The 96,635-nt window shown below is 54.9% G+C and carries 93 protein-coding genes and 27 tRNA genes (1 of these 120 only partly in view); 79 read left to right on the top strand and 41 right to left on the bottom strand.

Annotation, left to right across the window (positions count from 1 at the left end; translation table 11 throughout):
* Positions 1-1,078, bottom strand: a 1,078-nt coding sequence (locus tag G6R38_RS26890; protein ID WP_166831862.1) for a serine/threonine-protein kinase, incomplete at its 3' end; no start/stop codon positions are given.
* Positions 1,079-1,533: 455 nt separating this feature from the next.
* Here G6R38_RS26890 and G6R38_RS26885 point away from each other — a divergent pair.
* Positions 1,534-1,701: an SEC-C metal-binding domain-containing protein gene (locus G6R38_RS26885; RefSeq protein ID WP_166831861.1), complete on the top strand. Its 168-nt coding sequence runs from the start codon at positions 1,534-1,536 to the stop codon at positions 1,699-1,701.
* Between the two features lie 271 nt (positions 1,702-1,972).
* On the top strand, positions 1,973-2,566 hold the full coding sequence (locus G6R38_RS26880) for a hypothetical protein (protein WP_166831860.1): 594 nt from the start codon (positions 1,973-1,975) through the stop codon (positions 2,564-2,566).
* 71 nt (positions 2,567-2,637) lie between these two features.
* Here G6R38_RS26880 and G6R38_RS26875 read toward each other — a convergent pair whose 3' ends face one another.
* On the bottom strand, positions 2,638-3,552 hold the full coding sequence (locus tag G6R38_RS26875; protein ID WP_166831859.1) for a ParA family protein: 915 nt from the start codon (positions 3,550-3,552) through the stop codon (positions 2,638-2,640).
* 319 nt (positions 3,553-3,871) lie between these two features.
* Here G6R38_RS26875 and hsdR point away from each other — a divergent pair, with 319 nt between their 5' ends.
* From hsdR to G6R38_RS26840, 7 genes are all read left to right on the top strand, one after another.
* The gene (gene hsdR, locus G6R38_RS26870; RefSeq protein ID WP_166831858.1) at positions 3,872-7,270 is read left to right on the top strand and encodes a type I restriction-modification system endonuclease; all 3,399 of its coding nucleotides are present in this window, start codon (positions 3,872-3,874) and stop codon (positions 7,268-7,270) included.
* 44 nt (positions 7,271-7,314) lie between these two features.
* Entirely contained in the window at positions 7,315-7,671 is a 357-nt protein-coding gene (locus G6R38_RS26865; protein WP_166831857.1) for a four helix bundle protein, read from the top strand.
* 385 nt (positions 7,672-8,056) lie between these two features.
* Positions 8,057-8,611 carry a restriction endonuclease subunit S domain-containing protein gene (locus tag G6R38_RS26860; RefSeq protein ID WP_166831856.1) on the top strand — a complete coding sequence of 185 codons (555 nt, stop codon included), beginning with the start codon at positions 8,057-8,059 and terminating at the stop codon, positions 8,609-8,611.
* Positions 8,612-9,177: 566 nt separating this feature from the next.
* Complete coding sequence (locus tag G6R38_RS26855; protein WP_166831855.1) at positions 9,178-9,486, top strand: hypothetical protein; 309 nt, start codon at positions 9,178-9,180, stop codon at positions 9,484-9,486.
* 46 nt (positions 9,487-9,532) lie between these two features.
* Positions 9,533-10,336, top strand: coding sequence for a hypothetical protein (locus G6R38_RS26850; RefSeq protein WP_166831854.1), 804 nt, complete (start codon positions 9,533-9,535; stop codon positions 10,334-10,336).
* A gap of 68 nt (positions 10,337-10,404) precedes the next feature.
* Positions 10,405-11,208 carry a GIY-YIG nuclease family protein gene (locus G6R38_RS26845; protein WP_166831853.1) on the top strand — a complete coding sequence of 268 codons (804 nt, stop codon included), beginning with the start codon at positions 10,405-10,407 and terminating at the stop codon, positions 11,206-11,208.
* Positions 11,209-11,279: 71 nt separating this feature from the next.
* The gene (locus tag G6R38_RS26840) at positions 11,280-13,067 is read left to right on the top strand and encodes a DUF262 domain-containing protein (RefSeq protein WP_166831852.1); all 1,788 of its coding nucleotides are present in this window, start codon (positions 11,280-11,282) and stop codon (positions 13,065-13,067) included.
* 33 nt (positions 13,068-13,100) lie between these two features.
* Here G6R38_RS26840 and G6R38_RS26835 read toward each other — a convergent pair whose 3' ends face one another.
* The 5 genes from G6R38_RS26835 to G6R38_RS26815 all read right to left on the bottom strand — a co-directional run bounded on the left by G6R38_RS26835 (position 13,101) and on the right by G6R38_RS26815 (position 17,427).
* The gene (locus tag G6R38_RS26835; RefSeq protein ID WP_261345428.1) at positions 13,101-13,598 is read right to left on the bottom strand and encodes a YkgJ family cysteine cluster protein; all 498 of its coding nucleotides are present in this window, start codon (positions 13,596-13,598) and stop codon (positions 13,101-13,103) included.
* 169 nt (positions 13,599-13,767) lie between these two features.
* Positions 13,768-14,307, bottom strand: coding sequence for a hypothetical protein (locus tag G6R38_RS26830; RefSeq protein WP_261345430.1), 540 nt, complete (start codon positions 14,305-14,307; stop codon positions 13,768-13,770).
* A 218-nt stretch (positions 14,308-14,525) separates the two neighbouring features.
* Positions 14,526-14,753, bottom strand: coding sequence for a hypothetical protein (locus G6R38_RS26825; RefSeq protein WP_166831850.1), 228 nt, complete (start codon positions 14,751-14,753; stop codon positions 14,526-14,528).
* A gap of 122 nt (positions 14,754-14,875) precedes the next feature.
* Positions 14,876-15,136 carry a hypothetical protein gene (locus tag G6R38_RS26820; RefSeq protein WP_166831849.1) on the bottom strand — a complete coding sequence of 87 codons (261 nt, stop codon included), beginning with the start codon at positions 15,134-15,136 and terminating at the stop codon, positions 14,876-14,878.
* A gap of 683 nt (positions 15,137-15,819) precedes the next feature.
* Entirely contained in the window at positions 15,820-17,427 is a 1,608-nt protein-coding gene (locus G6R38_RS26815) for a sigma-54-dependent Fis family transcriptional regulator (RefSeq protein ID WP_166831848.1), read from the bottom strand.
* A gap of 207 nt (positions 17,428-17,634) precedes the next feature.
* On the opposite strand from G6R38_RS26815, the gene G6R38_RS26810 reads away from it, so the two are divergent.
* From G6R38_RS26810 to G6R38_RS26740, 15 genes are all read left to right on the top strand, one after another.
* Positions 17,635-18,183 (top strand): carboxymuconolactone decarboxylase family protein, encoded by a 549-nt coding sequence (locus G6R38_RS26810; RefSeq protein WP_166831847.1) that lies wholly within the window; start codon positions 17,635-17,637, stop codon positions 18,181-18,183.
* 51 nt (positions 18,184-18,234) lie between these two features.
* Complete coding sequence (locus G6R38_RS26805; protein WP_166831846.1) at positions 18,235-18,966, top strand: isochorismatase family protein; 732 nt, start codon at positions 18,235-18,237, stop codon at positions 18,964-18,966.
* A gap of 78 nt (positions 18,967-19,044) precedes the next feature.
* Positions 19,045-19,320: a DUF2721 domain-containing protein gene (locus G6R38_RS28525; protein WP_166831845.1), complete on the top strand. Its 276-nt coding sequence runs from the start codon at positions 19,045-19,047 to the stop codon at positions 19,318-19,320.
* Entirely contained in the window at positions 19,320-19,595 is a 276-nt protein-coding gene (locus G6R38_RS26795; protein WP_390881481.1) for a hypothetical protein, read from the top strand. The genes G6R38_RS28525 and G6R38_RS26795 overlap by 1 nt, the downstream gene beginning before the upstream one ends.
* A 21-nt stretch (positions 19,596-19,616) precedes the next feature.
* Positions 19,617-20,087, top strand: coding sequence for a nuclear transport factor 2 family protein (locus tag G6R38_RS26790; protein ID WP_166831843.1), 471 nt, complete (start codon positions 19,617-19,619; stop codon positions 20,085-20,087).
* A 61-nt stretch (positions 20,088-20,148) separates the two neighbouring features.
* Positions 20,149-21,276, top strand: a complete 1,128-nt coding sequence (locus G6R38_RS26785) for an oxidoreductase (protein ID WP_166831842.1) — start codon at positions 20,149-20,151, stop codon at positions 21,274-21,276.
* Positions 21,277-21,500: 224 nt separating this feature from the next.
* Positions 21,501-22,160: a peroxiredoxin-like family protein gene (locus G6R38_RS26780; protein WP_166831841.1), complete on the top strand. Its 660-nt coding sequence runs from the start codon at positions 21,501-21,503 to the stop codon at positions 22,158-22,160.
* A gap of 214 nt (positions 22,161-22,374) precedes the next feature.
* Positions 22,375-22,911, top strand: coding sequence for an anthrone oxygenase family protein (locus G6R38_RS26775; RefSeq protein WP_206028754.1), 537 nt, complete (start codon positions 22,375-22,377; stop codon positions 22,909-22,911).
* Positions 22,912-22,962: 51 nt separating this feature from the next.
* A complete protein-coding gene (locus G6R38_RS26770; protein ID WP_166831872.1) occupies positions 22,963-23,688 on the top strand; it encodes an NAD(P)-dependent oxidoreductase in 726 nt (241 codons plus the stop codon).
* Between the two features lie 898 nt (positions 23,689-24,586).
* Complete coding sequence (locus G6R38_RS26765) at positions 24,587-25,156, top strand: TetR/AcrR family transcriptional regulator (protein ID WP_166831840.1); 570 nt, start codon at positions 24,587-24,589, stop codon at positions 25,154-25,156.
* Between the two features lie 101 nt (positions 25,157-25,257).
* Positions 25,258-25,758 (top strand): YybH family protein, encoded by a 501-nt coding sequence (locus tag G6R38_RS26760; RefSeq protein ID WP_315852379.1) that lies wholly within the window; start codon positions 25,258-25,260, stop codon positions 25,756-25,758.
* 24 nt (positions 25,759-25,782) lie between these two features.
* A complete protein-coding gene (locus G6R38_RS26755) occupies positions 25,783-26,691 on the top strand; it encodes an NAD(P)-dependent oxidoreductase (RefSeq protein WP_166831838.1) in 909 nt (302 codons plus the stop codon).
* Positions 26,692-26,740: 49 nt separating this feature from the next.
* The gene (locus tag G6R38_RS26750) at positions 26,741-27,481 is read left to right on the top strand and encodes a DUF5131 family protein (RefSeq protein WP_166831837.1); all 741 of its coding nucleotides are present in this window, start codon (positions 26,741-26,743) and stop codon (positions 27,479-27,481) included.
* Positions 27,482-27,572: 91 nt separating this feature from the next.
* Positions 27,573-27,956, top strand: coding sequence for a YybH family protein (locus G6R38_RS26745; RefSeq protein ID WP_166831836.1), 384 nt, complete (start codon positions 27,573-27,575; stop codon positions 27,954-27,956).
* A gap of 175 nt (positions 27,957-28,131) precedes the next feature.
* Positions 28,132-28,491 carry an MmcQ/YjbR family DNA-binding protein gene (locus G6R38_RS26740; RefSeq protein ID WP_166831835.1) on the top strand — a complete coding sequence of 120 codons (360 nt, stop codon included), beginning with the start codon at positions 28,132-28,134 and terminating at the stop codon, positions 28,489-28,491.
* A gap of 233 nt (positions 28,492-28,724) precedes the next feature.
* Here G6R38_RS26740 and G6R38_RS26730 read toward each other — a convergent pair whose 3' ends face one another.
* Positions 28,725-29,066 (bottom strand): type II toxin-antitoxin system RelE/ParE family toxin, encoded by a 342-nt coding sequence (locus G6R38_RS26730; RefSeq protein WP_166831833.1) that lies wholly within the window; start codon positions 29,064-29,066, stop codon positions 28,725-28,727.
* On the bottom strand, positions 29,063-29,332 hold the full coding sequence (locus G6R38_RS26725; RefSeq protein WP_166831832.1) for a hypothetical protein: 270 nt from the start codon (positions 29,330-29,332) through the stop codon (positions 29,063-29,065). Before G6R38_RS26725 ends, G6R38_RS26730 begins: the two co-directional genes overlap by 4 nt.
* Before the next feature lie 287 nt (positions 29,333-29,619).
* Here G6R38_RS26725 and G6R38_RS26720 point away from each other — a divergent pair, with 287 nt between their 5' ends.
* From G6R38_RS26720 to G6R38_RS26710, 3 genes are all read left to right on the top strand, one after another.
* A complete protein-coding gene (locus G6R38_RS26720) occupies positions 29,620-30,045 on the top strand; it encodes a hypothetical protein (protein WP_166831831.1) in 426 nt (141 codons plus the stop codon).
* Between the two features lie 77 nt (positions 30,046-30,122).
* Positions 30,123-30,530, top strand: a complete 408-nt coding sequence (locus G6R38_RS26715; protein ID WP_166831830.1) for a hypothetical protein — start codon at positions 30,123-30,125, stop codon at positions 30,528-30,530.
* A gap of 99 nt (positions 30,531-30,629) precedes the next feature.
* Positions 30,630-30,902 carry a hypothetical protein gene (locus G6R38_RS26710; protein ID WP_166831829.1) on the top strand — a complete coding sequence of 91 codons (273 nt, stop codon included), beginning with the start codon at positions 30,630-30,632 and terminating at the stop codon, positions 30,900-30,902.
* A 500-nt stretch (positions 30,903-31,402) separates the two neighbouring features.
* On the opposite strand, the gene G6R38_RS26705 is transcribed toward G6R38_RS26710, so the two are convergent.
* The 15 genes from G6R38_RS26705 to G6R38_RS26635 all read right to left on the bottom strand — a co-directional run bounded on the left by G6R38_RS26705 (position 31,403) and on the right by G6R38_RS26635 (position 47,523).
* Positions 31,403-32,413 (bottom strand): hypothetical protein, encoded by a 1,011-nt coding sequence (locus tag G6R38_RS26705; protein ID WP_166831828.1) that lies wholly within the window; start codon positions 32,411-32,413, stop codon positions 31,403-31,405.
* Positions 32,414-32,534: 121 nt separating this feature from the next.
* Positions 32,535-33,380 carry an MBL fold metallo-hydrolase gene (locus tag G6R38_RS26700; protein ID WP_166831827.1) on the bottom strand — a complete coding sequence of 282 codons (846 nt, stop codon included), beginning with the start codon at positions 33,378-33,380 and terminating at the stop codon, positions 32,535-32,537.
* An 83-nt stretch (positions 33,381-33,463) separates the two neighbouring features.
* A complete protein-coding gene (locus G6R38_RS26695; RefSeq protein WP_166831826.1) occupies positions 33,464-35,032 on the bottom strand; it encodes a sulfatase-like hydrolase/transferase in 1,569 nt (522 codons plus the stop codon).
* A gap of 22 nt (positions 35,033-35,054) precedes the next feature.
* Positions 35,055-36,617: a sulfatase family protein gene (locus tag G6R38_RS26690; RefSeq protein WP_206028753.1), complete on the bottom strand. Its 1,563-nt coding sequence runs from the start codon at positions 36,615-36,617 to the stop codon at positions 35,055-35,057.
* A gap of 53 nt (positions 36,618-36,670) precedes the next feature.
* Positions 36,671-36,883 (bottom strand): hypothetical protein, encoded by a 213-nt coding sequence (locus G6R38_RS26685; RefSeq protein ID WP_166831825.1) that lies wholly within the window; start codon positions 36,881-36,883, stop codon positions 36,671-36,673.
* Between the two features lie 214 nt (positions 36,884-37,097).
* A complete protein-coding gene (locus tag G6R38_RS26680) occupies positions 37,098-38,417 on the bottom strand; it encodes an alginate lyase family protein (RefSeq protein WP_206028752.1) in 1,320 nt (439 codons plus the stop codon).
* On the bottom strand, positions 38,414-39,511 hold the full coding sequence (locus tag G6R38_RS26675; protein WP_166831823.1) for a hypothetical protein: 1,098 nt from the start codon (positions 39,509-39,511) through the stop codon (positions 38,414-38,416). The genes G6R38_RS26680 and G6R38_RS26675 overlap by 4 nt, the downstream gene beginning before the upstream one ends.
* Positions 39,508-39,726, bottom strand: coding sequence for a hypothetical protein (locus G6R38_RS26670; RefSeq protein ID WP_166831822.1), 219 nt, complete (start codon positions 39,724-39,726; stop codon positions 39,508-39,510). Before G6R38_RS26670 ends, G6R38_RS26675 begins: the two co-directional genes overlap by 4 nt.
* Positions 39,727-40,009: 283 nt before the next feature.
* Positions 40,010-41,389, bottom strand: coding sequence for a sigma-54-dependent transcriptional regulator (locus G6R38_RS26665; protein ID WP_240928395.1), 1,380 nt, complete (start codon positions 41,387-41,389; stop codon positions 40,010-40,012).
* An 18-nt stretch (positions 41,390-41,407) separates the two neighbouring features.
* Entirely contained in the window at positions 41,408-41,821 is a 414-nt protein-coding gene (locus tag G6R38_RS26660; protein WP_166831821.1) for a response regulator, read from the bottom strand.
* Positions 41,818-43,689 carry a PAS domain S-box protein gene (locus tag G6R38_RS26655; protein WP_166831820.1) on the bottom strand — a complete coding sequence of 624 codons (1,872 nt, stop codon included), beginning with the start codon at positions 43,687-43,689 and terminating at the stop codon, positions 41,818-41,820. The genes G6R38_RS26660 and G6R38_RS26655 overlap by 4 nt, the downstream gene beginning before the upstream one ends.
* Before the next feature lie 110 nt (positions 43,690-43,799).
* On the bottom strand, positions 43,800-44,309 hold the full coding sequence (locus G6R38_RS26650) for a peroxiredoxin-like family protein (protein WP_166831819.1): 510 nt from the start codon (positions 44,307-44,309) through the stop codon (positions 43,800-43,802).
* Positions 44,310-44,341: 32 nt separating this feature from the next.
* Positions 44,342-44,974, bottom strand: coding sequence for an SDR family oxidoreductase (locus G6R38_RS26645; protein ID WP_166831818.1), 633 nt, complete (start codon positions 44,972-44,974; stop codon positions 44,342-44,344).
* Between the two features lie 18 nt (positions 44,975-44,992).
* Positions 44,993-46,000: an NADPH-dependent aldehyde reductase Ahr gene (ahr, locus tag G6R38_RS26640; RefSeq protein ID WP_166831817.1), complete on the bottom strand. Its 1,008-nt coding sequence runs from the start codon at positions 45,998-46,000 to the stop codon at positions 44,993-44,995.
* A gap of 122 nt (positions 46,001-46,122) precedes the next feature.
* Complete coding sequence (locus tag G6R38_RS26635) at positions 46,123-47,523, bottom strand: NAD-dependent succinate-semialdehyde dehydrogenase (protein ID WP_166831816.1); 1,401 nt, start codon at positions 47,521-47,523, stop codon at positions 46,123-46,125.
* A gap of 705 nt (positions 47,524-48,228) precedes the next feature.
* On the opposite strand from G6R38_RS26635, the gene G6R38_RS26630 reads away from it, so the two are divergent.
* The 13 genes from G6R38_RS26630 (at position 48,229) to G6R38_RS26570 (ending at position 55,768) form a co-directional block, all read left to right on the top strand.
* Complete coding sequence (locus G6R38_RS26630; protein ID WP_166831815.1) at positions 48,229-48,597, top strand: DUF1257 domain-containing protein; 369 nt, start codon at positions 48,229-48,231, stop codon at positions 48,595-48,597.
* Positions 48,594-48,788 (top strand): DUF2997 domain-containing protein, encoded by a 195-nt coding sequence (locus tag G6R38_RS26625; protein WP_166831814.1) that lies wholly within the window; start codon positions 48,594-48,596, stop codon positions 48,786-48,788. The genes G6R38_RS26630 and G6R38_RS26625 overlap by 4 nt, the downstream gene beginning before the upstream one ends.
* 214 nt (positions 48,789-49,002) lie before the next feature.
* A complete protein-coding gene (locus tag G6R38_RS26620; protein ID WP_240928394.1) occupies positions 49,003-50,304 on the top strand; it encodes an AAA family ATPase in 1,302 nt (433 codons plus the stop codon).
* Between the two features lie 141 nt (positions 50,305-50,445).
* Positions 50,446-50,913 (top strand): hypothetical protein, encoded by a 468-nt coding sequence (locus tag G6R38_RS26615; protein ID WP_166831813.1) that lies wholly within the window; start codon positions 50,446-50,448, stop codon positions 50,911-50,913.
* A gap of 96 nt (positions 50,914-51,009) precedes the next feature.
* Positions 51,010-51,954 carry a hypothetical protein gene (locus G6R38_RS26610; RefSeq protein ID WP_166831812.1) on the top strand — a complete coding sequence of 315 codons (945 nt, stop codon included), beginning with the start codon at positions 51,010-51,012 and terminating at the stop codon, positions 51,952-51,954.
* Between the two features lie 10 nt (positions 51,955-51,964).
* Positions 51,965-52,207, top strand: coding sequence for a hypothetical protein (locus G6R38_RS26605; protein ID WP_166831811.1), 243 nt, complete (start codon positions 51,965-51,967; stop codon positions 52,205-52,207).
* A gap of 49 nt (positions 52,208-52,256) precedes the next feature.
* Positions 52,257-52,631: a hypothetical protein gene (locus G6R38_RS26600; protein ID WP_166831810.1), complete on the top strand. Its 375-nt coding sequence runs from the start codon at positions 52,257-52,259 to the stop codon at positions 52,629-52,631.
* 118 nt (positions 52,632-52,749) lie between these two features.
* Positions 52,750-52,947, top strand: coding sequence for a hypothetical protein (locus tag G6R38_RS26595; RefSeq protein WP_166822387.1), 198 nt, complete (start codon positions 52,750-52,752; stop codon positions 52,945-52,947).
* A 62-nt stretch (positions 52,948-53,009) separates the two neighbouring features.
* Entirely contained in the window at positions 53,010-53,240 is a 231-nt protein-coding gene (locus G6R38_RS26590; protein WP_166831809.1) for an RnfH family protein, read from the top strand.
* Positions 53,241-53,326: 86 nt separating this feature from the next.
* On the top strand, positions 53,327-54,316 hold the full coding sequence (locus G6R38_RS26585) for a hypothetical protein (protein ID WP_166831808.1): 990 nt from the start codon (positions 53,327-53,329) through the stop codon (positions 54,314-54,316).
* The gene (locus tag G6R38_RS26580) at positions 54,252-54,887 is read left to right on the top strand and encodes an MPN domain-containing protein (protein WP_206028750.1); all 636 of its coding nucleotides are present in this window, start codon (positions 54,252-54,254) and stop codon (positions 54,885-54,887) included. Before G6R38_RS26585 ends, G6R38_RS26580 begins: the two co-directional genes overlap by 65 nt.
* Positions 54,865-55,527 carry a ThiF family adenylyltransferase gene (locus tag G6R38_RS26575; RefSeq protein WP_166831807.1) on the top strand — a complete coding sequence of 221 codons (663 nt, stop codon included), beginning with the start codon at positions 54,865-54,867 and terminating at the stop codon, positions 55,525-55,527. Before G6R38_RS26580 ends, G6R38_RS26575 begins: the two co-directional genes overlap by 23 nt.
* A gap of 37 nt (positions 55,528-55,564) precedes the next feature.
* Positions 55,565-55,768: a hypothetical protein gene (locus tag G6R38_RS26570; RefSeq protein ID WP_166831806.1), complete on the top strand. Its 204-nt coding sequence runs from the start codon at positions 55,565-55,567 to the stop codon at positions 55,766-55,768.
* 476 nt (positions 55,769-56,244) lie between these two features.
* Here the strand turns inward: G6R38_RS26570 and G6R38_RS26565 are convergent, their stop codons facing one another.
* From G6R38_RS26565 to G6R38_RS26535, 7 genes are all read right to left on the bottom strand, one after another.
* A complete protein-coding gene (locus G6R38_RS26565) occupies positions 56,245-57,687 on the bottom strand; it encodes a Gfo/Idh/MocA family protein (RefSeq protein ID WP_166831805.1) in 1,443 nt (480 codons plus the stop codon).
* 153 nt (positions 57,688-57,840) lie between these two features.
* Positions 57,841-58,722, bottom strand: a complete 882-nt coding sequence (locus tag G6R38_RS26560) for a sugar phosphate isomerase/epimerase family protein (RefSeq protein WP_206028749.1) — start codon at positions 58,720-58,722, stop codon at positions 57,841-57,843.
* Positions 58,723-58,950: 228 nt separating this feature from the next.
* Positions 58,951-60,240, bottom strand: coding sequence for a DUF1552 domain-containing protein (locus G6R38_RS26555; RefSeq protein ID WP_166831803.1), 1,290 nt, complete (start codon positions 60,238-60,240; stop codon positions 58,951-58,953).
* A 35-nt stretch (positions 60,241-60,275) separates the two neighbouring features.
* Entirely contained in the window at positions 60,276-62,837 is a 2,562-nt protein-coding gene (locus G6R38_RS26550) for a DUF1588 domain-containing protein (RefSeq protein WP_206028748.1), read from the bottom strand.
* A gap of 203 nt (positions 62,838-63,040) precedes the next feature.
* On the bottom strand, positions 63,041-63,352 hold the full coding sequence (locus G6R38_RS28310) for a hypothetical protein (protein WP_206028747.1): 312 nt from the start codon (positions 63,350-63,352) through the stop codon (positions 63,041-63,043).
* Positions 63,349-65,043, bottom strand: a complete 1,695-nt coding sequence (locus G6R38_RS26540; RefSeq protein WP_166831801.1) for a FecR family protein — start codon at positions 65,041-65,043, stop codon at positions 63,349-63,351. The genes G6R38_RS28310 and G6R38_RS26540 overlap by 4 nt, the downstream gene beginning before the upstream one ends.
* A complete protein-coding gene (locus G6R38_RS26535) occupies positions 65,043-65,612 on the bottom strand; it encodes a sigma-70 family RNA polymerase sigma factor (RefSeq protein ID WP_166831800.1) in 570 nt (189 codons plus the stop codon). The genes G6R38_RS26540 and G6R38_RS26535 overlap by 1 nt, the downstream gene beginning before the upstream one ends.
* Before the next feature lie 157 nt (positions 65,613-65,769).
* On the opposite strand from G6R38_RS26535, the gene G6R38_RS26530 reads away from it, so the two are divergent.
* From G6R38_RS26530 to G6R38_RS26520, 3 genes are all read left to right on the top strand, one after another.
* Positions 65,770-66,267, top strand: a complete 498-nt coding sequence (locus G6R38_RS26530) for a plasmid pRiA4b ORF-3 family protein (protein ID WP_166831799.1) — start codon at positions 65,770-65,772, stop codon at positions 66,265-66,267.
* A gap of 250 nt (positions 66,268-66,517) precedes the next feature.
* Complete coding sequence (locus G6R38_RS26525) at positions 66,518-66,895, top strand: hypothetical protein (RefSeq protein ID WP_166831798.1); 378 nt, start codon at positions 66,518-66,520, stop codon at positions 66,893-66,895.
* Between the two features lie 463 nt (positions 66,896-67,358).
* Complete coding sequence (locus tag G6R38_RS26520; protein WP_166831797.1) at positions 67,359-67,571, top strand: hypothetical protein; 213 nt, start codon at positions 67,359-67,361, stop codon at positions 67,569-67,571.
* A gap of 87 nt (positions 67,572-67,658) precedes the next feature.
* Here the strand turns inward: G6R38_RS26520 and G6R38_RS26515 are convergent, their stop codons facing one another.
* Together G6R38_RS26515 and G6R38_RS26510 are read right to left on the bottom strand one after the other, a co-directional pair.
* On the bottom strand, positions 67,659-69,254 hold the full coding sequence (locus G6R38_RS26515) for a FecR domain-containing protein (RefSeq protein WP_166831796.1): 1,596 nt from the start codon (positions 69,252-69,254) through the stop codon (positions 67,659-67,661).
* Entirely contained in the window at positions 69,251-69,793 is a 543-nt protein-coding gene (locus tag G6R38_RS26510) for a sigma-70 family RNA polymerase sigma factor (protein WP_166831795.1), read from the bottom strand. Before G6R38_RS26510 ends, G6R38_RS26515 begins: the two co-directional genes overlap by 4 nt.
* Positions 69,794-69,974: 181 nt before the next feature.
* Between G6R38_RS26510 and G6R38_RS26505 the strand changes: the two genes are divergently transcribed.
* The 4 genes from G6R38_RS26505 (at position 69,975) to G6R38_RS26490 (ending at position 74,773) form a co-directional block, all read left to right on the top strand.
* Positions 69,975-70,454 (top strand): hypothetical protein, encoded by a 480-nt coding sequence (locus tag G6R38_RS26505; RefSeq protein ID WP_166831794.1) that lies wholly within the window; start codon positions 69,975-69,977, stop codon positions 70,452-70,454.
* A gap of 2 nt (positions 70,455-70,456) precedes the next feature.
* Entirely contained in the window at positions 70,457-72,985 is a 2,529-nt protein-coding gene (locus tag G6R38_RS26500) for a PSD1 and planctomycete cytochrome C domain-containing protein (protein ID WP_206028746.1), read from the top strand.
* A gap of 16 nt (positions 72,986-73,001) precedes the next feature.
* Positions 73,002-74,426 carry a DUF1501 domain-containing protein gene (locus tag G6R38_RS26495; RefSeq protein ID WP_166831793.1) on the top strand — a complete coding sequence of 475 codons (1,425 nt, stop codon included), beginning with the start codon at positions 73,002-73,004 and terminating at the stop codon, positions 74,424-74,426.
* Positions 74,427-74,545: 119 nt separating this feature from the next.
* Entirely contained in the window at positions 74,546-74,773 is a 228-nt protein-coding gene (locus G6R38_RS26490) for a hypothetical protein (RefSeq protein WP_166831792.1), read from the top strand.
* Positions 74,774-74,931: 158 nt separating this feature from the next.
* On the opposite strand, the gene G6R38_RS26485 is transcribed toward G6R38_RS26490, so the two are convergent.
* Positions 74,932-75,099, bottom strand: coding sequence for a hypothetical protein (locus G6R38_RS26485; RefSeq protein ID WP_166831791.1), 168 nt, complete (start codon positions 75,097-75,099; stop codon positions 74,932-74,934).
* Positions 75,100-75,457: 358 nt separating this feature from the next.
* Between G6R38_RS26485 and G6R38_RS27920 the strand changes: the two genes are divergently transcribed.
* Positions 75,458-78,139 carry an FAD-dependent oxidoreductase gene (locus tag G6R38_RS27920; protein WP_206028745.1) on the top strand — a complete coding sequence of 894 codons (2,682 nt, stop codon included), beginning with the start codon at positions 75,458-75,460 and terminating at the stop codon, positions 78,137-78,139.
* Between the two features lie 518 nt (positions 78,140-78,657).
* Here the strand turns inward: G6R38_RS27920 and G6R38_RS26470 are convergent.
* Together G6R38_RS26470 and G6R38_RS26465 are read right to left on the bottom strand one after the other, a co-directional pair.
* Positions 78,658-79,812, bottom strand: coding sequence for a glycoside hydrolase family 16 protein (locus G6R38_RS26470; RefSeq protein ID WP_240928393.1), 1,155 nt, complete (start codon positions 79,810-79,812; stop codon positions 78,658-78,660).
* A 94-nt stretch (positions 79,813-79,906) separates the two neighbouring features.
* Positions 79,907-80,734 carry a glycerophosphodiester phosphodiesterase gene (locus tag G6R38_RS26465; protein ID WP_166831789.1) on the bottom strand — a complete coding sequence of 276 codons (828 nt, stop codon included), beginning with the start codon at positions 80,732-80,734 and terminating at the stop codon, positions 79,907-79,909.
* Between the two features lie 506 nt (positions 80,735-81,240).
* Here G6R38_RS26465 and G6R38_RS26460 point away from each other — a divergent pair.
* From G6R38_RS26460 to G6R38_RS26430, 7 genes are all read left to right on the top strand, one after another.
* Positions 81,241-81,312 (top strand) — tRNA-Phe (locus G6R38_RS26460).
* Between the two features lie 29 nt (positions 81,313-81,341).
* A tRNA-Glu gene (locus G6R38_RS26455) sits at positions 81,342-81,414 on the top strand.
* Positions 81,415-81,453: 39 nt separating this feature from the next.
* A tRNA-Ile gene (locus G6R38_RS26450) sits at positions 81,454-81,526 on the top strand.
* Between the two features lie 62 nt (positions 81,527-81,588).
* Positions 81,589-81,660 (top strand) — tRNA-Lys (locus G6R38_RS26445).
* Positions 81,661-81,692: 32 nt separating this feature from the next.
* Positions 81,693-81,765: transfer RNA gene (locus G6R38_RS26440), tRNA-Lys, on the top strand.
* A 35-nt stretch (positions 81,766-81,800) separates the two neighbouring features.
* Positions 81,801-81,871 (top strand) — tRNA-Thr (locus G6R38_RS26435).
* A 55-nt stretch (positions 81,872-81,926) separates the two neighbouring features.
* A tRNA-Gly gene (locus tag G6R38_RS26430) sits at positions 81,927-81,997 on the top strand.
* Here G6R38_RS26430 and G6R38_RS26425 read toward each other — a convergent pair.
* Entirely contained in the window at positions 81,998-82,345 is a 348-nt protein-coding gene (locus tag G6R38_RS26425) for a hypothetical protein (protein WP_166831788.1), read from the bottom strand.
* Positions 82,346-82,394: 49 nt separating this feature from the next.
* Here G6R38_RS26425 and G6R38_RS26420 point away from each other — a divergent pair.
* From G6R38_RS26420 to tuf, 23 genes are all read left to right on the top strand, one after another.
* Positions 82,395-82,468: transfer RNA gene (locus G6R38_RS26420), tRNA-Pro, on the top strand.
* Positions 82,469-82,475: 7 nt separating this feature from the next.
* Positions 82,476-82,547, top strand: a tRNA-Asn gene (locus G6R38_RS26415).
* A 13-nt stretch (positions 82,548-82,560) separates the two neighbouring features.
* Positions 82,561-82,648, top strand: a tRNA-Ser gene (locus tag G6R38_RS26410).
* Between the two features lie 7 nt (positions 82,649-82,655).
* A tRNA-Gln gene (locus G6R38_RS26405) sits at positions 82,656-82,730 on the top strand.
* A gap of 10 nt (positions 82,731-82,740) precedes the next feature.
* A tRNA-Ser gene (locus G6R38_RS26400) sits at positions 82,741-82,825 on the top strand.
* 15 nt (positions 82,826-82,840) lie between these two features.
* A tRNA-Trp gene (locus G6R38_RS26395) sits at positions 82,841-82,911 on the top strand.
* Between the two features lie 55 nt (positions 82,912-82,966).
* Positions 82,967-83,039 (top strand) — tRNA-Val (locus G6R38_RS26390).
* A gap of 15 nt (positions 83,040-83,054) precedes the next feature.
* A tRNA-Leu gene (locus G6R38_RS26385) sits at positions 83,055-83,128 on the top strand.
* A gap of 323 nt (positions 83,129-83,451) precedes the next feature.
* A tRNA-Asp gene (locus G6R38_RS26380) sits at positions 83,452-83,524 on the top strand.
* Between the two features lie 113 nt (positions 83,525-83,637).
* Positions 83,638-83,719 (top strand) — tRNA-Tyr (locus tag G6R38_RS26375).
* A gap of 10 nt (positions 83,720-83,729) precedes the next feature.
* Positions 83,730-83,801 (top strand) — tRNA-Glu (locus tag G6R38_RS26370).
* A gap of 25 nt (positions 83,802-83,826) precedes the next feature.
* Positions 83,827-83,909: transfer RNA gene (locus G6R38_RS26365), tRNA-Leu, on the top strand.
* A 115-nt stretch (positions 83,910-84,024) separates the two neighbouring features.
* Positions 84,025-84,095 (top strand) — tRNA-Ala (locus G6R38_RS26360).
* 10 nt (positions 84,096-84,105) lie between these two features.
* Positions 84,106-84,191: transfer RNA gene (locus tag G6R38_RS26355), tRNA-Ser, on the top strand.
* Between the two features lie 18 nt (positions 84,192-84,209).
* A tRNA-Arg gene (locus G6R38_RS26350) sits at positions 84,210-84,281 on the top strand.
* Between the two features lie 35 nt (positions 84,282-84,316).
* A tRNA-Ser gene (locus G6R38_RS26345) sits at positions 84,317-84,407 on the top strand.
* 14 nt (positions 84,408-84,421) lie between these two features.
* Positions 84,422-84,494: transfer RNA gene (locus tag G6R38_RS26340), tRNA-His, on the top strand.
* Between the two features lie 73 nt (positions 84,495-84,567).
* Entirely contained in the window at positions 84,568-84,759 is a 192-nt protein-coding gene (locus G6R38_RS26335) for a hypothetical protein (protein ID WP_166831787.1), read from the top strand.
* Between the two features lie 14 nt (positions 84,760-84,773).
* Positions 84,774-84,847, top strand: a tRNA-Thr gene (locus G6R38_RS26330).
* Between the two features lie 23 nt (positions 84,848-84,870).
* Positions 84,871-84,942, top strand: a tRNA-Arg gene (locus G6R38_RS26325).
* Between the two features lie 204 nt (positions 84,943-85,146).
* The gene (locus G6R38_RS26320; RefSeq protein WP_166831786.1) at positions 85,147-85,929 is read left to right on the top strand and encodes an RNA ligase family protein; all 783 of its coding nucleotides are present in this window, start codon (positions 85,147-85,149) and stop codon (positions 85,927-85,929) included.
* Positions 85,930-85,962: 33 nt separating this feature from the next.
* Positions 85,963-86,033: transfer RNA gene (locus G6R38_RS26315), tRNA-Cys, on the top strand.
* Between the two features lie 939 nt (positions 86,034-86,972).
* On the top strand, positions 86,973-88,148 hold the full coding sequence (gene tuf / locus G6R38_RS26310) for an elongation factor Tu (RefSeq protein WP_166831785.1): 1,176 nt from the start codon (positions 86,973-86,975) through the stop codon (positions 88,146-88,148).
* A 365-nt stretch (positions 88,149-88,513) separates the two neighbouring features.
* On the opposite strand, the gene G6R38_RS26305 is transcribed toward tuf, so the two are convergent.
* From G6R38_RS26305 to G6R38_RS26295, 3 genes are all read right to left on the bottom strand, one after another.
* A complete protein-coding gene (locus G6R38_RS26305; RefSeq protein WP_166831784.1) occupies positions 88,514-89,767 on the bottom strand; it encodes a PQQ-binding-like beta-propeller repeat protein in 1,254 nt (417 codons plus the stop codon).
* Between the two features lie 38 nt (positions 89,768-89,805).
* Positions 89,806-89,997, bottom strand: coding sequence for a molybdopterin-binding protein (locus G6R38_RS26300; RefSeq protein WP_166831783.1), 192 nt, complete (start codon positions 89,995-89,997; stop codon positions 89,806-89,808).
* Positions 89,998-90,775: 778 nt separating this feature from the next.
* Positions 90,776-92,128 carry an arylsulfatase gene (locus G6R38_RS26295; RefSeq protein WP_166831782.1) on the bottom strand — a complete coding sequence of 451 codons (1,353 nt, stop codon included), beginning with the start codon at positions 92,126-92,128 and terminating at the stop codon, positions 90,776-90,778.
* A gap of 580 nt (positions 92,129-92,708) precedes the next feature.
* Here G6R38_RS26295 and G6R38_RS26290 point away from each other — a divergent pair.
* Entirely contained in the window at positions 92,709-93,146 is a 438-nt protein-coding gene (locus tag G6R38_RS26290) for a transposase (RefSeq protein ID WP_390881480.1), read from the top strand.
* Between the two features lie 647 nt (positions 93,147-93,793).
* On the opposite strand, the gene G6R38_RS26285 is transcribed toward G6R38_RS26290, so the two are convergent.
* Positions 93,794-96,635 carry the 3' portion of an efflux RND transporter permease subunit gene (locus G6R38_RS26285; RefSeq protein ID WP_166831780.1) on the bottom strand. The gene runs 299 nt beyond the window's last position, so the window shows 2,842 of its 3,141 coding nt (coding positions 300-3,141); its start codon lies beyond the right edge, outside the window; its stop codon occupies positions 93,794-93,796.

Here is a 96,635-nt window from a genome sequence, read left to right as displayed (position 1 = left end):
TAGGTTCGGTCGTCGAAATCTGAACCATCAGTTCATGGGATGAGCTTCCACAGAAGGGCCTTTTCCCCGTCAAGAGTTCGTAGAAAATAATCCCGACACTGAAAATGTCACTGCGTCCGTCCAACCGATGACCTTCGCCACGGGCCTGCTCTGGACTCATGTAGGCTGGTGTTCCTGCTAGGCGACCGCTTTTCAGATAATCCTCTTCTTTGATCGCTAACCCGAAGTCGGCGACGTAGGGCGTGCCAGCGGATTCCTCGATCAGAATGTTGGCAGGCTTGATATCTCGATGGATGAGCCGTTTCTGGTGGGCGTGATGAAGAGCCTCGGCAACCACCGCCAGCAGTTTCGCCGACTCATCGGGAGACGGTCGATCCTGCTTGATCCGATCCGCCAGCGTGCAACCCTCGATGAACTTGGACACAACGTATACGGCTCCCTCGTCGCTGCGACCCATGTCATAGACCGGCACGATATGAGGATGGTCAAAACTCGCCACCATCCGAGCTTCCGCCAGATATAATTCCGCATCTTGCCCCGATTGAAATCGTTCGGGCTTGGGCACCTTGATAGCGACTTGACGTTCGAGTTCCTCATCGAACGCTAGCATGACCCGACCGAAAGCTCCCTCACTGAGATCCCGCAAAATACGATAGCGTCCGATCTGTTGGTCGAGTTGGGTTGAGTCGAAGTCTTCTGTTGTGGCAAAAGCTACACTGGGACTGCTCGTATTCGAATTGGAGAGCTTTTGACGAAGCGTATCGCTGATGTCCGAGAATCGAGATAGAAATTCTTCGACGCTCGGTGACGATTCTCCATTCTGCCGAGCTTGGAACTCGCCTACCGCTAGTTCCGCCTTGCACTCCAAATCCCCTGCCAAATCAGGAAGCCGAGCCAGATACTCCTCGACAGTCAGCGACTGTTCGGTTCTCCAGCGGTGTTGTTGATCAACTCGAAGCACAGCGAGTTGGCCTTCCCGGTCCAACTCGCTGTGCTGTTCCAGAAAAGCGAAAACGTCGGGCGCAGACTGGTGCTGGTTCCAAAGAACTTGGAACCTCTCGGCAAGCGATTCGGGCATAAATGGTCTTCACCGACTTTGGAGAGAGACTTCCAGAGAAAGGTTGATTATGAACCACCTGAACAAACAGATCAACGGTTGTTTCGGAGGACATTGATATGACCACAAGAGTCGGAGGCGGCAAGTTTCCCGATGTAATGTTGATTTCGCTGTTGGACTAGGTTCGATTCCTGGACGGGCTACTCGACAACATGCCTTGCGAGTGTGATGGACGCACGATGGTCTTCGGAACCACAAGACGGGGTTCGACTCCCTGGCGGGGTACTGAAATCAACATGTCCTGGCAGTGTGCTGGATTCGTACGCGAGCCCGCGAAGCTCGAATAACCACACTCCGCGCGGTGCCCGGTTCGACTCCTGGCCGGGACACTTGCATGTTTTGCAACAGCGTCTTCGGGAAGGGAAGGTTCCCATGTCCAAACGCAACTTTGACGAACAGCCATTTTTTTCGAGACGATGAGCAAACGCCGGAAGGGGTTTCCCTCCGAGACGCACGTCAAACGCGGTGTGCACATCGTGGGCGACGGCAAGCTGCTGGAGGAAAAGCTCGGACGCAACGACCTCTGTCCCTGGCGCAGCGGTAAACGCTTCAAGAAGTGTTGCCTCAAGAAGGGGCGATTTTGATGGCGTCAATCGCGACCAATACTTTTAGAGACGAAGAATGAAACAACGCTCGCTTCGAGCGTGCAACATAACGCTGGAGCCAGACGGCACGGCTATCGGCTGCAACCCGATCGAAGTGGGTTCGACTCCCACCGGCGTCTCTGGTTATCATGTGAAAATGCACCCGTGGCAACCAAACTGCCTGCCCGTACACACCACAGATCGACCCAGACGGCCACCATATAGCAGAATATATCCATCTCACAATCATGGTAGTGCTTGGAGAAAGCCGATGGCAAAGCGTGAGTATCCTTGGCCGAAGAAGGGTGACAAGCTTTTCGTCGAGGAACCTGATGCCGACGAGCGTGTTTTCCATGTTGGCGCCTACATGTGGAGTGGACTGCAACACGCATCTGCGTTCAAGACCGCCGCAGATATGGTGATCGACGGTGCTCAACAAGCAAGCCGGATTGACTATCGAGACGATCTGATTCACCCTGTCGCGTATTTGTACCGTCACGCGTTGGAGCTAAAGCTGAAAGAGATCGTGCGATATGGAATCCAAATGCACTGCTACAAGAAGACCGACGTCGAGGCGATTCTGGGAAACCACAACTTGGCCAAGCTCTGGACGAAGGCGAAGCAAGCGATAGTGCACCGCTGGCCGAGTGGTAACACCAGTGACATCAAGGCGACTGAGGCGATCGTCAACGAAATGCATCAAGCGGACAAAGACGGGCAAAGGTGGCGGTACGCTACTGACAAGAACGGGCGGCCTAACAAGCACGACGGATTGCCCCAGTTCATGTCCATCAAGTCAATGCGAATAGTTGTACCAGCCTCCTGCATCGACGATGTTTTCGGCAAACACAGCGTTGTGTTGTGAATAAAGCGAAGAAGGATTGAATAATAGTGGACCGTTGGAACTGCTCAGGAATGGGTGAGTTGACACCTCCGCTAAGCTAACCCAAGGCGTTCCCAAATGCTTCGGGACACGGGCTTCACCGGCTGGAATTCAAACTTGTCGCAGGCAGTTTCAAGTTCGCGAGCGACCAACCGTGCTCGGTCATAGCCCGCACCGAATCGCTCTTTCAGTGTTCGGGCATCGCGGTCTTCGTCGGTGGCTGCTTCCAGTGCAGGGGACGGAGTCCAATGGTTTTTGAAGAACGGTGGAAGTGATCCATCGGTTGAAGCTTCGACAACTGGTTTGACGATCGATCGATATTGCTGGTGGGTCTTGTTGGTGGCGTTGAGCAAGAAACCGAGAACCGCCGGTCGTCCGGTTCCGCTGACGTCCCGAACCTGGTCGATCAGCGAAAAAGTCCGGGGGAGACCGTTCAGCGAAATATGTGTCGAACGAGTCGGCACGACGACAAAATCCGCCATCGCCAGGCCATTGACACTGATCATGGAAGCCTTCGTGACATTCGATGGCAAATCGATCAACACGAAATCGAATTCCGTCAACGCCGGCTTGAGGTGTTCCAAGAATAGATGATTGTGCTGCCCCCAACGCATCGAGTCTTCGACATCGAACATGCGGTCGCCGTCGGGAACAAGTAAAGCAATCTCTTCCAATGCGGCCCCGCGAGCTTCGGCACCAGCACGCCAAGTCAAATACTTAGAACATTCCACGATCGGCCTCCGAGACCGTCGCAGGTAAGCCGCCAACTCGACAACAGTCCGTCCTTCATCGATAGCCGCGTTCAGTGACTTGTGACCCAGTAACGCACAGGAACTCGAGGCCTGTGCGTCGAGATCGATCACCAAAACCTTTTTGCCCCGATTCGCGGCCAAGAACTCCGCTAACCCCACAGTGACTGTGGATTTTCCTTCGCCACCTTTGTTGTTGTAGATCGCTACGACGTGCATACTGGCTCCCTGTTTTTTCTATTCGTACGTCCAGACTAGACCGACCTCGACGTTTCGACAACCATATCGGTCACATGCTCATGATTTTTGGTGAACCGGATACGCTCCCGGCCGTTTACCTGCGATAACCGGTGTACTCTGCGAAACCAAAACACGCTTCTGATCCATCTCCTCTCATACTCGCTGGCCTGAATTGCTCCCACGCTGCTTCTAAGTAGAATGGCGTTCGATATTCGGTGAAATTGCACCTCCAAAACTTGATGACCAATAAGTGAGATCCCCGGAAAGACAAGAACAACTACCAATAAACTCGTCTGTTATGTCCGCAACACCAGTCCGCTCTCCCAATTTCGCTTTCTTAGCCAAGTACGATGATGTGCTGGTAAGACATGCCGCCCTAGCGGAACGGTATGTGTTCGATGATTCGAATTCGGCGTTGATCAAACTGCGGCAATTCGCGGAGTTACTGACAGAGCATTGTGCCGCAAACAGCGGGATCGTGATTGGCCCCCGGGACTCATTCGTGGACGTGCTTGAGCAGTTGTGGCAAGCACGGATCTTGGGACCAAAGGTTAGTCAGTTATTCCACGGTCTTCGTAAAGCCGGCAACTCTGCGGCTCACGAGCATACTGGCGATCGCCGCGAAGCACTCCACCAACTGCAGATGGCTCGCAAACTTGCGATTTGGCTTCATCGCGTGTTTGGGGGAGATCCAAAGTTCAATCCAGGGGCCTTCGTTGTTCCGCCCAACCCGGCGGAGGCAGAGCAGGAACTTCTCGACGAATTAACAAGACTCCGACAAGTGGAGGTTTCCGCAAAAGTCCAAACAGAGGACTTGAAGGAATCGTTGGAATCTGAACGGCAACTGAAAAACCAGCTCGAAACGCAAGCCAATCGGGCATTCCAAGATCTCGAAGCTGCCCTTCAACTCGCGGCCGAGACCGAACAGCAACTCGCCGAGGAACGTCAAAAGTTTCATGCACGGTTGGCGGAGCTGCAAACGCAGACCACGACGACCAACGATCAGCGGCAAGCAACGGTCAGTATCGCCCAAGCTCAAGACCAGGAACTCAATCTCGACGAGGTCGCCACGCGACACATCATCGATGCTCAATTGCGGGAGGCCGGTTGGGAAGCTGATTCTCAATCACTACGACATGGCCACGGAACTTGGCCGGTCAAAGGTCGCAACCTCGCCATCGCCGAGTGGCCAACAAAGCAAGGTCCGGCGGATTACTGCTTGTTCGTGGGTTTGACTCCGATTGCCGTCGTCGAAGCTAAAAGAAAACATGAGGACGTTCTTGGAAAGATCGATCAACCCAAGCGTTACAGTCGCGGTTTTCAGCTTGACCCAACGCATCAGTCACCGGGAGGACCATGGGACGAGTACAAGATTCCATTTTTATTCGTGACCAACGGTCGTCCGTTTCTCCGCCAGGTCATTGAGAAAAGTGGGATCTGGTTCCTCGATGCCCGGCGGAGCGTCAATCATCCGCAGCCGCTGGAAGCTTGGTACACACCGGGTGGACTCTCACAACTGTTGGATCAGAACCTTGACGAAGCGGACAAACGGTTGTCCAACGAACCGACTGACTATCTTCCGTTTCGCCCGTACCAGGCCGAAGCCGTCCGGCGGATTGAATCGGAAATCGCAGCCGGCAAACGCAATCTTCTCGTGGCAATGGCGACTGGCACCGGAAAAACGATGACCTGTATCGGGCTCGTTTATCGGTTGATCAAAGCCGGTCGATTTCGCCGGGTGTTGTTTCTCGTCGACCGCAGCGCCCTGGGCGAGCAAAGCAGCAACGCCTTCAAGGATGTCCGTCTTGAAAAACAGCAGTCCTTCGCCGATATCTACGATATCAAGGAACTCGGCGACCTCCGCCCGGATGCTGATACGCGGCTGCAAATTGCGACCGTCCAAGGCATGGTCAAGCGATTGCTCTACGCCGACGAAAACGTCCCACCGACTCCAGTCGATGCCTACGATTGCATTATCGTCGACGAGTGCCATCGCGGCTATAATCTCGATCAGGAGATGTCCGACGCCGAGATGAGTTTCCGCAGCGAAGCCGACTACATCTCGAAATACCGTCGTGTGATTGATCACTTCGACGCCGTTCGCATTGGACTCACCGCTACGCCCGCGTTGCATACCACCGAAATCTTCGGCGCACCGGTCTTCCAATACACGTATCGGCAAGCCGTCATCGACGGCTGGCTCGTGGACCATGAGCCGCCGTATCGCATTATCACGGAACTCGCAGAAGATGGAATCAAGTGGGAACGCGGCGAGGAGATGCAACTGCTCGACTCCCGAACCAGCCAACTGCAACTGTTCAACACACCGGATGAAGTTGAAGTCGAGGTCGATCAATTCAATCGACAAGTGCTAACGGAAAACTTCAACAAGACCGTCTGCGCGTCGCTGGCCGAACACATTGACCCTTCGCTACCAGGCAAGACGTTGGTCTTCTGTGTCAACGATCTCCATGCGGACATGGTCGTCCGGTTGTTGAAAGACGCCTTCGACGATCTCTACGATGGCATCGCCGACAACGCGATCATGAAAATCACCGGCAAAGCCGACAAACCTCTGCAACTCATTCGCCGATTCCGCAACGAAGAGCACCCCAAAATCGTCGTGACGGTTGATTTGCTGACAACCGGTGTCGATGTCCCACCGATCACCAACCTGGTTTTTCTCCGGCGTGTCAAGAGCCGGATCTTGTTCGAGCAGATGCTCGGGCGTGCCACTCGACTTTGCAAAGACTTGAACGGCCCCGGCGACGACAAAGATCGGTTCCGCATCTTCGACGCCGTCAATCTCTACGAGGCGTTACAGGAAGTCAGCGACATGAAACCCGTTGTCACACGGGTCAGCGTGTCTTTCGAGCAACTTGTCCAAGAACTGCAGACGGTGACCGACGAAGATGCTCGGCAACAAATTAAAGAACAATTGCTCGCCAAACTCCAACGTAAGAAACTCAGCGAAACCCAAGCCGAACGCTTGGAGACCGCTACGGGGTTAGATCGCCGTGGGCTGATCGATCACGTTCGACAAACCGATCCTAAGAATCTGGCGGAGTGGTTCCAACAACATGCGCCGACGTCTTCGATTCTCGACGAAGTCCGTCACACCGGCACCCAATACATCGTCTCCAACCATGCCGACGAATTGCGTCGCATCGAGCGTGGCTATGGGGCAGCTGCCAAACCGGAAGATTTCCTGGATGCCTTTCGCAAGTACGTCACCGAGCACATTGATGATGTGCCTGCACTGATCGTCGTCACGCAGCGTCCTCGCGAACTTACCCGCGCCCAACTTCGGGAACTGCGATTGGAGTTGGATCAAGCCGGTTTCACGGAAGCCAACCTCCAAACCGCGTGGCGAGAGTCCACCAACCAAGACAATACTGCTTCGATCATTGGTTACATTCGTCACGTCGCCTGCGATCAGCCACTGATCGCTCACAAAGACCGCGTGCAAGCCGCCATGCAACAGATTCTCGCCAGCCGTTCCTGGACTACTCCCCAACGTCAATGGCTCGACCGCATCGGCAAGCAACTCGAAAAAGAACTCATCGTCGACCGCGAAGCCCTCGACTCCGGCCAGTTCAAACAAATGGGCGGATTCAATCGGCTCAATAAGATTTTCAAGGGCGAATTGGAAACGGTCCTGCAGTCCATTGCGGACACCATGTGGCAGGCAGCTTGACGGAGTTTTCGGTTTTCCGTGTTCGGTGTTCGGGATTGATCAAGATGGCATTTCAATCGTTTGAGGATTTGGAAGTCTGGAAGAAGGCGTGTACGCTGGCTGTCTTTGTCTATGAAACCTTGCAAGAATCCAGGGATTTTGGTTTGAAAGACCAAATGCAGCGGGCCGCGGTTTCGATCGCTTCCAACAATGCCGAGGGAACTGAACGCACTAATAAAGACTTTGCCCGCTTCCTCACCATCGCACGTGGCTCGTCCGCCGAACTTCGAACCCAAGCCTACATCGCCGGAAAAATCAAAATCATTCCCACCGAGGCCATGAAACACATCGTCGAAGAAACGAAGCAAATCAACCGCATGTCCTACGCCCTAACCAAGTCCCTCCAAAATAAACCGAACTAAAACTGAACACCGAAAACCGAACACTGAAAACCGAACACTGAAAACCGAACACTGAAAACTAAAATCGAATGACCACCCAAGACATCGTCGCGAAACTTTGGAATCTCTGTCACGTCCTGCGGGACGATGGCATTACTTATCACGAAACGTCACCGAACTCACCTATCTGCTACCGGAACCGGTCGATGCAACGGACCTCCCGGAACTGCCCGATGGATGGGAATGGTGCCGCATGGACGACTTGTCCGCAGACGAACCAAACGCGATCTGCGCCGGACCTTTTGGAACGATATTCAAGGCGAAGGATTTCCGTTCTGAAGGTGTGCCGATCATTTTTCTTCGGCACGTTGCCCCCGGGAAATACCTGACAAGAAAACCTGGTTTCATGGACTCCCGGAAATGGAAAGAACTTTTTCAACCATACTCCGTCCATGGCGGTGAATTGTTAGTTACTAAACTTGGTGAACCGCCCGGTGTTGCAGCGATTTATCCAGAAGGAATCGGCACAGCGATGGTGACGCCTGATGTCATGAAGATGACAACTAACCACGAAGCTGCATCGACTCGATGCTTGATGCATTACATGAACTCCGATATCGCTCGGAGATTTACTTCTGGGATCGCATACGGTGCAACGCGACTTCGTATGAACCTTACAATCTTTCGTGGCATGCCGGTTCCGTTGCCGCCAATTGCAGAACAATATGAGCTGGCATCTCGAATCGATGAGCAGCTAAGTGGAATCGAGAGCATCACTGCCTCAGCAATTGAGAGCGAAGCGGCGCTCACTCAACTCGATCAATCCATCCTCACGAAAGCGTTTCGGGGGGAGTTGGTGCCGCAGGATCCGAGTGATGAACCGGCGGCTGTGTTGTTGGACCGCATTCGCCGCGAACGCGAAGCCGCCGCCCCCAAGAAACGAAGCCACAAGAAAAAGTGAACGTCTTCAAGTCCCTCTCAGCCGTCGAACTGCCGCAATCCTAGCAAACAAAGCCGATATAGCTATTCGTATTTTCAGCTGGAGAAAAAAATGATCGATTTAGTTGATTTTCTAATTGCCGCAGGAGTTGAGTTCGATGTCTCGGAAACGAAGATTTATCAAGCACGTAGAGGTGCGACAACTGCCTTAGAGATGTACTTTTAGGGAGATTTTGAAGACTGGCAGCAAACCCAAACTTACCAGGAATTTGAATGCAATCATGTATTAAGCTTGATTGATCTACGCGGTAATGACGAATGGCTATTCGCTGGACTATTCAATGTCTCTGGGCGACACGATCCACCTACGAGGAATGAACCATATCGATATGAGCTTGAAATGGCACCAGCTGTAAGTGAAATGGCGGGACGCATTATCGTGAGACAGAAGAGATCAAAAAACCGCATTATTTGGATGCGTGACGAAATTCAAACAACCATTCTTGAGATCCGTCGTGGTTCTATTGGCTACGGTGAATTTCCATGATAATGCAGTGCTTCCCAATATTTTACGAAGGTAATCATCCCATGCCAAACATTCGAGAACTTCTCGCCAACCCCGTCTTCGAGAATTTGACGATTACACAATCGCTCGATCACTGTATCAAACAAGATCCCAAAACTCCGCGGCGGTTTATCATCGAACGCGGGAAGTTCCAGGACGATGAGGAGTTAGTGCGGCACTATGCCGAGAAACCAGAGATCACCGAAGGGCTCTGGCGAATGCATCAAGCCGGTAAACTCAACTGCACCTGTGAAGCCATCGCCATGCACTTCGAAGAATTCGAGGAAGACACCAAAGAACTCGTGCTCAAAAAACTAGAGCAGTTGTTCTGAACTAGCAATCGCATTTCTCAACCGACACCGAATGAATGCTTGAACCATGGCAAAACGCAAACCGACGAAATCCAACCCGCTGAAGATGTTCTCCTGGGGCTACTGGGGGTGGGGCAACGCAACCGAACAACTGGTGAAAGCCGTCGACGCCGTCGAACGCAGTCGCGGCTTCAAACCACCGATCTTCGTCGATGTCCGCAAAAGCCGCTCCGTGCGGGCCAAGGGTTTTAGTGGCAACGCCTTCGGCGACCTCCTCGGCGAACGCCGCCACCAATGGATGAATGACCTCGGCAACGCCCAAATCGGCACCAATGAAGGCGGAGTCAAAATCGTCAAACCCAAAGCCGCACAGGACCTCTTCGACCTCGCCCTAGAAGCCCACACCGAAAACCGCCGCATCGTCTTCTTTTGCAGCTGCCCGTATCTGCGTGAAGCCGACGGTGGAAAATGCCACCGCTGGACCGTCGGCAGCCTCCTCCTCAAAGCCGCCAAAAGAGCCGGAGTCCCCCTCGAACTCCAAGAATGGCCCGGTGACGATCCGCACGAGAAGCTAGTTGTGAAGCTCGACGATGAGGAATTAAAGAGGTTATGGCGAAACGGTGGCTATGTTCCCCTTGGCGAGCCCCGGCAAGTCTCAAAGTATGCCAGTTTGCCGCATGGATCGATTGTCTATCTACAATCGAGACAAAACAGCGACGAACACTTCGACATCATCAGCGGCCCCGCCATCTATCGTAACGGCCAATGGAAACTTCCCATCCATGAGGCATACGAAGTCGAAGACCAAGCCGCCTGGACGGAAAGCAAACGCCTCCGCAAGCAACATGCCTGGGACGCTCGGTGTAGTTGAGATGTGACTTTGGTGTGAGCGAACTCCATGAGTTATTTACCACTATGAGTTGCTGAAGGGGGCCTTGAATGATTGGTCTGGTTGATTTCCTGACGGCGTCCGAAGTGACGTTTGATGCCAGTAGCACAAAGATTCATCTCGCATGTTGGAACGGCAAAGAACATCCGATTGACGTGTACTATACCGGCGAATTTGGATTATGGCAGGAATTTCAGAGACGTCGCAACTTCTCATGCTCGCATGTATTGAGCCTCATCGACCTGGGTCAAAGTTTGTGGCTGTACGTTGGCATATACGTTGTGCATGGCTGCGAGCCACCCAACGATTCTGAGTTTTTCCGGTACTCCACATCTCTGCAGCCGAATCAAGAGGAATTGATTGGGCGAGTTGTCGTCAGGCATCAACGCACACGCCAATCTTACATTTGGCTGAAACCGGAGATACAACTGCCAATTGCCGAAGTGCGTCGTGAGAAAATGACAATCGGCGAGTTCCCTGGCTACAACTCCGTCATCATCAACCATGCCAAACTGCGAACTATCACTCGGCAGCGGATCGCTTCGTGGCATGGCGCGCTCGCTAACATCAAAGGCGTTTATCTCATTACCGACACGACCACTGGAAAACACTATGTCGGCAAGACTTCCGGACAAGTTGGCATTTGGCAGCGTTGGTGCGACTATGCTGAGAATGGACATGGAGGCAACATCGAACTCGTTGCTCTACTGAAAGAAAAAGGTGCCGAGCATATGCAGTTTTTTCAGTATTCGATTTTGGAAATTGCTGACACACACGCCTCGGAACAGGACATTCTTAAACGCGAGTCGTATTGGATGGAAACGCTTCGTTCTAGCCAATTCGGTTTGAACTGAGCTCCCGACAGCAACGACACCTTGCCACATCACGACCAAACTCCATTTCACAGGACCAGCAAGAGAAAACGATGGACGCAGGAACTTTAAGTATTCGCCAAGTATTCGATAGAGACTGTCGTCACATTGTGCCACTCTATCAACGACGGTACGTCTGGGAGCGCGAACTTCAGTGGGAGCCTTTGTGGGAAGATATCCGCGCGGTGGCTGAACGACGACTTCTGAAACAAGACACAAGACCACACTTTTTGGGTGCAATCGTTCTCGAACAGGTGCCGAATCCGTCTGGATTTCTGGAAACGCGTTTGGTCATTGACGGTCAGCAACGATTGACGACGCTCCAAGTGTTCCTGGAGGCGCTCTGCGATTTTGCGGAAGAACATGGTCCCGAGCAGTTTCACAAGGCACTCCGCAAGCTCACTCGCAATGACGATCCGATGAGTGTGGACGAAATCGAAATCTTCAAGGTTTGGCCTACGAACATTGACCAAGAGGATTTTCGAAGAGTCATGCTGGCAGGTTCACCGGCAGAACTTCGCAAGGAATATGATGTCTCACCTCAAGCCAAAAGCGTGAATAACAACATCGGCGATGCGTACCTGTGTTTCCACGAATTGCTAACGGAATGGCTAGACCCTGGCGATGAAAGTTATGAACAGCGGCTGAATGCACTCTACGAATCCATTCTCAAGTATCTTCGGCTGGTGGTTATTGACTTGGATCAGAATGATGATCCACAGCTAATCTTTGAGACGTTGAATGCCCGGGGCACTCCACTGTTGCCGTCCGATTTGATCAAGAACTTCCTGCTGCACAAAGCGAGGCAGGATGGCGACGAACCTGCGGCTCTCTATACAAAATACTGGATGCCGTTCGATGAGAACCACGAATACTGGCAGAAAGAACTTGGTCGCGGTCATGCTCGTCGTGCTCGCATCGACATCTTCTTGCAGCACTTCCTGACACTGAAGAAAAAAGATGATGTTTCAGTGGCACATCTCTACGGAGCGTTTCGAGAGTTCGCAAGCAACAATGTATGGGGGTCGGCAAGTGACATCGTTAGTTCAATTCGATCGTATGCCGAGGTGTTCCGTTCCTTCGATCAACTATCCATTGAATCTCGGGTTGGGCTATTCTTCTATCGATTGAATGCTATGGACGTGGGCACAGCGTTCCCATTTCTAATGGAATTGTTTTCTCACTTCGAAGCCGATGAAGCGACCGTCACGAAAATCGTTTGTGATTTGGAGTCGTTCTTAGTTCGGCGGATGGTTTGCCAGCTCAGCACACGTGGCTACGGCAGATTTTTTATCGACCTACTCCCTTGTCTCGAATCTGAGTCGCCGGCTCATTGTGTTCGCGACTATCTTCTAGCGAGTGATGCAGAGAACCGTCGTTGGCCAAACGACGAGGAGTTTCGTATCGCGTGGGAACAAACACCGCTTTACACGAAGCTGGTAAGAGCTCGCGTTCGAATGTTGCTGGAGGCTGTGGAACAAGAGTTATTCACGGACAAGTCGGAGAAGCTTCAGTTCGGAGAAAAACTAACCATTGAGCATGTCATGCCTCAGCACTGGCACGGAAATTGGGCATTACCGAATGATAAACCCCAGGTCGAAGCGGAGCTCGAACGTGAAAAGCTGCTCCACACGGTTGGAAACCTGACCTTGTTGACGAAGAAACTCAATCCTTCAGTTTCAAATTCTGGCTGGTTGACCAAAAAAGCCGCTCTCGAAGAACATAGTGGGCTTGCTATGAACCGCTCAATCATCAAGAAGAAAGACTGGACGGAAGAAGAGATCACGAAACGCAGTGAAAGGCTTTCAAAGTTGGCACTTTCGATCTGGAATCGTCCGTAGACAGTTCGATCAGGCACAACGGCGGTGACAAAATCAGCGCAACCGATCAAGCTCGGCGTGCATTGCGGCTTTCCGCAGACCTATCGGCGGTGCCTGGATACCCAATGTGTGCAAGTGCCCCCAGGTCATCAGGTAGTCCCGCGAGTGAGTGATCACAGCCAATTGGCATATGGATTTGTAAACGTCGTCTACCTCGTTTTCCCCGCAAGCATCGAAGTTCCGACAACCGAACGGAGCGACCGGGTGGATCGAACAACGGTCATCTTTGGTGAGAAAGACGCACCGACCGCTCTCTTTCTGCGCAGGAACAATTGTCGGAATCGTCACAGGTTCCTCACCAACCTTCCAGTCGTCCAATGACCGGAAGTTCCGTTGCGTGAACTCTTCATTACCAGGGTCAACGCCAAAAAAATTCGCAATCGCGTCTAGGTCGCCCGATGCCAGGCGACCGGGCATCGATTTGCAACCTGCCTTGCACTTCCCGCAAGCACATGTCGAACGTTCGAACTGTTTCAGTTCACTTGGTTTCATCGAAAACCTTTTCGATCAAAGAAGCGACCGCCGAAGCATTTGCCACGACGGTCAAACAGAATCCCCCCGACAGCGACGAACATCACCACCGACACAATCACAAACCCGGTCGCCATATTTAGATACTAATACTAGGAGGGCTTAATGGGGGTTCTCCCCACCCCAGCGTTCAAGCTAGCATCGCCAGCAAGTCCGCGGCGGTGAACACGCCGCTTTCCACTTCGTCGGACTCGGGCTCCTCGACATTGCCTCTGTTGTCACAGCATTCTTCAGTGTTTTCGAAGTGCGGGGTGGAAATTTCGGTGACGAATTCTGATTCAGACTCGGTAGTTTCTTCGTCAGATTCCGGTTCTTCGGCTTTCGGCTGATAGCCGACCGCATCGGTCAACAACGGCATCACGACGTAGGTGGAGCAGTCTTGAGCGGTCAGCGTGATTTGCGAAGTGCTGTCCGCGTAGTACATCGTGACCATTTTGTCCTTCGCCAGCTTGAGCCAGTCGACCAGAAACACCGGGTCCAGGTTTGAATAGAACCGATGCCCTGGTGCGTTGACCGAGAACTCCGAGCGACACGAGCCAACATCCTCGGCTCCCGCTTCGCCGAACCCATTGTCGTCGGTAACTTGGACGCGAACGCCACGATGATCGCTGTCAGTCATGATCTGTGCGGATTCGACCGCTCCGAGAAAATCGTCGGTATCGAACTGAATGCTATCGGTAGCATAGATCGTCTGCTCGATAGCGTGCTTGAGCCGAATTTCGGGGGATGTGAAACGTGTGGTCGTTCTCGTAGTCTGTGACCGCTGTTGTAATGTTCTCCGGGAATTCCACGGCTCCCTCTGACGGCAGTCGATACTCGGACGAAGCCGGCAGGAACAGTCCGGTTTTCGGGGATCAGTCTATCCCGCGTTGCATCCAAGATATCAAATTAGCCGATCTCGGCCATCACCCGCCGAGCTTCGGCGAAATCGCGTTCGGCGTAAACTTCTGCGGTCAACAACGCATCGCTGCGTCCCTTGCGGAGCCCAATGACCGCCTGTAGCCCGTGGCGGATGGTCGGACTGACGAGTTCGTTCTCGACTGCCCACCGAAAAGCCCGATTAACGCGACCGACTTTCTTGTTGATCTCGGTCCGACACCAGCCGATGCGGATCATTTCTTCGCGGACCGTCTTCAACCGGACGGAGGAGAATTCCGCGGCTGGGGGGGGAACTGTAAAGTTCCTTCACGACTCGCAAAGAACCGCGGACATGCCGCAGCTCGCTCGTGAGTTCGCTGTTATTGACGTAATACGCCCTCGGCGTGACGCCAGTATTGAAAGATCAATTCATTGACCGAGAGAGGGGCGGGGGCGTCATTGCGAGAGCCGGGGAGTTTCCCGGTTAGCAGATACTCGCCGATGATGCGACGGTAGGCTTCTTCAGCCTCGGACGTGCCCCACGGTCCCGTGTAGAAATCGCGTCCGTTGATGCGGACTCGGCCCTTACCAGTGGGCTTGTGGTGGACGTGAGCGGGAACGTCTTTTTTTGGTCGAGCCATGCGTAGAGCCTCCCAATCCGACGGGTTTTAGGGTACGGATACCCTGAAACTTTTGGGTTTGGGCTGCTCTCACGACCATCGCGAGGTATCTTAATTTTAAGATTCAGCGGAGTTTAAAAAAGCTCCCCGAGGCGGTCTCCATCCGAACCGCAGGTTTGTCGAGCTAGGTGCCTTTCGTATCAGGAGGTTACGTCGATTGCCGCACATCGAAATGTTCAAGTGGAACTCCATTTCTGACCGAATTCTGGCGGAATCACAATCGGAAGTGCCGAAGCACGATCGGATGCGTTTGGCCTTTTGCTATCAGTCGCTGCTTGATTCCGGCGAGGTCAGTACACGGGCCGAATTGGCTAGGTTTCTCGGTGTAAGCCGCGCACGCGTTACCCAAGTTCTGAAACGCCTGAATGAGCGGTAAAACAGCATGGAATTCTGCGTTCTGTCTCGCCGAAATGCGTGAATGTGAGAGAACTCTGCAGTTTTGAAGTTCCGCAAATCCGCTAAGGTGGGGCCAACCGTCAGCTCGAAATCGGGCAGGAAATGAGTTTGTTTACGGCTTCGATTTCAGCGTTGAATCCTACGTAAACCGGCCGTTGGATCTCGATCAAATCGCTTTTGTCTTCAAGCATCTCCGAATCGATGTTGTCGGATTGAATGAAGCCGTCGAATATGTTAGATGCCTGAGCCTACTGCGCAACCCAGCGAATGTTCATCTTCTTCATACGAGATGTCAGCGTGCTGGCCTTGATTCCAAGTAGCCCGGCAGCACCACCAGGACCAGAAACCTTACCTTGCGTACTCGCAAGTGCCTTGAGGATGTTGTTGCGTTCAAGTTGGCGCAGTTGGGATTCAGTAAGAATCTCTCCTGGGGGTTCTTTGGTCATGTCATTGACTGAGGGTGCATCTGAAGCCGGCAACTGAATTTGAATCTCTGTTCCCTTCGCGGTGATGGTAGCGCGCTCAATCAGGTTCTGCAGTTCGCGGATGTTGCCCGGCCAGTCATACCGCCTGAGAGATTCAGCAACCTTCTTTGTCAGCCGTAAGCTCGGTCTCCCCATGCGGTGGCAAGAAGCTTTTAGGAAGTGTTTTGCCAACGCTGGTATGTCCTGCTTGCGTTGCCGTAATGGAGCTACTTCTATTGGGAAAACGTTGAGCCGGTAGTAAAGATCCTCCCGGAAGCGACCTTCTTGGCTTTCCTTAAGCAGGTCTCGATTGGTTGCGGTAACGATTCTGACATTCACCTCGCGTGTCTGCTCTTCGCCTATTCGCTCGAACGTACCTTCCTGCAGGACTCGCAGCAGCTTACTTTGCAAGGCAAGTGGGATCTCACCGACCTCGTCAAGGAACAGCGTACCGCCATCAGCGGCCTCGAATCGACCAGCCCGATCTCGTATGGCGCCTGTGAACGCTCCTTCGGCGTGACCAAAGAACTCACTTTCGAAGAGTTCTTGAGGGATAGCGGCGCAATTGACCTTGACCATCGGGCCTTTGGCTCGCTCGCTGCGTCGATGGATCTCTCGGGCGACAAGTTCTTTGCCTGTGCCGGACTCGCCAGTGATCATGACGTTTGCTTCAGTTTTCGCCACGACCTTGATCTGCTCGGTCGTGCTTCGGATTGCGGGACTGTTCCCGATGATCTCTCCGAAAGCTCCCTCGGATGCGACCTCTTCGCGAAGGTATTCGTTCTCGAGTTCCAGATGACGTTTGAGGCGATCGATTTCCTCGAACGCGCGAGCATTAACGATCGCAGCAGCGGCGTGGTCGGCCAACATCCGGTGCCAGATCAACTCATCAACATTAACTGGCGTGCGCATGAAGACCGCGAAGACACCGATGACTTCACCGCGGAAGACCAGAGGCTGAGCCGCCACACCACGAATCGATTCACGCTCTGCCCATTCCGGGTCTGCGATCCACTTCTTGTCTTTGGTCGTGTCCCAAACCACGATCGCATCGCCCGTCTGGGCAACCACTCCAATTTTTCGCTCGCCAATCGGGAAACGGCTGAAGCGCCCGTTCAGTCGGCTCCAGTCCGCATTGGGATCGTTGATCGATTGCCCTGCGCTGGCGAGCAATTGAAGGAACTTCGTTGGCGGCTCAATCTTCGCTGTTTCTGATGTTTCGATACGCTCATCGGTATCGATCAACCAGATTCGGCTGAGTGCTGTGTGCTCCATGCTTGCCACTCGGGTGACGATCAGCTGAAGCACATCTTTAAGCGATCGCTCGGCGGCGACTTCAAGAAGCAACTGCTTGAATTCCTGTACATCAGTCTTTGTGGGGCTGGCTTGCATGGCTCGATTTTACGAAAAATCGCAAATCATTTGCAATAATTCGCGAAATTGCGAAATACCAAGAATTGCACCAAATCATCGATTCGCAACTAAGTACTTTCGCATCAGCCACTTAAGGAAATTCTCAGACTTTGGCATCAAGGTTGCCTTACCACTTAACTGTCGCCAAGACGTTCGGCCTTGATACTCAAATCCTGGAGCTCAAAGATGCCTCGCATCCAACCCGTTCAACCGACCGAAGCCAATGAAAAATCCAAGAAGCTGCTGGAGGGTGTCCAGCGTGGGATGGGCATGGTGCCCAACATGTTCAAGACACTCGCTCAGTCTTCAGCTGCTTTGGCAGGCTACCTCAACTTCAATCAAGCATTAAGCGGAGCACTCACGCCAGCGCAGCGGGAGCAAATTGCGCTCGCGGTTGCGGGCGTCAACGGATGCGATTATTGCGCCTCGGCTCACACGCTGCTGGGAAGCAATGCCGGGATCTCGGGAGAGGAACTCACGGCGAACCTTGTCGGTCAATCTTCTGATAACAAGACGCAAGCGGGACTCACCTTCGCTATTGCAGTGGTTGAACGCCATGGCCGGGTTACCGACGACGACTTAGAGCTGATCAAAGCAGCGGGTTTCACTGACGCTCAAATCGTCGAGATCGTTGCAGTCGTCGCACTCAATATTTTCACCAACTACTTCAACCACGTTGCGGATACCGAGATCGACTTCCCGTTTGTCGACACCGTCGCCGCCGCGGCTTCCTAACCTTTGAACCAAACCTGTCCTACTAAACACCGAAAGCTGGAGATTTATAAGATGAACCGTGTTGAAAGAATGATGAACGAGCTGCCCGACGATGGTCTGCCGCAAACCGGCTTTGAGATCGAGCCGGGTCGAACAGCTCTCGTTATTACCGATCCGCAAAACGACTTCCTTCACCCAGACGGCGTTGCTTGGGGCGTCTGTCAGGAGAGCATCGAAGAGAACGGTACGGTGGAGAATATCGAAGCACTCATGAAGGCCGCGAATGAAACCGGCATGCGGCTCTTCGTCAGCCCGCACTACTATTACCCGACCGACCACGGCTGGAAGTTCGAGGGGACGCTTGAACGTGTGATGCACAGCATCCACATGTTCGACCGACCGGGGGCGTTAAACCTGTATGGCTTTGAGGGATCCGGTGCCGACTGGCTGGAGGAGTATAAGCCATACATCAACGACCCTTCGACGGTTGTCTGTAACCCTCATAAGGTCTACGGCCCCGAGAACAACGACCTGATCCTGCAGTTACAAAAGTACAAAATCGACAAGGTCATCCTGGCCGGTATGTCGGCGAACCTTTGCACTGAGTCGCACTTAAGGGAGTTGATCGAGCGTGGTTTTGAGGTAGCGGTGGTTGCCGATGCGACCGCCGCCGCGAAGGTGCCTGGGCTCGACGGGTTCCTCGCCGCCTTCATCAATTACCGCATGGTTGCCAGCGCCGTTTGGACGACTCGGAATGCTGTCGAACATATCGCTGCCGCTAACGGAGAATTGGTGTTGCAGTAACACCGTCTTCGGCATGGAACGGTCACGGTCGACTCGACCCTCGGCAAGGTCGTGGTCGGCCGGCTCGTTCCAATTGCTATGAAGGCTGCCAAATACACCCCCAGGTACACAATGATTTACGAAACCATCCACCCCTTACTGGCACCTGTCGTGCTGATCTCAGCGTGCGGCTTGATGATCATGTCGTTAAATGCCCGAACGCTGAAGTCACAGTCGAGGCTCCGCCGACTCCAGCACGAACGGCTTGAGATCGCTGAGTTGGTGAAGAATCAGGTAAAGTTACATCAACGCAGCGTCACCGCTATGAAGGTGTGGGGAATCAGGCGATCAACCTGCTTTGTCGGCTACACCTGATGCGAACGTCTCTGATGTGCATGGTCGCTTGCGTCGCGCTGCTGCTCATCAGCTCTTTGTTGATTGGTATCGCCAGTATCAAAGCAGACTCGCTGTTCGATGAGTTTGCGATTGCCAACTTTGTTGCTGGGATCTTAAGTATGCTCGCCGGAGCGACGACTTTTCTGGCCGAACAACGAATATCGTTGAAAGAAATCGCCTACGAACATGACCGGATTCTGACGCTGAAACTTCCCGTTCAGGCGACAGCGTTGATTCGTCGCCACCATTCCTAACACTTCCCATGGATCACGATTATGCCACTCCCGACAGACATCAAGCCACCGTTCACTCGTGAAACAGCTCTCCGGAAAGTGCAAGCAGCCGAGGATGGATGGAACTCCCGCGTCCCGGAAAAGGTCTCGCTGGCCTACTCGATCGATAGCCAGTGGCGAAATCGCGACACATTTGTCGCAGGTCGAAACCAAATCGTCGAGTTCCTGACCAGCAAGTGGGAGAAGGAACTGGAGTATCGCCTGACAAAACAGTTGTGGGCCTTTACTGACAACCGCATCGCCGTGCGTTTCCAGTATGAGTACCGCGATGCCGACGGTAACTGGTTTCGTGCCTATGGAAACGAGAACTGGGAGTTCGATGACGACGGACTGATGCGACGCCGTGAGGCCAGCATTAACGACTATGCGATCGAAGATTCCGAACGCAAGTTCCATTGGCCTCTGGGGCCACGCCCAACAGACACCCCTGGCTTGGAAGAACACGTTAAGTAGGCACGACGAGATCGCCAACGCACTTTGTTGATTAAGGTTCAAAATTAATTGGGAGTAAAAAATGTCGAGTCTGTCGAGGCCAGTTCTTTCCCCTGTCGAGATGTTCGGGCGCCGGTTATGCAACCGGCTGGCAGTTGCTCCGATGACCCGCGTGAGTGCCCACGGCGATGGGCTCGCAACCGATCGCATGAAGAATTACTACCGTGATTTTGCTCGCGGTGGCTTTGCGATCGTCATCACGGAGGGGACCTACACGGACAAGGATGCCAGCCAAGGCTACGACCGCCAGCCTGGGATCACGGATCAGCGCCAAGCCAACTCTTGGGCGCCGATCGCCACTGCGATCGCCGATCAGGGAAGCCTGGCTATTATGCAACTGATGCACGCTGGCGCATTGTCCCAATGGCACGACGCACGACGCACCATCGCACCGTCCGCTGTGCCACCGCTCGGCGAAATGATGCCCGCATACGGAGGCAGTGGTCCTTACCGCTTCCCTTCGGCAATGGCGACAACCGACCTGGCTGAAGTTCGCAATGGCTTTGTAGCGGCGGCAAGACACGCGGGACGCGCCGGATTCCACGGCGTCGAAATCCACGCTGCGAACGGTTATCTGCTTGATCAGTTCATTACCGAATACACGAATCGCCGGGATGACGAGTACGGCGGGTCGGTGTCGGCGCGAATTCGGTACCCGGCAGAGATCGTTGCCGCGGTGCGCGATGCATCCCCCGATGACTTTGTGGTTGGAGTCCGCGTTTCGGAGGCTAAAGTCAATGACTTCAACTACAGCTGGGGTGGAAAGTCCGAAGCCGAGACGATTTTCGTAGCACTCGCTGAGGCCGGAGCGAGCTATATCCATGTGGCCGGCGAAGGCCGCGGTTTCCGCGAGTCGAGTTCAGACAAGCAAGAGCCGCTTTCTACTATGGCTCGCAGGGTTACCGGACTGCCAGTGATCGCCAACGGTGGGCTGCATGATCCGGATCCCGCTGATGACGTGATCCTAGACGAACATGCTGACTTGATTGCGCTCGGACGCGCCGCACTGGCGACACCAGATTGGCCTCGAAGGATTGCCAATGGTGAACGGGTCGTCGCATTCGAGAATGCGATGATTTCGCCAAGTGCATCAATCCAAAACACCGACGCGTGGTTCGCTCGGAAACTCGCACATGGCGTGCATGGCTGACTAGTCAAATAAGCATCAGTATGTGAATCAACCTTTCTTCTTCGCGTGAGAGCACATGATATAGCCACATCGATGGAAACCAAGTTGGCGAAGCTCTCGTTTGAAATGTCCGGCTTGTGGCTATCGACGAGCGGCGAAGATCTGGCCGATCCGATGAACTCAGTCAAAGCCGAATTGCCGGCTTCGACTTTTCGAAAACTACTACCCGCTACAAAGAGAATCCAATGTCGCTTCAAGAACAGCTATCTACACTCAAAGCACAAACCATCGCCAATCTCCCCGAGGAACTCGCCGCCGTCATGGTTGACGAGACGGAGAAATTGACCGCATCCGGTATCGTCGCGTTGGCCCCGAAGCCTGGAGACAATTTCGAAGACTTCACGCTGCCCAATCATCTCGGCGAGAAGAGAAGCCTCGCTGCCCTGAGAGAGCGTGGGCCTGTCGTCGTGACGTTTTACCGGGGTGGATGGTGTCCGTACTGCAACCTGGAATTGCGGGCCTACCAGGCGGTTCTTCCTGAAATTAAGGCTGCGGGAGCGACTTTGGTCGCCATCACGCCCGAACTCCCTGACGCATCTCTGTCGACCTCCGAGAAGAACGAGTTGGAGTTTGAAGTTCTCACCGACGCCAACTCAGACTACTCACGAGAAATTGGGCTCGTCTTTACGCTGCCGGCGAGGCTACGTCCCATCTATGAGACATTTGGAATCAATGTTGAAGCACATAACGGAGACGGACAATTCGACCTGCCGCTTGCCGCGACTTTCATTGTCGACGTCGATGGATCGATCGCCAGTGCCTTCGTAAATGCGGACTACACCGTGCGCGCAGAGCCGTCCGATGTTGTGGAGATGCTTCGATCGCTCGTCAAACAAAACGCTTGAGTCTGCAATCGTGGAGTTTCGCGATCGGGCCCCACGGGCGACCGATCCGGTTTACAACAAAACGCAAAGATTGGCTGGAACGGGCATAATCGAACATCGCCCAGGAGAAGAAAAAAGAGCCGTTAACAGCGTTGAATCCGCAATGTCGCGAGCACTGCTTGACAAGGATTAACGCTGTCGGCAATGGTAAGCCACGAAGGAAACGGAAGTACTTGTGTTACGTTGTTCCGACGAATCCAACACTCTGAGACTTGAATCCGGAGAGCCAACGTTCAGTGATGGCAACAATCTTAACAACGATTTTGGTGATTGCGGTGGCGGGCAGCGGGCTGATGGCCGGGCTGTTCTTCGTCTTTTCCTTTCGGTGATGGATGCCTTGGCGCAAATGCCGACGTCGGAGGGAATGAAGGCCATGCAGCTAATCAACCGGACGATCCTGAATCCCGTATTCCTGAGCGTTTTCTTTGGAACGGCTCTGGCCTGTATGCTCGTTACGATCATCTCCGCATGGCAGCGGCCACCCGAGTACGGTTTGGCCATCGCGGGGGCCTGCGCGTATTTGTTTGGCGGTTTCATGGTGACTGCAGTATTCAATGTCCCACTGAACAACGCCCTCGACAAATTGCCTCTCGACGCACCGGAGGGCAACCATGAATGGAACCGCTACCTGCGGCTCTGGACGCGATGGAATCATCTTCGCACGGCAGCATGCATCTTGGCGTGCGTGCTCCTTGCGATTGGGCTTCCGTAGCGCCGCGCGAACGACAATTCTGAAATCGGACGAAACAAAATGAATGAGACGATGACAGTCCTTTTGCTTGGTGCCACTGGAGCGACGGGGCAGCTGCTGGTGCGACAACTGCTTGACCGCGGTCTGAAGGTCAAAGCGATCGTGCGTTCACCCGACAGGATTCCCGACTCCCTTCGGCAGCAGGAGAGTCTATCGCTTATCCGTGCGAGCGTATTGGATCTCAGCGATACTGAAATGGCGGAGCACGTAGCCGGATGTGAGGCGGTGGCATCCTGCTTGGGGCACAATCTGACCTTCAAGGGCATCTTCGGCCAGCCGCGCCGACTCGTGACTGATGCTGCTGAACGATGTTGCCAGGCCATGAGGGCCAACGGCTCGGACAAGCCAACTAAGTTCGTTCTCATGAACACGGCTGGAAACAGCAATCGCGATCTAAAGGAGCCGATTTCACGAGGTCAGGGCTGTGTGATCGGGCTGCTTCGTCTGCTGGTGCCGCCTCATCGGGATAACGAGAAAGCAGCGGACTACCTGAGAACGGAGGTTGGTAAGAATGACACCAAGATACAGTGGGCGGCCGTTCGTCCAGACAGTTTGTTCGACGAAGACAACGTGAGCGCCTACGAGTTACATCCATCGCCGACCAGGAGCGCGATTTTTAATCCGGGGCGAACCAGTCGCATCAATGTCGCACATTTCATGGCTGACTTGATCACGAACCATGACGCCTGGGAGAAATGGAAAGGTCAGATGCCGGTGATCTACAACACGGAATCTTGAGCGTGCAGTATCGGGTAGACCCTCAGCATGCGGGTCCGCACTGGGCGGTTCGACACCAAGACCTTTAAGATCCGTAGACTGCCCGTAGCAGCAAAGGTGGGTTACAGGCCTTTCACACCGCATCGGTTGGTCATCGTTCGAGACAGAGGTTGCATCACCCGCCGTGTTTGCGTCCAGCCGGGAACTCGCATCGGTCTTGAGCACCGATGGCTTTATCAAGGATGTGCGGAGCTGCCGTATTGCACTGTCGGACCACATGCAGATCTTCGCAAAGTTGAGGCGTCTGAGTTCCGATTATACGGAAATCCGTTGCGGTTCGGATGAGCGTTCAGGGTCAGACCAGAGTTGAGACCCGAACCAATTCCCTTCTTGTCTGCTCGCAAACGACAAAACCCCCGGCCAGAAAACAGCTTGTGACCGAGAGTTAATGGTTCGGATTGTGATCCGTTTTTTCGAAGCTCCCCGGATCGGTCACTATGCAAACCCCGGTCTAGTCGAGCTAGGGCACTACGGAATCAACAAGTTACGTCAAACTCCGGTGGTTCGATTCCACCTCTGCAATCGACCACCGAACCGAAAAGGAAACGCGACCGCATGCGGCTGGCCCGGTATTATCAAGCCTTGTTCGACCCCGGAAAATTCGAGTCGCGAGCAGCTCTAGCCCGCCATTTAGGTGTCTACCGTGCACGCGTGACTCAGGTGCTGAATCGACTGGCAGAAGATCACGATGATTGTTCTAAACCGGCACGAATCGTTAACTGAAGCCACCTCTTCTAAGCTGTCCGACCTATATGTAGTTGGAAATTGAATCGAGCCGCTCACCCAGCGAAATCCACTCGTTCTTACGATGATGGCTTGCCCGCTTGAAACTTTACCGAACGATTGGTAAAATACTCTGATGCGACCCAAAACAACATCTGATCGCGAAGTTCTACTCGCTCTAACCGCGCTGTTTCGAGAGCACGGTTTTGAGGGAACGAGTCTTTCCATGATTGCGGAGGCAACGGGTCTGAAACGGGCCAGCCTCTACCATCGTTTCCCGGACGGCAAATCCGACATGGCATTAGCGGTGATTGATTTCACTTGTGATGAGTTCGCGGAGGTACTGTCTCCGCTGCATGAGTCAGGACCAGTGAAGACCAGAATTCGCAAGGCTGCGCGAAATCTCGACGCCTATTACGAAGGTGGACTTCGCTCATGCTTGGTCGATTCGCTCTCCGTCGGAACAAGGGCTGACCAACGTGGTGTAGTTGCGGAGCGAATCGCTCAAATCATGGATGGCTTCATTGGCAGTTTTGCCAAAGTTGCCCGGGAGGCTGGAGCGAGTGCCAGCGAGGCTAAGCGTCGAGCGGAAGATGCGGTCGTCCGCTTTGAAGGCAGTCTCGTCGTCGGACGCAGTACAGGAAACACGAAGCCGTTCAAGAGATGGGTGCAATCGCTTCCGGAGCTTTTGGCGGGGGACAACTGATGTTCTCAGACTTTCGGGCGTATAGAGATCGGTAAGCACGTTCAGCAGAGGAGAATCCAACGAAGACAAAACAAACGTATGCAGTACTGGCACTCGCGATTTTGCTTCTGGGTGGTCCAGCGCATTCTCAAGATGCCGGAACAGACAGCACTGGCTCCAAAACCTTGGAAGAACTTGCATCGGAGAGACGGAATCGTCCACTCACTGAGTTGAGTGCAGATGAACACCAGATTTTTATCTATGAGCGAGAAACTCTGAGAGGGATCAAATCCGGCAACATCGACCAGATGATGGATCTGTTCATCAGCGAAAACGCAATCGTCTGCCCACCGGGAGGCGAGGCAATCATTGGTCGCGACAAACAAAAAAGGTTGTTCAAGCAATGGCTCAGCACAAAGGGAGTCTTGTTGGATTACGAGCCGATTGACGTTTACGTCGGCCCGTCCGGCGACATGGCCTACGCATACGGACTGGTCCGCTGGAAGAACCCCGATGAGCCTCAGTATTTGGGCAAATACGTCTCCGTTTGGGTCAAAGAAGACGGGCGGTGGATGAATCACGTGGAAATGCGAAACGTCATCCATGAAGAACAGTTGAAGTGACCCTTTACTCGGAGCAGAAAAGTGATGGAAGAACCAGCAAACGATGAGCCACGCCGCATCTCGGTGATCGGCCTTGGCAATATGGGAAGCGCTTTAGCCAAAGCGTTCATAATGCCGGAAAATCAGGTCACCGTATGGAACCGCACGGCGAGTAAAGCTCAGCCTCTCGCGAAACTAGGCGCTCACGTCGCGGGCTCTCTACCGGATGCGGTCGCAGCAAGCGACGTGATTGTAGTCTGCCTCCCTAGTTATGCGGTAAGTGACTCTTTGTTTCACGCAACAGAGGTGTCGGGCTTGATGGGTGGAAGGACTTTGATCCAGCTTTCGACCGGCACTCCAAAGGAAGCGATTGACGGCGATGAATGGGCATCGCAGCATCGCGTCAACTACTTGGACGGAGCGATTATGGATGTTCCAGAAAGGGTAGGCACATCAGATCTAATTCATTTCTATTCAGGCCGAAAGGAAGTTTTCGAATCTCACAAACCTTGGATCGATCACCTCGGAGTGAATTCGCATTTTGCTGGAGAGAATCCAGGAAGTGCGTCCGCCCTCGACTGCGGTATTCTTTCATTTGGTTTCGGCTCCTGGCTAAGCTTCATTCATGGCGCGGCTCTTTGTGAATCTGTAGGTATCCCGCCAGAGCAGTTCAGTTCAGCAACGTTCGAGAGCCTCAACAGACTCGTACTTCCCACGCTGCATTCTGTCTCTGAAATGATTGGTCGGCGAGACTATCCGGGCTCTATCGCCAAGATAAAGCAGTACGTAACAGCCTCGGATACGCTTGTCCGATCCAGCGAGGAGAGCGGCGTCGATAGCAGGCTGCCAGCGACAATTGCTGACATTTTCAGGACGGCTCTAAATGCAAACTATGGAGAAAATGACTTGGCTGCGGTGTTCGAAGTGCTTCGTACACAAGCGACCTCAGAATAACACATCACTAACGTGCTTATTCAGTCATTGAATTGGGAGTGTTAACAACATGGATATTGAAGTCACTTCGTGGAATCCATTTACAGGGTGCACAAAGATCTCGCCGGCCTGCAAAAACTGTTACGCCGAAGAATTGTCAATCAAGCTGAACAGTTGGGGGACGGCAGGATACGAAAACAAATTCCGCTTTACCATTCACCACGACAGGTTGGAAAAGGCGGCCCCCTTGAAACGCAAGAAGCCCACTTTGTACTTCATCAACAACATGAGCGATACCTTCCATGAGGAGGCTGACGACCAGAGCATCGACGAGATCATGGGCATTGCAAGGGACGCTCATTGGCACAACTTCTACACGCTAACGAAACGAAGCAGTCGAATGAAAGAGTATTTCGAGAGTCGGGCTGTTCCGGACAATGTGTGGCTGGGAGTAACCGTGGAAAACGCAAAGTATGGCCTCCCCAGACTCAGAGACCTCCAAGAGATTCAAGCCAGTCACAAGCACATTTGTTGCGAGCCGTTGCTGGAAGAGTTTGTTGACATTGATCTGGCGGGAATCGATCTAGTGGTGGCCGGGGGAGAGAGTGGGAAGAAAGCGAGAAGGGCCGACATCAGCTGGGTGGAATCTTTGAGACGCCAGTGTGAGCGTCAGGATGTTCACTTCTACTGGAAATCTTGGGGCAGCTACGACCAGGAAGGCAATTTCAAACCGAGCGGGAGAACGGGATGCCTCATTAACGGCGAGGAATACAAATCTTTCCCAAGCGATCTGATGCCGCGAGATGGGTAATCATGCATCGATGACCTTGGGGCACGTTGGAATCTCAAAGTACAAATAATGAAAGGTAGTTCGGAACTTACTCGAAGAAAAAGGAAGAAAAATGACAACGACGAGCAGAACTGACAATGAAATCATGGACTTGGAGCGTGAATCGTACCGGCGATTTGAGGCTGGCGACTTGGAAGGGTTGACGGACCTGTTCGCCGACGATGTTTTGTTGTTCAACCCGGGAAGCGAACTTCTTCGCGGAAAGCAGCACGAGTTGGCAGCCTTGCAAGAGGCGAGTAAGGTCGAGGGCCTCGAAATGTCCTGGGAAGCCACTGAGGCCCGAATCAGCAAGTCAGAGGATATGGCTTGGGCACACGGATCAATCAAGGTGAAAACACCAGACGGTCATGTTCAGATGGAGAAGTATGTGACCGTGTGGATGAAGGTTGACGGGCAATGGAAGCTCGTCGCGCAGGTTCGCAATTCAAACGGTTAGTCGTGGAACACGGGTGATGATGCGCATCCAGAGGCATATCCTCAAAGAGTGTCGGAAAGAAACACCGGGGCAATATTCAATCATCGCGAGCGGCGAGACGATTTGTCGTTGGCAACGAAAGGGTGCCTTGCGGGAATAGTGGAACCAGCTGACTGAGACACCAAGGGAAACCGAAATGAAAAGCATTCGAAACGCCGTGATCGACTACGGCATGGAAAAATACGGCGTTGCGCCGGACCACCCTTTTGAAAAATACCCAAGTTACTTCGTCCTCCGGCACAAAGACGATGAAAAGTGGTTTGCGTTGGTTATGGACGTGCCCAAGAACAGGATCGGCTTGGAAGGTGAAGAGAACGTCGACATCCTTGACGTCAAATGCGCCCCCCAGGAGATTGGTACCTTGCGGAAGAGTGCTGGGTTCTTTCCCGCTTACCACATGAACAAGGAACACTGGCTGACGGTAATCCTCGATGGAACCGTCCGGCTAGACGAGATAAAGCGTCTGATCGACCAAAGCTTCATGTTAAGCGATTGAATGCTTGGAACCATCAATGATGATATGCTAGGCATCAGAATTGGGGCGAATATCCCGGTCGCAAAGCCGCCGACTTCTGGCTCGGTACTACCAATCCCTGATTGACTCCGGAAAATTTTGGTCGCGAGCGGCACTTGCTCGACATTTGGGTGTCTCACGAGCCCGTGTCACGCAGGTGCTCAATCGGCTCAAAGACGCCGAGAACGAGAGCAGCAAATCTGCCTGATTCGGGATTACGTGGACGGTGGCGGGACGACGTCATCCGGTTGGAGTGAATCCTGAGCGGCACGCTGTACGGTCAAAACATAGATCGTGTCATCCTTGATCGCGAACACCGCGCGATAGCTGGGCCGTGAGCCGAGGCCGAGCAGCTTGTCACGAATTTCGTACGAAAATTCATCGTTCTCCGCCGACAGTGAATGGCTTTCAGGAAAGTCGACGATCGATTCCAGCTGGGACTGAACCGTATCCAACCAATGAGCAGCCTGTTCTGGCGAGTGATGGCGCGCCCACCACTCCGCGTTACTCAGCACGTCCGCTTTGGCCTGGGGCAGAATAATGAGACGATAGCTCACTGCTGGCGTTGTCGTAGACCGAGGGTTGCTCGGATATCATCGAATGCTTCATTGAGCGGAACTCCCTCACCTGCTTCCATTTCCGCGATGCCTTGAGCGATGGCGTCGCGGTCCTGCTGACGCCGTAACGCTTCCATCGCACGTCGATGCACGTCGGCGTCGACGACGAAATACGTTCGGTTACTGCCCGGATCGACCACTTCCAGTTCGCTGTCGCCGCTGGCCTGAAGGGCGTCCGCCAAATCTTTGGAGAGTTTCGTAGTCATGCCGAAATTGTACCACGAAACGCCAAATTGGTGAACTGGAATTCGTTGTTGAGACGATCTTCCAGGACGAAATCCATGTCTTTCCCGAGTCGATGGGAAGGGGCTTGTAGGCAGAGGCAGTGCAGCAATTCGGTCCCTTGTGCGGTGCAAGGGCTGCGGGCTTCCGGTGTGCGCGAACGGTTCTCGGCGACGGAGTCTTGCGAACCGGCGACACCGGACCAGTCTCCTCCCCTCTTCCCGCGCGCCTGACACCCTGTGACCACGGCCTGCGAATTGCTGAGGCTGCAGTGCCTGCTCACGTTCCCGTGGGTAGCGTTTTCTACTTCCTCCCCCATTTTCTCATGGCACACGTGCCACCACGGGCCAAGCGTCCCGTCCGAAAACAGGACGCGACATCATCGGCGAACTCGTTAGCGGACGTCCTCCCGCGTCTCAAGATACAGGAAATTTCGTATGACGACCCAGCGTCCTCCTTACGGTTCGAGCCCTCGGTGGCCAGTCCGTTCGTCATGACGCAGGCGGTCGCGATCACCTACGGTCCGGTTGTCATTCGCCAGTGCTTGGAAAAGCTGCGACGGCTCGCTCAGGAATATGACGGAATCGATTACCTGCAGGTCTTCGAGGACCGCACGGACCGTAAACGTGAACCGCTCTGGTTTATCGACGACGGCAAGGGCGGTGCCATCACGCCGCTGCTCGCTTCCGACTATTGAACGCCTCGGCGTTCTCTCCCGTGATCGGCCCCCATGTCGGTTGCGGGCTTTTTGTATTTCCAATTCCCCTCTTTCGCATGGGTCAATACTTCAAAGCCATCAACACCGACAAACAAGAATACGTCTGCCCCTGGTGCATCGACGGCGGTGCCAAACTTTGGGAGCGGGCCGCCAACACGCAGGGTTCCATCTTCACGCTGCTGCTCCGCAAGTGCGACGAGGGTGGCGGTGGCGACTACTACGGTTACCACAGGGGGTGCGGGGAAGGCGGAGCAATTCGCGGTCCCCTCTCTCCGATTGCCGGCCGCTGGGCCGGTGACCGCGTGGCTCTGGTCGGCGATTACGATTCGTCGGGGCTTTACCAGGAGTCCGAACGGTTCCGCAACATCAGCCGTGAGCTGGTCGATGAGTGGAACGCGTTCATTGAAATCGAAGAACAAAAACTGAAATACAACGAGGAATGCGGTTGCGGCGAGGAGTCGTAACCGTTTCGTTGCCCGCTCGGCTTCGGTCGGGTGGGCTTTTTACTTACTTTCTTACTCCCCTCTCTCATGACTTACTTTGATCCCCATTGGGAATACTTGATGTGGTCCCGCTGGACCTACGACCAATCTTCTCGTCTGATTCATGACGCAAACGGTAAGATCATCGTCCGTTGCACTGAACCCGCCATAGACGGTGTCGATCCTGAATGGAATGCTTGGATCTTGGCCGCCGCCCCCGAACTCTTGGCGGCGCTCGATAGTATTCTGCACCTCTTGGAAGTTCACGCTTCACACATTTACTATCGCGACTCCGAGGTGACCTACGCTGATTACATCGTCAAGAAGGCGACCGGCAAACATCTGGAGGACTGACTCCGCCCGAAGGTTGTCGACCGGCCTTCGGGCGTTTTTTTCTTGCGTCGCATATTCCGTGGTCCGATTCACTTCCGCTGCCGGGCCGTTCATGGACCGACCTCGTCCGCTTCGTTGAACCGGTCCAACAGGTGTCAGCGGCAGGTCATGAACGCCATGACATGGTTCAAATTCTCGCAAACGACACAGGTCGTGACACCTCCCCGAGGCGGTCTCGATCCGAACCGCGGCTTCGTCGAGCTAGGTGCTTTTCGTACCAAGAGGTTACGACGATTGCCGGAGATCGAAATGTTCAAGTGGAATTCAATTTCGGACCAGATTCGGGCGGAATCGGAGTCCGCCATACCGAAACGCGACCGCATGCGATTGGCCCGGCATCTCGGCGTCAGCCGCGCTCGTATAACTCAAGTCTTGCGACGCCTCAAGTCACACAAGGACGATGTTGCTTGACACATACAAAGCCAGATCGACCAGACATGGAACGACCATTGTCACGCAAATCATTTCTGCATGGGGGAAGGTGGCAACTCCAATTCCAGGTCTTTACTCCACTTCTGATACTCTCTCCATATCTGCGTATTTCCCTTGAATGGCTTTACCACGACGCGTGCGCGGTATCCGTATCGCTGACCCACTTGCGGATCTCGGATAACGTATTGCCAGTCCCAAGCCGGACTATGGGTGTCGGGATCGCCGGCGTCGTCCTTGAAGAAGTTCCACATCGCGAATCGGATCGAATCGGTCTGATCGAATAGAACCATAAATAGCAGCCTGTCATCGGTTGTCTTCAGGTCGCGATCGTCGTCTAGAAAACTGTAGTAGAAAGGTGCGATGAACTTCTTCTCGGGATGTTCGATGACATTTAGCGTATGTGCTCCTGGCTCGAAGGGCAGATCCGATACGCCTGCATGAGCCACCGTCCCGACCTCAAAGTCTTTCCCTTTTCCAACACCGAACCGCACCCAACCCGTGCGGTCTCCCTCTTTGCCCCAGAAGTGGATCCTTCGATCAACTGTGCGATTCATGTACGACGCCCACATCATGACGACGAATCCCTGCGGAAAAAGGTCTCTGGTGGGCGTGCATTCGAAGGTGAGATCGATCTGACCTTCGTTTGACAGGTCGTAGATCATCTGAGCTCCTAATCCCCATTGGGAACCTGCGGCGGGCCAATGGATTCGGAATCGGCTTTCGTCCAGTTGCTTTACATCGCAAGGGTCGCGGCGTGGAGTGAACATAGAAATGTCATCTTGTTCTTTCGCACCATTAAAGATGTGTTCGAAGTTGAGCCCCACTGCATCGTCACGTAAGAGATTCGATGTGGGGTAGGACTTCAGAAAAAGTGGATTGAACCCGCTGCCCTGGCGATCCTCGTTGGACAGGTTGTCATGGAGCACACCCTCAAAGCTGGGACTCTCCACTGCGAGGGCAGTTTGCCCGTTCGCCGGCGCGACCAGCAGCGTTCCAAGAAGGGCCACTGATAAAGAGCAGATGGAAAGTCGTCTGTTCATTGCAGGTTGGTGAAGAGCATTGGTGAGGAGGGAATCCGATTCCCCGCAGAGATTAGAGCAACCGAAAGATTTGAAGCATCAAACGGCTTCGGCTTGTCGGCAAAACGTCTGGATAGCCGGCCTACGTCCCAGCAAACTTCGCAGTCAACCATTTCTGAAATCCCGGAGTCGTTTGCTCCGATGTTTGCAACGTAACCTGCGGTGAGTCAGTCGAAAGATCGAATTGCAATCGCTCGCCGTCCTCGGGGATGAGGACCTGCTCTGCGACACCAGCGTCGTTAACCATTTGCCTGAGCTTGCTTCGACTCATCAGACAATGATCGATGGCCTCCAGATGGTTAAACACGACGTGCCCCGGAGCCAGCTTTGCCAGCTCGATGAGTTCGGCTTCGCTGAACATCAAGTCTTTGCCAATGCCGAAGTTGGCGGTACCGGCAGGAGCGACGATTACTTGTGGCCTGAGTCTCTCGATGGCGGACTTGACCGTGTCCGTCAATACCGTGTCACCGGTGATGTAAACGGTCGGTTCTTCTGGGAGAGTCAGGTAGTAGCCGGCAACCGGTCCCATTAGCCATCCGATCATCCCATGTCCGTGCGTGGCGGGAACGACTTCAACCGATAGGTCGCCCGAGTCTTCGGTGATGATTCTGGCGTCCAAACCCTTGCGTCGGAGGTTGAGAGCATCAATGCTGCTGCACCACACCTTCAGTCCGAGAGATTTGATCCACTCGATGCCCGGTTTGTCCAGATGATCCGGGTGCTCATGTGTAATGAGTACCTCGGTCGCCGCTTTGAAAAACTCATCGGCGTTGTCTGGCAAGGCCGTCAATGGATTCTTGCGGCGTTCGCCGCGGAATAGTCGAAAACCTGCCAGCGACGAAGGCGGCGACAACATCGGATCAACGAGGATTCGGTGTTCGCCAATTTCCAGCAGGACGGTCGCGTTTCTGATTTGTGTAATGTTCATTTTCAACCGTCTCTATTGTTATGAAAGTTATCGCCGGACTGCAGGGGATTCCAAGTATGCATCGCTAGCTCAATTTCAGCCATTCAGGAGCCGTTGTCTCGGACGGCGTTGAGCTGTTTGAGCAGGTCAGCAACGAGTTCGGGGTGATCCTTGGCGACGTTGACCATCTCCTTGGGATCTTTGGCCAGATTGAAGAGCTGGGGGTTGGCAGCCGGCCTCTTCCGTTGCAACCTGACGGGGCGGTCGGGTCGGTTATCAGGCGCGGGGATGCCTTCGATAAGTTTCCAGTCGCCGCGGCGGATCGCGAAGACGCCATTGCTGGCGTGGTGAATCATGATTCGGTCCTTCGGATGAGTTTCTTCGTCGAGTAGCGCGGCTAGGACGTTGACACTGTCCGGCGCGGTGCCGGGCGGAACAGGTTCGCCGAAGAGAGCGTGGAGCGAGGCCAGCAGATCAACCTGACTGATGGGCGAGTCGGAAACTTTCCCCGCCGCTGCGCGGGCTGGCCACCGCACGATAAAGGGCACGCGGTGGCCGCCTTCGTAAACTTCGCCCTTGCTACCACGCAGGCTGCCGTTGGCGCGGTGCCCCGTCCTTTTCGAGGGATGAATGTTGCCGCCGTTGTCGCTGGTGAAGATGACCAGCGCGTCGTCGGCAAGTCCATTACGCGCGAGCGCGTCGAGGATCATGCCGGTCATGAAGTCGAGTTCCTGCACAAAGTCGCCGTAGGCGCCTGCCTTGCTAGTGCCCTGGAACTTCTTGTTTGGCGTGAGTGGCAGGTGTGGGTTTGGCGCGGGGAAGTAAAGGAAGAACGGCTGCCTGGCATGCGCGTCGATGAATTCGACCGCCTCCCGCGCCAGATGCAACCCCATGTCCTCGGCCACCCACTTCTTACTGATGGTGCGTTTTTCTACCAGTTTCCACCAAGGGGTGCCCTTGCCAGTTGGGGGAAAGTCGAGCTCGATCGTTTCGCCGTCATTGCGATCAACGACACGGCCGTTTTCGATGTAAACCGATGGCGGGAAGTTGTTGCTGCCGGAAATGATGTGGGAGAAACCGAAGCCCACGTCGTTCGGGCCAGGTGCGATCGGCTCCGTGTTCCAGTCGGTTTCCGGCGGCCTGCCAAGCCCCAGGTGCCATTTGCCGATGATGCCGGTGGCATATCCGTTTTTCTTCAGGAACGAGGCGAGCGTTTCGCGCCCGGTCTCGATATGGAGCGGTGCCTGCGGTGCGAGCACGCGTCGCTTGAGCGAGGTGCGCCAGCAGTAGCGGCCGGTGAGTAAGGCGTAGCGCGACGGCGAACAAACCGCTGCCGGGCTGTGGGCGTCGGTAAAACGGATGCCGTGTGCGGCCAGCGAGTCGATACGCGGCGTGTGGATGCGCGTGGCACCGTAGCAACTCAGATCGCCGTAGCCAAGATCGTCGGCGTAGATGAGGACGACGGCGCGGGGGAAATCCGATGCGGGCGCAGCGACGGCGGAGGCACTGAACAGGAGGGCATAGAGAATGCAAAGGTGCATAGGAATCGCAAGGGGGTGGATCATGAAACGAGGGGCAATGACCATGAGCAGCAGGCGGGAACGTCTCGATCCATCGTGGACAGTCCGAAACAGGCCACCGTTGTCGGAGGTAAAGATCACGATGGTGTTCACTATTGGAGATAGCCTTGTCATCTTATTCATCTTGATTGGCGGGGCCCGGTCTTGCCGCATCGACCGGAGCCCGTCTCGACACCTCGTCCAATTTCGTTTTCAGCTTTCCGGCGATCTCGGGATGCTCGCGGATCACGTTGATTTGCTGGCGGGGATCGGATTTCAGGTTGTAGAGCTGCGCGGGCGGTGAGCCCGGCTTGATGCGGCCGTCGAAGGTAATGTCGCTGTTGATGTTGTCAGTGTTCTTGATGCCGGTGAGTCCGTTGCCGAATCCGCCGCCACCCTGCGCTGGGATGTAGACCCAGTCGGCATCGCGGAGGGAGAGGTGCTCGCGGCTCTGCCCGGCAAGGACGAGATGGTCGCGGCAAGGTTGAGCGGGATCACCGGTCAGTTCGGGGAGGACAGTGATGCCGTCGGGGGCAGCATGCTCAGGCAGTTTCACGCCGAGGATGTCAGCGCAGGTCGATGTCATGTCGATCGAACTGATCAGGGCGTTGGACTTGCTGCCGGCGGGAACGCGACCCGGCCAACGGATGATGAACGGCACGCGGTGACCACCTTCCCAGACGTCAAACTTGAACCCCTGCAGGTGGGCGTTGAGGCGATGCCCGAGTTCCCAGGCCTGGCGGCCGCCCTGGTTGAGCATACCGCCGTTGTCGCTGGTGAAAATGAAGATTGAGTCGTCGGCGACGCCGATTTGTTCGAGCTTTTCCATCAAGCGGCCGGTGATCCAGTCGAGTTCGTGAACGAAGTCGCCGTAGCGTCCGGCCTTGCTGGTGCCCTGGAATCGTGGATGGGGCGTGAACGGGTGGTGGATGGCCGTGCTCGCGAAGTAGAGGAAGAACGGCTTGTCCTTGTTCGCGTCCATCCACTTGAGCGCCTTGTCCGTCAGGTGGGTGCCGACCATTTCATCGACGTAGAGCTCGTGTGCCGCCTTGCCGCCTCGGAAGCCGAGGCCGTTGCGCAGCGGAGCCTTCTTCTTCTCGGGATAGGCCTGTGTGTGTGGGTTGCCTGTGTTCTTTCTCCAGATCAGCGGATCCTCCGGCACGAGCCCGACCACGCGGTGGTTCTCGACGTAAACGAATGGCGGGTGGCTGTTCACCACCGGAACCCCGTAGTAGTAGTCGAATCCCAGCTCGAGCGGACCGGGTTTCAGTTCGCCGTTCCAGTTGGGATGTGGATCACCAAAGCCGAGATGCCACTTGCCGATACAAGCGGTGGTGTAGCCGGCCTGGTGGAACACATCGGCGAGTGTGGTTGTGTCAGGATCGATGATGAGACCGTGCTGGGCGAACACCGGGTTGTAGTTGTCGACGCGCCAGGCGTAACGGCCGGTCAGCAGGGAGTATCGCGACGGCGTGCAAACAGCCGATGCGGAATGGGCATCGGTGAAAACGCGGCCTTGCTCGGCGAGGCGGTCGATGTTCGGCGTCTTGAGTCGGCTGGCTCCGTAGCACGACAGGTCCCCGAAGCCGAGGTCGTCGGCGTAGACCAGCACGACGGCTCGAGGGGCCTTTGGCGTTTTTGGTGCAGCCGTTGCCGTGGCCGCGAACAGGATGAGTCCGGCGATGGCAAGCTGCTTCACGCACTGCAAACTCCGGGTACTTGCTGCCTTTCGAGACATGCGCAGTGATCTCTTCATGGGTCGTCCTCCGATGTGGTTGGATGGATGGCTTCCAGTGCGAATTCTGCTGCGGACGGTAGGTAGCGGTCATAGTAGCTTCCGCCTTGCATACCGATCAGACGCTTCACTTCGGGCTCGAGGGACGCTGCTGCGGGGCCGATCCGCCTCGCGATCTGAATGGCCTCGAGTCGCTCGGCATAGTTGCCCTTCCAAGTCGGTGAACGCATTATGTTTCGCTTTGTCGCAGATTTTCTTGACGCTCACGAGGCGAGCCGTGGGAGGCGGGTCGCCAGTTCTGTTCCTATTGCAGCCTGGGCGGTACTGTGGATGCCGCAGTCGGTTGCGAGGGCGGCAAGGGCCAGCGCGGTGGCGAAATGCGTGGCCACGGTTGTCGGTAGTTTGAAGTATGTGGGAATTGGTGTTTCCTAATCTGATAGAGGTCTAATCGTCGGCATGCAGCAACACGGCAGTCCAGCCGTAGGTCTCATGGTCGTACACCGCGCGGTTGAGCGAGTCAAGAACTTGCGTCACTGGGGAACTTCTTTCGTAGCGACGTGCAGCGAGTTCAAACAGGTGCACTTGACTTTCGTAGACTCGATTGCCTTGGTAGTAACCGCCGCGGGCGACCGGTTCCACTTTAAGTAAATGAGGCGCATAGGCATCGAAGGTTAGCCGCAGATTTTCCCCGTGTGGGCCCTTGTAGCGATAAAGATCCCTTCCATTGAGGAACGCCATTTCAGCCGTCAACACAAGCATTCGCTGGTGCAGGAACGCGTAGGGCATTCCGCAGCCTCGCCCATCGCGGACAGTGACCACGCGGTAGCGATCATAGATCTCTCCGCTCCCGGGCGGAGCCGCCCCCTTGGTCAATGTCGGATCGATTGGATTGAGTTGGGAGCGGTTCGGTTTCGACTCCATGAGGATGGCCCCGTCATGCATCTCCTTCCAGTCACAGGGATTTTCGGGACTGTCGAGGGCGTAAGCGATCAGCTCGTCATAACCGATTGCGTAACCGATCGCAGCGAGTCCCATGTTGTGACCGCTGAGATGGTTGTTGAAGTATTGCTTGCCGTAGTAATCATTATCGATCCAGGCCTCGTGGCCTTCCTGAATCTCTGTCGCAAGGAATCGGAGCCAATTCTCGATCGCAGATCGTTCAGTTTCGGATAGATGGGGCCAAACGAGGCTGTATGCATTTGCCATGCTCCGAGCAAACACGCCCACATTCAATCCCAAACCAGCCATGGTCGCGCCGTGACTCTGCCCACGATAGGGTTCCTTCTCAAGGTTTCTACCCGGTTGTGGCTGGTGAGTTGCCCATGCGACCATGATCGCTCTCGCTCTTTCGGCATATCGACGCTCACCGGTAACTTCGAAGACAAGACATAGGTCACGAATGGCAGCGCCAGCCGCAAGGCCACTGGCCGCGAACTCGACCGAGTTTGATCCGATGTACGGTGAGTATTCGGTGGTGAGAGCCTTGTTGGCGTCCGCCTGCAGATTCTGCCACGCGGTGCTTAAATGCGATTTTTTTGATGCGGAGTTCTTCCGCAGTCGGGCTAGTTCCTCAGGACCGACAAGGACAATCGGACGGCTCGTTGCGGAGTTGACCGATTTGGCCTCCCTGGACGGTTCGTCACCGGTTACATCATTCGAAATATAGAGGTAAGCGACGAAGCAGCAGATTGTTACCACCACACGCCGCAACCGATATGGCATGGTGAGGAAGACTGGCAATACCCCGTTCATTGGCATGTTCATTTTCTCACTCCCGTCAGGTTCAACCCCGAAATTTCTGCTTCCGTTTTCCAGTGGCCCATGCCCTCAAAACCAATGCTGAAGTTGTAGATTGCATACCGGTCGGGATCGGCAGACAGTTCAGGTTGCTTTTCATGTCCTCGTCGCAACGCTTCGGCAACCAACTTGCGAACATCGACTTCCACCGTGCGTTGTTCCGACAGTTTAGGAACCGGCTTGCCACCACTGGTAATGCTGTCGCGGTAGAAGACGTTGCCGTGCTGCTCGATGCCAAGGTGAGGGGCGTAGCGTTTCTTGTTGCTGGCAAAGAGCATCATGCCAGCGAACAGTTTCTGCTCCAGAGCATCCGGATTTCTTAGAAAGAACATGAACTTCAAATTCATTCCCGACCGGGCCGCTCCACGGATGTGATTCGGCCAGTTCGAGAGCTTCTTCATACGATCAACCTGAAACGATACACGAAAGTCGAGTCGCTGGAACTCGGCCAGCGGAATCGGCTCCATCATCCGCTGATTGACAAGGAAATGCGGCCACGTATCGCGCGCCCACTTTGCCGAGTGTCCCGTCGCGGCATTTCGAATCTCGTTCTGCGAGTTGTAATACAGCCTCAATGTTCCCTTGCGATCCGTCGTGACACGTTTGACGAGCTTTGTGTCACGGTCTGGATGGCCTTTCGGCAACCGATAGTTATTGAATTGGGCGAACTGCAGCCGTTCCGGCGAGTTCTCCTCGATCGTGTGATTGACGACGAGTCGATGCGCATGCAACTCACGAACCAGATTGCCAGTTTTGTCTTTGAAATTGTGATGCAGGCCTTCCTGGAAGTCCCATGGGTGCGTCTTCACGCCAACCTTCTTCACCGGACCATCAGGGATGAGGAACACCTGCCACGGCGAGATGTCTCGATATTCCGTCACTTCACCAAGCGGTGGACGCCGACCGCCGCTGTACTCGCTGCCGTAGATGAAGGCTGCCCCAAATCCTTCGGCGAAGCTGGTATCTTTAATCAGAGAAACATCTTCTTGCCCCAAAGATGGGTTGCCAATCGACGCAACCAGTATCAGCGCCGCCGCAGTGAATGCAGTGGTTGTATTCATAGGATTATTCTTCTTTGTTCGATTGATTCGGCGTCCAACAGATGGGCGAACGCATCTTGAGGAACGTGTGTCTCCGTCACATCAGTGAAGTATTTGGTTTCTTGCGCGGACGCCATCGAGTATTTCACGAACGAGACGGCAGTGATCAGCAGCAACAGCGTCGGTAGTGGTTTGAGAATATTCACTTCATCTCCGATGTTTCGTGAAGGGCTCATGTAGCAACTGTCGTTGCCCAGGATCGTTTGATTGCTTGAATGCAACGGCTCGAACTGTTTGCAACTACGATGCCAAACAGAAAAACGAAAGAATCACGCTTCTATCGCCCTTACCACTCTGTAACTCTGTAACGAAACGACGCGCTTGCATGAGTTCACGATGACAGTTCTGTCACCCTCGCAAAGCGCGAGAGGAAGGGGACGACGCACGTTTGGCGCACACCATGCGAATTGATGTACCGCTAAAAAGGACGGGGGCGTGCAGCGACAGGATCAGCGAGAACTACTCGGCGTCCGAGTGCGAGACTTGCGTCGGAATCTCGTATTTTTCCAGCAGGCGGTAGAGAGTGCGGCGACTGACGCCGAGCAGGCGGGCAACGCGAGCCTTGTTGCCCTCTTCGCGAACCATCAACTCAGCGATATGGGCTTTCTGGATTGAGTCCAAATCGTCTCCGGCATCACTTGAGGCAGCCTCTGTCTGCACGGGTTCGTCGGATGCACAACTTGCGACGACCTCGGGAAGGTTCCCCACTTTTATGACTTCGTCGTCTGCAAGAATCTTTGCCCGCTCGATCGCATTGATCAGTTGCCGAACATTGCCCGGCCAACTGTAGTTCTGGATCGCGCTCATCGCATTCGGTTCGATCTGCCAGTCGTCACCAGCGAAATGCACAGCCAATAACCTGATGTCATCCTGCCGCTGGCGGAGTGGAGGTAACCGCAGCGTCAGCACATCGATCCGATAGTAGAGGTCTTCGCGAAAGCGGCCTTCTTTAACTTCCTGTTCCATGTCGCGGTTGGTCGCACTGATGATGCGAACATTGACCTTCCGTTCTTTCGTCGATCCGACGCGGCGAAGGGAGCCGTCTTCCAGCACGCGAAGGAATTTGGCCTGCAACGACGAAGCGAGTTCTCCGATCTCATCAACAAACAATGTTCCGCCATCGGCCACTTCAAACAAGCCCGGTTTGGCGCTGGTTGCACCGGTGAAGGCTCCCTTCTCGTGTCCAAACAATTCGCTTTCCAAGAGTTGTTCAGGCAGAGCCGCGCAGTTGATCGTTATCATTGGCTTGTCCGCGACTTCGCTTGCCTGATGCAAAGCCTGAGCGACAAGCTCCTTTCCGGTTCCGCTTTCTCCTTGAATCAGGATCGGCTTGTCCGTTGGACCGGCTCGTTCGATCAGTCGCAGCACCTCCTTCATCACGGCCGATTCACCGATCATGTCAAACGTTGGACGCGTACGTTCTAAAGCTACTTTGAGTTGCCGATTCTCTTTGCGAAGGCGGTTGGCCTGATACGCCTTTTCGATGACGACTCTCAGTTCGTCCATCTCGACCGGCTTGCTCAGGTAATCGTGAGCACCCAACTTCATCGCTTCGACGGCCGTGCGGACGGTAGCTTCACCTGTCAGCATGACTGATTCGGTTTCGCTGGCCCGCTCCTTGATGTGGCCCAGCAAATCCAACCCCGACATGCCGGGCATCGACAGGTCTACGACGGCGACGTCGAAGCTGTGTTTGTCAAACAGTTCAAGCGCCGCCTCACCTGACTCGCAGTCCGCAACAGTGTGACCAAATTTGCGCAGCGTTCGTGCCGTCATCGAACGGAAGTCCGCATCGTCGTCAACCAGAATGAGCGACATTTTAACTGCGGACTGACTCACGAATGATGACTCCTGAAACTACTGCTGGTTGGGTGGTAAAGCGGACTTGGCATGGTCGGAATCCGCCCTCTCTAGCGACTCGGCTACCTTCTCGATTGCCTCTTCCAACTCACCACCTTCAATCGGTTTGACCAGGTAAGCGACGACGCTCGGATGGCACGGCTCACATGGGCGGTCGTGTGAGGAGACAATAATGACGGGTATCTTAGAACAGGTCGCTATTGCAGCGATCGCTGACACACCGTCCATCTCCGGCATGGCAAGGTCGGTGATGACCAAGTCGGGATGTTCGGCTTTGCAGAGTTCGACGAGCTGCGCACCGTCACACGCTTCCCCAACGACACTGTGCCCCAGTCGTGACAGAAAGCGTCTGAAGAAATCCCGAATCTCGGGTTCATCGTCGGCAACGGCGATTCGTAGGGAATGGATCACGGTTTGGCTCTCGGGATTTTCAACAGAAACTCGGCACCACCGCTCGACGAATTATGTACTTCAATCGTCCCGCAATGGGCCTCAACAATTCTCTTTGCAATCGCCATGCCCAGACCGCTTCCCTTGTGCTTCGTCGTGAAAAATGCTTCGAAAATGCGGTTCTTCTGCTCTTCGGTCAGTCCGGGGCCGTTATCGCGCAACAAGACGCACACCCCTGATTCGCCGTCTATGTCAGAATTGACACACTCGATTTCGATGTGGACCGGGTCGCCGCAAGCTGCCAACGAGTTTTCCAGCAGGTTCCGAAAAACCTGTTCCAATCGGAATGAGTCGACAGGAATCGTCAGATCAGCGTCAGACGTGTTCTCGGTCAAACGAACTTCGCGCGACTTCCACGCGGGTTCGAGATGCGACCACGCCTTCTTCCAGATTCCTGCCAGATTGCAGTCAGAGATTTGAAGATTCATTGGTGCAGCGAAACTTCTCATCTCATCGTACAACCGCTGCAAATCTTCACGAGCCCCCGCGATCCGACGCAGGTCCTCGTAGGATTCGGACGCTTCATCAAACTCGAACTTCAACATCTCAACGCCGGACTGGATTCTCTGGAGAGCGTTGCGGCTCTCGTGAGCAAGAGCGGACAACATCTTGCCCATTGCCGCGAGCCGTTCGCTTTGCACAAGTTGTTGTTTCGTCTGTTCCAGTTCGGTTATGTCCGTCATGAACCCTTCGATGGCTTCCAACCGCCCGTCTGACGCAAAGACACCTTGTCCCTGCTCCCAGACAAAACGTTCCTCCCCGCTTCGATGATGAATCCGATAGACGAATTGAAATGACCGGCGTTTCGTCAAATTGGTTTGAACTTCGTTCCAGATCCGTTCGCGATCGTCGGGGTGCATCAACTCCGTCCACGTCGGCGAACCGTCGATGATCTCGTTCGCCGAATATCCACAAACTTGTTCACATCCGTCGCTGATGAACTCCATCGTCCAGTCTTGATCATTGAGACACCGGTACGCCGCTCCCGGCAGGTTGCCCATCAACGTTGAGAGTTGCCGTTCCCGCAGTTTGACCGCCTCTTCAGCATTCTTGCGTTCCGTGACATCGTGAAGCACCCAGATTTCGCCTTCATGATCTACGTAACCCGCGAACTCGACAGTTTTGATTTCGCCCGATTTGCAATGTACCTCGATCTCCCGTCGGCCCGGGAATCCATCGAGTTTGTCGGCTTCGTACAACTGTCGCACTTCGTCGCTTCGCTCGCGATAAAGCAGTGAAAACCAGTCGTCGAGCGTCGCGATCTCATCCGACGAATAACCAAGTATCTCCTCGATCGCACGGTTAAAGAAAACTGCCTCGCCCTCGATGGCAATCGCCCCAGCCGGAAGTTCTTCGACCATCCGATGCAATCGTTCGTGACTATGGCGGATCGCAATCTCCGCATCACGCGCGGGAGTCATATCGCGGGTGATGCTCAGAATTCCTTTGATCTCGCCGCTGGTGTCGGACAGTGGAACGGATTGACTTTCAACAAAGCGGCGGCCACCCTTTCGACCAATCACCTCATATTCGGCGCGTCCGCTGTGCCCCTTCAGCACTTGGCTGTTAATTGATTTCATGGCTGCGTGATACTGGGGAGCGACGAAAGAAAGAGCAGACTGACCTTGCACCTCGTCAAACGAATCCACTTCGATCATCGCCAGACCGGCACGATTTATCGCCAGAAAGTTTCCCTGCTTGTCGAAGACCTTCACACATTCGGAAATGTTGTCAAAGATCGTGTGTAGCAACGCATCACGGTCTGTGATGGCAGCGGCATGCAAGTCATTTGCATTCTTGCACGCGTCGGCCATCGTGTCAGATGTCATAGTTCTTTCAGTTGGCATGGGCCTACCGGTGTTGGTTGAATTGACCGTCGTCAGGTCTCATTCTACCAAACGTGACCAGAATGCAACTTGCTATGAATCCGTGTGCCGCTTCATACCTCGCCGCGCCCCGGATAGTCATTGTCGATGATGTACTTGAACCCGGCAATTAGTTCTTCGATGCCGGGTCTGGTGAAAGGCATGGTCTGGATCGATGCGGCGTACAGTTCGCCGTCGGGTCGCACGATGAAAAGGCCCGGTTCGCTGAAGATTTCGGGTTCGTCCGGCTTGATGGCTTCGGAAACGTAGAGTCCCCACTTGCGAGCATCTTCGATCGACAGGCCGTAGCCGATCGGGAGGTTTTGGATTCTCCATTCTTCTTTGCTGCGCGTCGCGCGTTCTTCGGAATCGCTACTGATCGCGACCGCGTTAATGCCGAGTGCCGACAGTTCGTCGAGCTTTCGATCGATGCTGCCCAGATACTTGCGGCAGATCGGGCAGTGATAGCCGCGATAGAAGAACACGAAGGTGAAGTGTTCCGGCGACTGTTGGCTGAGTGTCCAATCGGGGCCACCGACCGTCTTGACGGTCAATTCAGGAACCTGTGTTTGTGGTTTGATCATTTTGTATTCTCCTCTGTGGGACTTGATGCTTCTCACAGTCTTGCCAACGCTTCAGCAACCGGCGTTTCACCGTTGATGAACTCGAACACTGCGCCGATTGTTCCCGGTTCTGCAAGCGACGCGGCGATGACTTCAGCCACGTCTTCGCGACTGATTTGGGCGTCGGTGCCATCAAAAGCGTCTCCAGTCTGAATCTTTCCCGTGCCGGGCTCATCGTTCAGATATCCGGGGCGCAGGATCGTGTAGTCAAGCCCGCTGGCGGCCACATACTCATCCGCTTCGTGCTTGGCGTGCAGATACCGTCGCAGGTTCTCCGGTCCCTGCTCCGGCCGTCCTGCGTTGATGGAACTGAGCAATACGAAGCGACGGACTCCTGCGCTGTTCGCAGCATTGCAGAGATGGATCGCGCCGTCTCGATCGACTGCTTCCACCGCCTTTCCTTTGGAGCCCGCTGCGAACACGACCGCATCTTGTCCTGCCACCGCGGCGTCGAGAGTTTCTGTACGTGTCACGTCTGCCAAGACCGCGCGGGCGCCGGTTTGCGTTAGGTCATCCCGCTGGTCTTCAGAACGAACGATCCCGGTCACTTCATGCCCGCTCGCGATTAGCTTGTCGATTAGGAATCGACCGACTGCTCCCCGTGATCCGGCAACAAGAATCTTCATGGTTATCTCCCTTTTGGTTTACTCGCGATCGAGAACGATTCGATATCGAGCCTTCCCGCTGCGCAGGCGTTCGAATGCATCATTGACTTTGCTCATTGGGAAGTGCTCGTTGACCGGCGCGACTTTGTGTCGAGCGGCAAAATCGAGCATCTGGCGGATGACTACGGGGGCTCCGACCGGCGATGAGCCAACCGAGAGCTGCTTGAACATCATGTCGGGTAGCACGTTGATATCGAGCGGTTCGGTGACGGCACCGGGCATCATCAGACGACCGCGCGGCTTCAACGTCGCAAGGATCGCATTCCAGTCGAGCGGAACGTTGACCGTGGACAACAGCAGGTCAAACCTGCCCGCTGCGGATTTGATCGCTTCTGGGTCGCGTGAGTTGATGGTGTCGTGTGCTCCCATGTCGATCGCTTCCTGACGCTTTGACTCGGAAGTGAATGCGGTGACGTGGCAACCCCAGGCGGCAGCAAACTTCAGGCCCATGTGGCCCAGTCCGCCGATGCCGATGACGCCCACGCTCTGCGTCGGAGACAGCCCGGCCTGAACCATCGGATTGAAGACGGCGATCCCGCCACACAGTAGTGGCCCGGCTTCGCTGGCATCCAACGCATCCGGAATCTTGATGACGCTGGGAGCTTTTGCACGAACGGTATCGGCAAAGCCGCCATGTCGTCCGGCGATTGTCGGCTCGGCGTCGGAACAGAGGTTGTGATCGCCGCCCATGCACTGATCGCACATCATGCAGTAACCTGCGTGCCAGCCAAGGCCAACGCGGTCGCCGACTTTCACATGGGTTACATGATCGCCCGCGGCCGACACTTTTCCGATCACTTCGTGACCGGGCACGAGCGGAAACTGAGCCATTCCCCACTCGTCGTCCCCCATGCTCAGATCGCTGTGGCAGATGCCGCATGATTCGACGCTGATGTCCACTTCGTACGGGTCAATGTCGCCGAGTTCAAACTCAAATGGTTCAAATTCTCCCTTGGCTTTCGTGACGGCATATGCTTTGACGGTCATTTGTTTGCTCCTGTGCGATAACGGTGACTGGTGGTTCAGGCGACAGTGCCATGATTCGGTGGATTATAAAACTCGGCGGCCAATTGACCGCCAAGCTAGGAGTGATGATCTGCTGAGACGGCTTACAAAGTCGTGTGGTCTTTGTCGAAAACGCTGATCAGTTTCTGATTCACGAATTCTTTGATGCCGAGGTCTGCGAGTTCGCGGCCGTAACCGGACTTCTTCACGCCGCCCATAGGCATGCTGGCGTAGGTCCACGAAATCTGATTGACAAAGCACGTGCCCGACTCAATCCGTTCCGCAACACGGCGACCACGGTCAAGGTCGTTGGTGTGAACTGAGCCGCCCAACCCGAAGTCGCTGTCGTTCGCGATGCGGATTGCGTCTTCTTCGTCCTTGGCGATGTGGATGATGGCGACAGGACCAAACAGCTCTTCACAGTCTGCGGGAGATCCCTTCGGAATGTCGGTCATGATGGTCGGCTCGATGAACGCGCCGTCACGCTTGCCGCCGACGAGGATTTTGGCACCGGCTTCGACCGATTTGTTGATCTGGTCTTCGAGTTGGATGGCCGCTTTCTCGGTGCAAACAGGACCGTATCCGGTGGCTTCATCCAATGGATCACCGGGCTTCAACGCGGCGAACCTCTTAGTCGCGCGATCGAGGAACTCTTCAGCGATTGATTCGTCGAGGATAATTCGCTTGGCGGCGATGCAGATTTGACCCGTGCACAGCAGTTTGCCGATCATGAACCGCTCGATGGTTGCATCCATGTCGGCGTCGTCAAGCACGATAAAGGGATCAACACCGCCAAGTTCCATGACGGTCTTCTTGACGTTGCGGCCAGCCTGTTCGGCAACCGCGGCACCGCCCTTGTTGCTCCCCGTGAAGGCGACGCCCACGACGCGGTCGTCGTCAATGATGCTCCCGGCGTTGCGAGCAGAGAGTTGCAGATTCGTATGCACTCCCTCGGGGACTCCGGCATCCTTGAGCAACTGGTCAAACGCCTCCGCAGACTGCGGCACGTTTGAGGCGTGCTTGGTGAGAACAACATTGCCCGCGATCAACTGCGGAGCAGCCACGCGTGACGGCTGGTAGAACGGGAAGTTCCAAGGCTGAATGCCGTAGACGATGCCCAGCGGCTGGTTGACCAGAGTCCCTTTACCTTCCGCCGTGTCGTATTCCTTCGGAGCGAGGATTTTCTCACCATTGTCCGCGTAGTAGTCGAATATCGTCGCACAGAGGTCAATCTCAGGGCGGGCGTCCTCAGTCTTCTTGCCCATCTCCAGCGTCATGATGGTTGCCAGTTCCTCGCGACGCTCGCGAAGCAACTCGGCGACGCGTCGGAGAATGCCAGCACGATGATCGAAGCTGGTTTCGCGCCATTCGCGGAAGGCTTCATCCGCCGTCGCGATCGCCGCATCGACCTCCTCCGACGTTATCTCTTCGTAGGTTTTCAAGACCTCGCCATTGAACGGATTGATGGACTTCAGTTCGTTTCGCGTCTTGGTTGCTGTTGCCATGACAATGTCTCCTGTGCGTGGTACTCGACCGATTGCTGTGAGCAACCCAACGTTGCTGCGTCACTGCGTTTCTTTGCAAGCTCCGTGCCATTGACGAAAATGGCTTCAATCCCCACTACGCAAGGCGTTACACACAAATAGGTGTAACCAAACTATGCGCTCTTCCTGGGTGGGCGCGCGGTTCTGACATTCTCGAGCGACGAGCAATCAACGCACATTCCCTGTTGCGTCTGACGGAATCAGCATTCATGCCGACCCCAGGCGGCATCGGATTGTACGGGCGGTTCTGCGTTCCTACACTGGCAAATTGAGGCAACCGACTCCTGTCTCGAAAAGCATTACGCAGACGCGATCGCATACCAAGAGCTTTTGCAAGCAACTCTGCTCTTGGTCGGATCGCTTTCTACGTCTTTCCTAGCGAGACAGAAATGTCGCTTTGCCTCCTCCCCGACAAGGACTCGAACCTTGAACCTAGCGGTTAACTGCCGCATGCGACTCCGAACCCGTCGCTCCCGCGAGCGGATCTGCTAAATCCAGCTAGTTTTCGCGCCAAGTGAATTGAGGCCCGGGAGTTAGCTTTCAGAGCGCCCATTTTTTGGCCGTTTAGCCCCATTTGGGCCGGTTGTTTCTGGTCTGGATGGGGCTTTTTTTGTCGCTCACCCGTGTTCGGTAAGCGGTTTTTCGAAGTCTTTGAACGGAGGAGTGATGTCGCACATTGTCGTGATTCAGACGGAAGTTCGAAATGTGGAGGCAATGGGTTTGGCGTGTCGGCGGCTGGAGTTGCCGCTTCCGGTGTATGGAGAGGCCCAACTCTTTAGCGGCCGGCAGACCGGGTGGCAGGTGAGTCTCCCAGAGTGGCGGTATCCGGTGGTGGCCGATGTTGCCAGTGGTCAGTTGGCCTTCGATCACTTTGGTGGCCGGTGGGGCGATCCGCAGCATCTCGATCGGTTTTTGCAAAGTTATGCCGTCGAACTGGCCAAGCTCGAAGCTCGCAAACAAGGTCATACCGCCACCGAAGAGCTACTCGTGGACGGCTCGATCAAAGTTACCGTCAGCGTCGGAGGAGCCGCATGAAACGCACGATCGAAATCACCGTCCGCCCCGATGGTCAAACACAGGTCGAAACTCACGGCTTTGTCGGTCCCGACTGCCAAACCGCCAGCCGGTTTCTGGAACGGGCGTTGGGGCAGACGACCAACGAAACATTCAAGCCCGAGTTTCACCAGACAAGTTCGTCGCAGAACACGCTGCGGCAGAGCGAGTAACCGTTCTGTCCTCTCGCCACGCAATTTAACTCTGACGAAAGGAACTCAATGACACTCACCGAACGACTCGCCGAGTATGTACGGGCCTGCTTTACCGGACTATGGATTCATAGTCACGAGCACACCGATGCCCTGTTAGAGATTGCCAATCTCTGCCAGCAGGAAGACTGGCAATGGGCCTCCTGGGATCTCGAACAGGGACTAAGGGGGCCGGGTGTCGACGCTGGCGGCAGCGATCCGAGCCATCAATTCGTTGGCGACACCGGAAGGCACGACGCTGCTCGTTTTGCAGAACTTCCATCGGTTCTTACAGTCAGCGGAGATCGTGCAGGCGGTCGCGCGGCAAGTGATCGCCGGGAAACAGAATCGGACCATCTTGGTGGTGCTCTCGCCGGTGGTGCAGTTGCCGGTGGAACTCGAAAAACTGTTTGTCGTGATCGACCACGATCTCCCCGATCGTCGGCAACTCGCCGAGATCGCCCGCGGGATCGCCACCGAAGACTCTGAACTGCCCCATGGAGTCGAATTCGAAACAGTATTGGATGCGGCCGCGGGACTGACACGGTTGGAAGCGGAGAATGCGTTCAGTTTATCACTCGTGCGGCATGGACGAGTACGGGCGGATGTCTTGTGGGAACTCAAAAGCCAAACGCTGCGGCAGAGTGGTTTGCTGGATTTGCACCGCGGCCAGGAATCCTTCGCCGGACTCGGAGGTTTGGAGAACCTCAAGGCGTTTTGTTTGCGGGCCATGCGGAGACAAACAACTAGCAATTCGCGTTGCCGACCCCGGGGCGTATTGCTGCTCTCACCACCGGGGTGTGGGAAATCGGCCTTCGCGAAAAGTCTGGGCCAAGAGACGGGACGACCGACACTGACACTGGAAATTGGTAGTTTGCTCGGAAGTTTAGTCGGGCAGTCCGAGTCGAATTTGCGACAGGCCCTGCAGATTGTCGAAGCGATGTCGCCCTGCATTTTGTTTTGCGACGAACTCGAGAAAGGACTCTCGGGAGTGGCTTCGAGCGGGCAAACCGATTCGGGTGTGACGGCCCGGTTGTTTGGCCGACTGCTATCGTGGCTCAACGACCGCACGTGCGATGTGTTCTTTGTCGGTACGTGTAACGACATCAGCAAACTACCACCGGAACTCACACGAGCCGAACGGTTCGACAGTTTGTTCTACATCGACCTGCCGAGCCAGTCGCAACGCCAAGCGATTTGGGAGATTTACCTGGAGCAGTTCGGCATCGACCGCGATCAACCCAAGCCAGACGATACGGATTGGTCGGGCGCGGAAATTCGCAGTTGCTGTCGGTTGGCGACGCTGTTGGATGTGCCGCTGATCGAAGCAGCCAAGAACATCGTGCCCATCGCGGTCACGGCCGCCGAGTCGGTGGCCAAACTTCGACAGTGGGCGAGCGGTCGCTGTCTGGATGCTGAGACTGCCGGCATCTATCGCCAGCAGACGTCCACAAGCAAGCGACGCCGACGGGTGACCACCGACCCGTCCAGCAATTGACACCGGCAACCGCGAAACTCCCGTCGTGGCACTAGCTCTTCCAACGGATCGCAGTCCGCGATTCCGGTGTCGCGCTCTCCGCTCGGCTGCGGCCCCAAGCCGATCATCAATCATTCATCAACCTATTTCGAAAGAGGCTTTATGTCCGAAGCTCCGAAAACCTATTGGTATCACGACGGTTGGCTGGTGTTGGCGATGGTAATCGCGGTGATCATCGTCACCAACTGGCTGTACCAGTCTTGGCAGCAGGGTCAAAAACCGCTGGCAGTCACGGAAGTTTATGGCGGACTGCAAGACTTAGATTCCGAGCAGCCGGTGCTGCATCTCACGCTTTGTCACCGCTTTCCCGGCATCCTCCGCAACGGTCGGGTGACGGTTAGTACGCCAAATCGACTCCTGGTTGTCAAGTCCGATCACTTCCAATCCCATGCCTTCCAAGAGTGGCAACCCAACGACGAGCACTCACTCACGTTCGACCTGCAACTAGCCAACTTCCACGAGCAAAATCGCATCCCGTTGACCATCCGGGTCGAAGCCGAGAACGCACGAGTCTTTCAAATCCAAGCCGTATGGCAAGGGGACGGTTGGGCCTCCAATCGCAACCGGTAATCTCACTTTCTTTCAGTTCCGCGTTACTGACTTGCTGCAGGCCTACCCTCACCACGGTCGCGGCTGTTTTTGTTTCTCATGCTAGGAGTTTTTCCAATGACTACTACAGTGATCGAATCTGATGCCCCCTCGCAATCAGCACCCGCGGAGCGACTGCGAACGACGATGGCGGCCGCCCGGCTGAGCTTTTCCTGGATGGGCGTCCGCAAATCGTTGACCGCGACGCAGAAGAACCAAGCCGCCGACTCCTTCGGAGCCGAAGGCAAGTTTTTGTCTGCTGGCAAAAAGTTATTGGATACATCCCATCCCGCCTACAAAGTGGTGACCGCAATCCGCAGCCAAGCGGTCGCCTATTGGAAAGGCGTGTCCCTGCCATTTCCCGAACCGGGGGTGCGGCTAATTCGACAGACGGCCATCACGGAGTTCGATCAGCGAATGGCCGAGTTCCGCGCCGAACTTGATGACGCTGTCACAGAGTTGGATCAGCACTATGACGAGCTGCGAACTCTGGCTCGCGAGCGACTCGGAGATTTGTTCGATCCCAGTGACTATCCCACTTCGCTGATCGGACTTTTCACGATCGAGCACGATTATCCGAGTGTGGATCCGCCGGACTATTTAAGACAACTCAGTCCTGATCTCTATGAGCAAGAATGCCGACGGGTTCAGTCGCGGTTCGACGAAGCGGTGGAGCTCGCCGAGCAGGCCTTCACGGATGAGTTGACCAAACTCGTCGAGCACCTCACTGAACGGCTCAGCGGTCAGACCGATGGCAGACCCAAAGTCTTTCGCGACTCGGCCGTCACGAACATGATCGAGTTCTTCGAACGGTTTCGCACGCTCAATGTCCGCTCCAACGTTCAACTCGATGAGCTTGTCGGTCGAGCCCAGCAAATCCTCGGCGGTGTCGAACCGCAACAGATTCGAGATAGCGGGGCGCGGCGGCAACAGATCGCATCCCAACTCGCCGGTGTCCAGTCTTCGCTCGATGGGCTGTTGGTTGACCGACCGCGTCGCAACATCCAGCGTCGTCCCAAATAGAGGAGCCGCAATGCAAATCATTGTCCAGCCCGACGGCTCGCTGCGGTGTCTCTATTCCGAGAAACTCGATCTCCGCTGCCTTGGTCAATTGACGATCACTCGTGGCAGCCATGTCGAACCCAACTCCGATGGCCAGTGGACCGCTGATCTTTTCCCCGTGAATGGTCCCATGCTGGGGCCGTTCCCCGCCCGTAGTCAAGCCCTCGATGCCGAACGTGAATGGCTCGAACAGCATTGGCTGACTTCGCACTGACGATTTCCCCCGACTCACAATTCCCAACTTTCTCAAAGGATCACCGCCGATGTTCCGCCTGTTCCAAACGATTTCTCGTCGACTAAAAACGGTGTTTATTCTCGACTCCGCTCTCGACCGCAAAGCCGAGTTCCTGGCTCGCCACGCCGAACGCAAGGCTGGGCTGATGCGGCGTGCCCTCGAATACGAAGAGCAGGGATTCCCCGAGATTGCCGAGGAATTGCGTTGCCAGACAGCCAAATTCTCAATCGAACTGAAACTCGGCCAAATGAGTTCGGCGATCGATAGCTTTGCCTCGAGTGCGAGAAAACAGCCGAGGTCAGAAGCACGACCATTGAACGGTCAAGTTCCACTGCCGTCCGCCAACGGCTTAGATTCCCAGAAGACGTCGGACCAGACAAATCGGACAACCGCGACTCGATAGTCCAACCATCATTTTCCCACTTCGCCCCACATGGGGTAATTGCGTTTTTCCACGCGATCGCCTCGCAGTTGGGGCGATCGCTTTTTCTCTCATGTGATGCTGACAGAAAGAGCCAACCATGACCCAAAACGACCTCAACCGATCCGTCGCCCGATCCACAGGCGAGAGTGTCCGCGAAATCTCGCACCGGGGGTTTGTGCCACTCGACGACCTTGACTGTCAAAACGAGGAACCGCTGATCGATTGGGACACAGTCGATGCCGAACATTCGCTGCAATGGTTCCCCATTCGGAAACGTCCCGCGTTCGGTGTCTGACAACGTCAAGATTTCCGTCCCAACTTGTTCTCTTCCGTAACCAAATATTAGGAACGTCACTCATGAAAATTTTTCTGATCAACAACGACGGCGCGGGCTTCGCGGATACGCAAGAACTCTCCGAAGGCACCACGATTCAAGCATTGTTTGCGAAGACCGTGCCGCACGGTCGACCCGAGGATTATTTGATTCGGCTCAATCGCGGACCGGTCGCAGCAGACTATGTGCTGCAAGACGGCGACCGTGTTTCGATCACTCCGACGAAAATCGAGGGGGCAACAATTCGTTGCTAGATCACAGATCGATTTCGCCGCTGGGTTTCTGGATCCAGCGGCGGAATCAGTAGTTAAGAACGAAACACTAAACGAGGAGTCGAACTTTGAAAACGTTAGTCAATCTCCATCGAAAGCTCACCCCACGACTCGCCGAACGACTTCACTCCTGTCTGAATTCAGCCAGAGCACCAGCTCCGAGGGTTTGGCCGGTCGCAGTCATCGAGTGCATCGAGCGGTTACTCCGCCTAGAAACAAAAGCTCACAGCCGCGGTTGGTTCGCAGCTGCGGCGATCGTCCGTAGCCAACTCCAATCCGCGTTGACTGATCTCCAAGAGCGACTCGCACAACTACGAAGCCAAGTTGACTTGCAGCCGCCTTCGACTAGCTCACTTCGCGATTTGATCGCTGACATCAATGCGTTGCAAAGTGAGTTCGAGCAAGTGGAAGTCAATCTATCGACGTCGACACTCGCCGTGACTACCCGTCCGATTGTGCTCGAAGATGTGTTTCTCGGTCCGTTTAAAATCGCACTCAGTTTTTCAGCCGGGCAATCATCGACGAGCTATACAGTGACGGCACTCGAACCCCATCCGGCGGCGTCCGACGACGCCATCACGCATCCGCACATTCAGGATGGTCACCTCTGCGAAGGCGAAGGCCGCTTACCACTGCAACGGGCTCTCGAAGACGGTCGGATATTCGATGTCTTTCAGATCATTCAGCAGATCTTGACGACCTACAACTCCGGAAGTGCCTATGTCTCGCTTGACGATTGGCATGGAGTCCCTTGCGTGACCTGCGGCATGTCGACCAGCGATGACGAGCGCACGTCCTGTCAGCTGACCGGCGAAATGCTGTGCTGGGAGTGTGCGGTCAGTTGCTCGGACTGCGAACGCACTCTGGCTCCCGATCGCACGGAATGCTGCTCCGAGTGTGACGACCAATTCTGTTCTGCCTGCCTCGATCAAGGAATTTGCCATGCCTGCCAAGACGAAATCGAGACCGAAGCGGAATCGGTCTTGCCCGCTGGTGCCAACGCTCCGGTTCACGCCGTATGCTTGGAGCAAACTGCTCTATCTACGGGACCGGGGTGAAACCGAAGTCGGTGGTTTTGGACTCAGTACACCCGATGATCTGTTTTGCATCGAAGACATCCGACTGATCCGTCAGCACACCACTGTGGCCAGTGTCGAATTCGACGATGACGCGGTCACCGACTTTTATGATGAGCAGGTTGATCAAGGTCGTCAGCTCGAGCAGTTCAGCCGCGTGTGGCTTCACACACACCCTGGTGAATCTGCCGAGCCTAGTAACACCGACGAGCAAACCTTCGAGAGGGTTTTCGGCCACGTTGCCTGGTCGGTGATGATGATTCTAGCTCGCGGCGGTGAGAGCTATGCCCGCTTGCGGTTTGGTAGCGGTCCGACGGCCGAACTCGAAGTCCCGATCGACATCGCGTGGGAATTCCCATTCCCGGAAAGCGATCACGCCGCCTGGGATGATGAGTATGACCGCTGTGTCCAGCCGGTCCATCAGACTGAGTGGTCGAACCTCAAAGATCTCGCCGGCGTTCCCTTGGACGAGGAATTCGTTTTACCGACCGATCCCCGATTTCTCGATTTTGAAAGGAGCAGTTTCTTTGATGACGAGTTCGACCACTTCTGACCGTTTTGCACGGCAAACAGATCTGGTGCCTCGTGATGCAATTCAGCGTCATCGGGTGAGCGTGATTGGTGTTGGTGCCGTCGGCCGGCAAGTGGCTTTGCAACTGGCGGCCATGGGGGTGAATCGACTTCAAATCTTTGACTTCGATATCGTCGAACCAACGAACATTACCTCTCAAGGTTACACTCAAAACGATTTCGGGCAGCTCAAGGTCGAAGCGACGAAGGAGGCGATTCAATTGCTCGATCCGGACATTGAAGTCCTGACTGTACCGCACCGGTTTCGGCCGCAGGATCCGGTTGCCGAGGTTGTCTTCTGTTGTGTCGATTCGATCACTGCCCGCACGGCGATCTGGCGGATGCTCAAAAGCCGTTGCCAGTTCTGGTGCGACGGCCGAATGCTAGCCGAGACCGTACGAGTGTTGGCTGCCGCCGACCACAGCGAGCGGACATATTACAGCTCAACGCTGTTCTCGGCACGACAAGCCAACATCGGTCGCTGTACGGCACGCAGCACAATCTACACAGCCAACATCTGTGCCGGTCTGATGCTCCAACAGTACACCCGCTTCCTGCGAGGACAGACGATCGACCGGGACCTGTCGTTCAACCTCGCCGCCAGCGAACTGGTGAGCTTGTGAATTTCCCCTTCAATTCTGACTCCATCGGGAGACCGTTTTGCGAGCTATCGACCCTCAAGCGACGATCCACTACCTGGCTTGGTTCGGTTTCGTCTGTCTGATCGCCAGCCGATTCATTGGACTGCTTGGAGCGGCGGTCATCTGGCTACTCACCGCCGTGACCCTGTGGGGAATCGGCTCTTCCAAACCACCGCAGCCACGAACCCGCACCAAGCATCAATCGAAACGGTGTCGCCGCTGACATCGATTTGTTGAAGTCGCTACGTCTCTCAGGCCCGGCCCCGAGGGGTCGGGCCTGGGTGTTTCTTTTTAGCTATCGCGGATCCCAATTCCCTAATCTGCCCCCGGTCGGACCAGCCAGCAATCTATTGGCCCAACTGCTTCAAAGTTTTGAAGCAATTTTTCACTTCGCATCCTGTATGCTTTGACGACATTTTATCGCGAGTTTTTAACTTCAAACAGCCGCCTCAGAACTTGTCGGCATGATCGCCACAGTGTTCGACGTCGCCCATGGCAATCACGCGATCGCTGACCGCAAACCGTACTTCATTGGTCCCGTCTATGACTAGCATCCGCTGATGACTAAAGACCTTCGGTGCACTCTCTGAGACACACCTGGCAGAAGAACGTATCGCTGTCCGTCAGTGACATCACAAAGTACACCACCTTTTTCGGGTCGTCGAGGATGGCGGACCACGCCGTGCGACTTATTGCTTTTTACTTTGGCAGTTCAAATTGCTTTCGGCGTGGTCGATCGAGCAGTGTGTTGGCCTCATTGTCGTCAAACCGTTCTTCGGCGGGATTCCACTTTAAGGGTCGATTCAGTTCTCGAACAATGTTGGCGAGATGGCACACGGTGACGCTTCTGTGGCCCACTTCCACGGGTGCGTTGGGAACGTTTCGACTGTGGATGCAGTCGATCCAGTTTTGTAAATGCGGACGCGCAACGAATCCACTGCCCTTCCATTTCTCCGTAACGGTGGGATCGGGGCCGTCGGCGATGAGATCGACAGGGTCGGTTACGAATTTATTACGGCTGATCGTCATAGTTCCCTGCTCACCATAAAATGTCGCGGTTGGCACGCCTGGCAGGAAGTTCAGAACGGTGCCACTAGCATATTCCATTGTGATCGGACGGAAGCGAATGGAATCGCTGAATGAGCCACTTGGACGCGGCGTCTTCTTGTGCCACTTTTCCTTCCAGTCGCGTTCCAACGCGGCTTCACTGATGTCGAGTTGCTGATTGCCGATCGTGTCTGAATTAAGAGGTGCAATCCTCACAGGCCCGCTGTGATCCATACCCAACGCGTATTGAATCATGTCAATATTGTGGGCTCCCCAGTTCGTCATCAGATGACCTGAGTAATCGCGGAACAGATCCCAGCCTCTCCACAGCAACCCGTCGACCTTAAACTCGTCTTTCACCCACAGTTTTCTATTGTGGGGACGGTGAGGACTTGGACCGAGAAACAGATTCCAATCAAATCCTTCTGGAATTGGTTCCGAAGAGAAATATGCGTGGGCAATCGGACCGGGATAATTCGGGCTGTCGACTCGCCTGACTCTTCCAAGTCCTCCATCGCGGATCAACTCGCAGGCAAAGCGATTCACTTCCATTGTCCGTTGTTGACTGCCGACCTGAAGCACGCATCCTGTCTTCTTCACCATGTCGGCCAGCAAGCGGCCTTCGCGAATCGTCAATGAAAGCGGTTTTTCCAGATAAATGTCCAGCCCAGCCTCGAGCGCGAGCATCGCGGCCGGTACATGATGATGATCGGGCGTTGCGATGATCACGGCATCAAGCTGCTCCTGATCGAGCATTCGCCGATAATCCTGATACGTCCTGCAGTGCGCAGCATGATCATCACGAAAGCCGGCGAGGACTTCCGCGAACTCCTTCTTTGGTTCAAGCGTGTCAGCCATCCTTGAACTTGCACAATCACAAATGGCTGTTACTTGCGCTGTTTCGGGAAGATTGCCGATCAGATACTTGCCACGAACGCCGGTGCCGATCACCCCGACGTTTATCCGGTCATTCGCTCCCAACGGATTAGCACGTGCCCAGCGGGACGTAATGGCTGTTCCGAAGGCAAAGCTGCTGATCGCAGCTGTTCCATGACGAAGAATGTCACGTCTGGAAATCGTCGTTTGTCCGGACATCAGTTTGAGTTCCTCAGCCAAGCATCATGTATGGGGGCATCACAATCATTTCCGGTTGTCACGAGGGCGAGCTGTTCTGACTCGTTTGACATCCTGATTTTCTTTGTTGCTTGTAGCCGAGCAGAGTGAATGGTGTCGGTCGGGTAGTTGCCGTTACAGCCCTAGCTCGGAGCCGGCGTACTGAATGCTCGCACGGACGTTGGCATCCTCAAGCTCAACCTGTTTCGCAGGAGACAGCGTGCTCACCTGCTGAAGGATTTTTGCGGGATGGTCGCGAACGAACCGCAATGTGCGGGCCAGATCGAGGGCTCGCGAAGTGGGCATCGTTGAATAAAATCCGTCCGTCAGACACGGAACTTTGAGCGGGTCGCGCGTGATCAGCTCCAGCGCAAAGCGGACGTTCGGCTTTGCATTTCTGATGATCGCCACCATCTTCTTCAGGTCGAAGCTGCCCTGGCCCAGTGGAATGTCTCCCAGCAGGAAACCGTCGTTGTAAGGCTGCAGTGCCTGGTCTTTCAGATGCACGGTGAAGACGTATGGGGCGAGTGCTTCAATCGGCTCATAGGCTCCGTCGAGCAGAGCGAAGCTGTTGCCGGTATCAACACAGGCTCCAATGAACTCGTTGTCCAAATGCCTAAACAACGCGACCCGCTCGTCGAGCCGCTGGTCTTTGTGATTCTCGACTGCAAACGGCACGCGATGCTTTTCGACCACTGGCGCGGCGCGTTCGAGCATCTGCTGACCACGTTTTTCAAACTTGCGAAACTCATCAAGCGTCTTGAATCGTTCGTACCGCCTGCCTGGAATGATTGTCGTTCGAGCGGCCTGAACACCAACGTCGCGAGCCGTCTTGATTTCGGCCTCGAAGCGGGGCAGGTCGTCATTGTTCTTTGGTGGTTTGACGATGGCATCGATAAACAGTTTGTGCTGCTCGGCATAATCACGCAGTTGATGGATTTTGTCGGCGGTCATCACGCCAAGATTGGCCTGTATTCCGCCCGCACCGAGCAAATGGCAATGCTTGAGAAACGTCAACGGCTCGAACAGATCGAACTCACGATTTTTCTCTCGCATCCAGCGACGACGAATGTTGCAATCGTAAATGACCAGTCCCATCCCCGTTCGCTCAACGGGTTCAGCAGCGAAAATTGACAAGGACGGCATTGTGACGCAGCCTGCGATGGCACTTAGCCCGCGAATTGCAGTGCGGCGGTTGATCAGCGAATTCATCAGCATCCCTCTTCGTACGAAGTTTGAGAGGTTTCATCCCAACTCCAATCCGCGAATCGTTCCAGTGCTGCTGGCGAATTTTTCGTCCTCGATCCCCATCCGCTGCAGCATGCTGACAAACACATTTGCCAGCGGCTCGTTGTTCTTTCGATCGAACGCCAGGTGTGATCCATGTCTGAAGCCGCCACCAGCCAGCAACACCGGCAGATTGTAGCCATCATGCCGGGCGGCATCGCCAATGTTACTGCCGTGCAGAACCATCGTACTGTCCAACAGCGTGCGGCCGTTTTCCTCGGCGGTTCGAAGGCCGGCCAGCAAACCAGCCAGACACTTCATTTGCGCACGTTCGATAATGGCGAGCTCATCGCCCTTCTGTGACGCCTGATGAGTCAGGGCATGGTGAGGGACGTCGACACCGGGCAGGTCGACTTTTGGATTGAAGGTTTCGTTGACCAGGATCGTAATGACACGCGTGGAGTCGGTTTCCAATGCCAATCGTGCCATGTCGTACAACATGCGGGACTTCGGAATAAGCCCGCCGGGTGACGTGTTGTCTTTCGGAACTGGAGCATCGACGGAAGTCTTCGGAGTGTTCGCCCACGCTTCCTGAGCTTCCAAACGCGTTTCAAGTTCACGCAACGAATTGAAGTACTGATCCAGACGCTGGCGGTCAGAACCCCCAACATCCTTCTTCAACCTTCGAATCTCGCTGGCGAACTGATCCATCAGACTCTGGCCGTTCCGCAAACGCTGCACCTGCTGGCGAACCTGCTCGGGGCTGCCTTGCACGAACAACGCCTTGTAAACGTCGCTGGGACGTTCGATGGCGGGCACACGAACACCATCGGCTGTGTAAGACAACGAATTCGATCCCGGACCGACACGCAACGCCAGCGATGGCCAACGAGTTTGGAAGCCGATCTCATCAGCCATCCGTTGATCAAGCGAGATCGTATTTTTGAATCCCGGTCGAGTTGGATGCGTTGCAGCCGTCAGGAAACAGCGATCGGAATTGTGTTGGCCTCCCGTTCCTGGATGATGCAGTCCGGAGAAGACAGTGAAGTCATTTCGAAACTCAGCAAGTTCTTTCAGATACTCAGTGAATTCATAGTCGCGGCCGGGCTGCTTTGGAAAAAAACGATCGGACATAAAACCCAAGTCGACGTTGATCGCGATCATCCTCCGAGGAGGGGCTTTCGTTTCCTCTTTCGCGAATGCAGGGTGCATGGCATCCAGCCACGGCAGCGCCAATGAGACGCCCGCTGCCTTCAGTATCGATCGCCGCCGTATGTGTTTGCCGGAAGAAAAATGAATAGTCTTCATACTTGGAGCCTCGTTAGGATTTATGCAATTGTGTTCTACTTGTTGCGAAATAAAGGACTCTGGATCAGTCCGTGAATCATGGAACGCAGTCGAAAGCCATCCGCCGCAGTCTGGTCGAGGATGCCTTCGATAATATTTCTGTCAGAGATGCCGATCGGAGCACCCGTTGCATAAATAGTCAGTCGCTGCAGGACGTTGCGAGCGATCGCGCGTTTGTCCTTCAGCACAAGGTGTCGAAAGTCTTCGATATTCATGAATGGCTGACCCGCCAGTTCGCCGGCGGCATCCACTGGAAGCCCGAGCTTGAATTGAATTGGCTTGGCTCGACGATTCAGCCCCTTCACAGATTCTCCCTTTTCCAGCGAGTGATATCGCTCCCGGAAACGCCCCATGACATCGAACGCTTCAAGTGCAAAGCCGGGTGGATCGATCTTCTTGTGGCAGGCAGCGCACGCCGCGTCCTCGCGATGAGCGGCCAGTAATTCGCGGATCGTAGTTGCGCCGCTCAGATCCGGTTCGACGGCCGGAACGGCTTCCGGTGGCGGCGGAGGCGGATCGCCCAGCAGGCGGTCCATGACATACACGCCGCGCACGACCGGCGACGTCGTCGTACCGTTGGCACTGACCTTCAACAGGCTGGCCTGAGTGACCAGTCCACCACGCAGGGAGTCTTTGGGCAGCTTGACTCGCTGGACTTCGCCGCTGCTGATATCGTCGATTCCGTAGAGTTCTGCCAGTGCGCCGTTAGCAAAGACGATATCGGAATCGAAAACGCTACTCGCGGGAAGATTGTCGCGCAGCATCGCCAGTACGAAGGCTCGTGTTTCCTTGAGCATCGATTCCTTCAGCCACGGTGAGAATCCGCTGTAAAGATTCTCATCAGGCTCGGTCGTCCCGATATTTTTCAGGTCGAGCCAGTGATCGGTAAAGTGATTGACGAACCGTGTGGCACGAGCGTCATCAATCATCGCGTCGACGATTTTCGGAAGCTCGGTCTGAGAAGCCGCAGCCACCTGCCTTTTCAACTCCGCGTCGGATGGTGAATTCCACAGGAACAACGCCAGGCGGTCCGCCAGTCTGTGAGGTGGCAGCGGCCCGGGATCCATTGGCACCAGAACGAAATGCGGCGAACTCAGCACCGCCGTGTAGGCAGAAAGCATCGCTTCCTGAAAAGATGCATCCTCGGCCAGTCGCCGTCGAAATGTCGCCATCGGAATAGTGAAATCGTCTGGTGCGATCTCACGTCGATAGGCGTCCGCCATGAATGACGTGAGCAACCGTTTCGCGTCGACCTCTGGGTTCTTTGAAACGACTTCGTAATCGAGACCCGAATCGTCCAGCGTATCCACTGGCCGCATCGGAAGATCGCCGAACAGCCGCCGGTGGCTCGGCGGCGGCCAGGAATCAAAGAGTGGACCTTCCATTTCAAACCCTTGAAACGCCACTGCCGGAACATCGACGACGGGATATCTCAAGCCTGTTTTCTTGTCCCTCGGTTCAATCCTCCATAAAGGCAGAGACGCCGCAGTCACGCTGACCGTTTCGCCGGCGTTCAGCCAGGCTTCGATCTCGTGCACCTCCGCTTGCGGAGTAACATCAACATGTCCCAGCAGTCGAGTGTCGCTATAAAACGCGACGACTTCGGTGCGTGTTGTCGGTTCGACTTTCCCGTGATTTGCCCGAAACGTGAAAGCACCGACTCGGATGCGATACCACCCATCGTGGGTTGCTTTGAAGTCGCGGCCGATCGTTTGTGTACCGTGACTGAGGACCCCAACTGCATCGATGTAAGGAGCCTTATCAAGCACAAAACCCGGCGTCCTTTTCGCGAAGTTGCCGGGCCAGTTTTCGAACGTGTCGTCAACGCTTCGACCCCGAATCGGCATTCCACTACCGCTCTTGAGGTTCTGATATAGAAACGGGGACTGTTTGCTGAGGATTAACGTCGGCTGGCCATTCGCATTCCCGAATGTCTGCTTGAAAGTCTCGCCTTTGATGTCCGAAATCCAGACGTGTCGCGTTTGCTTGGCAGGTTTCTTGAGTCCGGGAGCCATGGCAGCGCGAACGGCTTCGTCCGCAACTTCCAGGTAACGATCGATCTGGATGTGTGAGAACGGCAGGGCCGAGGACGACTTGCCAAAGCCATCCGACAGCCCATCGGGAGGCAGTTTCTCCCCCGCAGTCAATTTAGGCAAATGGAGAACATCTTTAAGGGCGTTAATATGTTCTTCGCGGCTGAGCCGCCGCACGGTCGTGCGGCCCTCGATTGCGTATCGCTTTCGCTCCGCATCAATCAATCGAGGCCGCAGATAGTCTATAAACTCTTCGATCTCATTTGATTCCGGTTCGCCATAGTCTTCCGGTGGCATTTCGCCTCGTTGAACGCGGTCAACCGCCTTGACCCAATCGGCAAGGACATCGACATCGTCTAGCCGGAACGACAGCGATTCCAAGTCAAACCCTCGCTCGGAATCCTCTCCCGTGTGGCAGTCGAGGCAATGCTTCTCAACAAACTCAGCGATCTTCGACGGGACTTCGCCCCGTAGCGGAGCCGTAAGCAAGATGCTCATAAACGAAAGAGCAACGGTTGTTTTCACGATCAAGTCTCCTGAGCCGTGCCAGAGCGTTTGCACGCGTTGGCGGATGTGCTTCCTAATTCCATAGCACTTCCGGCCACTCGGTTACCTGGAAACTTTAGAGTATGAGCAACGGTAGTTATCCGCCTCTAGGGGTAGCGGACGCTTTTGGTTTCGATTGTGTTGGTTGCGGAATCACGTTGTTCATTTCGTTTGAAAGGAACTCACTTGGAATGACACGGTGGCCAGTCATGTGTTACGAGTTCACTGCTTCTCCCGCGCAGCCGATCGATATTCGGTGTGATCGCTTTGTTACCGTAGCAGCCAAGTTCTGGACGCAGATCATCAACGGCGATAAACAGAATGTTGGGCTTGTCCGCTGCGAAAGCGGGAGCTGACAAGGCAAGCACGAGAATCGCAAGACGATGGGCACATGACGCCAAGGATCGTAGTAACACTCGGTAGTGCGATGTCTTCGATTTTCGATTCGTCATGACGTTTGGTCTTGTGATGAGTTGCCAGTTCACGTTAGTCATTCTTCGTTTCCCATGATCGGAGTTACACTTCGCCATGTTGGCCCGATTCGTAGTTCGTCGATGATACGATCCGTCGTTCCCTCGCTGCTGAGCAAGACCAGATCCAACCGAGCATCGAGATCCACGTCGCGAGTCACGACGTGCCAGGTTGAGGGTTCGGCGTACTCCAAAGCGTCTTCTTCGCCGTAAACTCGAAAACTGATTTCATCGTCTCCGTTCTTGTGTGAGATGATTTTGCCGATCCAAAGCGTTGTTTGCCCTGTCGGCAATGTCATCGGGCTGGTGTGCCAAACCCCGCCACCTGTGCTAACGACAGGACGGAACTTTGCGTCACGTCCGAAACTCACCAATTCACCGTCGTAGTCCTGTGAAGAACGAAACGTCAAACGCAAACGTTCCTTGGTGTCGCTGTCCCTATCGGCGCGTTCCATTTCGCGAACCATCATGCTCAGGAACGTCACGTCTTCGCGACCGAGTTCAATTGCCGTCTTCAGCCGACGCACGTAGTAGACCCGCCCGCCGGTTAGCTTCAATGCTCCCAGCCGACCGCCTGGCACTGGCCAGGGGACATTCATTTGGCCGTGAACAATTTCAAGGTGATCAGGAGAAGGGGCGTCGTAAGGCCTCGTCCGCTCGGAAGCCACACGCTTTCGCCATGGTCCGGTCCAGCCGATTCCCACATCGCTTTCTTTCAATGGCAAAATCCCAGGCGAATAGTTGAATCCTTCATAGGCAGTCAGCAGGTCAGAACGTGTGCGTGGATTGACCCGCCGGATGAACTCTTGAAACCGTGGCGGATTCATCGGAACGGCGCGTGGGCGACCGTCCTTGTCGATAGCGATCCCCTCACCGGCCTGCAATATCCTGACGAGTTCATCGGCAGCTTCGATTGGGCGATAGCTGACTTGCCCATCGAGCACATGCACTTCCGTGTCGCCGACGCGATTCACTTTGACCGCGAATTCAGTTCCAAGATCGATCACTTCGCAAGTTGGCGTCTTGAGAACAAACCCTTCCGCACCTGCCTCCGCCCTGACGACGACATCGCCAAACAACAATCCAGCACTACCGGCGGAATGGAGTCGCAGAGAGGTTTCCCCTGTCATCACAAGCTCAGCGCCGCCATCAAACCGAATTACTGCAATGCCCGCTTTCAGATCGAGGGATCGCGCTGAGAGACGTTGCCCCTCGGTAGGCGATTCGCTTGAACTCCATTCACATTTGTCCTCAAGCAGCATGGTCGCGACGTAACGGACTGGCATTTCGGTTTTTGCAATTGGCTCCGTGACAAGACTACGACTCGCCGGATCGTCAATCTGATTGACAAAGTACCAAGTCAGTCCGCTAACAAGGATGAAAACTGCGACCGCGACAGCGAGAAAAAAACGCTGCCAACCCGTCGCCTCTTTCCTTGCAGCAACGTTGGATGGCCTTCCTTGAAGTTCCGAGATGACGTCGCCGACGAATTGCTGGCCGTCGTTTTCAACTGTCGCAACTGCAGCTTCGACGAATCGCTCGTCGTCAAAGGGTTGTAACGCAAACCCAAGCAGACGATGCTCTTCGTACAGGTCGCCTGCCCGCTGAAGCAGCTCAGAATCAGTGTCCAACAATTGTTGCAACGAGGCCAACCCAACTTGGTCGAGTTCACCTTCCAGAAACAGCGTCCATAGTTCTTCAAATTGCTGAGACACTAGCCTGCCTCCTCAGCGAGTTTCTGTTCGATGCATTCGTGCAGCTTCTGTCGCAGAACATACAAGTGTTTCATGATGGCCCCAACACTTCGATTCGTCCGCTGGGCGATCTCGGCCAGCGGGAGCTCACTGGTGTAACGCCAATCGAGAACCTCGCGTGCGTTGTCCTCAATTTGCTTCAGGCATTCGCGCAGATGTGTCAAACGTGACGGCTCCTCCGCGGCCTCTGCCGCACGGCGATCTAGTTCCTGACTGAGTGCATGTGGCACATACCGGCTGTGGTAATCCGCCAAACGCTTCAATCGCGTGCATTCGGCCATCAGCTGAAAGCGAGCAATCGTGAACAGCCAAGCACGAAAATCAGTTCCGACTTCAAACTCTTGAATTCGATGAAACGCCACGACAAATGTCTTCTGAGCCACATCGTCCGCATCACTGCCCGGCGGACATCGAGACACAATCCACGCGCGGACCGGCCTCTGGTAAACGCGGACAATCTCCGCGAAAGCGTTGAGATCTCCATCGACGACACGCCGAATGTACTCGTCCAAACTGGTTGATCCGTCCATTCACGCCTCAAGAAACTGCAGAAACCCCAGTATGACCCAGAGATAGCAGCGATTCGATGACGGTTACCCCAGAAAATATGTAACTGCGATTTCTCCGTCAGAGCCACTTGCCATGGAACGGCTTTTAGTACAGAAGATCGATTAAGACACGAATCGGATGCATGGACGCATAAACGCAACGACAAAAAGCGCCGCCCACGACATCATTCAAGTCGCCATGGGCTGGTTCGATTGCCATCTGCACCGCTTTCAAATCGGACCACGGCGATACGGCATCCCGGACCCAATGGACCGGGCCATGGGAATTGACATGATGGACGAACGGGGCGTGCAACTCAGCGATGTCATTACACCAGCCGGACAGCGTGCGACGTTCATCTACGAATATGATTTCAGCGACGGCTGGCAATATGCGATCAAGCTGGAAGAAACTCATGCCGCAGTACCTAAAACCACCTATCCCCGGTGCACCGACGGGGAGCGTGCCTGTCCACCGGAAAATGTTGGTGGCATTGGGGACTACGAAGATTTCCTGAAGGCAATCGCTGATCTCGACCACGAGCGACACGAGGAGCTCACAAAATGGATTGGGAAGTATGATCCGGAGATGTTTTTTCGGGCCGATATCAATCAAGACCTCCGCAAGATTTTTTGACACCTGTCATCGCTCGCCTCGGGGATGATGCGAATGGAAGATTGTAGCGCACGTGGTGACTTTGGCGACTCTTTCTCCTCGATGCGGTCTCGAACACATTCTCGCGGGGAGCCATATCTGTGACGATGTCCAACGCTTCCCGGCAAAATAAGACGCAGATTCGTTCGTGTCACTTCCGTGTCCTTGATTCTTGCGGACCACTCCCTGAGGATTATATCAATGCGTCTCTGTCAAAGTCGGGTGCCCAAACATGGTGACGAATCAAAGTGCCGATTCCTCGGATGAAATCGGCGACGAAGCCGTTCCTCGATACCTCAGCATATTTCGGTATGCGTTTGGGGCGGTGATGTGGTTGGGATTGGCGGTCGCTGTTTTCGGGGGGCTGCCGCGTTTTCGTAGGCTATTCGAGGACTTCGATGTCGAAATCAGTCCATTGACGGTTTTCGTTTTGCGGTTCATGGGACCGACTTTTGTCCTCATCGCCATTGCGGCCGTCGTCGCGTTGACGATGACGCACTCCCGCGGAAGCCGTTGGTTGATCCTTTACGGCATTCCGTTAGCATTGATCGTCCTGCTGATGCTCACTCTCGGTTGGCCGCTTCTCAGCCTGCTTGACGATCTCTCCTAACAATGCAACGACAGCCATAGAACCGCAACAAAAGCTGGATGAGATGCTGCGGTTTCTTCTCCATTCCCTTCATTTTGCCGACTTGGAAATCAACCTGTGCAGGCTGCCGGAACAGCGATGACTCACTCAATCGCCTTCGTCTGCTCGATTGTGGTTGTGATAACTCACAGGGCCCGTGGCCAAATGATATTTGTGGACGACGCTCAAAACACTAGCGCAACGCGTCTTGTTTCATCTGAGATGATCTCGCCTCGAACATGCGCTCCTGCTCCGGCAACACCGTCTGTTTCGGGCCCAACATCGACCGCTTGGCCGCGATGAGCACCGCGTTTCATGCGGTCCTATTGCCAGGACGCATCCTGTAGACCTTCGTGAGCGTGTTTATTGTCAGGCTACTATCTATGCGACACCGGCGTTCTCGGTTACTTCAGTCCGCAGAAGGCGATTGGCGATTGGCGATCGGGTGACTTGGCCACAGCATTTCCAAAATCGCAGCTACTACACGGCTCACGTGAGTAAGATTTTGCATATGGGGGTTCGGGCGAAATCGAAGCGTGACCGGATGACGCGGACGATCCCCGCTTCGTGCATGGAGTGGGTCGACAGTCCCGAACCGGAGTGGAAAGCACTGTGCGATGGCGAAACGCTGGAAGGCACGGCAGCCGCATCACTTTAGAGAGGATGACTGATTGCGGAGGTGGCGAGTGATGATTGTAGGAGACCTATGGAATGGTCTTTGGGTTGCCAGGAGTGTTTCGATGTCTCATTTCTTCCTCGACTGCCTTGCTGAGTTGCCATTGACTGCGGCAAACCAGCTGGTCGAAATGCGCAGCTCGTCAACCAGCCAATCCCCTACTCCATTACTCGAAAGTCGGATTGATTCTAACTCCTGGAACGGAACTGGCGAGTCACATTGAAGCGTCCAAGCGTCTGGTTCGGATGTGTTGACCGTTTCATCCTGCTGGTAGATTCTGGCAGCGACACTGCTTGTTTCATCGTCGAAGGACATCTTGAGAACAATGAGTAGCGTACTGTTCTGGGGGAGATGGATCGCTGTTTGCTCGATGTTTCCAGCACAGTTGACATAGGGAAACCCTTCGGAAGAGATTCCGAAAGTGACAATGGGAAAACGTCGTCGATGAGAAACCGATTTCGGTTCCATGGAAATTCGAAAAGAAGCGAACGAGTCTTGTTCAGCGACAATCTCATTCCGATCCAATAAGAAACTAATATAGATTGGTTGACTAGCGTTCAACTCTCTTGACGTATTGAACTTTCGACGGAGATTGGAGTCGGACAGTTTGAGGCACATTCGTTCGTTGCGATCGACTTCAAAGACGGTGCCGGATGGTGCTGGAACAACTTCGGCGAGGGGGCCTCGTTTGCGGCCGATTGCTGTCCAACCACCGTCCCAACCGAAGCCGCTTCGGCCACGTCTGATTCGCCCGGCAATGTTCTCGAAACCATCATAGGCGAGGAGCTCGTCGCCTGCGGTCTGTTGGATTTCGGCATCCAGTTGTCTGACAAACTTTCGTTGACCAAACGGAACACGACCGGGCGGTCCGGGAGTTCGGCGATCAAAGCGGTAGGCTTCACCGGCCTCAACCAAGTTTTCGCTTGCCGACGGCCCCTCATCGGAAACACAGAAAACGCTTCCCTCAAACACATGCACCTCAGTCGCCGATTCTTCGAGAGCCACCGCGTACTCAGTTCCCTCATCGTAAATCGTGGTTTCGGGTGTCTCCAGAACGAACCCGTTCGAGCGATCGGTGACATTGACGTACACACTCCCACGAATCAAGCGAGCCGCATCTGCTGAAAGCACCGCTAGTTCACATGGGGCTTCGAGAACGAGGTTCGTGCCGGAATCAAACAGGAGCTCGGCGACCCCTGTTTCGAGAGTGACATGATCTTCACGGAATCGTTGTTGTTTCGACCTCTCGATCTCTGCCCATCGGCCATCATTGCTCAAGCGGAGACTTCCGAAGAACCGTCCATCATCGGAAGCGTTGACCAGCGGTCCCGGCTGACCATTTGGAAATGGACGGTCTCCGTGACTAGTCACGTACCACACTGCTGCAACAACAAGACAAGCTAGGCTCGAAAGAACGACGGCAACGGACCTCAAACGCGGTTCACGATTCAATAGGGAGCCGACGGAGTTGGTGCGAACGTGGTCCGCTTCGCTGCCTTCTTCGGCCCACGTTCGCAAGGCGGCTTCGATGTCCATTCTTTCTCGATAGAGACGGCGAGATTCCGGATCGCGTTTCAGGATCGACTGAAGCTCTTCGTGCTCGCTAGGAGTGATCTCGTCCTGAATGGCGTTCTCGATGAGTTCGGAAAGTCGATCGTGATTCATGACTTCACCCCCTCCGCAGCTAACCGCTGGCGAATACACGCCGACAGCTTTTGCTTCAATCGAGCGAGCTGCTTGTAGATCACTTCACGACGCTGGCCCAACGATTCCGCAACTTCCGAAATCGTCTCAGTGCCCAGATAGCAAAGCCGAAGTAGTTTTTGTTGTCGATCGTGGAGTTGAGCCAGACAAACCGCCAAGGCCACCCGGCGAGATTCAGAGAGTGAGTGTTCTTCCTCGGATTCGGCTGCGATCAAAGCCATTAGATCGGCATCGAAATGAAGTCGGCTGCGTCGCTGTGTTTTGAGAAAGTTGCGGACTTCATTGAAGGCGATTCCACACGCCCAGTGGAAAAAACTTCCCTCCGCTTCAAACTGATCCATCTTTCGCCAGAGCACAACCGTTGTTTTCTGAAAGATATCTTCGGCGTCGGCTGGGTTGACGACCTGTTTCAGGATGAACGCAAAGAGCGCATGCCGATGCTTCGCGAGTTGTTTGACGAACTCGTCGGTGGATGAACTTTCTGAATCATCACTTGTCATCGGTCTCCTTCCGATTGCCGTGCCTCGTCAATGTGGTCGTACCGTCCCGTCGCGATTACCCCAAGATTTTCTCTAATTCTGTTTTTTTTCTCGAATCTCGCGGGCAATGCGAACGGCTCGGTACGAATACCACTGAGGCAATCATTCGGCCTATGGTTCCGCAAAGATGCGAGGCGACTCCATGAAATACGCAAGCTTGTTGATGGTACTGGCCATAACCAGCACCACCAATGCGGAAGAAACCTTTGTGACGATTCATCGCGTGAGTGGGAATCGACTTCTGGTCTCCGTCGATCAAGCTGGTCGATCCCCATCGGGAATGCAAGGGCGACGCGGTTCACGGAGAGGGTCGCGAAACGTGGCAGCACAAATGGTCGCCGTTTCGGTGCCGGTGACTGCGAAAATCACGACGGCGATGAAGGAACGCCGGACGTTCGAGTTTCGCGCACTCGGTGAGTTGGCCGGTGGTTTGCGGAATGACATTTTTCTGAAAATGACTCAGCCGTTGCCGGCACGCATCGTGACCGCGAATCGGGTCATAACAGAAGTGAACGTGATCACGCCGCAAGCCGACATCAATCAAACCGCAACGACAGCCGCGGGCGTGTCGGTCATCGCAATCCGTCCTAAAAGACCTCCGATGAAGAAACAGGGAGACTGAATGTGAACCAGTTTTCGTGGCTCGCCTTTCTGATGTCTATCGTCACATTCCCGACTTGGGCGTTTGCACAACCTGCCAACTCCGAGGGAGTGAAGTTTTTTGAATCCAAGATTCGTCCGATCTTCCTGAAGCACTGTTATGGGTGTCATTCGACTCAGGCTGGCAAGGCGAAGGGAGGCTTGAAGGTCGATACAAGTGAGTCCTTGTTTCGCGGCGGCGACTCCGGCTCAGCGTTGGTTCCGCGAAAGCCTGATGATAGCTTGCTCTATCAAGTCCTGTTGTATCGAGACGATGTTTCGCAGATGCCCCCATCGGGAAAGCTGCCAGCATCGACCGTCCACGACATCCGTCGCTGGATTGAAATGGGAGCCCCGGACCCGCGTGTGATCAAACCCAGTCCCGCTGTGACTTCCCAAATCGACATTGATGCTGGCCGCAATCATTGGGCGTATCAGTCGCCGGTTCATCGAGAACCGAACGCGAATGAGGGTGACGTTTGGGCACAAACCGAGGTTGACCGATACATCATCGCGGAACTTGATCGCCAGCAACTAACTCCCGTTGCGGATGCCGATGCAGCAACGTTGGTTCGACGACTCAGTTTCGTGCTCACGGGTCTACCGATGACGCCAGATGAGAGCCGGACGTGGACGGATGCCATCGAGAGGACCGAAAGTTTTCTGCAACGTCAAGAAGTGCTTTTGGCATTGATCGACGAACTGCTGGCTTCGCCTCAATATGGCGAGCGTTGGGGACGTCATTGGTTAGACGTTGCTCGCTATGCCGAATCGACAGGGGGCGATCAGAACAACCTCTATCAGCACGCTTGGCGCTACAGAGATTATGTGATCGATGCGTTCAACAACGACAAACCCTTCGACGAGTTCGTTCGCGAGCAGATCGCGGGGGACCTGTTGCCGATCGCTGACGATGCGGAATGGGCGGAGCAGGTCATTGCGACCGGCTTTCTCACGAACGGCGTGAAACTTGTTGGAGAAGAAGATCAACAACAGTTCTTCGCGGACCTCGTTGACGAACAAATCGATGCGACAACTCGTGCGTTTCTCGCCACCACCGTCGCGTGTGCCCGCTGTCACGATCACAAGTTCGATCCCATTCCGCAGGCAGATTACTATGCATTGGCGGGGATTTTTCGTTCCACCGAGACGCACTACGGTTTACTGAAAGCGCAAGCTCGGCAAGCAACGACACTTCTCGATCTGACCGGAATGGGACCGCCCCCCGGAACCCCAGATCTCGATGCCGGGGAATATGCGGCCTTGGTGGCGGAACGGGATCAAGCTGCCAACGCCGTCGAAGAGGCGATGCGAAAAATCCGCGGTGGCGAGAATGTGTTTCGTGGGACGCTGCGTCGTCTCCGGTCGCAACGTGATGAAACCGAAGCAGCCCTCCAAGCGTATTCAAACCGTGGCAAGCCACGCGTTTTCGCGATGGGCGTTCAGGATCGGGATCAACCGCTGATGACTCGATTGCTGTTACGCGGCGAACTCGACAAACCCGCTCAGATTGTGCCTCGCGGATTACTACAGGTGCTCACCCCGTCAGGTCGGCATCGGTTCCCGTCGAATATCTCCGGGAGTGGGCGAATCGAACTTGCGAACTGGATCGCCTCGGACAAGAACCCGCTGACCGCCCGCGTGATGGCCAATCGAATCTGGCATTGGATGTTTGGTCGTGGGCTGGTCCGCACGACTGACGATTTTGGTGTCGCCGGGGACCGTCCGACTCACCCTGAACTTCTTGATTATCTCGCTCTGCGACTCATCGAGAATGGCTGGTCCGTCAAATCACTCGTTCGTGAAATCGCTCTCTCGCGGACTTTCCAACTCTCATCCAGCTACAACGAAAAGAACTTCGCAACTGATCCGGACAACCGGTTCCTATGGCGAATGAATAAGCATCGGCTCGAAGGTGAAGCGATTCGGGATGCCATGCTGTTCGCCTCGGGCAAGCTGGAAATGTCGCGACCGCTCGGAACCTATCTTCGGGAAGTGGGCGAAGGCAACGTCGGTCAGAATGTCTTCGAACCCGTGCTGCGGGCGATCGATGCGGACACTCGTTCGGTTTACCTGCCCCGCGTGCGAAGTGTCCTCCCAGAAATGCTGGAACTCTTCGACGCTCCCGACTCCAGCTTCGTCACTGGGACTCGTCAAACAACCTCAAGCCTGCTGCAAGCGTTGTACCTGTTGAACAACGAGTTCGTGCAAACTCAAGCAGATGCATTGGCAGGCAAACTCAATGAACTACCGAAAGACCAACGGATTCAGGAAGCGTACCTGTTGTTGTTCGGTCGAGAGCCAACTGCAAGAGAAGTCAAAATCGGTGAAACTTTTCTCTCGTCATCGCCTCGTGGTGACAGTGGTCGATTCACAGAAAACTCCCGTCGCCGAGGCCGTTTCGGACGTGGTCGAACGGAGTCAGTCATCGAGCAGACGCCGGCCTCATCGACTCCGCTTTCGGCATACTGTCAGGCTTTGATGAGTACAGCCGAGTTCCGCACCCTGGATTGAACCGGTAGGATAACTCATGAATCGTGATTTCTGCACGCGACGGATCCCGGCCGTCTCTCGTCGAGATGCGTTGAGAACACTCTCAGCGGGTTTTGGTTACTTGGCCTTCGCGGGGCTTGCAGCGGCTGAGCAGTCGGCGACACGCTCAAGTTTGGCAGTCCGGCAACCGCATTTTGAGCCGCTCGCGAAACGAGTGATCTTTCTTTGTATGCGAGGGGGGCCATCGCATGTTGATACTTTCGACTACAAACCTCGACTAGTCCATGATCACGGTCGGCCGTCGTCCTACGGTTCCCCCTGGTGCCGGTCGCCGTGGAAGTTCAAGCAACACGGCGACGCCGGTCTGTGGATTTCCGAACTGTTTCCTCGCTTGGCTGAGCACGCTGATTCTCTCTGTCTGTTGCGGTCGATGCATTGTGATCAACCCGCTCACGCTCAAGCAATGCTTCAACTTCATACAGGGCACGCGCAGTTCGTCCGACCCTCACTCGGAGCATGGAGCTTGTACGGACTCGGGACCGAGAATCAAAATCTTCCCGGTTTCATCTCGATCAATCCGCCAAGTTCAACGGGCGGTGCCCAAAACTACGGAAGTGCCTTTCTTCCGGCTGCCTATCAGGGAACGAAGTTCACGGTTCAGGACAGCAGCCAAAGAAACCGGAGAATCGATCGCATGCGGCGTGGGGAGGTAAACCCCAACGGGATTGCAAACGCTGTCAACAACCGCCTATCGCGTGGTGAACAGCAGCGACAACTTGAGCTAATCGCGGCACTCGACCGCGAGAAACTCTCTCGTGACATCCACAATCCGATCGTCGAAGGAGCGATCGAAAACTTCGAGTTGGCGTTTCGCATGCAGGATGCTGTCCCGCAAGTGATGAATCTATCCGACGAAACAGCCGAAACACTTGCGCTCTACGGAATCGATGAAGACCCCACGGATGGGTTCGGACGACAATGCTTGCTCGCACGGCGACTTGCCGAAGCCGGTGTTCGGTTTATTGAACTCGGCCACGGCAGTTGGGACCAGCATAGCAACATTCAAACGGCGTTGGCGTCAAACTGTGCTGAGACCGATAAACCGATCGCGGGACTCCTGGCCGACCTCAAACGTCGCGACCTGCTCAAAGACACGCTCGTCGTTTGGGGTGGCGAGTTTGGTCGCACACCGTACTCCGATTCCGGCACGGGACGCGACCACAACCACAAAGGCTTTACGATGTGGATGGCCGGGGGCGGTGTCAAAGGCGGCGTCAGTTACGGAGCCACCGACGAGCATGGCTACGAAGCCGTCACCGATCACATGCACATCCACGATTGGCACGCAACGATCCTTCACTTACTCGGACTCGACCACGAACGACTCACGTTCCTTCACGCCGGCCGAGAAATGCGTCTCACCGACGTTGCCGGGACGGTTGCGAAAGCGATCATCCAGTGAATCAAGCGGACGCAGATACCTGATATCTCGTTGCCACAAATCAAGAATGTTGCAGTCGTCAACACCTCGTTTCAACAACGCTTCTTCGAAAGGCATCGGACTGTATAGTACGACCCGGCATGGCGATCTTTGTCGGAGCCTGCGTGCAGTCGGTGACCATCGACCCGGATTGGGACGGCGGTCCCGAACGCTATGCCGATGTCCGCGTCGAATGGCCGCTAAACCAGTTCACCGAGCGTGAACTGCATGAGGAGGCGGTGCTGGTCGCCTTGGCCGGTCCATTGGCGGAGTTGTTACATCGGGGCGTGAGTCCTTTGAAGATATTTCAAATACGGTTCTTGATTTGAACGACGTGCTCAGACTCGATCCGCTTCCAGTCATTCCATTACTCGTCAAATCTCTTCTTCACGACCAAGTTGGTCAATCCATTCTCGGACATTGAGGACGCGAGTTGGAGAACATAAATGACCATCGCTTGTCATGCCGAACGGGAGTTCGGCACACATTAGGATTCGTCGATTAACTCTTGCAACGCTTCGAGGTGACCGATTTGTTGGTCACGTCGCTCTGTTAGCATCTGCAAATAGGCTACGGTGGCACAGTTTCCGGGTTCTTGATCGTTGAACTGCCAGAGCACGGCTTTTTCTTTCATGGCTTTGGTTTTGGGGGGCATTCCACGTCTCCTCAAGAGTGAACGGTTTGCGAGTCACGTCGACTCGCGACATGGGAGAAGCGTGAGTCCCCGAGCAAGAGGGACGATGATTTCTTTTCACAGCCTCGGTGTTCCTGCCTCGAACCCCGGCCGTTTCTCATAAGTCGAGACGTCACTTTCACTCGCTGTTAGCGCGAAGTGTACGGTGTTCTTTGGGAATGGGCTCGGCCAGTGATGCAACGCGGGCGCAAACTCGGGCCGAGATCGGTAGAATCTGGTCCATCGACAGGAACGTTGGCGGTAAAGGACCTCCGATTAGGGGGACTGTTCGATTCTTTAGGTGTTCCAACCTCAAACAATGACAAATGAAGTGCGTGCTATGCGAGTTGCGATCCTATTCCACTTAGTTGGCTTCTTGGCATCTTCATCCGTGGCATCCGCTACGGAGTCACGGGATGCGGACGTGGTGATCTATGGGGCGACACCGAGCGGAATCGCGGCAGCGATTGCTGCGGCGGATAGTGGTCAGCGGGTCCGTTTGGTGGAGCCGACCGCACGCATTGGCGGATTGGTGACGAGTGGGTTGTCACACACGGATTTCCATTCGTTTGAAAGTTTGACCGGGACGTATCTCGATTTCAGTCAGCGGGTCGAAGCCTACTACGCCAAAAAATACGGTCGCGATTCCCAGCAGGTGCGGGATTCGTTTCGGGGCACGTTCGCGGAACCCCACGTTAACTTGGCGGTGTTCCAGCAGATGCTGGCCGAATGGGAATCCATTACGGTCTCAAGACAGATGACATTGGATTCCGTGCAGGTTCGCAAGAAGAACGGAACGCGACACATCCAATCAGCTACGTTCCTCGATCCCGATGGTGCCAAGGTGACTTTCACCGGGCGAGTCTTCATCGATGCGACGTATGAAGGTGATCTGCTGGCGAAATCTGGTGTGCCTTGGCGGTGCGGTCGGGAAGGTCGCGACGAGTTCCAGGAATCGCTAGCTCCGGAAGACGGTGACGTTCAGCTTCAGGCGTACAACTTCCGGTTCATCATGACCCGCGATCCCGCCAACCGAGTTGCTCCGGAAGCTCCGGCTGGTTATCGCCGTGAAGACTTTCTTGGTGTGCTGCCGATTCTGAAATCGGGTCGCATCAAGACTGTCTTCGGGTATCCAAGGGGGTGCCTGTTCAAAGCCCAGACGCCGCCGCTGCCGAATGGGAAATACGACATCAATGACGTTTCCGGAGGACTAGTGCGGCTTTCGTTGCCAGGAAAGAACCTGCAATGGCCGGACGGCGATGCGGCGGCCCGAGCCGAAGTATTTGCTGAACATCGACGGGATCAAGTTGGGTTGCTGTATTTCCTGCAACACGATGCGGCCGTGCCTGAGAAGTTCCGCAACGAAGCTCAGCAGTGGGGGTGGTGTCGTGATGAGTTCGCCGAAACGGATCACCTGCCCCCGCAGTTGTACGTGCGAGAGGCGAGACGAATGGTGGGCGTTCACGTCTTTCGTCAGCAAGACAGCGAACACGCTCCGGGCGATGCTCGAGCGGTGTTGCATCGGGATGCCATCGCCATGGGCGACTATGGCAACAACTGTCACGGCACCGCCCACGAAGGGCCACGATTCGGCGGCCATCACACTGGCGAGTTTTACAACCCGGTTCCGCCGTATCAGATTCCCTACGGCACGCTGCTACCCAAGGATGTGGACAACTTGCTCGTGCCGGTGGCGGTCTCGGCGACCCACGTCGGCTTTTGTGCCTTGCGACTGGAACCGATCTGGATGTCTTTGGGCCAAGCCGCGGGCCATGCCGCGTCCATGGCGATCGAAACCGATCTTGCCGTGCAGAAGGTCGACGTCGCAAAACTTCAGCGGCGGCTTCATACCGATGGTTCCGCTACAATCTATGCGAGTGATGTGCTGCCGGGACATCCCGATTTCGCGGCGGTCCAATGGTGGGGCACGCTCGGCGGTTTGCATGGTCTGGCCCCCATGCCAGCCAAACCCGGTCAACGTGGCGAGAAGATTCACGGGCAATACTTCCAAGCGAATCCTGGACACAAGGTGGAACTGAACGCACCCTTGGACGATGCACTCAAGCAGCGTTGGCAGTCGTTATTTCCGCTCCAAAATACTCGGCAGTTGAAGACCCGTGGCGATTGGATTCGCAAGGCCTTCCAGACCGCTGTCCAGGATGCTGAGAAGACGACCAATCAGGAATCGACATCGTATCCTGTCACGGCACCGCCCGCCGAGTTGAAGCTGCCAAAGTTTTATCAAAAGTATGTCAGTGCGAATGGCTTTCCGATTGTCTCATCGGACCAAGTGAACGATTACGCTTTGAAAGAGGCAGCGTATTTGGCTGATCTCTTGCTAGCGAAGCGGCCCGATGTTCGAGATGCGATGATCAACGGCGGTTCGCGGTTGGTGGTGATTGCTCATGACGAGTTCACGACCGACGTTCCCGAATACGCTCACATGAAACCGAAGGATTACTGGGACGCTCGCGCTCGCGGTTTGGGCGGTTCGGCGACGGACCCGCTGTGTTCGTGCGGCGAGGAAAATCTGCTAGCTTATCCCGGCGATCCCTACCAAACCGAGAGCATTCTGATTCACGAGTTCGCCCACAACATTCACCTTCGTGGCTTGGCCGCCGTCGATCCGAGTTTCGACACTCGCGTCAAAGCCGCCTACGATGCCGCAATGAAAGAGGGCCTGTGGGCCGGCAAGTACGCTTCGACGAATCACCACGAATACTTTGCCGAGGGGGTGCAGTCGTGGTTCGACAACAACCGTCCGCCCGACCACGATCACAACCACGTCGACACCCGGAAGGAACTTCGTGAATACGATCCACGATTGGCGAAGCTCTGTGAAGAAGTCTTCGGCGAGACGAAGCTCACCTACACCAAACCGGCCACCCGACTCAACGGCCACTTGCAAGGCTACGATCCGCAGACCGCGCCAACATTCCGCTGGCCCGCACGCCTCGACAAGCAACGGCAAGAGATTCGGAAGAAAGCCAAGTCGCGACCGACCTCTTCAGGCAACCGCTGATCGGGAAATCCGCTGCCCCGATTTGAACCGTTCCACGCCTTCCCAAAATCTCGGCCCAATCTCAAAAGCATTTTTGAATGCTGTCTAGGATTCAATCATGATGCGACATGCGATACGCAAGGTCGGCCGCTGTGGATGGCCGGTTATGCGACGCGGGACAAGCCATCCACGGTGACGGCTCAGGATTTGTTCGTGAAGGTACTGGTTCTCGAAGACGACCCCGGCACACAGTTAGCGATCGTCGCATTAGACTTGATTGGCGTGTCCCAAGGGGTTCGCGAGGATGTCGTCGTGGCGTGTCGGGAACTGTTCAGGTTGTCGCCGGAGTCAATCCTGCTCAATGCCTCGCATACGCACTGCGGCCCGGAACTGTGGGGGGCAAAGTCCGGCATTAGGGTGGCGACGCCGCCCGCGAAGTCATGGCGATCGAGTACACAAGGGGCTGGTGAAACGAGGATGGCATCATTCCGACTTGATCGGCAAACGCCCCGTTGCGAAGCCGGACCGCGAAGTGATCTTCACCGAAGTTCCGTGCCGTCCGGGCGGAAGTTGTCGGTGATGTCGTCCACCAATACGCCGCGGACGTCGCCAGGATCGTCGTACTGCCAAACTTTTACCGACGCAAACGAAACCTGCGCGGTTTTCCACGGAGCCGGCCCGGCCCACTTCGGCAGCCAGACGCCCAGATTGAGTTGAGCCGCCATCGCGGGGACGTACTTGTTGTGCGTTCCGACTGGCTTGCCATCAATCCAATGCGTTACGCTCTTACCCTGATAGACAGCGTAGCGATCTTTGCCTAGTCGCTTCAGCGGGTTGCCCAAGTAGTCTGCGAACGGCACGGACTTGCTCTGTACCCACCAATACCCCAAATGTTTGGCGACCTGCTGATCGGTAATGCCATCGAGTAGTTGGAGTTGAGTTCGCCATTCGGTTGTGAAGGTGTGATAGCGGCCATCGGTCGCGATGGCCGCTTCGAACAGATTGGGATCGTGGCGATTCTGGCAAAACGTATTGTAGAGAGCTTGCCGGAAATCACCGTCTTTGCCGAACTCAGGGAAATCCAGCTCGGACCAATACTCATTGGCAGCGAGTCCGTAGGCGGGCATGTGTGGGTTGTAGAGCGGCTTCGTGGACACGAACTCGTCTTTCCGCTGGGCATCACCGTCGACCCAGCGGTAGCCGTAGGTCCAGATCGCCGGCACACAACCTTTGGGATGTGCCGGGTTTTCCGGTCCTCCATTGGAGGGTATCCGCGAGCCGATCTTCATCACAACCTCGAACCGGCCTGAGGCAAAGAACGGTTTCGAGACGATCACTCCACCGACGCGATCTTTCTTACCCCATAATCCCGTAACGGGGCCGTCGTAGTGGTCACCATGTGCCTCACAGACGAGCACGTTCTGTCGACGTCCTGCCACGGTATCGGTTTCAATCCGCACGTTCTCCGGGACAACGCCGTGATTGCCATCGCCCCACTTCTTCCGCAGCACATACCACTTCTTCGAGTCGATTTTTCCTCCAGCCCAGTCTTCCTCAAAGGCCAGCCGGGAACCCGCAGGCGGTTCATTAAGCGGTTGCGGGGACGGTGGACTTGCAATGACGCCTGAGGCCGCAGACACGGCACCGACACCGGCGACAAATAGAAATGTCCGTCTTGACGTTTTGTAGTCCATTCTGGTCCTCATCATGCTCCGCGACGGGTCGTGTGTTTTTTTGGGTGGCGAGTTTGTCGGGACTTTCACCGCTCCAAATCACCGGCACATGGTCTTACTGCTTGTCCCGGTCTAAATGCAACTTTGCCAGGGTCTTCAGAAGCTGACCGGGATCGTCACTGGAGAGCGAAGCCGGAGAATGTTCCAGCAATGACAGAACTTCCTCCCGTTTGCCGGTCGTGCCATTCAAATGCAAGGCCGCTCCGGTGTTTCGTACCCGCTCGACGAGCGTGTTGTCGTCATCAAGCCACCGTGGCCACAGGCGGATCGTCTCAACCCCAGCTTCTGCGAATGGTTCGATGGCCTTTGGGTTGGGAATCAGCCCGAGTTGCCGAGCATCAGGCAACAGCTGACGAAACAGCCGAGCCTGTTCGACACTACGAACACCCACAATCGTCCGCTCCGGCGCTCCATGCTGCTTCACCTCAGCAACGACGGCGATCGCAAAATCTCTCCCCTGCTCTTTTAGGTCTAGCAAAACATCGATCTTGTCGCGACAGGCGATCAACGTCTCCTGCAAGGTCGGAACACGCTCGCCGGCATACTCGGCATCGAACCAACTTCCGGCATCCAACTGGCGAACTTCGGCGAGCGTATGCTCTCTCAACGGTCCCTTTCCATTCGTGGTGCGATCCAGCGTGGCATCGTGCAGAATCACCAGATGCCCGTCTTGCGTGGTACGAACATCGACTTCGACCGCTGTCGCTCTGGCTGCAATCGCTCGGCGGACCGCAGGCAATGTGCACTCAGGACGATCGACACTCGAACCGCGATGAGCCACGATCTGTTGAACGCCCATCAGCGGCAACGGCTCCGCAAGGGCTTGCGATTCGATCGGAAACACCGCCAGAAACATTGGAACAAGGCATCGGGAGACTGACATCAAGAAAAACCTTCTGTTGGACCGTCTGCACTGGCAACGGTGGAGTCTCCACCATACCGCAATGCCCGCGTTGTTTCACCAGACACAATATCTCGACAATCATCTGAATGTTCGCATCTCACGCTCAGATACGTGACTCGTCCGCATCTCATCGTGACACACCGACGCAATGCATTCTCAACGAGTTGAAAAACCAACTGAAAAAATCTGTGACTTCCAGCGTATTTCAGATTACGTGAAAAACATTGCGAACCATTATGTGTATTTGAGACTCTACTCTTTCAGACACGACGCAAACACAACAGCAACGAAAGCCTTTGATGTTCGCAATCCAATCCTACAGTCACAACGGCAACGAACGTGATCGGCAATCCATCGTGATCAGCCAGGCGATTGCGTTGTCGATGCCTTACTCCGGATTGTGACCCGAGATTCCTCTAGCGTTTTGCGAGGCTCGGTGTCACAAAGAACATCGGGCTTTTTTTGTGTCCCTAGTCTAACGATTAGGGCTGGTAGCTGAGATGGTCTAGCGGCGGTCTGAAGAACCGCAGACGAGGATTCGAGCGCCTCCCAGCCCGCTGTGCAAATCATATCGCTAGAAAAACACGGCCCGTTCGACTTCGGGTGAGGTCATCGGTCTTTCAAGCCGAGCAGGTTGGGTTCGACTCCCACACGGGTCGCTTTGACGATCGAAACAACTTCCCACAGGAATCACAATCAGCCCGGTCGTTCAATGGTTGAGGACGCCGCTCTGATAAGGCGGAAACGAAGGTTCGATTCCTTCTCGGGCAAATCATCGGAGTTATAGGAATGTTAGAGCGACAACGATGGAAACGCACATCACGACTCATTGGGAAGTCGTGGTGTAATGGCAGCACAGCAAGCTTTTAACTTGCACGGTGGGGGTTCGAGTCCCTCCGACTTCACTAAAAACATTCACAAGAAACAAACATCCCACGGGATCGAAGTGTTAGCGGCAGCATGTCCGGCTCTTAACCGGATTGGTGACGGTTCAAGTCCGTCCGATCCCGCTTGTTCAGCCTTGGGCTGATGAAGACAACAACACGCACTGGTCGTCTAGCGGCAAGATTCCGCCTTCGTAACGCGGCGACGTGGGTTCGATTCCCGCCCGGTGCTCTGCTGATCATTGGCAACTCGACGAATCGTCCGTCAATGAACGGACAAAACATCAGCACCCATAATGTAGCGGTAGCCTATCGCCTTGCCATGGCGAAAGTGCGGGTTCGACTCCCGCTGGGTGCTCTACTGATCGTCCTTGGTTTGTCCTGGGCGAACTTGGTAAATGCCGATTTGATGGACATCGTCCCTAAATCCGCCAATGAAACCGGAGACGTGGGAACCGATCGGGCACCAATCCCCAGCTTGATACCTTTCTGGCGTCAAGCCGTCGATGCAGATGATTTCAAGCAATGCCGGAAATCCATGTACATCGAGCCACGCCCCATACGGAGCTTTGGCGACCACGACCCCAGTGACTTTGTCACCAACGGCATGGTTCGCCTTGAGAGACTTCCACTCAACTTCAACCTGAGATGGATCGCGATTGCCGAAATAGTTTGAAAGTAACGAACCCCAACTCTCGTTTTGCATTAGTGCATTATGACGAATAGATTATGACATATTCAAGAGACTGAACCTTCAGGGTGTAGGAAAGCCTGGTATTCCGCGTGCCTTGGGAGCACGAGATCGCTGGTTCAAATCCAGCCATCCTGACTGATTTTCCGGTGTGGCCTAATGGTAAGGCGGCGGTCTGTTAAACCGACGAGTGCAGGTTCGACTCCTGCCACCGGAGCTGAAAGTCCAAGGGAAAGGCAAGCCAACGGGTGATGGCAACCGTTTCGAAAGCGGTCGAGTGTTAGACACGCCTTGAGGGTTCGACTCCCTCCCTTTCCGCTGCTCGTGCGGGGTAGTTTCTGTTGGTAGAAATCCGTCGCTTTGAACGACGAGTTTGCAGGTTCGATTCCTGCCCCCGCAACTGAAGAATCGGAAGTCATCCGGTTGGTTGAGGAGCCTGTCTTGAAAACAGGTGGCGGTGCAAACTGCTTGTGAGTTCGAGTCTCACGGCTTCCGCTGAGAACACTACACACGCCTCTGGTGTAATGGCAGCACGACTGATTCCAAACCAGTTAGTCAGGGTTCAAGTCCTTGGGGGCGTGCTAATAAACTAGCGAACCTGATGGGTTTGGTAGTCTCTAGTAGAATGGGATCAACAGTCCTGTGGCCCAGCGGCGAAGGCAGCTCTCTTACAAAGAGTCGATCGGGGGTTCGAGTCCCTCCAGGACTATTGCCAACACAACACGGCTCGGTAGGCAACTGGCAGACCACCTTGGCTTAGAACCAGGGATGCTGTGGGTTCAAATCCCACCTGAGCCACTTTGAAGTCAGTGCGGTGTATGAGGGATTCATGAATCAAAAAGAACTGCGTCAAGTTACCACATGGATTGAATCTGTTTTGCGAGACTGGGACCCGATTGGAGTGTCAGCCTTCGTTGGCGACGAATATGATTCCTATGCTCCCATGATTGCTCAACTCCTCACAAACGGAGTCGACGAAGCAAAGCTAATCAATCACCTTTCACAGATTGAGACAAACACCATGGGCTTGCAGGGCGACCGGGTTCGGTGTGCTGAGATTGCACGATGCTTGAGCGATGGCTTTGCCAATAGACGATACTTGAACCAACCATAAATCAGACGTCCTCGTGGAGTAGCGGAGTGCTCGCCTGCCTGTCACGCAGGAGATCATGGGTTCAAATCCCATCGGGGACGCTTTTCAACTTGGCACGATACGCCAATCAGGCAGAGCGACGGATTTCAAAAGTCCGTGGATGGGGGTTCGATTCCCTCGCGTGCTACTCGACTACCATTCGTCTAAATGACACGCGTCGGCTGGGCATCGGCGAGCTCAAGTGGCTGTAACCCATCCGCATATTTGCTGTGGCGGTTCGACTCCGTCCCGACGCACTGACAACATGGCCCGTTCGTCTAACGGTCAGGATGCTAGGTTCTCAGCCTAGTGATATGGGGTCGAATCCCTTACGGGCTGCTATCACGTTTTTTGATAATAGTGAGACTAGGTGGTGGAATGGTAGACACGCAGTGCTCAGAACACTGTACCGATTGCGGTGTGGGAGTTCGAATCTCCCCCTAGTCACTTCGCCGAGCCTCTCGGTATATCGCGGGTGAGCGAGTGCTCATTCGGGTCTCATAAGCCTGAACAGCCGGGTGCGACTCCCGGACCCGCTATTTTTCTCATCTCCGACTGCAACGGGCTCATGGTCTAAAGGCAGGACGCCGCTATGGCATGGCGGCAATCCGGGTTCGAGTCCCGGTGAGTCCACTGACACGATGGAAGGTAGCCGGATACGGTTGGCCGGGCCGCACTGCTAACGCGGTTTCCCCTCGGGGAATGAGGGTTCGAATCCCTTGCCTTCCGCTTTTCTGTTTGATGGATGGCTCGATGGTGAAAGGGAAATCATACCGGGCTTCTAACCCGGCGTTCCAGGTTCAAATCCTGGTCGGGCTGCTGAATGAAACGAGAAATGTTTGAAACAGAAAAACGGAAGGACCACCCCCATAGGCGATGGGGTCCGGTTGGAAGCCGGTTGAGCATCTTCAAGGTGCCTTGCGGGTTCAAATCCCGCTCCTTCCGTTGAGAACTTGATGGTGTCCGTGGTGTATGCGGTAGGCACATCTGCCTGTGAAGCAGAAGGTTTGGGTTCAACTCCCAACGGATACCCATTTTATAGACTCTCTATCGTAGTTCGCGAAATATGGAAACAAAAAATCTCACCACAACGGTGTCGTTAGGAATGACACGCGACCAAGTCATTGAGGCACTCGGCGAACCGGATGCGATGGGGAACACATCGCGAAAGTATAAGACTCCCAGTATTTTCAAATACGGTGACACCGAACTATGGTTTGAACCTTGGAAAACCGGAACACTTCACGGAATCTGGGATGAGAAGAATGAGAAACTCTTGTTAGGAGGACCTCGCTAGAAGATTTCCTGAGTGCCAACGTGCCTCGACATAGAAAGGCACCCGTCTTGTAAACGGGTTGATACTGGTGCGAGTCCAGTCGTCGGCTCTTTGTTTGATTCGGAACAACTCAGCCCGTGGTTGTGCCGGATCGCATGACAGCTTCCGAAGCTGTTGGACCAGGTTCGACTCCTGGACGGGCTACTCAAAACATGCCTTGCGAGTGTGAGGGACGCACGGTGGTCTTCGGAACCACAAGACGGGGTTCGACTCCCTGGCGAGGTATTTTGATATCAACACGTCCCGGGAGTGTGCTGGATTCGCACGCGAGCCGGCGAAGCTCGTAGACCAGGTTCGATTCCTGGCTGGGACACTTTTCACGTCATTGCAAAGTCAGGAAACCAACCGATGCGGCTGACCAGAGACCTCGACCTTCGCAAGCTGAATAGCACGACAAAGTACCCGTCGATCCCAACGTATCATTCCCTAGGCGATCGAGGGAGTTTGCTGAATGAGACTGTCTCGTTCGATGGCCATCCGCTGATTGCAACCGAGAAAGTCGATGGCACGAATAGCCGCATTATCATCATGCCAGATGAATGCTACTTGATTGGGAGTCGTGAAGAGTTGCTTCACGCCAAGGGCGATCTGGTTCACAACCCGGCGTTGGGTATTGTCGAAACACTGAAACCTGCGGCAGATCGCATCAGTTCAGCCTACCAGAGTCCCCAAGATGCGATTACGACAATCTACTTGGAAACGTACGGAGGCAAGACGACAGCCGCCGCGAAGCAGTATACCAGTCGCCGTGAGTTTGGTTTTCGGGTTTTCGACGTGAATCGAGTTCCCATCAGCCGACTCGATAGTGAGTTGGCAGTGATCTCGTCGTGGCGTGAGAATGGCGGTCAAGATTTTCTGTCAGAAGCAGCTTTGACTGAGTTTACGGAAGCGATGCAACTTAAGTTAACTCCTCGTGTGACTGGGGTCGATTTCATACCGACTGCGATTGGAGAGACGCATGATTGGCTCCAGTCAAAGATTACGACGACACTCGTGGCACTCGATGAAGACGCGGGTGGAAAGCCAGAAGGTCTTGTCGTGCGAACAGCTGACCGCGAACGGATTGTGAAGATTCGGTTTGAGGATTACGAGCGCCACGCGAAACGACTCAAGAAGCAGATGAAAAACTGACGGCGTCGTCCATGGAGTGGGCGACACCGTTACGACGCTGGAGCCAGACGGCCAGGCAATCGGCTGCAACCCGATCGAAGTGGGTTCGATTCCCACCGGCGTCTCTGACCAACCAACTGCCGATTCGGATTCCATCTTGCAAAGATAAAACGTCTGGATCATTGCTTCGTTGGAAGGTCGCAATACAAACCCATTTGCCGGCTTGGAGTCCATGTGAGTTCCATTCTCATTGCCCGCTCTTGAGGGTAACGCGGGCCTGCTCGTTGGGAGCAATCTCTGACCAATCTTCGTTGCCGTCCAACACACACTCGACTGCCGGTTTGGAGTCCATGGCAAACGACCGCAAGGTCTTGCGGGTTCAAGTCCCGCCCAGTCCGCTACGTCAAATATTGACGGACGGGTTCTCTGGCCACACTTCGTCGAGTGCCTAGACACGATCCGACTGCCGGTGCGGAGTACATCCTCCACCAAACGCCGGGGGAACGGGAGTTTCCCAGTACCGAACGGTAAGGCGGCTCTGTGCCAAACTTCGTCGGATCGTGGATTGACTGAGTCGGAAAAGGGGAACCGCGAGCGACGTCGTTGTTGCTTCGGTTCAAGCGTTGTCGGCTCGACTGCCGGATGGGAGTCCATCATAATCCGTTGAAAAAACCTCGGTATTGCATCACACGTTGGATTTGGTTTTTACACGAACCTGGAGCACTCCCCCGGTGTCTGTCGGGAGATTCAAGATCTGTTGCTGGAAACCCTGCGATGTTCAATAGCTCGTTCAACTCATCGTCATCGTCGTTGTCCAACTCGGCTGCTTCTTCGGAATCGTCAGCGCGAGGCGGGGTCGGTGTGAGTTGAGAGCGGTTGCGAATCAACATTCACCCAGCCCGCCGAGCCTAATGGTTCGGCGGGCTTTTTCTATTTGTGATGCGATGTTTTTGCGGTGGGGACTGTCCTGGTGTCGCACGGGGCGCGAAAAGGCCGGTGAGGCTGCTCACCTTTTCGGTTGGGCAGATTCCGCCGCACACTCTCTCGAAAGGAGATGCGGAGCAATGGTGACGAAAACCCATGTGAATGTCGGCACGATCGGTCACATCGATCACGGCAAGACCACGCTGACGGCGGCCCTGCTCGCGGTGCAAGCTCAGCAAGGTCTCGCTGAAGCCAAAGCCTACGGCGACATCGCCAAGGGCGGCACGGTTCGCGACGAGACGAAAACGGTGACGATCATTACCAGCCACGTCGAGTACGAAACCGAACGCCGGCATTACGCCCACATCGATTGTCCGGGTCACGCCGACTACATCAAGAACATGATTACCGGAGCCGCCCAGATGGATGGGGCGATTCTGCTCACCTCGGCCGTCGACGGACCGATGCCGCAAACGCGGGAACACATCCTGCTCGCACAGCAGGTCGGTGTGCCGCATTTGGTGGTGTTCGTCAACAAGTGCGATCTGGTCGACGATCCCGAAATCATCGAACTGGTGGAGATGGAAACCCGCGAACTGCTCAGCCGCTACGGTTACGACGGTGATGCGGTGCCGTTCATCCGTGGCAATGCGAAAGGAGCGTTGAAGCATCCTGATGCACCGGCATTTGCCGGTTGCATTCGCGAACTTCTCGAAGCGTTGGACACGGCGATCCCTGATCCCCAGCGGGATGTGGATAAGCCGTTTCTAATGGCGATTGAAGGTGTGCATCAGGTCGTCGGTCGCGGCACGGTCGTCACTGGCAAGATCGAGCAAGGTCAGATTCGGGCGGGAGAGAAGGTCGAAATCCTCGGCCTGACCGAACCGATCCGCACCGTCTGCACGAGCGTGGAGATGTTCCGCCGCGTGCTCGATGTCGGTGTGGCTGGACAGAATGTGGGGCTGTTGTTGCGAGGTGTGCGGCATGATCAGGTCTATCGCGGCCAAGTCATCGCCGCTCCCGGCAGCATCGAACCACGTCAACAGTTTCAGGCGGAGGTGTACGCGTTGACGAAGGAAGAAGGCGGCCGTCACACGCCGTTCTTCAACGGTTATCAGCCGCAGTTTTACTTCCGCACGACCGACGTGACCGGGCAAGTGCAACTGCTCAGCGGGGCGGAAATGTGTCTGCCCGGCGACACCGTGCCCATCCAAGTCGGTTTGGACAAACCGATCGCGGTGGCCACGGGAACGCGGTTCGCCATTCGTGAAGGCGGCCGCACCGTCGGTTCCGGCATCGTCACCGACGTGATGTAAAACATCATCGCTCGCCCCGGACTTGGAAATGCCAGGTCCGGGGTTTTGTTCTTAATGATCGTCGAAGTGATCGTCGTTCGACCGGCGATACAAGTAGCAACGAATGCTTTGACTGGACCCACTGAACGCCATCCAGACCCGTTGGAACAACGGCATTCAGAATAAAGCACAACGGCCTTTTTCTGACGCTGGAAAATCGCTGGCTGGTTGATGGTGCCGGACTTGGTTTGTGTCAGCTTTGTCAGCGTACTGAACTTCACGATCTGGCGATTGAATGCCGGTTGACGCGATGATTTGTCACTGTGCTTAGAACGCGTTGGCACAAAGTCGACATTTTACAGGTCAAGCCAATGCCCGACTCAAATCTAATTGCCCTTCCGCTTCCAACTCCACGCCGTCAGGGCATTGAGCTCGCGGATAAACACGTCATTGCCGCTCACAGCGATATGAGCCCACGTATCGTCTTCACTGACGGTTCGCTCGTCGAGTAACTCAAACTTTTCCGGGGTGGCCTTGAGCAAGAGCAAAGCCCCACGTTGATCCAACGCCAGGATTCGATCCTTTTGAGCGACTAGGCTGCAATATTTGCCGAATGGTTTCGACGTCCAGGTTCGCTCACCGGTTTCGAGGTCGATGCAAGTGAATCGCTGATTCTGCAAGTGTAGATAAGCATGGCTTCCAATGATGACGGGCGTCGACATATAGCCTTTGGCATTGTTGCTCCACGTCTCCGTAATCTCGAACTTCCCATTAGGCTTGTCGGCGGTGTAGAGCCAAGACTTGTTCTGATACGAACTCGTAAAGATGCCGTCCTTAAACTGCGTCGGCGTGAGGATGTTCATCCCTCGGAAACTGGGAACTACATGTTCCCAGAGGACGCTGCCACTCTCCGGGTCAACACCGGCGAGTTTCTGCCGTGTCTGCACAACCAACTGTCGCTGCCCTGCTAGTTCGGTCACGATCGGCGAGGAAAAAGCACTGCCGCCCATGCCGCCATCATCTTCCAGAGATCGCCAGAGAATCTCGCCGGTTTCTTTATCGAGTTTGATGAATGAGGCCCCGGCTTGGACGTATAGGGAATCGCCGTCGACCAATGGAGAACTTGCAAAACCGAATGCCGGCAGGCGTGTACCGAGTTGCTTCACGAAATCGACACGCCATTGCTCTTTGCCGGTCTTGGCATCGAGCGAAACCAACACGTCGCGCATTCCGGCGACGAACAGGTTCTCGCCATCAAAAGCGGGAGTGGCGCGAATCCAACTCCCGTTTGAAGCGGCAAAAAACGGCACCGACATCGCACCGTCCCACTCCACCTGCCACAGTGTGTTCCCCGTTCCGCGGTCGAGGGCATAGACGACTTCGGTTTTGGCGTCCGCCGTCCCGGTTACGAACACCGTAGCATCCGAGACGACCGGGCCGGAGTAACTCGGAGGAAGCTCGATCCGCCAGCTTCGAGTGAGAACGTCTTCCGAGAGCGAGTCCGGCCAGTTGTCACCCGGTACGATGCCATCTCGGTTGGGGCCACGCCATTGATTCCACATGCCATCCTGCCCCCGAACTTGGGAAACACAGGAGCAAATCAAGACGACGAAAAGTAGAAAGTGTCCAATGGAACGCATCACAGCCTCGTGGAGTTGGGGATAATCTTCTACGGTGATTATATCCCCATCGGCAAGGGGCCGTCTTGTAGACCGCCATAGGCCAACATCTCACGGCGACCGATTGAACTCTTGATCACGGCCATGCGGACAACGGCGTGCTTTGGCGGCAATGATTTGATTTCATCAATCGTGAACGTCTCAGGCGTCGTCACCTTCTTGCTGATCGTCAGGGCATGGTCCGGTGACACAATCGGTGATACGATTGTTATCGACCTGGGAGCAGAATATGTATCACGCCTTTTCGTAAGTCATTGATATGAAAAAACTTTCGATTTCACTGCTGCGTTCGGGACGTAGAGGTTGCTGGTTCAAATTCAGTCGCCTCGCGACTGTAAACCTCTTCTAGATAAAGACTTAGAGCGGCTCCTCGGTGAGCCGCTTTTGTCATTTCTGCAGTGAGCCACTAAGCGTTGCGATGAAGTCCATTTCGCGCTGCGTCCTCATTTCGCTCAGGCTGATTCGATTTTCGATACGTTTCGTCTGTACAACTTCTTCATCAGTGCCTGACCGCGACCTGAGTCGGTCCGTTCGGTTCTTATCTACCGATCTTCACTTTGACGTTGGTTGCGGATACCACGAAACTCTCGTGGCATTTCTCCAATAGCAACTGATTCGATCTTGGAGGCTACTATCCGCGCCCTTTGCATTCGTGTAACCGCCCTCGAGTCTCAGTCCACCACACTCACCGAACCACGTGGACATGTATCGCGCGAGTGCTTCACTATTGAATAATTAAAGTGATGCTTAGCCGTGTTGTGGTCTACTCCAGATAGGCTAGCTTGGCGTTTGCGTTCGAGCAGGAATAACGACGAGGCCGCTTCGTGGTCGCGGTGCGCGGTGACCCGAGAATTGCGGTCCCGCTGTTCGTCATCCTGTACGGATCCACGAAGATTCAGTCCATTGGGGCGTTCAAACGGCGAATGCTCCTACGACGTTACATACAAATCAACATGCCGCTGACCGGCGTTACCTGCTCGCCTCGGCGATCGCGGCCTCCAACTGATTCACCACGTCTGGGTGCTTGGACGCGATATTGTTCGCTTCGCCGAGGTCGCTATCGAGATCATAGAGTTCCAACGGCTTGTTGGGGGCGAGGCGGACGCCCTTCCATTGCCCCTTGCGGACGGCCTCCTTCTTGCCATACTTCCAATAGAGGTAGTCGTGGCTTTCTTGCTCGCCCTGACCGGTGAGGGCTGGCACGAAAGAGACGCCATCGGTTTTGTGAGGAAGCGGGGCACCCGCAAGTTCGCAAGCGGTGGGGACCCAATCGTAGAAGGCGAGCGGTTCCGCACAAGTCGAACCGGCCCGAATGACCCCCGGCCACCAGGCGATGGTCGGGACGCGGATTCCACCTTCGTAGAGATCACGTTTATAGCCGCGTAGCGGACCGTTGGCGTCGAAATACTCGTGCTTGTGCCCACCCTCGGAGTGGGGGCCATTGTCGGACGTGAACACGATAAGCGTCTTGTTTTCGATGCCCAACTCCTTGAGTAGTGCGACAAGCCGGCCCACATCGCCGTCCATGCGAGTGATCATCGCGGCCTGCCCCTTTTCGACGTTGGGCCACTTCTCGTCCTTGTAAATGCCGTAGTCGGGAACTTCCATCCCGTTCTTGTTCTGGACACGTCCCCCCTCGTTGTTGGCATGGGGGATCGTCCAGTGAATGTGAAGTAAAAAGGGGTTCCGCGCGTTGGCGCGGACGAAGCCAAACGCTTCATTCGTCATGACGTCGTGTGAGTAGGTCTGGCGGGCGTCCAGGCGGGCAACACGACCACGGGCCTTCGGGTCGTCGATGAGCACGTTGCCGTCGAGCGGCACTTTCTCCATGTTGCGCCAGAGATGGGTCGGGTAGTAGTTGTGGGCCTCACCCTGATCAAGGTAACCCATCCAGAAATCAAAGCCCTGTTGATTCGGATGTCCGCTCGTCCCGACCTTTCCTAATGCCCACTTGCCAACGCCACCGGTCGCGTAGCCCACGGCCTTGAGTCGCTCGGCAACGGTGACATCCTCGGGCGCTAGCACGTAGGCAGCGTTCGAGTTGATGGCCGTGTGCCCGGCATGCAACCCCGTCCAAAGCACAAGACGCGACGGTCGACAGACCGTGTTGCCCGCGTAGTAATTGGTGAGCCGCATTCCCTCGTCGGCGAGTTTGTCCAGATGCGGCGTCTTGATGCGTTGCTGTCCGAAGCAGCCCAAGTCACCGTAGCCCAAGTCGTCGCACATGATATAGATCAAATTCGGCTGCTCCGCATAGACAGGCTGAGCGTGAGAGAAGACGATCGCGAAGAGGGCGGTCAAAACAAAAGCAATGGATCGCATATGAGCACTTTTCGGTTGATTGGGATTGGTGAGTGACCTCGGCGGTCCCCCCAGTAGGGCATGGAGCCTTCGGTTGCGTCGGCGGCCACCAAAGGAAAACCTCTGGCTCAGCTCGACTCTTGCCAATATGGATGGGGTTTGATTGCAAAAATGCGGACTCCGGGAGAAGGTTGAGTTATCACGACTGGACCTTTTCTAAACGGAGTCCGCAATGAATCGAGGTCCCCAAGTGGCTGAGGATCTGATGGTGAGATTTTTGCCTGCGTTCACCCAGCCGACGGCTAACATTGACTCAGACAACCATCATCACCATCGGACATCGCACGCTGACGGCCACTTTGATGGTGGCCCCTGGTTTATTGATGGGTCATTTTAGCACCGACAATCGCTTGTTTTCCAGGCCCGCCTGGTCGACGTGGTCCGTTGGCCAGATATTAGCTCGGGTCGTCATCGAGCTGGCACTGCCGGACGAACCGATCGGACTCGTCGTCGATGACATAACGACGGAACATCCCGGTCGCCAAGTCTGGGGTAAAGCCAAGCATCGTGATGCGGTCCGAAGTTCTCACAGCTTGACCAAGTGGAATGGGGACACAAGTGGGTGGTGCTAGCGGTCACGATCCGCTTCCCCTGGCCGAATCGGCCTTGGGCCTTACCAGTATTGTTCGCACTGTATACTCCGCCGGAAGTCAGCGAGCGTCTCGGACGCAAGCACCACACTGCGGGCGAATTGGCTCGCATTCTCACCCGACGCTTGTTGGGATGGTTTCCCGAGCGCCGCTTTGTTTTGACTGGTGGTGGACAGTACTCCACACACGAGATGACTCGGTTCGCTCACGCGTATCACACTCAATTGACGTTCGTAGGTCGGTTCTCTGGCAACGCGAATTCGTATCACCCGCCGCCCAAGTATTCCGGCACCGGTCGGCCTCGCGTCAAAGGAGAGCGGCAGTCCAAGCCCGAAAAGGTAGCCGCAAAACCCATGTATGTGGCTTGGTACGGCGGTGACCAGCGTTAGGCAAAACTCGTTCGAGGGCAAGGCCACTGGTTCAAACCAAGCATTGGTCTAGTACGGTATCGTTCGTATGTGTCGAAGACATTGAAGACACACATCGCTCCGAGTATTTCTATAGTAGCGATCCAAGTTAGTCCGAGTAGCGATCCAAGTTAGTCCGAGTAGCGATCCAAGTTAGTCCGGTTCGACCATTGTAGAATCCTATGTTTCAAGGTGGGCGATTGAAGGCACGTTCTGGGAATGCAAGGCCAGACTAGGACTCGGTTCTCACCGTGGCTCATGAGTTTGTATCGTCTCGTGAGTCTGATCTGTCACCGACATCAAACCACGCATTCAGTCACAGTTCCGAGTTGGCCATGGTATGAGAAAACGTAGCCCATCTTTAGTACTGTTCTTTCGAAAGTCCGAAGGCTCATCTGGAATGAATGAGTTTTTGAGCAACCCCAATATGTCGGGGCTGTCAATAAACTCCCCCACGACTTCAGAGGTTACCTACTCAAACGCCTGACTATGGCTGTCTGAATTGGCAAATGTCGAGCTAAGAACTAGCGATTGAAACGAATGTGAGTGCGAGGATACAGAAGACTAAGCAACGCATTGCTTATATTATTCGCTTGAGGAGATAAGAGGTGAAATGGAACGACATACAATTAGTCGATCTTGGCAAGCGAATTCGCGGTGTGGGCATTGCGTTCTGGATGACACAGCCAGAACAATCCAGGGCGAATTAGGAACTCTGCAATAGTCGCAGTAACGAGACCGCCGAGAATCACAGTGGCAACAGGAAACAAGATTTCCTTGCCCGGGAGGTGGCCTCCGATGACGAGTGGAACGAGTCCAAGTCCTGTCGTCAGCGCGGTCATTAACACCGGAGCCAGACGGTCAAGGCTACCGTGAATAATGATGTCTTCACTGAGCGGTTGGTCTTCCATTTGTTCTAGGTAGCTTGAAATCAACAACAAGCCATTACGTGCCGCAATTCCGCCAAGCGAAACAAAACCTACCATAGCCGCGACCGAGAATGTTTGATCGGTCAAAAACAACGCAATGATCCCACCGACAAATGCCGCCGGCACGGCGATGAGCAACTGAAGCACAATATTGAATGAGTTGTAGGTTGAATATAGAACCACAACAACCGCAATCAGTGCGATACCACTGAGCCAAAAGATGCGTGAGTTCGCGTGCTGTTGTGCCTCGAATTGTCCGGCGTAGGTCACGAAGTATCCTTCCGGCAATTGAATGTCACTCGCGATTTTCGCTTTGATTTCGCCGACCGCGCTTCCCACATCGCGTCCCATAGTGTTGACGCGAATGACGATCCGTCGTCGACCATCATCTCGGTTGATCGTGTTCGGTCCGACCGCTTCGTAGACTTTCGCAACAGCGCTCAAGGGGATCACCTTCCCACTAGGCAACTCCATTGGGGTTCGATGAAGATTGTCGAGGTCTCGTCGCTGGGATTCTTCCAGACGCAGCAGGATGCCGAACGCGCGTTGGCCATCGATCATCTGTGAAACCTCCTGCCCGTGAATCGCAGTCTCGATAAAGTGATTGACGAATTGAGACGTAGCACCGTAGTACGCAAGCATGTCGTGATTGAGATCGACACGAAACTGCGGAGTCGGTTGCTGTTGTTCCACAATTGGGGGTGCGATCCCATTGACTGTTTTGATCGCTTCTTTGATGTGTTCGGCTTCTTCCCGCAGCACTTCGAGATCGTCACCGTAGAGTTTGATGGCGATTTGAGCCGTCACTCCCGAGAGCATGTGACTGATCAAGTGTGCGATCGGTTGCTCGACTTCTGTTTCAACTCCGGGAACATGCTCGACCGCTTCATGCAATACCTCAATAACTTCTTCTCGCGAGAGGCCGCTATCAGGATTGAGCGTAATGACGTATTCCGAAATGTTGACGCCCATCACATGTTCGTCTTGTTCAGCGCGGCCCGTGCGGCAGGTGAACCAGCGAAGCGGAGCCCGGGGATTGTCCTCGGTTGCAACGAGTTTCTGCAAGTTCCGGTCAGCCATTCGGCTAAGTTCGCGACTAACATTCAATGATGTTCCGGGGGGAGCGAACAGATTGACTTGAGCAGCTCCTTCGTCAAATGGCGGAAGGAAATCCCGGCCCATCGTGTAGGCAATCACCCCTCCGACAACGCAGCTCGCACCAAGAATCGTTAGTGAACACATCAGCCCAGCAGGTTTCATGCTGAACCGAATCACCGGGCGGAAAAGTGCCTTCAGTACTCGCAGGATGACGCCGTCTTTATCTTGCGTCGTTACCTTCGCGTTCGGCAACAGGTAGTACGACAGAACCGGCGTGACAGTCAAAGAAACAACCGTCGAGGCACAGATGGAAACGATGTAGGCAATCCCGAGTGGCGTGAACAATCGGCCTTCCATTCCAGTTAACGCAAATAGCGGTGCGAAGACGATCACAACAAGAATGGTGCTAATGATAATCGCGTTTCGGACCTCGACGCTCGCATTGAAGATTACCTTGATGACCGATTCCGGTGACTCAGAGTTTGCATTTTGCTTGAGGCGTCGGAAGATGTTTTCGACATCGACAATAGCGTCGTCGACTAATTCGCCAAGCGCAACTGCTAGTCCTCCAAGCGTCATCACGTTAATGGAAAGTCCAAGCCAGCGAAAGACGAGTGCAGTGACGAGAATAGAAAGAGGGATGGCAGTCAGTGTGATCAACGTCGTTCGAAAGTTGAACAGGAACAGAAACAAAACGATGACAACAAGAACGGCTCCGTCTCGAAGTGCTTCGATAACGTTATGAACGCTATGGTCGATGAATTCGCGTTGTTCGTAAGTTGTTTGCAGCCGAACATCGGGAGGAAGTGACGGTTTCAGCTCAACCAGAGCTTCACGAATCGATTCGGTAACCAACCGTGTGTCGGCTCCCGGTTGTTTCTGAATCGTCAGAACAACCGCCGAACGTCCGTTGACGGAAGCATCGCCGCGCTTCGTTTGCGCGACTTCTTTGATCGTTGCAACTTGCCCGAGCAACAGCGGGCGTTCACCATCGTCGCAGACGACTGTTTTTCGAATTTCGTCACCAGACTCGAACCGCCCGAGACCACGGATCAGGAACTCTCGACCGTCTCGCCCCATGAATCCACCGGTGACATTGCCGTTGCTAGCTCGCAAGGCCTGTTCCACATCGGAGAGGCTCACATCGAAGTGATGCAATTTGTGCCGGTCAACGAGCACGTGGTATTGCTTTCGATCTCCGCCCATTGTGATCACCTGCGACACGCCGGCGATCTTGCGAAGACGTTGGCGGATAACCCAATCGGCCATTGTCCGTAATTCCATCGGCGAGGTCGTGCCGTCTTGGCTCCACAAACCAACGAGGACTATTTGCCCCAACAACGAAGAACGCGGTCCCATTTGAGGCATCACGTTCGGCGGCAGTTGTTCTGACACCAACGACATCCGTTCCTGAACGATCTGCCTTGCCGTTTGCACGTCGGTC

The organism is Thalassoroseus pseudoceratinae (genome assembly GCF_011634775.1).
In the GTDB taxonomy this organism is placed as follows: domain Bacteria; phylum Planctomycetota; class Planctomycetia; order Planctomycetales; family Planctomycetaceae; genus Thalassoroseus; species Thalassoroseus pseudoceratinae.
The sequence above is the reverse complement of the archived record's forward strand: the minus strand, read 5'-3'. Positions and strand labels throughout refer to the sequence as shown.

What these genes read in the sequence shown, in the direction of transcription:
- G6R38_RS26885 (WP_166831861.1), top strand. Translation starts at nt 1,534, where the DNA reads ATGAGCAAACGCCGGAAGGGGTTTCCCTCCGAGACGCACGTCAAACGC.
- G6R38_RS26880 (WP_166831860.1), top strand. Translation starts at nt 1,973, where the DNA reads ATGGCAAAGCGTGAGTATCCTTGGCCGAAGAAGGGTGACAAGCTTTTC.
- G6R38_RS26875 (WP_166831859.1), bottom strand. Translation starts at nt 3,552, where the DNA reads ATGCACGTCGTAGCGATCTACAACAACAAAGGTGGCGAAGGAAAATCC.
- hsdR (WP_166831858.1), top strand. Translation starts at nt 3,872, where the DNA reads ATGTCCGCAACACCAGTCCGCTCTCCCAATTTCGCTTTCTTAGCCAAG.
- G6R38_RS26865 (WP_166831857.1), top strand. Translation starts at nt 7,315, where the DNA reads ATGGCATTTCAATCGTTTGAGGATTTGGAAGTCTGGAAGAAGGCGTGT.
- G6R38_RS26860 (WP_166831856.1), top strand. Translation starts at nt 8,057, where the DNA reads ATGGACTCCCGGAAATGGAAAGAACTTTTTCAACCATACTCCGTCCAT.
- G6R38_RS26855 (WP_166831855.1), top strand. Translation starts at nt 9,178, where the DNA reads ATGCCAAACATTCGAGAACTTCTCGCCAACCCCGTCTTCGAGAATTTG.
- G6R38_RS26850 (WP_166831854.1), top strand. Translation starts at nt 9,533, where the DNA reads ATGGCAAAACGCAAACCGACGAAATCCAACCCGCTGAAGATGTTCTCC.
- G6R38_RS26845 (WP_166831853.1), top strand. Translation starts at nt 10,405, where the DNA reads ATGATTGGTCTGGTTGATTTCCTGACGGCGTCCGAAGTGACGTTTGAT.
- G6R38_RS26840 (WP_166831852.1), top strand. Translation starts at nt 11,280, where the DNA reads ATGGACGCAGGAACTTTAAGTATTCGCCAAGTATTCGATAGAGACTGT.
- G6R38_RS26835 (WP_261345428.1), bottom strand. Translation starts at nt 13,598, where the DNA reads ATGAAACCAAGTGAACTGAAACAGTTCGAACGTTCGACATGTGCTTGC.
- G6R38_RS26825 (WP_166831850.1), bottom strand. Translation starts at nt 14,753, where the DNA reads ATGATCCGCATCGGCTGGTGTCGGACCGAGATCAACAAGAAAGTCGGT.
- G6R38_RS26820 (WP_166831849.1), bottom strand. Translation starts at nt 15,136, where the DNA reads ATGGCTCGACCAAAAAAAGACGTTCCCGCTCACGTCCACCACAAGCCC.
- G6R38_RS26815 (WP_166831848.1), bottom strand. Translation starts at nt 17,427, where the DNA reads ATGCAAGCCAGCCCCACAAAGACTGATGTACAGGAATTCAAGCAGTTG.
- G6R38_RS26810 (WP_166831847.1), top strand. Translation starts at nt 17,635, where the DNA reads ATGCCTCGCATCCAACCCGTTCAACCGACCGAAGCCAATGAAAAATCC.
- G6R38_RS26805 (WP_166831846.1), top strand. Translation starts at nt 18,235, where the DNA reads ATGAACCGTGTTGAAAGAATGATGAACGAGCTGCCCGACGATGGTCTG.
- G6R38_RS28525 (WP_166831845.1), top strand. Translation starts at nt 19,045, where the DNA reads ATGAAGGCTGCCAAATACACCCCCAGGTACACAATGATTTACGAAACC.
- G6R38_RS26795 (WP_390881481.1), top strand. Translation starts at nt 19,320, where the DNA reads ATGCGAACGTCTCTGATGTGCATGGTCGCTTGCGTCGCGCTGCTGCTC.
- G6R38_RS26790 (WP_166831843.1), top strand. Translation starts at nt 19,617, where the DNA reads ATGCCACTCCCGACAGACATCAAGCCACCGTTCACTCGTGAAACAGCT.
- G6R38_RS26785 (WP_166831842.1), top strand. Translation starts at nt 20,149, where the DNA reads ATGTCGAGTCTGTCGAGGCCAGTTCTTTCCCCTGTCGAGATGTTCGGG.
- G6R38_RS26780 (WP_166831841.1), top strand. Translation starts at nt 21,501, where the DNA reads ATGTCGCTTCAAGAACAGCTATCTACACTCAAAGCACAAACCATCGCC.
- G6R38_RS26770 (WP_166831872.1), top strand. Translation starts at nt 22,963, where the DNA reads ATGACAGTCCTTTTGCTTGGTGCCACTGGAGCGACGGGGCAGCTGCTG.
- G6R38_RS26765 (WP_166831840.1), top strand. Translation starts at nt 24,587, where the DNA reads ATGCGACCCAAAACAACATCTGATCGCGAAGTTCTACTCGCTCTAACC.
- G6R38_RS26755 (WP_166831838.1), top strand. Translation starts at nt 25,783, where the DNA reads ATGGAAGAACCAGCAAACGATGAGCCACGCCGCATCTCGGTGATCGGC.
- G6R38_RS26750 (WP_166831837.1), top strand. Translation starts at nt 26,741, where the DNA reads ATGGATATTGAAGTCACTTCGTGGAATCCATTTACAGGGTGCACAAAG.
- G6R38_RS26745 (WP_166831836.1), top strand. Translation starts at nt 27,573, where the DNA reads ATGACAACGACGAGCAGAACTGACAATGAAATCATGGACTTGGAGCGT.
- G6R38_RS26740 (WP_166831835.1), top strand. Translation starts at nt 28,132, where the DNA reads ATGAAAAGCATTCGAAACGCCGTGATCGACTACGGCATGGAAAAATAC.
- G6R38_RS26725 (WP_166831832.1), bottom strand. Translation starts at nt 29,332, where the DNA reads ATGACTACGAAACTCTCCAAAGATTTGGCGGACGCCCTTCAGGCCAGC.
- G6R38_RS26715 (WP_166831830.1), top strand. Translation starts at nt 30,123, where the DNA reads ATGGGTCAATACTTCAAAGCCATCAACACCGACAAACAAGAATACGTC.
- G6R38_RS26710 (WP_166831829.1), top strand. Translation starts at nt 30,630, where the DNA reads ATGTGGTCCCGCTGGACCTACGACCAATCTTCTCGTCTGATTCATGAC.
- G6R38_RS26705 (WP_166831828.1), bottom strand. Translation starts at nt 32,413, where the DNA reads ATGAACAGACGACTTTCCATCTGCTCTTTATCAGTGGCCCTTCTTGGA.
- G6R38_RS26700 (WP_166831827.1), bottom strand. Translation starts at nt 33,380, where the DNA reads ATGAACATTACACAAATCAGAAACGCGACCGTCCTGCTGGAAATTGGC.
- G6R38_RS26685 (WP_166831825.1), bottom strand. Translation starts at nt 36,883, where the DNA reads ATGCGTTCACCGACTTGGAAGGGCAACTATGCCGAGCGACTCGAGGCC.
- G6R38_RS26680 (WP_206028752.1), bottom strand. Translation starts at nt 38,417, where the DNA reads ATGAACATGCCAATGAACGGGGTATTGCCAGTCTTCCTCACCATGCCA.
- G6R38_RS26675 (WP_166831823.1), bottom strand. Translation starts at nt 39,511, where the DNA reads ATGAATACAACCACTGCATTCACTGCGGCGGCGCTGATACTGGTTGCG.
- G6R38_RS26670 (WP_166831822.1), bottom strand. Translation starts at nt 39,726, where the DNA reads ATGAGCCCTTCACGAAACATCGGAGATGAAGTGAATATTCTCAAACCA.
- G6R38_RS26655 (WP_166831820.1), bottom strand. Translation starts at nt 43,689, where the DNA reads ATGACATCTGACACGATGGCCGACGCGTGCAAGAATGCAAATGACTTG.
- G6R38_RS26650 (WP_166831819.1), bottom strand. Translation starts at nt 44,309, where the DNA reads ATGATCAAACCACAAACACAGGTTCCTGAATTGACCGTCAAGACGGTC.
- G6R38_RS26645 (WP_166831818.1), bottom strand. Translation starts at nt 44,974, where the DNA reads ATGAAGATTCTTGTTGCCGGATCACGGGGAGCAGTCGGTCGATTCCTA.
- ahr (WP_166831817.1), bottom strand. Translation starts at nt 46,000, where the DNA reads ATGACCGTCAAAGCATATGCCGTCACGAAAGCCAAGGGAGAATTTGAA.
- G6R38_RS26635 (WP_166831816.1), bottom strand. Translation starts at nt 47,523, where the DNA reads ATGGCAACAGCAACCAAGACGCGAAACGAACTGAAGTCCATCAATCCG.
- G6R38_RS26630 (WP_166831815.1), top strand. Translation starts at nt 48,229, where the DNA reads ATGTCGCACATTGTCGTGATTCAGACGGAAGTTCGAAATGTGGAGGCA.
- G6R38_RS26625 (WP_166831814.1), top strand. Translation starts at nt 48,594, where the DNA reads ATGAAACGCACGATCGAAATCACCGTCCGCCCCGATGGTCAAACACAG.
- G6R38_RS26615 (WP_166831813.1), top strand. Translation starts at nt 50,446, where the DNA reads ATGTCCGAAGCTCCGAAAACCTATTGGTATCACGACGGTTGGCTGGTG.
- G6R38_RS26610 (WP_166831812.1), top strand. Translation starts at nt 51,010, where the DNA reads ATGACTACTACAGTGATCGAATCTGATGCCCCCTCGCAATCAGCACCC.
- G6R38_RS26605 (WP_166831811.1), top strand. Translation starts at nt 51,965, where the DNA reads ATGCAAATCATTGTCCAGCCCGACGGCTCGCTGCGGTGTCTCTATTCC.
- G6R38_RS26600 (WP_166831810.1), top strand. Translation starts at nt 52,257, where the DNA reads ATGTTCCGCCTGTTCCAAACGATTTCTCGTCGACTAAAAACGGTGTTT.
- G6R38_RS26595 (WP_166822387.1), top strand. Translation starts at nt 52,750, where the DNA reads ATGACCCAAAACGACCTCAACCGATCCGTCGCCCGATCCACAGGCGAG.
- G6R38_RS26590 (WP_166831809.1), top strand. Translation starts at nt 53,010, where the DNA reads ATGAAAATTTTTCTGATCAACAACGACGGCGCGGGCTTCGCGGATACG.
- G6R38_RS26575 (WP_166831807.1), top strand. Translation starts at nt 54,865, where the DNA reads ATGACGAGTTCGACCACTTCTGACCGTTTTGCACGGCAAACAGATCTG.
- G6R38_RS26565 (WP_166831805.1), bottom strand. Translation starts at nt 57,687, where the DNA reads ATGTCCGGACAAACGACGATTTCCAGACGTGACATTCTTCGTCATGGA.
- G6R38_RS26555 (WP_166831803.1), bottom strand. Translation starts at nt 60,240, where the DNA reads ATGAAGACTATTCATTTTTCTTCCGGCAAACACATACGGCGGCGATCG.
- G6R38_RS28310 (WP_206028747.1), bottom strand. Translation starts at nt 63,352, where the DNA reads ATGACTAACGTGAACTGGCAACTCATCACAAGACCAAACGTCATGACG.
- G6R38_RS26535 (WP_166831800.1), bottom strand. Translation starts at nt 65,612, where the DNA reads ATGGACGGATCAACCAGTTTGGACGAGTACATTCGGCGTGTCGTCGAT.
- G6R38_RS26530 (WP_166831799.1), top strand. Translation starts at nt 65,770, where the DNA reads ATGCATGGACGCATAAACGCAACGACAAAAAGCGCCGCCCACGACATC.
- G6R38_RS26525 (WP_166831798.1), top strand. Translation starts at nt 66,518, where the DNA reads ATGGTGACGAATCAAAGTGCCGATTCCTCGGATGAAATCGGCGACGAA.
- G6R38_RS26515 (WP_166831796.1), bottom strand. Translation starts at nt 69,254, where the DNA reads ATGAATCACGATCGACTTTCCGAACTCATCGAGAACGCCATTCAGGAC.
- G6R38_RS26510 (WP_166831795.1), bottom strand. Translation starts at nt 69,793, where the DNA reads ATGACAAGTGATGATTCAGAAAGTTCATCCACCGACGAGTTCGTCAAA.
- G6R38_RS26505 (WP_166831794.1), top strand. Translation starts at nt 69,975, where the DNA reads ATGAAATACGCAAGCTTGTTGATGGTACTGGCCATAACCAGCACCACC.
- G6R38_RS26495 (WP_166831793.1), top strand. Translation starts at nt 73,002, where the DNA reads ATGAATCGTGATTTCTGCACGCGACGGATCCCGGCCGTCTCTCGTCGA.
- G6R38_RS26490 (WP_166831792.1), top strand. Translation starts at nt 74,546, where the DNA reads ATGGCGATCTTTGTCGGAGCCTGCGTGCAGTCGGTGACCATCGACCCG.
- G6R38_RS26485 (WP_166831791.1), bottom strand. Translation starts at nt 75,099, where the DNA reads ATGCCCCCCAAAACCAAAGCCATGAAAGAAAAAGCCGTGCTCTGGCAG.
- G6R38_RS27920 (WP_206028745.1), top strand. Translation starts at nt 75,458, where the DNA reads ATGCGAGTTGCGATCCTATTCCACTTAGTTGGCTTCTTGGCATCTTCA.
- G6R38_RS26470 (WP_240928393.1), bottom strand. Translation starts at nt 79,812, where the DNA reads ATGGACTACAAAACGTCAAGACGGACATTTCTATTTGTCGCCGGTGTC.
- G6R38_RS26465 (WP_166831789.1), bottom strand. Translation starts at nt 80,734, where the DNA reads ATGTCAGTCTCCCGATGCCTTGTTCCAATGTTTCTGGCGGTGTTTCCG.
- G6R38_RS26425 (WP_166831788.1), bottom strand. Translation starts at nt 82,345, where the DNA reads ATGCAAAACGAGAGTTGGGGTTCGTTACTTTCAAACTATTTCGGCAAT.
- G6R38_RS26335 (WP_166831787.1), top strand. Translation starts at nt 84,568, where the DNA reads ATGACACGCGACCAAGTCATTGAGGCACTCGGCGAACCGGATGCGATG.
- G6R38_RS26320 (WP_166831786.1), top strand. Translation starts at nt 85,147, where the DNA reads ATGCGGCTGACCAGAGACCTCGACCTTCGCAAGCTGAATAGCACGACA.
- tuf (WP_166831785.1), top strand. Translation starts at nt 86,973, where the DNA reads ATGGTGACGAAAACCCATGTGAATGTCGGCACGATCGGTCACATCGAT.
- G6R38_RS26305 (WP_166831784.1), bottom strand. Translation starts at nt 89,767, where the DNA reads ATGCGTTCCATTGGACACTTTCTACTTTTCGTCGTCTTGATTTGCTCC.
- G6R38_RS26295 (WP_166831782.1), bottom strand. Translation starts at nt 92,128, where the DNA reads ATGCGATCCATTGCTTTTGTTTTGACCGCCCTCTTCGCGATCGTCTTC.